102 protein-coding genes and 5 pseudogenes (2 of these 107 running past the window's edge) are annotated in these 115,343 nt (G+C 42.4%); 74 read left to right on the forward strand and 33 right to left on the reverse strand.

Annotated features, from left to right (window positions below; all coding sequences use genetic code 11):
* Positions 1 to 777 carry the 3' portion of an aldo/keto reductase gene (locus HW560_RS20765; RefSeq protein ID WP_090898987.1) on the forward strand. Its footprint begins 195 nt before the window's first position, so 777 of the gene's 972 nt are visible here — the last part of the coding sequence; its start codon lies beyond the left edge, outside the window; it ends in the stop codon at positions 775 to 777.
* A 687-nt stretch (positions 778 to 1,464) separates the two neighbouring features.
* Here HW560_RS20765 and HW560_RS20770 read toward each other — a convergent pair.
* On the reverse strand, positions 1,465 to 1,740 hold the full coding sequence (locus HW560_RS20770; RefSeq protein WP_090898984.1) for a hypothetical protein: 276 nt from the start codon (positions 1,738 to 1,740) through the stop codon (positions 1,465 to 1,467).
* A 412-nt stretch (positions 1,741 to 2,152) separates the two neighbouring features.
* Here HW560_RS20770 and HW560_RS20775 point away from each other — a divergent pair, with 412 nt between their 5' ends.
* From HW560_RS20775 to HW560_RS20785, 3 genes are all read left to right on the forward strand, one after another.
* Complete coding sequence (locus HW560_RS20775) at positions 2,153 to 4,612, forward strand: GH39 family glycosyl hydrolase (RefSeq protein WP_257031389.1); 2,460 nt, start codon at positions 2,153 to 2,155, stop codon at positions 4,610 to 4,612.
* Positions 4,613 to 4,822: 210 nt separating this feature from the next.
* A complete protein-coding gene (locus tag HW560_RS20780) occupies positions 4,823 to 6,055 on the forward strand; it encodes a PTS sugar transporter subunit IIC (RefSeq protein ID WP_090898979.1) in 1,233 nt (410 codons plus the stop codon).
* 19 nt (positions 6,056 to 6,074) lie between these two features.
* Positions 6,075 to 8,342, forward strand: a complete 2,268-nt coding sequence (locus tag HW560_RS20785) for a beta-glucosidase family protein (RefSeq protein ID WP_179264549.1) — start codon at positions 6,075 to 6,077, stop codon at positions 8,340 to 8,342.
* A gap of 61 nt (positions 8,343 to 8,403) precedes the next feature.
* On the opposite strand, the gene HW560_RS20790 is transcribed toward HW560_RS20785, so the two are convergent.
* Entirely contained in the window at positions 8,404 to 9,000 is a 597-nt protein-coding gene (locus tag HW560_RS20790) for a class I SAM-dependent methyltransferase (RefSeq protein WP_090898973.1), read from the reverse strand.
* A gap of 299 nt (positions 9,001 to 9,299) precedes the next feature.
* Between HW560_RS20790 and HW560_RS20795 the strand changes: the two genes are divergently transcribed.
* On the forward strand, positions 9,300 to 9,773 hold the full coding sequence (locus HW560_RS20795) for an HIT family protein (RefSeq protein WP_179264551.1): 474 nt from the start codon (positions 9,300 to 9,302) through the stop codon (positions 9,771 to 9,773).
* Between the two features lie 241 nt (positions 9,774 to 10,014).
* Here HW560_RS20795 and HW560_RS20800 read toward each other — a convergent pair whose 3' ends face one another.
* Entirely contained in the window at positions 10,015 to 11,319 is a 1,305-nt protein-coding gene (locus HW560_RS20800; RefSeq protein ID WP_179264553.1) for a hypothetical protein, read from the reverse strand.
* 1,032 nt (positions 11,320 to 12,351) lie between these two features.
* Entirely contained in the window at positions 12,352 to 14,115 is a 1,764-nt protein-coding gene (locus HW560_RS20805; RefSeq protein WP_090898964.1) for a methyl-accepting chemotaxis protein, read from the reverse strand.
* A gap of 384 nt (positions 14,116 to 14,499) precedes the next feature.
* Between HW560_RS20805 and HW560_RS20810 the strand changes: the two genes are divergently transcribed.
* From HW560_RS20810 to HW560_RS20820, 3 genes are all read left to right on the forward strand, one after another.
* Positions 14,500 to 16,239 (forward strand): ABC-F family ATP-binding cassette domain-containing protein, encoded by a 1,740-nt coding sequence (locus HW560_RS20810; protein ID WP_179264555.1) that lies wholly within the window; start codon positions 14,500 to 14,502, stop codon positions 16,237 to 16,239.
* A gap of 145 nt (positions 16,240 to 16,384) precedes the next feature.
* A complete protein-coding gene (locus tag HW560_RS20815) occupies positions 16,385 to 16,729 on the forward strand; it encodes a VOC family protein (RefSeq protein ID WP_090898955.1) in 345 nt (114 codons plus the stop codon).
* A gap of 367 nt (positions 16,730 to 17,096) precedes the next feature.
* A complete protein-coding gene (locus HW560_RS20820; protein WP_090898951.1) occupies positions 17,097 to 17,306 on the forward strand; it encodes a hypothetical protein in 210 nt (69 codons plus the stop codon).
* Positions 17,307 to 17,914: 608 nt separating this feature from the next.
* On the opposite strand, the gene HW560_RS20825 is transcribed toward HW560_RS20820, so the two are convergent.
* On the reverse strand, positions 17,915 to 19,777 hold the full coding sequence (locus HW560_RS20825) for an ABC transporter substrate-binding protein (protein ID WP_177185730.1): 1,863 nt from the start codon (positions 19,775 to 19,777) through the stop codon (positions 17,915 to 17,917).
* A gap of 213 nt (positions 19,778 to 19,990) precedes the next feature.
* Here HW560_RS20825 and HW560_RS20830 point away from each other — a divergent pair, with 213 nt between their 5' ends.
* From HW560_RS20830 to HW560_RS20885, 12 genes are all read left to right on the forward strand, one after another.
* Positions 19,991 to 20,956, forward strand: a complete 966-nt coding sequence (locus HW560_RS20830) for a DMT family transporter (protein ID WP_257031391.1) — start codon at positions 19,991 to 19,993, stop codon at positions 20,954 to 20,956.
* Positions 20,957 to 21,962: 1,006 nt separating this feature from the next.
* The gene (locus tag HW560_RS20835) at positions 21,963 to 22,511 is read left to right on the forward strand and encodes a hypothetical protein (protein ID WP_090898942.1); all 549 of its coding nucleotides are present in this window, start codon (positions 21,963 to 21,965) and stop codon (positions 22,509 to 22,511) included.
* A gap of 272 nt (positions 22,512 to 22,783) precedes the next feature.
* Complete coding sequence (locus HW560_RS20840; RefSeq protein ID WP_179264557.1) at positions 22,784 to 23,098, forward strand: hypothetical protein; 315 nt, start codon at positions 22,784 to 22,786, stop codon at positions 23,096 to 23,098.
* A gap of 462 nt (positions 23,099 to 23,560) precedes the next feature.
* A complete protein-coding gene (locus HW560_RS20845; RefSeq protein WP_090898936.1) occupies positions 23,561 to 25,021 on the forward strand; it encodes a spore germination protein in 1,461 nt (486 codons plus the stop codon).
* A complete protein-coding gene (locus HW560_RS20850; protein WP_090898934.1) occupies positions 25,018 to 26,133 on the forward strand; it encodes a GerAB/ArcD/ProY family transporter in 1,116 nt (371 codons plus the stop codon). The genes HW560_RS20845 and HW560_RS20850 overlap by 4 nt, the downstream gene beginning before the upstream one ends.
* Positions 26,134 to 26,135: 2 nt before the next feature.
* Positions 26,136 to 27,230, forward strand: a complete 1,095-nt coding sequence (locus HW560_RS20855; protein WP_090898931.1) for a Ger(x)C family spore germination protein — start codon at positions 26,136 to 26,138, stop codon at positions 27,228 to 27,230.
* 759 nt (positions 27,231 to 27,989) lie between these two features.
* Positions 27,990 to 28,421, forward strand: a complete 432-nt coding sequence (locus HW560_RS20860) for an aminoglycoside phosphotransferase/kinase family protein (protein WP_257032040.1) — start codon at positions 27,990 to 27,992, stop codon at positions 28,419 to 28,421.
* On the forward strand, positions 28,418 to 28,651 hold the full coding sequence (locus tag HW560_RS34455; protein WP_177185729.1) for a phosphotransferase: 234 nt from the start codon (positions 28,418 to 28,420) through the stop codon (positions 28,649 to 28,651). Before HW560_RS20860 ends, HW560_RS34455 begins: the two co-directional genes overlap by 4 nt.
* A gap of 237 nt (positions 28,652 to 28,888) precedes the next feature.
* A complete protein-coding gene (locus HW560_RS20870; RefSeq protein WP_256222085.1) occupies positions 28,889 to 29,191 on the forward strand; it encodes an immunity 53 family protein in 303 nt (100 codons plus the stop codon).
* 504 nt (positions 29,192 to 29,695) lie between these two features.
* Positions 29,696 to 30,061, forward strand: a complete 366-nt coding sequence (locus tag HW560_RS20875) for a hypothetical protein (RefSeq protein WP_179264559.1) — start codon at positions 29,696 to 29,698, stop codon at positions 30,059 to 30,061.
* Positions 30,061 to 30,426, forward strand: coding sequence for a hypothetical protein (locus HW560_RS20880; RefSeq protein WP_179264561.1), 366 nt, complete (start codon positions 30,061 to 30,063; stop codon positions 30,424 to 30,426). Before HW560_RS20875 ends, HW560_RS20880 begins: the two co-directional genes overlap by 1 nt.
* Positions 30,427 to 30,711: 285 nt before the next feature.
* The gene (locus HW560_RS20885) at positions 30,712 to 32,643 is read left to right on the forward strand and encodes a fructose-1,6-bisphosphatase (protein WP_090898918.1); all 1,932 of its coding nucleotides are present in this window, start codon (positions 30,712 to 30,714) and stop codon (positions 32,641 to 32,643) included.
* A gap of 383 nt (positions 32,644 to 33,026) precedes the next feature.
* Here the strand turns inward: HW560_RS20885 and HW560_RS20890 are convergent, their stop codons facing one another.
* The gene (locus HW560_RS20890; RefSeq protein WP_179264563.1) at positions 33,027 to 33,878 is read right to left on the reverse strand and encodes an aldo/keto reductase; all 852 of its coding nucleotides are present in this window, start codon (positions 33,876 to 33,878) and stop codon (positions 33,027 to 33,029) included.
* Positions 33,879 to 34,051: 173 nt separating this feature from the next.
* Here HW560_RS20890 and HW560_RS20895 point away from each other — a divergent pair, with 173 nt between their 5' ends.
* Positions 34,052 to 34,501: a MerR family transcriptional regulator gene (locus HW560_RS20895; RefSeq protein ID WP_090898911.1), complete on the forward strand. Its 450-nt coding sequence runs from the start codon at positions 34,052 to 34,054 to the stop codon at positions 34,499 to 34,501.
* A 106-nt stretch (positions 34,502 to 34,607) separates the two neighbouring features.
* Here HW560_RS20895 and HW560_RS20900 read toward each other — a convergent pair whose 3' ends face one another.
* Positions 34,608 to 35,447 (reverse strand): NAD(P)-dependent oxidoreductase, encoded by an 840-nt coding sequence (locus HW560_RS20900; protein WP_179264565.1) that lies wholly within the window; start codon positions 35,445 to 35,447, stop codon positions 34,608 to 34,610.
* A gap of 342 nt (positions 35,448 to 35,789) precedes the next feature.
* On the opposite strand from HW560_RS20900, the gene HW560_RS34005 reads away from it, so the two are divergent.
* The 3 genes from HW560_RS34005 (at position 35,790) to HW560_RS34010 (ending at position 37,130) form a co-directional block, all read left to right on the forward strand.
* Positions 35,790 to 35,921 carry a RodZ family helix-turn-helix domain-containing protein gene (locus HW560_RS34005; RefSeq protein WP_256222084.1) on the forward strand — a complete coding sequence of 44 codons (132 nt, stop codon included), beginning with the start codon at positions 35,790 to 35,792 and terminating at the stop codon, positions 35,919 to 35,921.
* Between the two features lie 700 nt (positions 35,922 to 36,621).
* Complete coding sequence (locus HW560_RS20905; protein ID WP_177185728.1) at positions 36,622 to 36,783, forward strand: hypothetical protein; 162 nt, start codon at positions 36,622 to 36,624, stop codon at positions 36,781 to 36,783.
* A 128-nt stretch (positions 36,784 to 36,911) separates the two neighbouring features.
* The gene (locus HW560_RS34010; RefSeq protein ID WP_257031392.1) at positions 36,912 to 37,130 is read left to right on the forward strand and encodes a hypothetical protein; all 219 of its coding nucleotides are present in this window, start codon (positions 36,912 to 36,914) and stop codon (positions 37,128 to 37,130) included.
* A 359-nt stretch (positions 37,131 to 37,489) separates the two neighbouring features.
* Here HW560_RS34010 and HW560_RS20915 read toward each other — a convergent pair whose 3' ends face one another.
* The 6 genes from HW560_RS20915 to HW560_RS20940 all read right to left on the reverse strand — a co-directional run bounded on the left by HW560_RS20915 (position 37,490) and on the right by HW560_RS20940 (position 41,920).
* The gene (locus HW560_RS20915; RefSeq protein ID WP_257031393.1) at positions 37,490 to 38,590 is read right to left on the reverse strand and encodes a sensor histidine kinase; all 1,101 of its coding nucleotides are present in this window, start codon (positions 38,588 to 38,590) and stop codon (positions 37,490 to 37,492) included.
* On the reverse strand, positions 38,583 to 39,263 hold the full coding sequence (locus tag HW560_RS20920) for a response regulator transcription factor (protein ID WP_090898902.1): 681 nt from the start codon (positions 39,261 to 39,263) through the stop codon (positions 38,583 to 38,585). The genes HW560_RS20915 and HW560_RS20920 overlap by 8 nt, the downstream gene beginning before the upstream one ends.
* A 90-nt stretch (positions 39,264 to 39,353) precedes the next feature.
* Positions 39,354 to 39,920 carry a class I SAM-dependent methyltransferase gene (locus HW560_RS20925; protein WP_179264567.1) on the reverse strand — a complete coding sequence of 189 codons (567 nt, stop codon included), beginning with the start codon at positions 39,918 to 39,920 and terminating at the stop codon, positions 39,354 to 39,356.
* 45 nt (positions 39,921 to 39,965) lie between these two features.
* Positions 39,966 to 40,469 carry a DedA family protein gene (locus HW560_RS20930; RefSeq protein ID WP_090898896.1) on the reverse strand — a complete coding sequence of 168 codons (504 nt, stop codon included), beginning with the start codon at positions 40,467 to 40,469 and terminating at the stop codon, positions 39,966 to 39,968.
* Positions 40,470 to 40,652: 183 nt separating this feature from the next.
* Positions 40,653 to 40,985: a histidine kinase dimerization/phospho-acceptor domain-containing protein gene (locus HW560_RS20935; RefSeq protein WP_179264569.1), complete on the reverse strand. Its 333-nt coding sequence runs from the start codon at positions 40,983 to 40,985 to the stop codon at positions 40,653 to 40,655.
* 299 nt (positions 40,986 to 41,284) lie between these two features.
* Complete coding sequence (locus HW560_RS20940) at positions 41,285 to 41,920, reverse strand: phosphatase PAP2 family protein (RefSeq protein ID WP_090898890.1); 636 nt, start codon at positions 41,918 to 41,920, stop codon at positions 41,285 to 41,287.
* A gap of 371 nt (positions 41,921 to 42,291) precedes the next feature.
* On the opposite strand from HW560_RS20940, the gene HW560_RS20945 reads away from it, so the two are divergent.
* The 4 genes from HW560_RS20945 (at position 42,292) to HW560_RS20960 (ending at position 45,509) form a co-directional block, all read left to right on the forward strand.
* Positions 42,292 to 42,819 carry a DinB family protein gene (locus HW560_RS20945; RefSeq protein ID WP_090898887.1) on the forward strand — a complete coding sequence of 176 codons (528 nt, stop codon included), beginning with the start codon at positions 42,292 to 42,294 and terminating at the stop codon, positions 42,817 to 42,819.
* Between the two features lie 410 nt (positions 42,820 to 43,229).
* Entirely contained in the window at positions 43,230 to 44,183 is a 954-nt protein-coding gene (locus HW560_RS20950; protein ID WP_257031394.1) for a hypothetical protein, read from the forward strand.
* A 53-nt stretch (positions 44,184 to 44,236) separates the two neighbouring features.
* A complete protein-coding gene (locus HW560_RS20955; RefSeq protein ID WP_177185726.1) occupies positions 44,237 to 45,070 on the forward strand; it encodes a DMT family transporter in 834 nt (277 codons plus the stop codon).
* A 13-nt stretch (positions 45,071 to 45,083) separates the two neighbouring features.
* Positions 45,084 to 45,509 carry an NUDIX hydrolase gene (locus HW560_RS20960; RefSeq protein WP_179264570.1) on the forward strand — a complete coding sequence of 142 codons (426 nt, stop codon included), beginning with the start codon at positions 45,084 to 45,086 and terminating at the stop codon, positions 45,507 to 45,509.
* A 102-nt stretch (positions 45,510 to 45,611) separates the two neighbouring features.
* Here HW560_RS20960 and HW560_RS20965 read toward each other — a convergent pair whose 3' ends face one another.
* Positions 45,612 to 47,003: a MocR-like pyridoxine biosynthesis transcription factor PdxR gene (locus HW560_RS20965; protein WP_179264572.1), complete on the reverse strand. Its 1,392-nt coding sequence runs from the start codon at positions 47,001 to 47,003 to the stop codon at positions 45,612 to 45,614.
* Positions 47,004 to 47,128: 125 nt separating this feature from the next.
* Between HW560_RS20965 and HW560_RS20970 the strand changes: the two genes are divergently transcribed.
* The 3 genes from HW560_RS20970 to HW560_RS20980 all read left to right on the forward strand — a co-directional run bounded on the left by HW560_RS20970 (position 47,129) and on the right by HW560_RS20980 (position 50,320).
* Positions 47,129 to 48,397 carry an MFS transporter gene (locus tag HW560_RS20970; protein WP_179264574.1) on the forward strand — a complete coding sequence of 423 codons (1,269 nt, stop codon included), beginning with the start codon at positions 47,129 to 47,131 and terminating at the stop codon, positions 48,395 to 48,397.
* Between the two features lie 69 nt (positions 48,398 to 48,466).
* Positions 48,467 to 49,321, forward strand: coding sequence for an NAD-dependent epimerase/dehydratase family protein (locus HW560_RS20975; protein WP_179264576.1), 855 nt, complete (start codon positions 48,467 to 48,469; stop codon positions 49,319 to 49,321).
* 435 nt (positions 49,322 to 49,756) lie between these two features.
* Positions 49,757 to 50,320: a GNAT family N-acetyltransferase gene (locus tag HW560_RS20980; protein ID WP_179264578.1), complete on the forward strand. Its 564-nt coding sequence runs from the start codon at positions 49,757 to 49,759 to the stop codon at positions 50,318 to 50,320.
* A 127-nt stretch (positions 50,321 to 50,447) separates the two neighbouring features.
* On the opposite strand, the gene HW560_RS20985 is transcribed toward HW560_RS20980, so the two are convergent.
* Both HW560_RS20985 and HW560_RS20990 read right to left on the reverse strand, forming a co-directional pair.
* Complete coding sequence (locus HW560_RS20985; protein WP_179264580.1) at positions 50,448 to 51,593, reverse strand: alpha/beta hydrolase; 1,146 nt, start codon at positions 51,591 to 51,593, stop codon at positions 50,448 to 50,450.
* Positions 51,594 to 51,705: 112 nt separating this feature from the next.
* Positions 51,706 to 52,365 (reverse strand): TetR/AcrR family transcriptional regulator, encoded by a 660-nt coding sequence (locus tag HW560_RS20990; RefSeq protein ID WP_179264582.1) that lies wholly within the window; start codon positions 52,363 to 52,365, stop codon positions 51,706 to 51,708.
* A gap of 236 nt (positions 52,366 to 52,601) precedes the next feature.
* On the opposite strand from HW560_RS20990, the gene HW560_RS20995 reads away from it, so the two are divergent.
* From HW560_RS20995 to HW560_RS21005, 3 genes are all read left to right on the forward strand, one after another.
* Positions 52,602 to 53,351 (forward strand): pentapeptide repeat-containing protein, encoded by a 750-nt coding sequence (locus HW560_RS20995; RefSeq protein WP_090898864.1) that lies wholly within the window; start codon positions 52,602 to 52,604, stop codon positions 53,349 to 53,351.
* A 243-nt stretch (positions 53,352 to 53,594) separates the two neighbouring features.
* Positions 53,595 to 54,530: an NADP-dependent oxidoreductase gene (locus tag HW560_RS21000; protein ID WP_090898862.1), complete on the forward strand. Its 936-nt coding sequence runs from the start codon at positions 53,595 to 53,597 to the stop codon at positions 54,528 to 54,530.
* A gap of 348 nt (positions 54,531 to 54,878) precedes the next feature.
* Positions 54,879 to 55,601, forward strand: a complete 723-nt coding sequence (locus HW560_RS21005; RefSeq protein WP_177185724.1) for a class I SAM-dependent methyltransferase — start codon at positions 54,879 to 54,881, stop codon at positions 55,599 to 55,601.
* Between the two features lie 231 nt (positions 55,602 to 55,832).
* Here the strand turns inward: HW560_RS21005 and HW560_RS21010 are convergent, their stop codons facing one another.
* Together HW560_RS21010 and gap are read right to left on the reverse strand one after the other, a co-directional pair.
* On the reverse strand, positions 55,833 to 56,813 hold the full coding sequence (locus HW560_RS21010; RefSeq protein ID WP_179264584.1) for an NAD-dependent epimerase/dehydratase family protein: 981 nt from the start codon (positions 56,811 to 56,813) through the stop codon (positions 55,833 to 55,835).
* A 176-nt stretch (positions 56,814 to 56,989) separates the two neighbouring features.
* The gene (gene gap / locus HW560_RS21015; protein ID WP_090898853.1) at positions 56,990 to 58,000 is read right to left on the reverse strand and encodes a type I glyceraldehyde-3-phosphate dehydrogenase; all 1,011 of its coding nucleotides are present in this window, start codon (positions 57,998 to 58,000) and stop codon (positions 56,990 to 56,992) included.
* A gap of 255 nt (positions 58,001 to 58,255) precedes the next feature.
* On the opposite strand from gap, the gene HW560_RS21020 reads away from it, so the two are divergent.
* Positions 58,256 to 58,819, forward strand: coding sequence for a TetR/AcrR family transcriptional regulator (locus HW560_RS21020; protein WP_306459211.1), 564 nt, complete (start codon positions 58,256 to 58,258; stop codon positions 58,817 to 58,819).
* A 293-nt stretch (positions 58,820 to 59,112) separates the two neighbouring features.
* Here the strand turns inward: HW560_RS21020 and HW560_RS34015 are convergent.
* Both HW560_RS34015 and HW560_RS21025 read right to left on the reverse strand, forming a co-directional pair.
* Positions 59,113 to 59,322 (reverse strand): annotated as a pseudogene (locus HW560_RS34015) (hypothetical protein); the annotation flags it as partial.
* 136 nt (positions 59,323 to 59,458) lie between these two features.
* Positions 59,459 to 61,015, reverse strand: coding sequence for a glycine betaine uptake BCCT transporter (locus tag HW560_RS21025; RefSeq protein WP_090898846.1), 1,557 nt, complete (start codon positions 61,013 to 61,015; stop codon positions 59,459 to 59,461).
* Positions 61,016 to 61,261: 246 nt separating this feature from the next.
* Here HW560_RS21025 and HW560_RS21030 point away from each other — a divergent pair, with 246 nt between their 5' ends.
* From HW560_RS21030 to HW560_RS21040, 3 genes are all read left to right on the forward strand, one after another.
* Entirely contained in the window at positions 61,262 to 61,891 is a 630-nt protein-coding gene (locus HW560_RS21030; RefSeq protein ID WP_090898843.1) for a histidine phosphatase family protein, read from the forward strand.
* Positions 61,892 to 62,129: 238 nt separating this feature from the next.
* Positions 62,130 to 62,705, forward strand: coding sequence for a TetR/AcrR family transcriptional regulator (locus HW560_RS21035; protein WP_179264586.1), 576 nt, complete (start codon positions 62,130 to 62,132; stop codon positions 62,703 to 62,705).
* Positions 62,706 to 62,910: 205 nt separating this feature from the next.
* The gene (locus tag HW560_RS21040) at positions 62,911 to 63,951 is read left to right on the forward strand and encodes an NADH:flavin oxidoreductase (RefSeq protein WP_177185723.1); all 1,041 of its coding nucleotides are present in this window, start codon (positions 62,911 to 62,913) and stop codon (positions 63,949 to 63,951) included.
* Between the two features lie 293 nt (positions 63,952 to 64,244).
* On the opposite strand, the gene HW560_RS21045 is transcribed toward HW560_RS21040, so the two are convergent.
* Both HW560_RS21045 and HW560_RS21050 read right to left on the reverse strand, forming a co-directional pair.
* Complete coding sequence (locus HW560_RS21045) at positions 64,245 to 65,192, reverse strand: NAD(P)-dependent oxidoreductase (RefSeq protein ID WP_179264588.1); 948 nt, start codon at positions 65,190 to 65,192, stop codon at positions 64,245 to 64,247.
* Positions 65,193 to 65,379: 187 nt separating this feature from the next.
* Positions 65,380 to 65,593, reverse strand: a pseudogene (locus HW560_RS21050) (GlsB/YeaQ/YmgE family stress response membrane protein).
* A 154-nt stretch (positions 65,594 to 65,747) separates the two neighbouring features.
* Here HW560_RS21050 and HW560_RS21055 point away from each other — a divergent pair.
* The 3 genes from HW560_RS21055 to HW560_RS21065 all read left to right on the forward strand — a co-directional run bounded on the left by HW560_RS21055 (position 65,748) and on the right by HW560_RS21065 (position 68,725).
* Complete coding sequence (locus tag HW560_RS21055; RefSeq protein ID WP_090898835.1) at positions 65,748 to 66,455, forward strand: response regulator transcription factor; 708 nt, start codon at positions 65,748 to 65,750, stop codon at positions 66,453 to 66,455.
* 119 nt (positions 66,456 to 66,574) lie between these two features.
* Positions 66,575 to 67,879 (forward strand): sensor histidine kinase, encoded by a 1,305-nt coding sequence (locus HW560_RS21060; protein WP_256222081.1) that lies wholly within the window; start codon positions 66,575 to 66,577, stop codon positions 67,877 to 67,879.
* 126 nt (positions 67,880 to 68,005) lie between these two features.
* Entirely contained in the window at positions 68,006 to 68,725 is a 720-nt protein-coding gene (locus HW560_RS21065) for a hypothetical protein (protein WP_179264589.1), read from the forward strand.
* 318 nt (positions 68,726 to 69,043) lie between these two features.
* Here the strand turns inward: HW560_RS21065 and HW560_RS21070 are convergent, their stop codons facing one another.
* A complete protein-coding gene (locus HW560_RS21070; protein WP_179264591.1) occupies positions 69,044 to 70,063 on the reverse strand; it encodes an alpha/beta fold hydrolase in 1,020 nt (339 codons plus the stop codon).
* Positions 70,064 to 70,206: 143 nt separating this feature from the next.
* On the opposite strand from HW560_RS21070, the gene HW560_RS21075 reads away from it, so the two are divergent.
* From HW560_RS21075 to pgmB, 10 genes are all read left to right on the forward strand, one after another.
* The gene (locus tag HW560_RS21075) at positions 70,207 to 71,133 is read left to right on the forward strand and encodes a LysR family transcriptional regulator (protein WP_179264593.1); all 927 of its coding nucleotides are present in this window, start codon (positions 70,207 to 70,209) and stop codon (positions 71,131 to 71,133) included.
* Between the two features lie 352 nt (positions 71,134 to 71,485).
* Positions 71,486 to 71,581 carry an IS3 family transposase gene (locus HW560_RS34460; RefSeq protein ID WP_371129165.1) on the forward strand — a complete coding sequence of 32 codons (96 nt, stop codon included), beginning with the start codon at positions 71,486 to 71,488 and terminating at the stop codon, positions 71,579 to 71,581.
* 149 nt (positions 71,582 to 71,730) lie between these two features.
* Positions 71,731 to 72,384: a TetR/AcrR family transcriptional regulator gene (locus HW560_RS21080; RefSeq protein ID WP_177185722.1), complete on the forward strand. Its 654-nt coding sequence runs from the start codon at positions 71,731 to 71,733 to the stop codon at positions 72,382 to 72,384.
* Between the two features lie 306 nt (positions 72,385 to 72,690).
* Positions 72,691 to 73,623 (forward strand): ABC transporter permease, encoded by a 933-nt coding sequence (locus HW560_RS21085; RefSeq protein WP_090898817.1) that lies wholly within the window; start codon positions 72,691 to 72,693, stop codon positions 73,621 to 73,623.
* 15 nt (positions 73,624 to 73,638) lie between these two features.
* Positions 73,639 to 74,526: a carbohydrate ABC transporter permease gene (locus tag HW560_RS21090; protein WP_256222080.1), complete on the forward strand. Its 888-nt coding sequence runs from the start codon at positions 73,639 to 73,641 to the stop codon at positions 74,524 to 74,526.
* 65 nt (positions 74,527 to 74,591) lie between these two features.
* Entirely contained in the window at positions 74,592 to 76,085 is a 1,494-nt protein-coding gene (locus HW560_RS21095; protein WP_179265875.1) for an ABC transporter substrate-binding protein, read from the forward strand.
* Between the two features lie 27 nt (positions 76,086 to 76,112).
* Positions 76,113 to 78,587 carry a beta-galactosidase GalA gene (galA, locus tag HW560_RS21100; RefSeq protein WP_090898814.1) on the forward strand — a complete coding sequence of 825 codons (2,475 nt, stop codon included), beginning with the start codon at positions 76,113 to 76,115 and terminating at the stop codon, positions 78,585 to 78,587.
* A gap of 61 nt (positions 78,588 to 78,648) precedes the next feature.
* Positions 78,649 to 79,485, forward strand: a complete 837-nt coding sequence (locus HW560_RS21105) for a tyrosine-protein phosphatase (protein ID WP_179264595.1) — start codon at positions 78,649 to 78,651, stop codon at positions 79,483 to 79,485.
* A gap of 239 nt (positions 79,486 to 79,724) precedes the next feature.
* Positions 79,725 to 81,419 (forward strand): glycoside hydrolase family 3 protein, encoded by a 1,695-nt coding sequence (locus tag HW560_RS21110; RefSeq protein ID WP_256222079.1) that lies wholly within the window; start codon positions 79,725 to 79,727, stop codon positions 81,417 to 81,419.
* A 21-nt stretch (positions 81,420 to 81,440) separates the two neighbouring features.
* The gene (pgmB, locus tag HW560_RS21115; RefSeq protein WP_179264597.1) at positions 81,441 to 82,085 is read left to right on the forward strand and encodes a beta-phosphoglucomutase; all 645 of its coding nucleotides are present in this window, start codon (positions 81,441 to 81,443) and stop codon (positions 82,083 to 82,085) included.
* A gap of 325 nt (positions 82,086 to 82,410) precedes the next feature.
* Here pgmB and HW560_RS33520 read toward each other — a convergent pair whose 3' ends face one another.
* The 3 genes from HW560_RS33520 to HW560_RS34465 form a co-directional block, all read right to left on the reverse strand.
* Complete coding sequence (locus tag HW560_RS33520) at positions 82,411 to 82,653, reverse strand: hypothetical protein (protein ID WP_218834969.1); 243 nt, start codon at positions 82,651 to 82,653, stop codon at positions 82,411 to 82,413.
* Positions 82,641 to 82,949, reverse strand: a complete 309-nt coding sequence (locus tag HW560_RS33525) for a TetR/AcrR family transcriptional regulator (protein ID WP_218835000.1) — start codon at positions 82,947 to 82,949, stop codon at positions 82,641 to 82,643. Before HW560_RS33525 ends, HW560_RS33520 begins: the two co-directional genes overlap by 13 nt.
* A 108-nt stretch (positions 82,950 to 83,057) precedes the next feature.
* On the reverse strand, positions 83,058 to 83,177 hold the full coding sequence (locus tag HW560_RS34465; RefSeq protein ID WP_090898798.1) for a dihydrofolate reductase family protein: 120 nt from the start codon (positions 83,175 to 83,177) through the stop codon (positions 83,058 to 83,060).
* Positions 83,178 to 83,517: 340 nt separating this feature from the next.
* Between HW560_RS34465 and HW560_RS21130 the strand changes: the two genes are divergently transcribed.
* A complete protein-coding gene (locus HW560_RS21130; RefSeq protein ID WP_256222078.1) occupies positions 83,518 to 83,892 on the forward strand; it encodes a TetR family transcriptional regulator C-terminal domain-containing protein in 375 nt (124 codons plus the stop codon).
* Positions 83,893 to 84,387: 495 nt separating this feature from the next.
* Here the strand turns inward: HW560_RS21130 and HW560_RS21135 are convergent, their stop codons facing one another.
* The gene (locus tag HW560_RS21135) at positions 84,388 to 86,052 is read right to left on the reverse strand and encodes a PucR family transcriptional regulator (RefSeq protein WP_177185721.1); all 1,665 of its coding nucleotides are present in this window, start codon (positions 86,050 to 86,052) and stop codon (positions 84,388 to 84,390) included.
* Between the two features lie 202 nt (positions 86,053 to 86,254).
* On the opposite strand from HW560_RS21135, the gene HW560_RS21140 reads away from it, so the two are divergent.
* From HW560_RS21140 to HW560_RS21165, 6 genes are all read left to right on the forward strand, one after another.
* A complete protein-coding gene (locus HW560_RS21140) occupies positions 86,255 to 87,514 on the forward strand; it encodes an amidohydrolase family protein (protein ID WP_090898792.1) in 1,260 nt (419 codons plus the stop codon).
* A gap of 23 nt (positions 87,515 to 87,537) precedes the next feature.
* Positions 87,538 to 88,758: an amidohydrolase family protein gene (locus HW560_RS21145; protein ID WP_090898790.1), complete on the forward strand. Its 1,221-nt coding sequence runs from the start codon at positions 87,538 to 87,540 to the stop codon at positions 88,756 to 88,758.
* 332 nt (positions 88,759 to 89,090) lie between these two features.
* Positions 89,091 to 90,023 carry an ABC transporter permease gene (locus tag HW560_RS21150; RefSeq protein ID WP_256222077.1) on the forward strand — a complete coding sequence of 311 codons (933 nt, stop codon included), beginning with the start codon at positions 89,091 to 89,093 and terminating at the stop codon, positions 90,021 to 90,023.
* 18 nt (positions 90,024 to 90,041) lie between these two features.
* Positions 90,042 to 90,923 carry a carbohydrate ABC transporter permease gene (locus HW560_RS21155; RefSeq protein WP_179264599.1) on the forward strand — a complete coding sequence of 294 codons (882 nt, stop codon included), beginning with the start codon at positions 90,042 to 90,044 and terminating at the stop codon, positions 90,921 to 90,923.
* A 56-nt stretch (positions 90,924 to 90,979) separates the two neighbouring features.
* Positions 90,980 to 92,473, forward strand: coding sequence for an ABC transporter substrate-binding protein (locus HW560_RS21160; protein ID WP_177185720.1), 1,494 nt, complete (start codon positions 90,980 to 90,982; stop codon positions 92,471 to 92,473).
* A gap of 16 nt (positions 92,474 to 92,489) precedes the next feature.
* A complete protein-coding gene (locus tag HW560_RS21165; RefSeq protein ID WP_090898781.1) occupies positions 92,490 to 93,452 on the forward strand; it encodes an amidohydrolase family protein in 963 nt (320 codons plus the stop codon).
* A 66-nt stretch (positions 93,453 to 93,518) separates the two neighbouring features.
* On the opposite strand, the pseudogene arr reads toward HW560_RS21165, so the two are convergent.
* Positions 93,519 to 93,836 (reverse strand): annotated as a pseudogene (arr, locus tag HW560_RS21170) (NAD(+)--rifampin ADP-ribosyltransferase); the annotation flags it as partial.
* 76 nt (positions 93,837 to 93,912) lie between these two features.
* On the opposite strand from arr, the gene HW560_RS21175 reads away from it, so the two are divergent.
* The 6 genes from HW560_RS21175 (at position 93,913) to HW560_RS21200 (ending at position 100,214) form a co-directional block, all read left to right on the forward strand.
* Positions 93,913 to 94,368, forward strand: a complete 456-nt coding sequence (locus HW560_RS21175) for a DinB/UmuC family translesion DNA polymerase (protein ID WP_256222076.1) — start codon at positions 93,913 to 93,915, stop codon at positions 94,366 to 94,368.
* A 412-nt stretch (positions 94,369 to 94,780) separates the two neighbouring features.
* Positions 94,781 to 94,969: a hypothetical protein gene (locus tag HW560_RS21180; RefSeq protein WP_090898779.1), complete on the forward strand. Its 189-nt coding sequence runs from the start codon at positions 94,781 to 94,783 to the stop codon at positions 94,967 to 94,969.
* A 109-nt stretch (positions 94,970 to 95,078) separates the two neighbouring features.
* Positions 95,079 to 95,543 carry a hypothetical protein gene (locus tag HW560_RS21185; protein ID WP_179264601.1) on the forward strand — a complete coding sequence of 155 codons (465 nt, stop codon included), beginning with the start codon at positions 95,079 to 95,081 and terminating at the stop codon, positions 95,541 to 95,543.
* 759 nt (positions 95,544 to 96,302) lie between these two features.
* Positions 96,303 to 97,469, forward strand: a complete 1,167-nt coding sequence (locus HW560_RS21190) for a cytochrome P450 (protein ID WP_090898776.1) — start codon at positions 96,303 to 96,305, stop codon at positions 97,467 to 97,469.
* A 274-nt stretch (positions 97,470 to 97,743) separates the two neighbouring features.
* Positions 97,744 to 98,886 (forward strand): glycine amidinotransferase, encoded by a 1,143-nt coding sequence (locus HW560_RS21195; protein ID WP_090898772.1) that lies wholly within the window; start codon positions 97,744 to 97,746, stop codon positions 98,884 to 98,886.
* Positions 98,883 to 100,214, forward strand: a complete 1,332-nt coding sequence (locus tag HW560_RS21200; protein WP_090898768.1) for a preATP grasp domain-containing protein — start codon at positions 98,883 to 98,885, stop codon at positions 100,212 to 100,214. The genes HW560_RS21195 and HW560_RS21200 overlap by 4 nt, the downstream gene beginning before the upstream one ends.
* A gap of 185 nt (positions 100,215 to 100,399) precedes the next feature.
* On the opposite strand, the gene HW560_RS21205 is transcribed toward HW560_RS21200, so the two are convergent.
* Entirely contained in the window at positions 100,400 to 101,677 is a 1,278-nt protein-coding gene (locus HW560_RS21205; protein ID WP_090898764.1) for an MDR family MFS transporter, read from the reverse strand.
* A 553-nt stretch (positions 101,678 to 102,230) separates the two neighbouring features.
* Here HW560_RS21205 and HW560_RS21210 point away from each other — a divergent pair.
* From HW560_RS21210 to HW560_RS21220, 3 genes and pseudogenes are all read left to right on the forward strand, one after another.
* Positions 102,231 to 102,761, forward strand: a complete 531-nt coding sequence (locus HW560_RS21210) for an S-layer homology domain-containing protein (protein ID WP_090898761.1) — start codon at positions 102,231 to 102,233, stop codon at positions 102,759 to 102,761.
* A 65-nt stretch (positions 102,762 to 102,826) separates the two neighbouring features.
* The gene (locus HW560_RS21215) at positions 102,827 to 103,294 is read left to right on the forward strand and encodes a hypothetical protein (protein WP_090898759.1); all 468 of its coding nucleotides are present in this window, start codon (positions 102,827 to 102,829) and stop codon (positions 103,292 to 103,294) included.
* A 108-nt stretch (positions 103,295 to 103,402) separates the two neighbouring features.
* Positions 103,403 to 104,762: pseudogene (locus tag HW560_RS21220) on the forward strand (IS3 family transposase).
* A 152-nt stretch (positions 104,763 to 104,914) separates the two neighbouring features.
* On the opposite strand, the gene HW560_RS21225 reads toward HW560_RS21220, so the two are convergent.
* Positions 104,915 to 105,937 carry an MBL fold metallo-hydrolase gene (locus HW560_RS21225; protein ID WP_090898756.1) on the reverse strand — a complete coding sequence of 341 codons (1,023 nt, stop codon included), beginning with the start codon at positions 105,935 to 105,937 and terminating at the stop codon, positions 104,915 to 104,917.
* A 166-nt stretch (positions 105,938 to 106,103) separates the two neighbouring features.
* Here HW560_RS21225 and HW560_RS21230 point away from each other — a divergent pair, with 166 nt between their 5' ends.
* The 3 genes from HW560_RS21230 to HW560_RS21240 all read left to right on the forward strand — a co-directional run bounded on the left by HW560_RS21230 (position 106,104) and on the right by HW560_RS21240 (position 108,087).
* A complete protein-coding gene (locus tag HW560_RS21230; RefSeq protein ID WP_179264602.1) occupies positions 106,104 to 107,114 on the forward strand; it encodes a fumarylacetoacetate hydrolase family protein in 1,011 nt (336 codons plus the stop codon).
* A 92-nt stretch (positions 107,115 to 107,206) separates the two neighbouring features.
* Positions 107,207 to 107,788 carry a TetR/AcrR family transcriptional regulator gene (locus tag HW560_RS21235; protein ID WP_090898749.1) on the forward strand — a complete coding sequence of 194 codons (582 nt, stop codon included), beginning with the start codon at positions 107,207 to 107,209 and terminating at the stop codon, positions 107,786 to 107,788.
* A gap of 104 nt (positions 107,789 to 107,892) precedes the next feature.
* Positions 107,893 to 108,087: a hypothetical protein gene (locus HW560_RS21240; RefSeq protein ID WP_179264604.1), complete on the forward strand. Its 195-nt coding sequence runs from the start codon at positions 107,893 to 107,895 to the stop codon at positions 108,085 to 108,087.
* Between the two features lie 573 nt (positions 108,088 to 108,660).
* Here HW560_RS21240 and HW560_RS21245 read toward each other — a convergent pair.
* The 3 genes from HW560_RS21245 to HW560_RS21255 form a co-directional block, all read right to left on the reverse strand.
* Complete coding sequence (locus tag HW560_RS21245) at positions 108,661 to 108,861, reverse strand: hypothetical protein (protein WP_090898746.1); 201 nt, start codon at positions 108,859 to 108,861, stop codon at positions 108,661 to 108,663.
* 507 nt (positions 108,862 to 109,368) lie between these two features.
* Positions 109,369 to 110,748 carry a sugar phosphate nucleotidyltransferase gene (locus tag HW560_RS21250; RefSeq protein ID WP_090898740.1) on the reverse strand — a complete coding sequence of 460 codons (1,380 nt, stop codon included), beginning with the start codon at positions 110,746 to 110,748 and terminating at the stop codon, positions 109,369 to 109,371.
* Between the two features lie 17 nt (positions 110,749 to 110,765).
* Positions 110,766 to 111,575, reverse strand: coding sequence for a DUF6492 family protein (locus HW560_RS21255; RefSeq protein WP_090898737.1), 810 nt, complete (start codon positions 111,573 to 111,575; stop codon positions 110,766 to 110,768).
* Between the two features lie 202 nt (positions 111,576 to 111,777).
* Between HW560_RS21255 and HW560_RS21260 the strand changes: the two genes are divergently transcribed.
* The 4 genes and pseudogenes from HW560_RS21260 to HW560_RS21270 all read left to right on the forward strand — a co-directional run.
* Entirely contained in the window at positions 111,778 to 112,542 is a 765-nt protein-coding gene (locus tag HW560_RS21260; protein WP_256222074.1) for a YheC/YheD family protein, read from the forward strand.
* 110 nt (positions 112,543 to 112,652) lie between these two features.
* Positions 112,653 to 112,736: pseudogene (locus HW560_RS34020) on the forward strand (DNA-binding response regulator); the annotation flags it as partial.
* Between the two features lie 712 nt (positions 112,737 to 113,448).
* Positions 113,449 to 114,639, forward strand: coding sequence for a glycine C-acetyltransferase (locus HW560_RS21265; protein ID WP_179264606.1), 1,191 nt, complete (start codon positions 113,449 to 113,451; stop codon positions 114,637 to 114,639).
* A 37-nt stretch (positions 114,640 to 114,676) separates the two neighbouring features.
* Positions 114,677 to 115,343 carry the 5' portion of an L-threonine 3-dehydrogenase gene (locus HW560_RS21270; RefSeq protein ID WP_090898725.1) on the forward strand. 293 nt of this gene lie beyond the right edge of the window, so only the first 667 of its 960 coding nucleotides appear in the window; the start codon lies at positions 114,677 to 114,679; its stop codon lies beyond the right edge, outside the window.

Genomic DNA, 115,343 nt, shown 5'->3' on the forward strand with positions numbered 1-115,343 from the left:
AGTGAAGAAATTCTTGGACGTGCATTAAAGGATTTCGCCAGTCGTGATGAAACCGTCATCGCTACAAAGGTATTTGTTCCGATGCGCAAAGGTCCGAATGCAATGGGGCTTTCCCGTAAAGCCATCATGAATGAAATTGATAACAGTCTAAAACGGCTTGGAACAGACTACGTCGATTTGTACCAGATCCATAGGTGGGATCCTAATACACCAATTGAGGAGACAATGGAGGCTCTTCACGATTTAGTTAAGTCGGGAAAGGTTAGATATATCGGAGCATCTTCCATGTTGGCATGGCAATTTGCCAAAGCGCAGCATGTCGCGGAGCGCAATGGCTGGACACGTTTCGTTTCCATGGAAAATAGACTTAACTTGCTTTATCGTGAAGAAGAAAGAGAAATGCTCCCCCTTTGCAAAGATGAGGGGGTTGGTATCACTCCTTACCTACCTTTGGCGGCAGGACGGTTAACCCGGGAGTGGAATGAGCAGACCTCGCGATCCGAGAATGACCAAATAGCAAAAGCGTTGTTTATTAAAACGGAAGAAGCTGATCGCAAAGTTGCAGAAAGAGTTGCGGAAGTTGCAGCTAACCGAGGGATCCCGCGCGCACAAGTTGCTCTTGCATGGTTGCTGCAAAAGGAAGAGGTCACAGCACCAATAATCGGTTCGACCAAAATCAGCCATCTCGAAGATGCGGTTTCAGCGTTATCGGTTAAATTAACGCCTGAAGAAATTACCCGTTTAGAAGAACTTTATATACCACATGCATTAGTATAAATTGGACACATATCTTTTACTAAGATACCGTTCTGTATCGACATCCTCACGAACATCGATTCTATAAGCTAAAACTTTTGTAATAAACTCTTCTTGGGTGCGATCCTTGAAGAGTTTATTCGCTTTTTCGATGTGACAAGCAGTTGAAAACATTTGAGAGCCGACTAAAAAAAGGTAAACCTGGTTTCAGGCATACCTTATAGGCAAAATGGCGGGGAACTTTCTGGAATAACCCCTAATCTATTGAACTTAGATTGAATGATCGATAGCGCAAAAAATACGGCTTTATCCAACGCAAAAAGCGAAAGATTTCGAACCTGTGCTGAAACGGATTTTGGATGAGTTCAGCCTTCAGATTACGAATTGTTTGTCCGAAAGCGATAAACAGCAGTTTGCGGACCTGCTGAAAAAAATTTACGACAGCAAACAGGGTTAGATGATCAAGGTCATAGCTACTGACACGGATATTGCCGGAAAAGAATGGCTCATAACCACGATCGGGTACCTGGAACTTGCCGGGCAATCGGGATCAGGTTCTCGGCTATGTTACTCGCAGCCGCGATTTGCCTGACCGTACCTGCTTGTCGGCATGTTTCCGGCTTGCTTGAACGGGTCTGTATAAAAACTGGGTTCGATCCGTTATACCAGATTGGGTTTGTAGGTATACTCCGCTTCTTTTAATTCCCTTTACATAGCAGCAGTTGATTCAGCTACATTGTTTTTCTTTGTAAGTGGCTTTTTCCTCAATGTTCGATCATATAAATAAGGTTTTCCGTGATATTCCCATGCATTCTTTTGCTTCTCCTTTTTATGTACATCAACTTTTATCTCCAAATTAGCAACATTACTCTGGAATTCAGAAGCAATTCGTTTACACCATTTTAATCCACTTTCTTCAGAGGCACTAAAATGAACGCGTAAAAGAAACCCATTAACCGTTAATTCAAACTTATATAAATTCATATTATGTAATCCTTTCTAAGTGGGAATATAATCTAGAACAAAACACTATAACTACATAATAACAGGAACATACGTTCTGTAAAAGTGGTATTTATATTAGCACTTAATTATTGAAGGTAGGAGCATTACTATTTTTCATACTTATAAACACTTTGGAGGTCGATGGGTTGGGTTGGGTTGATGGTCAGACGAGAAGTGGACTAGATTGTGTGAGGGAATAACGGGTTTTTGCTTTTGAAAAATCATTATGTATTTATCATGCGTTTATATTGATTCTATAGCACAGATGCTTACGATTAGGTGTAGTCTTTTGTTTTATTGTAAACGCTATGTCTATAATAATTTAATACGAGGGGAGGAGAAGTCGATTCGGTATCTATACGAGTTTATACAGCATCAGGACGACCTACCCATGAAGCTCTTTGTAAACAGCGTGAAACATGTTGATTTTCATTGGCATAAGGAAGTTGAAATTGTGTATGTCCTTCAAGGCTCAATCATCATGTATTTGGATCAAAAGCAGTACACGCTTCATGAAGATGATGTAATCGTGGTCAATAGCATGTCTGTCCATAAGATTGAACGGACCAATCAAGACAATGTACTTCTGACATTGCAGTTCGGTCCAGAATTGCTGAACACTAATGCGTCTATCTCCTGTAATTCTGCTCTGAATAATGATGGGGATAAATTACGTTTAACTAGCATCAAACAAAACCTCGCTCAAATGGTATGGGAGATCAACAAAAAAACGAAGGGTTATCGAAGCTACACGATAGGCAGACTGCAGATGTTATGTGGATGCCTTTTGCGATATTTTTCCGATGGGACAAATCTGGATGCAGAGGAGAGCAGCAAGGAGTACGATTATAAAAGACTGAACAGGGTCCTTGCGTACATTGACAGCCACTACAGTGAGAAGATTACGCTACAAGACATGGCTGCTTATGAGCATTTGAGCTTGCATTATTTCTCCCATTTTTTTACCGATAAAATCGGAATCCCCTTCCAAAAATACTTAACGCTCATTCGCTTGGAGAAATCCCAGGCACAACTGGCAGGGAGTGAGAAAAAAATTTCGGAAATCGCGCTGGATTGTGGTTTCGCCAATGTAAAGCTGTTCAACAAATACTTCAAAGAAAAGTACGGCTGCACGCCCGGCTCCTACCGCGAAGCTTCGCTCGCGCCAGAATCACCCAATACGAACCAGAACCGAAAGCCCAAAACATACGAGGAATCTTCAAGCGGGGATTATTATGAGATGGACACGTTAAACGCGATGGGATCATTGTATCGGTATCTGGACGAGAAATCGGAAACGCAGCAGGTGCCGCTTCCACCAACGAAAGCCTTGATGGAAGAGCAACATCATATCGAGATACGGAAAGACCACACTACAGTTCTTTATGAGAAACACTGGAATATTACCATGACTGCCGGCAGAGCAGCAGAAGGTTTGCGCGAAGATTGGCGGAGGCAGTTGGCCGAATTGAGGGCGCGAATTCCGTTTCGTTACATCCGGTTTCATGGCATATTCAATGATGAGATGATGGTGTACAGCGAGAATGAGGATGGAACACCAGTCTACAACTGGTCTTACGTGGACAAGCTCTATGATTTCCTTCTGGATCAGGGGATCCGGCCATTTGTGGAGTTAAGTTTCATGCCGAGTCTACTTGCGAGGTCCAATGAAACGATATTTCAGTGGAAAGGGAATATCAGTCCTCCGTCCGATCCCGCCCGATGGGAAGCACTTGTCAGTGAATTTATTCGCCATTGTTTGAATCGATATGGAGCGCAAGAAGTGAAGAAGTGGTATTTCGAAGTGTGGAACGAGCCTGACCTGGCAGGAGTCTGTTGGGCAGGGAGCAAGGAAGAATACTTTGCTTTTTATGAATCCACCGTTTGTGCGATCAAATCGGTGTTGATCGAACTGAAAGCAGGAGGCCCTGCCATGGGTTACGGCTCCCTCTGGAACGATACTTGGACTGAAGAGTTTTTGGCATATTGCCAAAAACGTGAAGTGCCCCTAGACTTCTTTTCGTTCCATATTTATTCGGAGTATCCGAAACTTAAAATTGATGAAGATCGTCTGACGAAGATTATGCCGCCTTCTTTTTATAAGGAAAGCATTGAACGTTTACGGGGAAAAATGAATGCGTCATCGTATGGCCATGTTGAGCTTCATGTGACGGAGTGGAATTTTTCACTGTATGACCGAAACTTGCTGCACGATACGATGTTTATGGCTCCTTTTGTTATCTACCAAACCATGAATACGCTCGGCGACGTAAAGGCGATGGCTTTCTGGTCCTTTACTGACGTATTCGAAGAAAGCATCGTTCCTGCTTCTCCGTTCTATGGAGGTTTTGGTCTGATCAATCGTGACGGGCTGAAAAAGCCGGCGTATTATGCGTTTGAGCTAATGCAAAAGCTGGGGGACGAGCTGCTTGTAAAGGGAAACGGTTATGTCGGAACTCGAAAAAGTGACGGAAGCATACAGTTCCTGTTCTATCACTACGTACATGTAGATCAGCTGTTTGCGAGTGGAGATTGGTCGGAATTATCTAGTTCATCGCGTTATGACGTGTTTGAGGAAAAAGGAATCAAGGCATTTGAACTTTCGTTACATATGCTTTCAGGAACGTATAAATGCACCAGTTATCGACTGGATCGGGAGCACGGATCGGTATTTGACGAGTGGATCCGTATGGGTTCACCAGATTCTTTAACAGCCGAAGAGATCTCCTATTTAAACGGCAGAAGCGGTCCGGTAATCCGGTCAGAAATCGTGCAGGGTGAACATTGGTACAAAGAAATTTTGCTCCCGCCGCATGGTATAACGCTGCTTACCCTCGATCGGCAGTACTAAATGATTGTGTAATCTTCAACTGAAGGCATCCTTTCCGAAAGGGAGGGGTGTTTTTTGTTGTTTAATTCCAGCTGAAGCAGACAAGATAGAACTAAAGGCATGAAGAGGACAAAAAACGAACCAAGATGCGGCAAGTTACAACAAGAAAGCGTTAACATGAAACTTTATACTATGGTTATAGCAGCTAAGAGGAAAGTAGGGGGAGTTTGGATGAAGCGTTTTATGAAATGGATGACAGAATCGTTTGCGCCCAGATTGGAGGCGTTTACGAACAATATTTGGGTTTCGTCGATTCAAGAAGCGATCATGGTCGCTATTCCGATGATTTTTATCGGTTCGATCATTACATTAATTTCGATTTTGCAGGATTTCATTCCGGGAATGCCGGACCTGACACCCATAACGACATTCAGTTTTGGTTTGTTGGGTCTGTTTATTGCTTTTTTGACGCCGTATGTAGTCATGGAAAAAAAGGATCGCCACAAAATTAAGCTGCTTGCGGGGATGTCAGGGGTCTCCCTGTTCGTTATGCTTCTTAATCCGAGCGTGAATGAAGATGGAACCATTCAGTTCATCCTTGAACGATTTGGTCCTTCCGGTATGATCACGGCGCTTTTGGTGGGGGTATTTGTTGCACTTGTCATGAATGTATGCAATAAATTCTCGTTTTTCAAAAAAGGATCATCTCTTCCCGAGTTCATCATGGATTGGTTCGACTTTCTCGTCCCTATTGCTTTGGTGTTAACTTCTGGATGGCTGCTCGTATACCAGCTTCATTTCGATATCTTTGCACTGATCGTAAGCGTGTTCGAACCCATCAATGCGATGGGGCAAAGCCTGACTGGGTTTGTATTGTTTAACTTCATCGGTGTTGTGCTCTATTCCTTCGGCGTAAGTCCATGGGTCATGACACCGATCTGGTACGCCATATGGATACCCGCAATCGAAGAGAATGCTGCTCTCGTCGCAGCAGGACAAGATCCAGTCAATATCAATACTTTCGAAACCTTCTTCTCCGGCTGGCTTGGTATTGGGGGAATGGGTGCAACCTTGCCACTTGTTGTCTGGTTCCTGCTAGCAAGATCGAAAAAATTAAAGTCTGTCGGCAAGGCGACTATTATCCCTTCCTTGTTCAATATTAACGAGCCAGTCGTGTACGGAGCACCGATTGCTTTTAATCCGCTGCTCATGGTACCGATGTGGATCAACGGACTCATCACGCCGATTATTGTGTATTTGGCGTTAGATATGGGTTTTGCAAGAATTCCGAGCCAAATCTTTCAATTGTGGTATACGCCAATCGGACTGTCAACCTACATTATGTCCGGCGTCAACGGACTCATTTTGCTGGCGGTAATCCTGCTGATTGTATTCGTTGTCTGGTTCCCGTTTTTCAAACTATATGACGCTCAAGAACTGAAAAAGGAACAGGAACAAAACTGATTAAAAAGGATGGATTGACATGAACAAATCGATTAATGAATTGCTGACGGAAATGACTCTTAGCGAAAAAGCCTCAATCTGCGCGGGATTAAATATGTGGATGACCAAAGGAATTGAGCGGTTAAATATCCCGCCCGTTCATATGTATGACGGAACTAACGGGATTCGTAAAACGAACAGTGACGAAGAAATGGGAATTACGACAGAGAATGTTCCCGCGACCTGTTACCCAACGGGTTCTGCGATAGGCTCCTCTTGGAATACGGATTTGTTGTATGAGGTTGGAGTCGCGCTAGGTCGTGAATCGAAGGCCATGGATGTCGAGTTACTGCTCGGACCGGGAGTCAACATGAAAAGAACACCGCTTGGCGGAAGAAATTTTGAGTACTATTCGGAAGATCCATGTTTGACAGGTGAACTTGGTGCATCATTCATCAACGGTATCCAAAGCGAGGGGGTGGGAGCTTCACTCAAACACTTTGCTGGTAACAATCAGGAGTTTGAGAAAATGGTAACCAGTTCGGAAATAGACGAGCGGACACTGCGCGAGATTTACCTTAGTGCTTTTGAACGTATCATCAAAAAATCTGATCCATGGACGGTTATGTGTTCCTATAACTTGTTGAATGGAACGTATACAAGCGAGAATGAACATCTGCTGAATGACATTTTGAGAGAAGAATGGGGTTACGAAGGTGTTGTTCTGTCCGACTGGACTGCCGTTAATGACCGGATTCGCGGCCTGAAGGCTGGACTTGATCTTGAAATGCCGGGTCCTGCTCATTACAATACCAAAGCGATCGTGGAAGCCATTCAGAACGGGACTCTTTCCGAAGAACAGCTGAATCGGAGTGTTGCCCGCATTTTGAAGCTGGTCGAGCGGGTGACGAGCAACCAAGCCACAGACTCTTCCGGAGATCAAAACTATCATGCCCTTGCACGTAAAGCGGCAGCCGAAAGTATTGTCCTTCTAAAAAACGAAAACGCGATTCTTCCGCTGCAGCCGGATTCGATCTCGTCGATTGCTGTAATTGGACGGTTTGCCAAGAAACCTAGGATTCAGGGGGCGGGCAGTGCAAAGGTAACCCCTACTAGAGTCGACATTCCTTGGGATGAAATAAAGGAGCTGGCCGGAGGCTCGGTAACATTGGGTTACGCTGAAGGTTACCCGGAGGATGACTCCATTCAGGAAGACTTGATTAAGGAAAGTGTATCTTTGGCCATGAATTCCGACGTGGCAGTCCTGTTCGTTGGCCAACCGGAATATGCCGAATCGGAGATGCGCGATCTGAAGAGCATCGATCTTCCGGAGCATCAAGTGAAGTTAATTCAGGCGGTTGCAGCGGTTCAGCCTAAGTGCATCGTGGTAACAAGCAGTGGCTCCGCTCTTGTCATGCGTCCATGGGTTCAGCTTGTACCTGGTGTTGTTCATTCTTGGTTGTCGGGCCAAGGGATGGGGAGAGCCATCGCAGAAGTATTGTTTGGACAGGAGAACCCTTCAGGCAAATTATCCGAGACCTTCCCAGTGAAGTTGTCGGATAACCCGTCCCATATGCGGATTCGGGGAGAAAACGGCAAACTGTATTATCGCGAAGGCCTATTTGTAGGCTACCGATATTACGACCGTAAAGAACTTGCACCACAATTCCCGTTCGGTCATGGTTTGTCCTACACTTCGTTTTCATATACGGACCTCGAAGTAGCTCAAGTGGAGAAAGGGGTTACGGTGTCCTTTCAACTGAAAAACACGGGCAAGCAAAAAGGGAAGGAAGTTGTTCAATTATACGTGCATGATGAGGAATGCAATTGGACCCGTCCAGAGAAGGAATTAAAAGCTTTTGCCAAAATCGAGCTTGAGCCAGGCGAAAAACGCAGAATCGTCTTCGAGCTTGAAGAGAGAGACTTCTCATACTACAACACCAAGTATAACCGTTGGGTTGCAGAGAGTGGATTTTTCCAAATCGCACTGGGTAGCTCATCCCGAGACATTCGGATCACCGAACGTTTGCATTGCAACTTCGGAAAGGAAGAAGTCACGTTCCACAAGTTCAGCTTGCTCAGCGAATGGTTGAGCGATTCCGTGGCAAAAAAAGTGTTAGAAGAGTGCCTGGATGAAATGAACGAGCATGTAACGGACAAGGTGTATCTAAACGAAGAATTCGTTGGATTCTGGGAGGACTTCCCTGTGGTGAAATTGTTCCAGATGTTTGGGCAAAATTGGATGATTGATCGGTCGCCTGACGAGGTGATTCAAGAACTTATTGATCGTGTTGAGAAGGCACGGTAATCTTACTTCCTTTAAAAACCATCTTTTTATAGATAGTTTTTTTCTTTAACACTTCGTATGGTTAGTAAACTGCTTCTCTCGTTTCACTGTGTCCTTCATCTTTCTTTTTGCGACAAGTATACACAAAAACAGGAGGGAAGCTGAAGGGCACAAATTGAATTTTCTCAATATCGAATAAGTCAGCTAATCGTTTCTTCATATGAAGTGAGTACTGGTACAAAACTAGTGTGCCTCCAGGTCGGAGCGCTGTATGAATCTGTGACAGGATGTTTTGTCTCATTTCTCTGGAAAAATTAAAAAAGGGCAGTCCGCAAATGATGCTATCCAACTGATGGATATGTTCTTGATTGATCCTTTTCAAAAGATAGGATGCATTCGAATGGAACATGAATTCAGGATATGTTTTCTTCAGATTACTTCTCATTTTGGGGTCTCTTTCAAATAAAAACACGGATGCGGATTTCGGTAATTCTGCTTTCATTAGACGTGTGACGGCACCTGTTCCTGGCCCCAGCTCAGCAATGATTCTAACCTCATCCCATCGTACACACTGGACGATTTTACGGGCTAGAAATTTGGAACTGGGCAGGAGACTGCCTACTCGTTTGGGGTTCCTCAGAAATCCTTGCAGGAAAAGAAACGGTTCGGATGTTTTCATCGCGGTATCCTCCATGGTTGCATTCAATGATATTCTCTTGTTGATATAGAAATCATAATGAAAAAAACTAAGGAATTAATAAGCATAATTCTGAAGAAAATCTAAAGATTACATTAGCAAAGCGATACTACTACGTTCAAGACAAAAAGCCTTGCCAATTTATCATGGGAAGAGAGCCGTGCATGCCGGTGTGAAGGAGAGCTCTAATTGATTACCAATATTGAGGATAACGCAACGAACAGAAACGGCCTGCGTCTAATAGGTGGTTGGAAAAATATGAAAGGAGTGGAATGCGAAAGATGACAGCATTATTTTCACATAAGCCCGAAGGATACGAATGTCCATTTTGTTGTGTTTGGGGGATCGAACGCCCCAATCAGGGAACAAAAGAAAGGGATATCATCTATCAGAATGAAAAGGTAACTGCATTTATAGCGAGCAAATGGTGGCCAAAAAATAAAGGACATGTTCTTGTTATTCCGAATCAACATTTCGAGAACATCTTTTACCTCCCTGCGGATTACGCTGTTGAAATTCACCGCGCGGCTCAACTTACAGCATTTGCAATGAAAAGTACATATGGATGTGAAGGGATTTCTACGCGGCAACATAATGAGCCTGCTGGCAATCAAGACGTGTGGCATTATCATCTCCATGTTTACCCTAGATATATGAATGATCAACTTTATCTGTCAAAGGGTTCTCCATCTGATCTAGATGAACGCGCTTTTTATGCAGATAAGCTGCGTTCTTGGATAAAGGAAAACATTTAAGATCTAGCAGGCGAATGATAACTCTAGTCGGAAATGAATCTGAGATTACGTGGGCCCTACAAGAGAAAAATAAGGTTCTTTCATTAAGCTAACAGGAAACGATATCTCAATAAAACTAATGAGTAGTCTGCAATTCTGCAGGCTGCTCATTTGATAAAAAAAAACGATGTATGACTTCGCTCCTGGAGAGGGGCTAGGCATACATCGTTAAAATGGGGGGGGGAACTCCAGCCTGCATATGCTACTCTAGAATGTATTTGGCAATGGTTTCACTCATCTGGATATAGAATGTATTTGCATCGTGAAAACGAACATCGGCTTGGTGAAAAAGTGCGTCATCGATTACAAAAGAGTTTTTTATTTTTAGTGTGTTAGAGTCCAGAATATAGTAGGCGGCTTTCTTAGGCTCCGGTTTAGATGAATCATACCAAGCTTGTGTTTTGTCGACGGCTCCGAAGACAATGCTCTGATCATTTAGTCGTTGTAACAGTCCTTGTGCAGGTAAATCAGTAAACGTCTTGGTCGCAATCAATTGATTGTTAGTATTGTACAGACTAAGCTTATTTTTCTCTTGAATCAGATAATTATTTCCTAAGGATACGTACAAAGAATCGTACATATTATGCGCATACGTTGTACCGAAAACGGCATTCTGTGCTGGCTTAGGCAATGGTCTGATCCATTTGTGTTCCCCGTTAGGCTTATAGCCGTGCAAGGTTTCCACTTCCATCTTTGCATCGTAGATGGGAACAATCACAGTTCCGCCACTTAGAACTTCAAAGTCAGCATGCACAATATTGACGTGATCCTGCGGTTGGACAGCGGAAATAATCTTCTTTCCTGTAGGAATGGAGTAAATATCAATTGTCGTCGTGTTTCTCGGAGCATCAGAATTTAACAAACCGACGTAGTTCCCCTGAATATGTCTTACGTGGCCAGGAAACTCCCTTTTGATAAGCGGCTTGCCTTCCTTTGTATAAAGAGTAATCACACTGGTGTCTTTTGTGAAAGTAATCACGGCTATGCGCCCATCTTCTAGGATATTGAATTGAAAGTGCTCTTTGAATGTTTTGACCCATCGTGGCTTGTTATTTGAATCCAGAGAGATCAACTGGTATACCTTCTTGTTACCGGAATTTACCTCATCGAAGTAGTAGACGTTACCGCTCTGATCTATTTCAAACGAATTGTAGGGCATAGGCGATTTATGAATCCACTTCTGTTTTCCAGTTTTGTCGTCTATCGCTAGTAAGGAGTGTACGGATTTAGTTTTGCCGGTAGAGCGATCTGACTGATACAAGAATGTATATGCAGTTTGAGAGTTAGTCTGTTCTGATACGATCGGGTAGAAGATATTTCCTGTGAAATAATAGTTCTTACTATGTATTTGGGTTGTCGTATCGGTAGGTACGTCATAGGTCCACTCTGGCTTTGGAAGTTGCTTGTAATCAGAAGCAGATACTGAAGTGGCGATGGGGACTAAGGAAATAGTAATGAACGTTGTTAGAGTAGTGATTAGAAAAGTACGTTTGGTGATCCTTTTCATGATATGAGTTCCTCCTAGTCTCGATGTAATGGTCGATATTCTTCTAAAAATGGGATGATCTTGTCTGGTTTATAGCTTGTCGCCACATCAATGGGAGATGTACCTCTTAAATTTGTGACATGGATATTAGTTCCGCGATCTATGAAGTACCCAATATCTACTGGTTCTTTGCCTGGCACCACCTGTTTGGAATGGTTCCATAATAAAGCTAAAATCTTAAGCGAAAACTATAAACTCAACAATGTTTTTTTTACATTCCTCCTTTCTTTTGGTAAAATCAACCTTTCAATTATAACATATAATGTACATGCTTCCCCAATCCGGAACAAAAAGTAGTGATGATTAAAAAGAGGAGGGCAATGCAAAATGGAGTTCAAATTTGGGAACGTTTCTATTCTTCTCCCCCCTTTACACATTACAATTATCGGAATCATTATTTTTTTCTTTTTAGTAAGGTGGAGCAAGCACTTAGAAACAAGACGTTTTACAGTTTTCTTTTACTTTTTGATCAGTACTTCCATTATTCCAATTTATTCTCGTTATACAACAGAAGGTGTCTTTCAGCTGTGGATTCCCTTAGGATTTATAGTGATCTTTCTGTACTTGTTTCGCAGCAAAAGATATCATCCATCTAAAATGAAAGCGAGTATTTTAGGGCTTTCCGTAGCAATATACCAGTTAATTCTTCAATATGTCGGATAGATTTTGATATTTCTCCTCCACTATTAAGGCTCAAAAAGCGATTCTGTAGCAATAATTCATACATTTTAATGGAATGGAGTGGTTGGTTGGATAATTTCCGAATTGTGTATATATGCACTGAAGAGAAAAGGCATGCACTATTCTGTGTATGCTTGTCGCAGGACAAGAACATTATTACATTCAAAGTCCCTATTTTAGGGGCTTTTTTTGATTTGAGGAACTAAGTTCATATCCAAAGATGAGCACAGTTACAAGGTAGAATTAGAAAATTGTAAGGTAGATAAAGCAAAACCCCGCCGTCTGAATCGACAGGTAACGGGGTTTTTATTATTATGAATCTGATTTACGGACTTCGATCTGAAATTGATCAGAATATGATTTGAGGTTCCCTGCAAGGCTGGCGAGCTGGCCGGATATGTTCGACAATTCGTTGGCCGATCGCTGCTGCTCCACAGCACTTGCAGTGACTTCTTCGGCCATGGCTGAAGTTTCCTCGGTTGCGGAAGCAATATAGCTCAAGTGCTGCTCCACTTCCTGACGAATAGAGTGCATATCCACCGTACGGCTTTCCAAACGTTGAGCCAGCTCATGCACTTCGTTCGATAAACGGCTAACCTGTCTGAACGTCTGGAGGCAATCAGCGATCTGTTCTTCCTGCTCCTTGACCGCCACCATATTCGCATCAAAATGACTGCCCATACGATGTATCTCTTGAACAAATGAACTCAGGATTTCATCAATCTCCTGAATCGAACGTTCGGATTGCTGAGCGAGCTGTCCCATTTCACCAGCAACGACCGCAAAGCCTTTTCCCGCTTCGCCAGCGCGGGCTGCCTCGATTGAAGCATTCAGCGATAGAATTTGAGTTTGTTTTAAAATGTTGTGTATTTGTCCGCTAATGGAGGAAGCGAGTTCCGATTGAGTCGTCAGTGAACTGGAAATTTCCTGCTGATGCTCAACACGCTTCGCATTCTCGCGGCTCTTTTCAAGCAGAACCTCATGTTCATGTGTAACTTGTACTTGCACGGCAGATAACTGCTCTGAAGTATGGGTAAACTGTTGCACATATGAACCTACTTCATCCATTATTTTGCCGAGACTCTCTGAGTGCTGGACGGATTGTTCTGTCTCTTCGGCCTGTTTCGTAGACCCTATGGCAATTTCTTCGATCGCTCTGGAAAGTTCTTCGGTCTGACGCAGGTTCGTTTGAGCCGTTTCCGCAATATTTTTCGAGGAATGCTGCAAGGTATTGGATCCTTGCTGTATTCCCAACAGAATGTTCGTCAATTGGGCAACCATGACATTAATCAAATCACTGATGTCACCGAGCTGATCGTTTGTCATATGTTTGGACACGACTTTGAGATTCCCATCAGCAACCTGTTCGAGGCTTGACTTAATATCGCGCACTTGTCCGAGAATGCCCCTTACTACGAATAGCATCATAACCAAAGATAGAACGAGTACAACCACAAAAATCGGGATAATGGTCCGATAAGCATTATTCAAGGATGTCTCGGAGACTTGGTTCACTGCTGCAGCAGAAATATCAATGCCCAGATAGCCAATAATAGTACCTTGCGAATCCTTGATTGGTGTAAAGGAGGACAATAGCTGTCCCCAGGTTGGATCATCTACAATGCCCGTTGTGACGACTTCACCACTTAACAAGCGTTCCTGAATCTGGGGTTTGAATTCCATTGCAGTCCCGTAAGGGCTGTATTCCTTATCGTCCCAATCTGCTCCATCCACGGTGTAGATCCACCCGTCTGAAGTTTTGTTATACATATAAACGTATAAGGCTCCCGATTGAAGCCTAACTTTAACGAGTTCGTCTCTAAGACTTTTGTATTCGTTGCTCTCCTCTGAAGCAGTAGAGGATAAAGTCGTGATTAATTCCGATTCCTGACCTAGTTGAGAGGCAGTATTCACTGCCAGCTGCTGATTGTTATGCTGCATGGTCATTAATGATGCATTTTCACTAGAGTCGATAGTGGTCCACATGATTAGACCGCCCATGGCCAGCAGCGGAACCAGAATGATCAAATACAGTTTGAACCTTAAATCCATCTTTTTTTTGCGAGTCTGTCTCACGTTCTGTTCCCCCTTGGAAGTAATAAATAATATGGTTATTGTATAACCCCATACTATTTATCGTAATATTGAAGGGGGAAATGAAGACTAATCCTAAATTTGTATATACATATAGGTTGAAGTGCAGAAAACTCTTGGGATTGGATAAACGTCCAGGCTGCTTTTTCGTCCATGTTTTAGATGAATCTTCATTATCGTACGCAGTGGTTGATTCTGAAAATTGTCCAACAAGCCACCATTCTATAGAAAGTATTTGAATTTCGAAGTGGGGGTGAGGGCAACAAATGGATTGTACTTGGTGGTAAACAGTGTTACTCTAAAAGTCTGTGTTTAACAATACATTTAATATTAGCCACCATTTTAGTTATAAAGAAAGGTAACACTATGATAAAAGTTGATAACTTATCCTTCTCGTTTCCACAAAAAGAACTATATAATAACATTTCATTTACGCTTGAAGAGGCACAACATTGCGCTTTTATCGGAACAAGCGGCAGTGGGAAAAGTACACTGATCGATATCCTGATGGATCCTGAACGATATTTGTTCGAGGGCAAGTTAGAGATAGACCCCGATTGCAGAATTGGGTATGTGAGTCAGTTCTCGCAAGTCGAGAAAACGAAAGAAATGACCGTTTTTGAATATATCGGAGAAGAATTCATCAAGTTACAAGATGAAATCACAGCTATGTATGCGGAGATGGCCACCACGTCGGATATGGATGCGCTGCTTGAAAAGGTTCAATTGGCTTTGGATGCCTTCGAGGCGATGGATGGGGATAATTACGAAAACACCATTAATAAGCAGCTAAACCTGGCCAACCTCATGAAGCTAAAAGACCTTGATGTATCCGAATTAAGCGGCGGGGAATTCAAACTTATTCAAGTAATGAAGGAAATGCTGAATCGTCCAGACTTAATGATCATGGACGAACCCGATGTATTTCTAGACTTTGAAAACCTGAATGCACTTAAAAAATTGATTAATTCCCACAAGGGAATGCTTCTCGTTGTTACGCACAATCGCTATCTTTTGAATCATTGTTTCAATAAAATAATACACCTTGAAAACACGGAGATCCAAGAGTTTGACGGGCGATACATCGACTATAACTTCTCGTTGCTTCAGACGAAGATCGAGCTGCAAGAAATTGCGGTAGCTGAAGCTGAAGAAATTGAGAGGTACGATCATATCATCGACAATCTTAGAGAGATCGCCACGTATAATTCGGAAGCCTCCAGAGGCAGAGCGTTAAAAGCCAGAGTCAAGTTTCAAGAGAGATTGGAAGCGCGTCGAATAAAAGAACCATTTGTTGATATCAAGCAGCCGAATATCCGTTTTGGCATCGAAAAGGAAATGGAAGACCCCGTTGTGGTTAACGTCAATAACTATAGCGTTTCCTTTGACGAATTACTTTTGGAAAATGTGAACTTTGAGATCAAATCGACAGATAAAATAGCCCTGATCGGTCCAAACGGTACCGGGAAAACGACGTTACTCCGCGAAATCTTCCAAAATAATCAGGATTCTATTGAAATAAATGCTGATGCTACAGTGGCTTATTTATCTCAGTTTCAAGGCGAAATGCTCAAGGATTCGAATACCATACTAAACGACTTTATTGATGCTGGGTTTCAAACTTATGATGAGATTAGATTGCATCTTTTGGACTATGGCTTTGAAGGAGAAATCCTTGATCAAAAGATAGAGTCTTTATCTGGTGGAGAAAAAAACATGCTTCAATTGGCTAAAGTTTCTGCCAGTCAAGCCAACGTATTGCTGCTTGATGAACCAACAAGCCATTTAGACATCTATTCACAAATCGCATTGGAGAAAGCTATTGAGGACTACAAAGGTGCGATTCTCATGATTTCTCATGATTTCTATTCTGTTGTAAATGGTATGGATTATGTTTTAATTATTGAGGACAAAACGATTAACAAGATGAGTATACAAGAATTTAGAGAGATGATTTATGCGAGTCATTTTGATGAAAACTATCTAGAAACGGAACAAAAGAAAAAGTCTGTTGAAATGAAAATCGAATTGGCTTTAAAAGATACTAATTTTGAACTTGCCAAAGTTTTGGTTGATGAGCTAGAAGAGCTAATTAAGTTCCTTTAAAGTGAATTAGTCTGAGTTCAACGATGAATATGATATTCCCATTTGAAGTCGCTATTATAGCGGCTTTTTATATTGACGGAATGGACAAGAATATAGGGCGATTACCGATTAGATATGGGGCAGATGTCGTAGTCTCTGAACTTGAATCTTTCAAAAATCCAGTAAGCTTGAAATCTCTGCAGAATTCTATCAAAACTATCTTGGACTGGTTCGTTCACAGGCTGGGCCACCTCATGCTGTAGTCTTCGAAACAAAGCCTATTGCATTTGCTCTTCGTGACCTGTTGCCTGAAACAGAACTCGGTTCAGGTACTCAGCCTGGACTTGGTGTCGCTCTGTGGCTTCATGCCCCCAATACGCAAGAAATCCACAACAAGCTTATTGCAGCAGGCGTAAAGATTACGTCTTCACCAATAGATGGACCATTCGGACGAACTTTTACATTTGCCGACCCAGACGGTTACCTAGTTACCCTTCACAGTAAAGCTTAATACGAAAGTGTATCTGGCTTAACAATAGTGATAACTTTTTCTGTCACAGTGAGCCAAATGTTATTACAACATTAAGACCTTATTACTAAAAGTTGTTTTCTCCCCATACGGTTGACAGGTGAAATGATAAATCCTGTTACTGTGAGGGGAGTTTTTTCATGTTGAAGAATTAACAGCTATGTTGGGTACGAAAGGGGATCTAAAGATATGAGACGGAGGCCTGGGTTCACAGAATCTAATATTTTTACAATCGATACTATAGAGTATTTAATAGGTGATATAGATTATTCCAAATATGGGTTATGATATTCTTAAGTGGAAGATATAATGCTTTGAATTTCTGTGTACAAGAGGTGGAAAAACAACTATGAAAAATAGAAATATAACAGGTATTGCAGTGGCCATAATTTATTGTGTTGTTCTTTATGTTTATTTAACTGATGCCCCTCCTGGTGAAGCTCCAAATAATCCGCTATGGGTATATTCCTTGTTTCCACTTGGAGTTGTTGTAATTACCTCTCTTTTTGATTATGTGATCAAGTTCGATTTCTTCAGAAAAAGAAAAAAGAAGAAGTAGTAGAAAAGAGTAAAAAATGAATGGTGTCGCGGAACAAGAACATTCTTCCATTCAAAGTCGCTATTATAGCGGCTTTTTTGTTTTAAGGAACCAAGTTCATGTCCCAAGATGAGGACATGAATATGTACCATTGTGATTTGTTGTGTCTCTGTATTAGTCCTCGGAGAAGAAGATATATATGTAAAGCATACAAGTCGCGCTTAACAATGAAATAACATTTTACAGGTACAATATTTTAGAGTACATAAAGTCTAGTTATTATGCGGACAGAGGAGAGGTTCGATTGGAATTCACAGTAAGTAGCTCTGAATTATTGGATAGTATTTTCAAAGCTGCACCGTTTTTTGCCCAGCTTTGCCAGAAAGAAGATATTGCGCTAGCTATCGCCGACAAAGAGAAATTGATATTTTATTCGCCAGACCGCAGCAATCCGCTGGATGTAAAACCCGGTTCACTGATCTCGAAAGGTCAAGGTATTGAAATAGCGATGACGACCAGACAGATGGTCATCAAGTCTATAGGGCAGTTCCTAGTCCTGAGACTATTTTCTTTAATTGAACAAGCTCCTATCGCGAATGCGAGAGAACTTGTTCAGATTAAAAGTTTTCTCAATCAAAGGACGGTCGTAACGCAAGTCTATAAAAATCTGCCCAGCCATAAGCGTTTGTCTGCATTCCTATTAAACGTTTATCGTAGTAAGTGGACTGGTTTAGATGGTACAAAAAGAATACAGCCCGTTTATCTCTAAGCCATTGTTCTGTTTCTTGGGTCATTAGAATTCGTTTGTTTGCTTCTGGCTCGTTTTCGATCTTATGCAATCTAATGTTTAGATGCTCATAAACCTCCGGGGATAGGTGCCTACGTACGACGTGACGATCGTCAAACATAAGACGTAAAAAAGAAATAACCGAATTATCATCAACAACAGCGTTAGCTAATACAAGATCGGCAGCATCGATAATCTCTGGACGAATAAACTCTTCGTAATCTCGAACTTCTACGTTAATTTTCACTCCATATATAGCGCATTGCTCGCTAAACCAGCGAGCGTTTCGTTCCAAGGAATCACCCAATATATGATAGGTCAGAATTGATAGTGTTTGTTGTGGATGAACGGGTGGTCCTTCTAGAAAATTTGGTTCTGATTTTAAGTAGCTGGGACCATAATTCAGATAGTCATGCTTTAACATTTGTTCAGAGATGATGCTCCAATCAGGAAAAAAACTATAAGCAGGGCTATAGGTATGATTATTGAGATCTGCATTCATGCGATGTGGATTGGCTACAAGACTAAGCCAATGTCGAAAATCGTCAGATTCTAGAGGTCCTGGCTTGTTTAGTTGAAATGTCATATAAGTGCATCCTGTTTCTATTCTTTCAATGTCAGGAGGTTGATTGTTTCGTGGGTGAAGTTGAAATGGATGAATATAGGGAAGCGTGTCCCCAGCTAATTCCCTTAGCGGCAATGAACGATAACGGGTTTCCGGTAAGATCCACAGTTCAACCCGATCCAGCTGAGCTCGTCCCGAAAAATAAGCAGGAAAGGCTTCAAGAACAATTTGGGAGTCATCGTTTTCTACCACTCGGAACGGGCCACTTCCAATGGGAAGACGTGCAAATTCCCCAGGTGAACGTTTGGCCGAAGAGAGGGGGAGGATTGAAGCACGTGGAGAAGCAAGCAGTTGTGGAAGAAGGTGATAAGGTCGTCTTAGACTAATTTTAACACAGTATGGGCCTATGGCCCTGATTTTATCTATTGGAAGCTCAGTCCATTCTGTTCGCCCAAATTTTGTTGAAGTTAATCGTTCAAGAGTATAGACAACATCCTTCGCATGGAGTTCGGTATTATCATGAAAGAGTATCCCTTTACGTATGTAAAAAGTCCATGTACTCTCAGTATTATCGGTTTCCCAGTAATAAGCCAAATGAGGAAGGATTTCGTTATTGTCATCATTCTTGATAAGAAGCGTATCAAAGAGTTGCCGGGCCATATGCCACTCCGTACGCCGAAGTGTAAAAGCCGGATCTAAATTAGTCATACTTCGATAAAAGGGAAGACGCAGCGTGTCTAATTGATAATGTTCATTCTTATCTACGCGGTAACCATACTGTCCCTCTAGCCACTGTACAAATCTGCCACGTATTACATCGTCCACGTGGTGGTTCTCAAGTAATCGTATTCCATCATGAAACCTTCCTTTAATCGTTGCCTCCTGGGCAAGTGCGAGCACTACTTCCGCTTCCGAAGTTAATATAGTCAGCGTTGAGCGATTACCTCGTCCGCGTCCTGGAGACCATGCAATCCACCCAGCCGTACATAAACGACGGATGATCCACTTTACATTACGTGGTGTGCAGTTCCATACTGTGCCCAACTCCTGTAATGTCGTCTTGTGTGAAATCTGTGCTTCGAGCGTGCTAAACAATTTTTTGAGATTGAAGAAATGTTCAGATAACTGCAGAAGATTCACCTCCAAATAAAAGGGGAAGTTTAAAATTTAAAACTATACTCTTTTTATTTCCCTTATTTTAACTACAATCATAACATACGAACCATAAGTGCAGCTAAATAGGAAGGAGAATGTTATGGAAATGAAGCCATGATCATCATCGGCAAGCTTTAATAAAGGCAAAGGAGTGTATCAGAGAATGGTTCACTGTTCACGAAGAAAGAGGTGGCTGTGTTGACTAACGAAGACTCAGGTCGTATAGGTGCAGTTAAAGATCATTATTTTCTCGCTATTGGTGCGGCCGTTTTGGTCACCTTGCTGTGGTCGACATCCTACATCTTAAATAAGATAGCGTTTCAACATACTATTGGACCTTTTACTTTAGCTGGATTACGATACGCCGTTTCTACAATCACTTTGGTACTCATTAGGTTGATTTTGGTAAATCGAAAAAATATAGCACCAGAAGTGGATCTTCAAAAGAAAAGAGGCCGTATCAAATTACAACCATATTATATCGTTGTTCTTGGAGTAACTGGATATATGATGGCACAGGGACTGCAATACGCGGGGCAAATGCTGGTCACCCCAACACAAACGAGCATGGTACTTTCAGTTGGTAACACTGCGGCTTTAATTATACTAGATGTTTTTTGGCTCAGAGAGTTACGTGGTCGCTCATCTTTTTTAGGCATATTGGTAGCAATGACTGGAGTTGTCGTTTTCTATTTCCCTTGGGATTTTGGGGGAAGCCACTTTAGTGGAATTGTTCTAATACTCGCTTCTTGTGCTGGATATGCTATCCATCTGGCATTAACGAGGCACTTACTTAAAAACGAAAAAGCGAATCTGGGTGATCTAGTTCTCATGCCCATGGCGATTGGTGCCTTTGGGATGTTAATAATCGGACTCATTTTTGAAGGTTTACCAAGCATCTCTTGGCCACTTGTTGGTATCATACTTTGGCTGGGGATTATTAATGGTTCATTTGCATTCTCCTTATGGACTTGGACTCAAAAGCACTTGCGAGCCTATGAAAATAGTCTAATCAACAATTTGATGTTATTGGAGGTAGCTGTATTGGATGTTCTCATCTTACATCGTAATTTATCGGTTATTGAGGTCTTGGGACTACTAATGGTAGGATTGGCTGTAGTATTCGTGCAAATATACTCTCATTTAAAAAGACCTACTCAGTAATTTTCTTAGGTTTTAAACAGTTAAAAAGTTCGAATCTTAAATATATATAAAAACAGGATTGCAAATCTTATGGTTTACCTGATGTTCTGGAGATAAGGGATATAAAACTGCCATCCATTAAGAAAGACGATAGGATGATGCTTAAGGTACGAAATGCTTTGATTAATACATTTAACTATAAGGTTGGTGATCATGTTATTGGAAGTTGTTTCGGATCTCATGCGGAATACGTTTGTCCTCGTCAGAATGTACTAACTTTTATGCCGAAAAATGTAGACATAGACTTTTTAAGTCAACTGATGAAGGATTACAAAATAAAATCTTTTATTGAGAAGTGCTAACCTTTAGAGCAGATCATAGAGGATCATAGACATATGGAAAGCGGACGAACAAAGGGGAAGATTGTACTTAAACTGTAGTTGTGTTTATTCAACTAACAGTATATTAACGCAACGTGCCTACGATGCCTGGACCCGGATTTTCTGGAGATGAGCGGGGAGAATCAGGAGCTCGAGAAGTGGTATTTGTGGGGCGCGGGGAAATTTCGACTTCATGAATGACTACCCCCATTAAATAAGTGTCGAGAGACAAAAAAGGCTCCCATTAAAGTTGCTATTTTAGCGGTACAAGTGATTTACTGAAACTCTGAAGGCTGGTTTATGGTCAAAATTGATCGGAAGTATATCAACTAGAACTATGAACCCACCAATAAACACTTTAGCAAAGAAATGGAGAGGATAGTGAATATGATTTTTGGATCAAAGGGCGAGGAAACGCCGAGATCATAGATTGTGCTGATTTGTTTAGGGAGTTCTTTATTAGCAACATTGCTCCTGTTATTTATTCTAATCGATATTTTGTGATAAAGGTTTTCTTTTTTTATGGCAGGAAAAAGGTAATCTGAGCACGAAATATGTTGATGATTATGCTAAAAAAGTTGCTTTGTGCACAATGATGTACCCAAAGCTGGATGTGCTTGAACAAAGAGAAAGGTGTGCCACTAATCATGAAAGAACCGTCTGAACACCTCATTGCCATGCTGGGTCAGCCTTACGATTCCAGGCGTGTTCAACAAGTATTGCAATCCTTCGGTGTCAAACGTATACCGAAGGCGAGCGGTTATTTTAGTGACGACATTATTTGGTCTGTAAAGTCATCTATCCGCCTTGACGTTTATCGCTCCCCGAAACTTCATGAACTGACTGGACGTGACGATCTGAACACGGATGAATGGATGATCGGGGCCGTCCATTTTCTAGCTCCTGGCTCGGATGACCGAATCCATACCCCGTTTCCAGGACAGCTTCCTGCAGGAATGACAATGAATTCAACGCCAGATGAGTTGATTCGTGAATACGGTCAACCTGCATTGTATGAAGAAGGGGATTGGCTCGGGGGCACCGGTCCGTTTCTGGCATGGCGCGAATCCGGTATCAATGTCGCCATTGAGTATGAAACGAACGAGGACGGCAGTGCAATGACTTGTTATACTGCCTGTTTAGTTGGATGCATCGGCGCTTGGCGAAAGGATTACCCGGAGGTTTTTGTTCCCTGAAGACATCAAAAAAAGAAGCAGCGACGCTGGACTGCACCCCATGGTATGACAGAGACCAACCATGGGGGTGCAGTCCATGCACTCTTGTCTAACTACAACTGATTAATTTGAAGTTCGGAATAAAAGGAGTATTCCCGGATTCAGTTAATTCAAAGTGGAAACTATATTATAATGACCTGTTTCGCGATATTGAGATTATTGGCTAATGCTCATGGGAAACGTCAACCTGAAAAGTCCGTTACCCTGAACAATTAATCAATACCTGTCTGGATATGTTTAATAGTCAACAATTGCCTTTGTCGGAGCTGGAGTTTACCTTCAATCAACTGGACTGGCTGTATACTTTCATCAGTGCTAAGGAGCAAACAGAGCATCGAGGGGATGAGGCAGCGGCGATGATTAACCAGGTCTCCGAACAATTTATTCAGTTCATTTTGTGTAAATCCGCTGAGGAAGAACCTTATGGAGATTTGCATAGTTTATGCGGTGCTGTATGTGCCTTGGCACTTGTTCAATCCGTGCTTCCCGAACAGGTAATCAGTGACCGAATCTTGAATAAAGTACTGGACCGTAGGCCCTTTATTTAAGGGTAATACAGAAATTCTGACGAAATTGAGATAGGACAGGTATCAGTTGATGCCTGTCTTTTTGTTTTTTGCTCCCGAGAGGAAGCCGGTGATAGATGCAAAGGGTACCTTAATGCCATCATTCCATTAATCTGGCAGCATGTTGTTCCCGATATTGCTGGTCCTGCGTAGCTGGCAATGTCATAGCTCGGTCGATTTTCCGTATTCATGAACAAGAGCGAATAATAATTAAGATTTTCAATGTATTTCAAAATTCCAATAATTGTAATCTTGTGGTGAGGAGCGTGAATCATTTTGTACCACATGCATTCTCACCGAAAAAAGAATCCTGATCCAGATTTCTACCTCATTCTCGAACGTTGTACGGTTTAAAATACAAATTGCCGGTCGTATGATTTTCTAGTTGCAGGGTAAGATAACAACCATATGATGGTTTTGATTACTTTAATAAAGGAGAAGACCATGGTTGAAAAACACGACCCTCAAATGAAAAATCATCAAATGTCTACATGGCTTGATGATTTAAAACAGAAATTAAACCATATGGATGATGCCGAAATCATTGAGCACAGAATAGGTACCGGTGCTTCAGTCCATCTTTTATTTATAAAAACGTTAATTGATCAAGAGCGTTTAAACGAGGCGATTCTTCAGCCACTTCAGCGATCTGCTGGCCATTCGGTTTCATCATGCATAATCAATTCCAAAGTTTCTGAAGTTATATCGATTGAAGATGCTGGGCAAAAAATAATGCAAGGATTTATTCTTCTATACGATTCAGTCAACGATCAATGGCTAGGCGTACAATTGGAAAATCCTCTTGGTCGGGCAGTTGAACCTTCCCAAACGGAAACTGTTATATATGGAGCGAAAGACAGCTTCAGCGAACAAATCGATAAAAACATTACAATGTTGCGCAGGCGTTTGCCTATAACGACATTAAAAACGGAAAGCTTCACTATCGGATCACTAAGTAAAACGAAGGTTGTGTTAATGTACATAGACGGAATAATTAATCCGGAATTTGTTTCCCTTGCAAGAGAGAAAATTGAAAGTGTGGATTTCGATCAGTTTTTAGACTCCGCACAGCTTGCAGCTTTTATTGAAGATCATAACCATACAGTCTTTCCGCAGTTTCTACAAACGGATCGGCCGGATGCCTGTGCGTACGCCTTAGGTGAGGGTAAGCTGACTCTATTAGTCTCCAATTCACCGTTTGCCTTAATTTGTCCCATTACATTATTTCATCTATTTCAATCGCCAGAAGACTACTTCCTTCGTTGGCCGGTAGCCAGTTTTTTACGTTTAATGAGGTATGGAAGTTTTATTATTTCTTTGACGATGATTCCTTTTTATGTTGCGTTAACGACATTTCATTACCAAATGGTTCCACTACCGATTCTCTTCGTATTATTGGAATCGAGAAGCAAATTGCCCTTTACTCCGTTTGTGGAAGGAATTTTCATGATCGTAACGCTGGAAATCATCAAAGAAGCAAGTTTGCGAATGCCGACCAAAACCAGTCAAACTTTAGGGGTTATTGGTGGTATTGTCATTGGACAAGCAGCTGTAGAAGCAGGCTTTGCAAGTAAAGTATTAATTGTTTTGATGGGTATATCCGCTATTGCTTTCTTTTTAGTTCCCAATTATCAAATGACAAAATCCATGGTTCTGTTGCAAGTGCTTCTTCTTATCCTTGCATCGTTTCTTGGGTTGCCGGGAATCGTGATCGGGCTGATCGGGATTCTTGCACATATCCATGCATTAACGTCATTAGGTCAACCTTATTTAGCGCCGCTTTCTCCTTTTTATGGAAAGGATTGGATTGACCTCTTTATTCGCGGACCTTTGATTTGGATGAAAACGCGTCCGAATAATCTAAAACCACTACAGAAATGGCGACAGGAGAAGATGAAGAAATGAAGACTTTATCCTTATTCAATCAAACTTTCACCCTTGGCGGCATCCATTTCCTTTTATTGGTCAATCGCACGCAAATGCATTACTTTATTTTAATCATGCCGGTTTATTTGGTTCATTCGTATATGGTTTGGGGAATTGTCGCCTTGGGGTTACTGTCCCAACTTAATTTGATGATGCTGTGCAAATGGTTTACTTCCAGTTATGCAAAGAGAGGCTATCAAGGAATTGTACAGCTTTTTGGGAAACGGACAGTTCAAGTTTTCGCAATATTTGGTTTTTTGATCATATTGTTAAAAATCTCAATCATAACACTGGGTTACGTTGAAATGCTCCATAATTTTATTTATCCATCAATGAATAAAAAGTGGCTGATCTTTTTTATTCTTTCGATCAGCTTATTTGTGGCTTCACATGGAATGGAGAAAACATTGCGGTTTGTCGTCATCGCCTTTTTTTGTGGGGCTTGGATCTTAATCATGTTTATACCTTTTTTCTTTCCGCCGATTGCAAATTACCGCGATTTATATCCTCTAATACCCACCGAATGGTCTGGACAATCATGGCAGGGTTTGTTGTTTATTTGGTCGGCATTTTCCGGTCCAGTATATTTGGTCTTTATGGTTCCATGGTTAAGCTCCAATCAAAAAATATCGAAATATCTTGTCATTGGAAACATGCTGACGATTATCGAATATTCATTATTATTCATTGCTACGGTATTGTTTTACGGTTCGAACTTCTTAAACAAGATCAATTTTCCGGTAGTATATATGGGAAGATACATTCAAACGAGCGGTTTAGAACGAATCGATTACATACTTATCTCTTTCCATATGTTTAATTATGTATTTGACATTTCAATTCTTCTGTTGTGTTTTTATGGAGCAGGAAGAGTCTTTATGAAAAAAATGAATGCACGCACAACTCGGATCGGATTATTGTCGAGTTGGTTCGTCATTTTGATAAGTATCATCATAATGGATCAATGGTTATGGCAAACGGTTCCGGGTCAAAAGATGTTACTGAACATTCAAATTTGGCTCGGCGCAATCATTTATTTACTTGTTCCTACGATCCTTTTCACTGTGGTTAAACGAAAGGAGAGTATGTAGGCATGATACCATACAAGCATTATGGTTTATTGGCGATTGTAAGCCTTATGTGGATAGTCGGTTGCTCTTCTCCATATGTCGAGAACAATATGATCGAAGAGATCGCTCCGGTAGTTTTCTGGTCGATTGACAAGGGGACGGAAGGAAAGTTTAAAATCAGCACTTTAGTACCACCACTCATCAAAGAAAAAAAACGATTTCTCTCCAAGGAAGTTGATCTGTTAAAGCAGGGAGGCAAGGAGTTTAATTTAATTTATTATCGAGAATTGAAGCAGGGACAGCTGCGAATGTTATTAATCAATGAGGAACTGGCAAAAGAAGGTGGCATTGAAAAGCTGATCAATACGATATTGGTTGATCCCGATATTTCAATGCGTGTCTATTTATTGATTGTCAGAGGCGATTTTGATGAATACATAAAAAATCAATTGACGAAGCAAGAAAACCAAGATTATTTTCTTTATCGGATGTTAAAGCATTACGAGGAGCATAACCAAGGTGAAATGAGCATTGTCAATATTCATCAATTTATGAAGATGTTATATTCCCCTCTTAAGGATCCGATCGTGCCGGTTTTTCATGCGGATAAGAACAATTTCAATTACGTAGGAACGGCCTTCTTCCGAAATGATAAAGAAGTAATGGTCACTCAAGACGTAAGCGATGAAATTTTTCAACTTCTGGATAACGATCATTTCTTGAAAGTTTTGGCCATTCCAAAGTTATCTATCAGTTTAGGACGTGTTCGATCCAATATTCGCATGAAACTATCGAGTGACTATTCATCCTTGTCTTTACATGTAGGATTGAAAGGAAGAATTGAGGAATACCAGGGAGAAAAGAATATTCAAAGCGAGGAACCATTGGAACATTTAATTCATGAGATTGAGGTATACCTTGAGGAACAAACGTCAGAATTATTAAAAAGTATGCAACGGTTGAAAGTGGATCCCTTAGAGGTCGGAACACATTCACTTAAGCCGTTTTCTAAAGAACTAACGGAAGAGCAATGGTTGAAATATTGGGGAAATATGAAAATTAATGTTGACTTCGACATCAAAATACAGCCTTTAATTAATGTTGAACGGCTGTCGTGATTCAAAACAAGACAATCATTCCGAGCCGCTTGATATAAGCGGTTTTTGTTTGCAAAAAAATGGATGACTCTTGTGTAAATACGCTAGATACAGGGTTATCTACTGCTACGAAGGGACTGAGCCAGCCGAAGTGGGAGCTAGCATGCTCTTTGCTGATACTTTTTATTGATACTTCGATGAATTATAGAGTCCAAACACTGATTTATACGTCATGTGAGAATAAAGAGATTTTAATCGAAACAAAATAACACATTCGTCCATATGATATTAAAAATTAATAAAATCACTTTTTCCCATATAAGATGTAACTCTAAATAACATTAAAACCTCAATGCTCTGGTTCACTTTCGGATAAGCCAATTCACGATCCACTTGGAGAATGCGACAAACAGCAGCTGATCAGAAAATCAGCTGCTGTTTTCATTAAACGAACGGGCAGGATATCAGGGAAATAAGTGGAATTTTACATGATATGTTTTAAGCATTCACGAATGGATCGATTAGTTGGTCGTCAAAATTTACGATTGAAATAATTAAGAAGCTACTTAAATTATAAATGAAAGAAGGGATAGAAGATGATACGAGAAATCAAGTATACTATCAATTATCTCGATCGCCCTTGCAGAAGCAATTTACTGAAGAGATTCTTACCGAAGCAACAAAGCGATATGACATTAATAATGACACTGTTCGTTTATTAGGGGGTATGAAAGCTTTGTTTATGAATACCAGAAAAACAATGCATTTTTCATCTTAAAAATCTCACATACAATTAGAAGATCAAGAAATAATATACGGGGTGAAATTGAATTTTTAAATTTTTTGTCCAATAAAGGACTGGCAGTTTCAAATGCTGTTCCATCGACCAGGGGTAATATGGCCGAAGAAATTGCTGCAGAAAATGGTTCGTTCCTAGCCATTTCATACGAAATGGCTCTTGGGAAAGAAGTGTCGGATGCAGATTGGAATGAATCGCCTTACGAAAAATGGGGCGAATTTCTGGGGAAAATCCATCATGCCACTAAGGGTTATAAATGGAGCAATCCGGCGTTTAAACGACAGACCTGGGACCAAGAAGTTCAATTAAAGGCGGAGAAAAACCTGCGACCTGATGATGTAATGATTTCAATTCTAAAAGAAAGATTAACAAGCTTAATTCTCTGCCCAAGTCCAAAGATACATACGGTTTGACTCACACTGATTTTCATCAAAGTAATTTTTATCTGCATAACGGAGACATTTATTTGTTCGATTTTGATGATTGCGGTTATACGTATTTCGTAAACGATATTGGGATTACATTGTATTATGCACTTTCTTATCCGTTTAAGGAATTTGAAAATAAAACGGAATATTATAAATTGTTTTTCCGCCATTTTATGAAAGGATATCTGAAGGAAAATACAATGTGTCAAATTTAAATGAAGAATCAATGAACTGGTTAAAAGAGCTTCAACGAGTAGCCGCTTCTGATGACCCTATGCTGCCGATTGATTTTGTTCAAGAATTAAAAAAACATTTATAATAGTATTTATTAACCTGGGAGCATCACATTTCACTAACGGGAAACGATAGTTCAAAATGACCTGTAGAGGAAATTAAGAATGTATCCGAGATAGACCAGCTATACTTGAAGAAATTCCGAATAAGAGGTAAGTATGATGAACACATTAAAATGGTTTCAGAACTGGTATCTTGAAAACTGTAATGGTGATTGGGAGCATTCATACGGTGTGAAAATTGATACTGTGGATAATCCCGGTTGGTCTGTCGAAATCGACTTGACAGATACTTATTTAGAAGACGTACCGTTTGAGTCAATTGAAGAAGAGAGAAATGAAGAAGATTGGTTCTATTGTATTGTGAGAGATGGAGTGTTTCACGGTGCAGGGGGAGCAACAAATTTAGAAGAGATACTAGATTCCTTTAAAACTTGGGTTTTGAGTTTGGAAAGAAGTTAATTATGCAGTAACCGAAGATGAGACATTGAAAGGTCCTTGGAGATAGTGAAGGGAGACACAAGGTGTATAGTTACAACGAATTCACCGAAGATTTAAATCTCGGACATGAAATAGAATTTATCTTGAATGATACTCATTTCTTAATCAGTTATAATGTAAGTGGTTGTTACTGTATTAAGGAAAATGAAGAAGCACAAGTTATGTACGAATCAGTTGAACAACTATTAAATCAAGTTAAGATTAATGGTAAAACATTAAAAAGTTTATGGGGAAATATCATTGTGAGTGACGTGTTTTGACTGAAATTAATCAAAAGGCCATTTCATGTAAACAAATAAAACAATCTTGATTTTTAAACCCCTGTTGATATTATCTTAGAATCAACGGGGGTTTTTATTGCATGCTTAAATCAGCGCAAATGCGCAGAAACTATGGGATAAGGGCAATTCAATAGGTAAACACCAAAAATCACGCCAGTGGGAGTCATATAAGGAGAGGATCAAAATGTATCTAAAAGAATTTGATTTAGATATACCATATATTGTTGATGATGAAAATATTGAATCTATAATAAAAAAACAAAAATGTGAGTACCACGAAGCAACAAAATTAGATTATGAGTTGAATTGGAAATGGAAGAGACGTTCATTCAGATTGGAAACTCGCTGTATTACAGCGATGTATGAACGTTTATTTGGGAAGTACAAAACGAAAGATTGTTGGAAAGTCCTAATAGAATGTGTAGAAAACATTTCGGACGAAAGGATTGTTAACGATTCAGGTGTGTGTTCGGTGCCAATCCAATGTAGTTTGAATGACTTCGATGCAAAAAGTGAGTTGGAGAAAAAAAGACTACGCTTCGACTGCTAATGGATGGGATAGAAAAACTTGCTCTAAGTAACAATTGGGACATTAAACCATTTCAAGATATCGCTTTGCAAATAGAGCAGTTAGGTTATGTTAATGAATGGACTTGGAAGAAAAACATCAAGAGCCCTAATAAGAAGTACTATGCTGAAGTCATATGCCATCATAATGTAGAAAGCATGGATATATTTATATCTATTTTACAACGAGATGGTACTCAAGTACTTTTAGAGAAGGTCATTTCAGAGCAACCAGATGAATTCGCTTATGCTAGACATTTAGGCGACCTTAAATGGGTATCTGATTTTGAAGTTGCTTTGATTAATAAAAAAGGCACTGGAAAGTTTTTGGCAACCCTAGAGCATTAATTATTTTGTCATTAGAAAGAGAGGTGTCGCGGGACAAGAACTTATTCCTATTGAAGTAAATCCATTCAATGAAATTTGTTCATATATGAGGAACTGGAGTATGATGGGGAAGGCAATGCTGATCATCACCATATAATAAATAATTTTATTTTTATTGTTAACCATACAGTAAAGAGTTACCAAAAACCTAATGCTTTTCTTCTTAGCTATTGTTCAAAAGGATTTCCCTTGGAAATTCCCTATAAAATCAATACCACATAACTTCCTTGAAGGGGGACATCTGTTTTGGATGAGCAATTTTTAGATCTACTGGCCGAGAAATATGATACGGAAGAAAAAATCATAACAGAGATCATCAACCTCGAAGCGATCTCCAATCTGCCGAAGGGAACTGAGCATTTTGTCAGTGATTTGCATGGGGAGTTTCAGGCTTTTCAGCATGTACTAAGAAACGGTTCAGGTACGGTAAAAGAGAAAATCAAAGAGTTATTCCGGAAGGTTTGGACGGATCAAGAAATCAATGATTTTGCGGCGTTGGTCTATTATCCGGAAGAAAAAATAAAGCTGGTCATAGGGGAGCTGAGCAATAAACAGGCTCTGAACCAGTGGTACAGACAAACGATTGAACACATGCTTAAGCTTATTTCTTACGCCTCTTCCAAGTATACACGCTCGAAATTGCGTAAAGCTCTGCCGGAGCAGTATGTATATATTGTAGAAGAGCTTCTATACAAGACGGATTCGACCAACAATAAAGATCCTTATTACGAGGAAATATATCGGCAAATTATATCTTTGGGCCAGGCGGACAATCTCATAATCGGCCTTGCTTATACGACCCAGCGCCTGGTGGTTGACCATCTTCATGTGGTTGGCGATATTTATGATCGGGGGCCGGACCCCGATAAAATTATGGATACGTTAATCAACTACCATTCTGTAGACATTCAGTGGGGGAACCATGATGTGCTCTGGATAGGCGCCTACGCAGGTTCTCTGGTCTGCCTTGCGAATATTATCCGGATCTGCGCCAGATACGACAATCTGGATATCATCGAAGATGTATACGGAATCAATCTTCGCCCACTGCTAAACTTGGCGGAGAAATACTATGAGGACAATCTATCGTTCAGACCTAAGCTACAGGCTGGTCATAACCTATCGGAGCAGGAAATTCTGCAGATCACCAAAATTCATCAAGCCATTGCCATGATCCAGTTTAAACTTGAAATCCCGATTATCAAGAGACGCCCATACTTTAATATGTCTGAAAGACTTTTGCTGGAGCAGGTTGATTACGACAAAAATGAAATCAACATCTGCGGCAAAACATACCTGCTGGAAAACACCTGTTTCGCAACCGTAAATCCGCAGAAGCCTGAACAATTGCTGGAGGAAGAACGCCAGGTGATGGAAAAGCTGCTGTTCTCCGTTCAGCATTCCGAAAAGCTGGCCAGACATATGAACTTTCTTATGAAAAAGGGCAGCCTTTATTTAAAATACAACGGGAATTTGTTAATCCATGGCTGTATTCCTTTGGATGAAGAAGGAAATATGGAAGAAATGCAGATTGAAGACAAGACGTATGCGGGCCGTCAGTTGCTCGATGTTTTTGAAGATCACTTACGTTACGCCTTTGCCCATCCGGAAGAGACAGAAGATCTGGCGACGGATATGGTATGGTACATCTGGACAGGGGAATGTTCCTCGCTCTTTGGAAAGAGAGAAATGACCACTTTTGAACGGTATTTTATCCAAGATAAAGAAGCACATAAGGAGAGAAAGAACCCTTACTACCATTTACGTGAAAATGAAGAGATCACTCGAAAAATTTTGCAGGAGTTTGATTTGAATCCAGATCACGGACATGTCATTAACGGTCACACGCCAGTCAAAGAAAGTCGTGGAGAGAGTCCTGTTAAAGCAAACGGAAAAATGATCGTGATTGACGGCGGTTTTTCCAAAGCCTATCAGTCCACAACGGGCATTGCCGGATATACCTTGTTGTACAATTCCTTTGGCATGCAGCTCGTCGCCCATCAGAAATTTAATTCAAAAGAAGATGTGTTATGTAACGGAACGGACGTGTTATCTCTAAAAAGATTGGTGGACAAAGAACTGGAGCGGAAGCTGGTGAGGGAAACCAATGTCGGGGAGAAGCTGCTGCGGAAAATCTCAAACTTGAAGGATCTATTAGAATATCGCTACATGAAATGAAACGATTGCTCAAAGTACACACCCGGATCAACCGTTTGAGTGCATTTGACGTAAACGCTCGTATTGGGCAGGGAAATCATCATACCCTGCCTTGCGAGCCTTTTCTTTTTTATAGAGTGATTTGACACAAAGCAGGGCATAGTGAAGGTTGGCTGAAGCCAGAAAAGTCACCAGTTAAGCTCGCTGCTATAGGCCTCCAACTGGCAATATAGGTGTGGTGTATCGCAACGAGCACGTCATCGAATAGAAGCTTTAAGCACTGAAACCCTTTCTTTTATTATGACGTTAATCGATAAGAAGATGATTATAGCACCTTCCCAAAGTTCGCTCTCCGTTAGACCAGCTTCTAGTTCACCACACGTAATATGAGGTTTTATTCAGGTTTACAGATCAATTTTCCAGTTACCCATCATTTTGGCGACTTCTGGATCGCGGTACGATAAGAAAAGACTCTCCCGTGTATCCAGCGCCGAAATTTGTTCAATATCTTCGGTACTCAACTCAAAATCGAATATGTTGAAATTTTCGACGATCCGCTCTTTATTCACTGATTTTGGAATTACAACGATTTCACGCTGAACAAGCCAACGCAACACGACCTGTGCGACAGACTTACTGTGTTTTACGGCAATCGATGTCAGCACTTCGTTGCCAAACATGTTATTAAGCCCTTCAGCGAACGGAGCCCATGACTGATGTTGAACTCCTTGTTCTTTCATAAAGGTAGCGCTCTCGGTTTGCTGATAGAACGGGTGCGTTTCGACCTGGTTAACAGCTGGCACAATTTCATTGTGCACGATAAGGTCCATCAGACGGTCGGGCAGGAAGTTACTGACACCGATCGCCTTGATTTTACCTTCACTATACAGTTCTTCCATTGCACGCCAAGCGCCGTAGTAATCGCCAAACGGCTGGTGAATTAGATATAAATCGAGATAATCTAACTGTAGCTTACTCAAGGATTTGGTGAAAGCCAGCTTAGCACTCTCGTAACTGGCATCCTGAACCCAGAGTTTGGTCGTGATGAACAGCTCCTCACGTGGCACGCCACTGCGCTTAATCGCACGTCCAACCGCTTCCTCATTCAAATAACCGGATGCAGTGTCAATCAACCGATAACCTGCCATCAGCGCTTCATATACTGCATTCTCGCATGCTTCAGCATCTGGAACTTGGTAAACACCAAAGCCGATCATCGGCATTTTCACACCATTGTTTAATGTTACGGTTTGCATTGTAATTCCTCCTAATGTTTAAATGTAGTATGCAACAGCCCTTAGATTCAAAATTTGGGCACCTCAACAGGGCTTTCCCTTAATGGTATAGTTGCATTACAATAAACCTATCACCTTCGTGTTACACGAAGGCAAGCATACTTCGCAATTTATTTTTTCAAGGAGGTCTTCTCATGCACACCGTCAAAGAAGCCGCGCAGATAACAGGACTTACCGAGCATGCTATTCGCTTTTATACAGATAAAGGCTTGGTGCCAAGTGTACAGCGCAATCAGAATAATATTCGAATGTTTGACGAAGAATCAATCAACTGGTTACATGGGATTAAATGTCTCAAACAATCCGGGATGCCGATCGAAATCATTAAGATATATGTTGATTTCTGTCTCGAAGGAGATTCAACGATTCCACAACGTTACACACTTATGATGGAGCATAGGGAAGCAGCTCTTGCCAAGTTTGAAGAAGCCAAACAGCACTTAGCTCATTTGGAAGAAAAAACTGCTCTATATCAAGCAATAATGGAGAACCGATCCCTAGACACAACCAATCCCGCAAACTGGGATAGAATTAAACACATGCATGGAGACGTATTTTATGCTTCCTCTGCTGGTGAGGTCTAAAATATAAAAGGGTGGATAGACAGCTAACGAAATTAAAAAGCTGCTGAGATTGGTATCATTGAAGGTAAGGGAGTAGGGGACGATCAATTTTCATTGCATCAAAACATCATAACTGATTGAGCTTGCTTTCAGGCTCCTCACCATTTTCTACACGTTTTATATTCTTGATAAAGAAATCATATCTTGTTTTATGATAATTCCGACCATCAGGCATTCCTGCTGTATGGGGAGTAAGTATCACATTACCCAGATTCCGGAGCTCACTATCAATAGGAAGCGGTTCAGATTCAAAAACATCCAGGCATGCGCCTGAAATATCCCTGTTTTTTAATGCATCAATCAAGTCTCTTTCGTTGACAATGCCGCCGCGGGCTGTATTGATAAAAAGAGAGGTATTCTTCATTTTTTTGAATGCCGTTTTGTTGATCAGCTGTTTGGTTTGCTGATTCAAGGGTACATGTACACTGACTATGTCCGATGTGCTTACAAGAGTATCGAAATCCGTCAATTTCACAAAACCGTCCGATTGTACAATGGCAGTTCTCGCATACGCCAGCACATTCATATCAAAAACCTTGCAAAACGCAGCTACTTTTTTTCCGATAGCGCCCAAACCAATAATCCCAATCGTTTTGCCTTTTAATTCACTGCTTGTATAGTCCAATTGATTTTCATCCATCTTGTTTTTCATGAAAGTATCAAGAAAAGGTATGTTTTTATAGTAAGAAAATATCAACGCCATTACGTGTTCGGCCACTGCCTGGGCATTCACTCCTGCAGCATTGGCCACCCAAATGCCGAGCTGTGTACAGGCAGGGACATCCACATTATCAAATCCTGCACCCGTCTGTATCAATTTTAATTTTTTGGCGTTTGAAAGCAGGCTGTGATCCACTTTAATATGTTCAGGAATGATTACCTGGCAATCTTCAATATGATGCATCATTTCTTCTCCGGGCGGGACAATTACGACGTTCCAGTCTTGTGGAAAACACCTTTCATAACCGATACCATTCTTAGAATAAAACCCGTTTGATGCTCGTCATTTTATCCTTTTAATTCAATTTTATCAAGATAATCTTATCACGTTCTATTGAACCGGAATGGACTAGAACATAATTCGATTTTTGATTAGAAGAATATCTAATTTAATCGCAAGAAATCGATCAGTTGTTTTATACGTTGCCAAGCATTTTCGCATCCCTTGATAAGAACGTTAGGGAAGTATGGAAGAGTCTAGATAAACAATATACTAGCTATATAGTTTTTTTGTTGAGGTGAATTTCAAATGGATGAAATCGATGAATCAAAACAAATTGTATTACAAATTGGCGGTGCATTGAAAAAGTACAGAAAAGAAAAAAACATGACCTTAGACGATTTATCGGAATTAACAGGCGCTGTGGGTATGTTTTACTAAAACATACGGATTTCACATCTGCAGTGCGCGCAGTAACAAACCCTGCTGATCCATTGTTAAATCCAGAAATATGGATTGCTGATCTTCAACAGAGAATGGCTCAGTCAACAGATCATGATCTTAGCAGACCTTCCTCGTCTAACCTTCATGTCAACGAGCAGCGCACATTCGAAAAAAAGGAATACGAGCAATTACACGAAATTTTCGTTACCGGGCATACCGCTCTCCTCCGTGCACCGTTCCACAGACGTTTATTGGCTATTATGATCATAGGCATACTCCTATCTCTATTGGTAATCATTTTCAAAGATCATCTTTCACTAGATTCAATTGAAAGATTCTCACCTTTACTCATTATGGCCATGCTAAATCTGACAGTAGGCAGCCAGATTTGTAAGGCTCTATTCTGCCATTGTGATAAGCCGCTGATGCGCTATCCATTTTACCGTCAGCATGCGAAGCAGCACTTTCTGTTAAGATTTAGAAGTATATTAAGCATAAATCTAAATTTAGGTTCTTGTTTAGCAGTTCTGAAAAAACTCTTTTACAATCTTTGTCAGTACGTTATAATACAAACACCAAGCAAATTACCCAACAAAAAAGTGAAATACTGTAATTGATTTATGAAGTCTAAGTTACTAAAAGCGGAACATCGTGTTGGGTAATGGACACCTGTAAATAAATATGGGAGGTATGGGTTATGATCAAGAAGAAACTTTCCGCAGTTCTCAGCACAGCTTTAATCGTTTCTATGCTGACTACTGGCGTGATCGTCGCTATCCAAGGTAAAACAACGTTAGAGGTAGCGAAGACAGCAGGAGATAAAAAGGTTGAAGTGATTAAAGGTATTCAAAGCGCCTGATGCAAATTTAAGGGAATTAGAACACTCCAACAGTGTTGGTAACTAAAGAAAACTTCAGCTTGGTTAACCTAGCTGAGGTTTTTTCATTATCATTATGTATTGATGCAGATGGCCATTGGTGACAATGATTGGGACAACTGGACGAGGTTGAAAGCAAATGGAGAGGAGATGGCGGCAAGCCTGCCAGAAGTCGAACTCGTAAAAAGCATCCTGCAAGGATCTGTTCGTACTACGAGAAAAAAAAAAAAGAGGACAAGCCCTACCAAGGTGGACGTGATCGCTTGCGCAAACAAACTGTTACATCACATTTTCGCCATCTTGCAAAAGGGCAGCCCTATCAAACATAATTTTTTCTTCATATAAAGGGAGTGCTGATATAAGACTAACACGCCTCCAGGCTTTAATACCGTAGTGATCTGAGAAAGGATATATTCTCTCATTTCCCTTGAAAAATTAAAAAACGGTAATCCGCAAATAATGCAATCAAGCTGATGGACACGCTCTTGATTCATTCTTTTCAATAAATAGGATGCATTGGAATGGAACATGAAATCAGGATATTCCACCCTAAGATGATTCCTCATGTTTTTGTCTCTTTCAAACAAAACACTGTTGCTGAGTTTGCTAAGTTTTCTTTCATTTCGTGGTATTCATTGACATGTTCCAATCGAGCTCTGAAAGATGAAGGGACGAGTTAAGGTAAATATCACTTGACGTTGGAAGGCAAGTTTAACTGGAACGTAAATACGTTATGCGTATGTTGAAGCGTCAAGGTACCTTGATGTAGCTCCGCAATATTTTTTGCTATCGAAAGACCCAGACCTGAACCCGTTTGAATGCCTTCGCTGCTTCTTGAATAATCCACCTTATAAAAACGATCAAACAGTTTGTCTTTTTGCTCCATTGTGAGCGGCGCACTTTTATTTTCGACTTCAATGGTAATGTGCTCATGGTGCATACTCATTCGAATGTGAATCTCACCAGGTTTAAAGGAATACTTCAGAGCGTTCATGAGAAGATTATCGATAGCCCGAGCAATCTTATCACTATCCACGCAGGCCATAATGGGGGCATTGCCGATCTCTTTCTCGATATGGATACCATTCTCCTGAGCTAAAGGTTCAAATTCAAACAACAACTGGTCTAATAGCTGATATAGGTCAACCTTTTTTAAATCCAATTGGGTATCTACTGAGGTTAGACGCGTGTATTCAAATAGATCATCGAGCAGCTTCTTTAGATGCGTTGCTTTGTTATAGGTGTTCTGAATGAAGCGGTCATACTCTGCTTTGTCTTGAAATGATTCTGTTCTAAGAAGCTCAATATAGCCGATGATACTGGTAAGCGGTGTGCGCAGGTCATGAGAGATACCCGTAATCATGTCCATCTTGGATTTCTCCAGCTCACGCTCCTTAATGATCTGCATCTGCAACTGTTCAGTCATATGATTGATATTGGAAGCGACACGTCCAAGTTCATCTTGTCGATTGACGGGTACACGGTAGTCCAGATTGCCCTCCGAAATGAATTGAAGCCCTTGCTCCAAGTGAATGATATCTTTAACCATTCGACGTGTTAAAAATAGAAAGGTTAAGATAAAAGTTAATATGAAAATTGGAGCAATAACATACGGAAGCGAATTGCGGAACCAGGCTTGCTCCCAGGCTTTGAAAACATCTATAGATAGGTAAATGAGCATATTATTGAAGCCAGCTGCAGCAATGGTACTCAAAATGATTCGGATCAAAATGTTAACCTGAATTTTCTTCTTTCGAGTTCGATGAGAAGCGTTAGATCGTTTAATCAATTTTATAACCCACTCCCCATACCGTTTTAATATACTGAGGTTCTCGTGGATTCACTTCCAGCTTTTCTCGCAGGTTACGAATATGAACCATCACCGTATTATCTGAATACCCGTAAGGTTCTTTCCATACGGTTTCGTAAATCTTCTCGGAGCTAAATACTTGTCCAGGATGGCTGGCAAGCAACACCAAAATAGAAAACTCCAGTGGTGTAAGCGAAATGTCATTTTCTTTGAGCTTCACGGAATGTTTACTTGTATCAATGACAAGGTCCTTGATCAGGATAAGTGAATTGAATTCAGCTTTGCCAATCAGTGTTTGACGTCGTAACTGAGCTTTAACGCGAGCCAGTAATTCTAGCGGATTAAACGGTTTGACCATGTAATCGTCAGCCCCGGTAGTCAGGCCTGTGATTTTATCTATGTCTTCTTCCTTGGCGGATAACATAATAATCGGAGTGGATGATACTTCTCTTATTTTGAAGCAGGCTTTGATTCCATCCATAATAGGCATCATGACATCCAGTATTATGAGTTGGACCGATGTTGTTTTAATAATATTTAGCGCTTCTTCACCATTGGCTGCTTCAATGACATGATATCCTTCGTTACGTAAATAGACATGAATGACATCACGGATATCGGGTTCATCATCAACCACGAGAACGGTATTCACAATTCAACACTCCTTTTATGACCTGTTTTAAATTGATTTATATTTCTTATAAAGGGGATAATATTCAGTGTAAACGATAGTCTAAGATGTTTAAATTGTTTCCTTTTTGCGACAGACATAAACGAACGCAGGTGGGATATTCAAAGGCACTAATTCTATTTTTTCGATGATAAAGTGCTCGGATAATATTTTTTTCATTTGAAGTGAATATTGAAAGGCGATGAATAACCCTCCAGGTTTGAGTGCCATACAGATCTGTTCTACCAACGTATTTCTTAATTCAGGCTCAAAGTTGAAGAAGGGCAATCCGCTAAAAATGTAATCCAGTTGCTGAACGCCCTCTTGATTCATGGATTCTACTAATCGAGCGGCATCTGGATAACAGGAGTATTCAGGGTATGCGGTGTGCAGATTATTTCTCATTGTTTCGTTCATCTCAAACAATAGGACTTTAGTGGAGTCCTGCACCTTTTGTTGAATATAACGAGTGATAGCACCTGTACCCGATCCGAGTTCGGCCACTGCTTTTGCCTCTAGCCAAGACGCTTGATTCACCATATTGTTGGCAAGAAACCGCGAACTGGGTATGATGCTGCCAACATGTTTAGGACTTTGAAGAAAGCTTTTCAGAAATAAAATGGGTTCATTGGAATTCATGTTTGTGGTTCCTCCGTATATGTGATGGTAAGTTATCAGACCAAGTTAGAAATGGAATAATTGAAGCGTGGATAGAATGGGAACGCCAAAGTAGATGCCCGCTGTAAAATACGTTATGGTCCATAGCAAAGCACTGGAATATGAGATGAGGGCAAATTTCCGATACTGCACGCCGCTCATTCCAATAAGCAAAGGGAGAACATATCGCACGATTGGAATGAATAAACCGAGGCACATCGCCCAATTGCCGCGTTTATTTAGAATCAGTTCAGCCTTGACGAAGTGTTTATGATGTTGAAATCTGTGTTTTATCTTGGTTCCGAATAACTTCCCTGCAAAATAAGCAAAGGTAATGGCCGTTAACAGTCCTGATAAAATACAGAAGTATGTGATCCACGAATGGATAACTCCCGTGTGGCTTAAAATGGCACCACTGATAATCGTGATTTCATTCGGAATTGGAATGCCGAAAGGCCCTAATGAGAAGGCAAAATAAAAAATCAGATATCCATACTGGTGAAGTAGCTCTAAGATCGTATTACTGATCATTGTTTTGCCTCCTCTCTTGTTGATATAGAAATCATAATGAAAAAAACTAAGGAATTAATGATCATATTTCTGAAGAAAATCTAAAGAATACATAAGTAAAGCCAAACAACTACGCTGAAGACAAAAAAGTCTTTCCAATTTACTGGAAAGACTTGATGAGGTGCATATATTCAGGAGCGGTAATCAAGTGACACGGGTATCATTAGAAGATAATCGAGCATATTGAAATAAATCATTGATTAACTTGCGTAATTGGGATGCCGCAGTATAGATTTCATTTAGAATCTGCACATATTCTTCTTTGTCTTGATATGATTTTAATAACTCTACGTTTCCGATGATATCCGCCAGAGGTTTGTGCAACTCATTGGTTATTTTTTCGATCCATTCTCTTTTGGAGATCTCTTCCTCACGTTCCTTTATCATCTGCTCTTGTAGATACTCCACCATGGAATTGACCTGAAACGAGAACCCCCTTAACTCAATGAGCAGCATTGGAGGTACTCGATGGTTCAAGTTCCCCTCCGATATGACTTGTATCGCACTCTCCAAACTCATGATTTCTCTAACGACGTGATGAGTCAAAATGAAAAAAGATAATACAAAGATAACAGTGAATATGATCGGAATAAGGTATGCCAGGTGAAATTGAAATTCATACAGTTTACCTAGAGGATGGAATGCAGCAAGCAAAAATGTAAACATAAAGGTCATGAAGAAGGCAACTAATAAACTGAAACCAAAACTGATGATAATATTCATACGAATACTATTTTTTCGGAGCAGCCATGGTAAATGAATTGTCAATGTTCATATCACTCCATTTTATGAGATGAGATCGAAATGCGGGCAATGCCCGCCAACCGGAAACAAAGCTCTCCGACCAGAATACCACCCGCAATATCTGCCGCTACATGTTGTTTCACGAGCACGGTTGATACCATAATAAGAATGGAAAGGGTGGAAGTCATCGCCCATATGGCTCGTCTAAATACACGCGTTCCTCTAAGAATCAGGTAACTGGTGAGCACATGAATACTTGGAAAACAGTTGTATGGTTGATCTTGACTGTAGATGTAACTGACCATAGTGTAGATAAAGCCTTTTTCATTCCGTATATCCGGCCGATCAATCGCTGTCTGGAACAGAGCGAAGAAAATGTACGAGATCACCAGACCGCTGCAAAGTGCGATTAACGTTTGAAAGTAGGTTCTCTTGTCCTTGAATGCAAGTGCTATTAATGCACCTGTAATGAACGGGTACCATAATACATATAGGATGATAAAGGATGGGACAAAAGGGATCATGTGGTCCAGACTTGTTGCAAGACTATTGACATGATCACCAGGCCGATTTAATACACCGTAGAAAATATTTAATATTGGAACTGCTGAAAGCCAAATCAGTGAAAGCCATGCTGATTTAGTGTATGAATGATTAGAAAGCTTCAAATGCTCAACTCCTATACGGATTTATTAACGTATCCATAGTAGAGATAAACTCTGAAGAACTTGAAAGGAATTTTCTAAAGAAATTCTGAATATGGAGTGAAGTTTGTCTCGAAAAGGAGCGGAAAAAGCATTGCAGCTACCGAAATTGACCGATAGCGCAGAGATAATTTCTAAAAAAACTTTACCGATTATTCTGATGACAAGAAGGAACAAGGGCAAATGCTAAAGAAAGAATCTAATAGAAGCATCTCCACCAGGATGCCATTGAGCTGTTTTGTAGGTCTCCGTTCGAGAAGCCTGTAAAGCATAAAGGTATGTGGAGCAGTAAGAAATGATGGAATGTATTATTTAGGACAGAGAGGTGCATTGAAATTAATTTTCATTTAAATGAAGCTATTGAAATTTTGGAGCGCACGCCGCAAACTCTGGAACGTTTCTTATCTGGTCTGTCTGAAGGATGGCTGCAAAGCAATGAAGGTGAAGGAACCTGGAATACACACGAAGTGGTTGAACACTTCATTGAAGCAGAGAAGCATAACTGGATTCCGCGAGTGGAATCCATTTTATTCGAAGGGGAAAACCATCTGTTTCCTGCATTTGACCGCTTCTCCCACTTGAAGAACATTTCTAAAAGAACCGTTGAAGAGGCCCTGCAAGAGTTCGGCAGCATCAGAATGAAGAACCTCTCCAAGCTAAAGGAGTTCCTTCAATCAACTTCCTATCTTGAAAAGACTGGCCTACATCCGGAATTCGGCATCGTTAAGTTGAAGGAGCTGCTCTCTGCATGGGTCGTTCATGATTTTACGCATATGGCGCAAATTGTTAGGGTGATGGCAGAGAGATACAGAACTGATGTTGGACCTTGGAGTGCATATCTGGGCATTTTGAAAAGGAATTGATTTTCTTGAGCAACCAAAGTACGAACTTTCCACTTTGTTGAAGTGATGAAGGATAAGATTCACATTGAGAAATCAGCCGTGGACAACATACTCTGATTAAAGTCGCTAATGTAGCGACTTTTTATTTTACCGTTACACGATCGTGTCCAAGCTAAGGACAATAACTGATTTGCTAGCAAATACGTCCGGTTCAAGGATTGTTCCGTTTGCCTTAATAAAGAAAGATGAAACTCCCTTCGGCAGATTTATGAGAATCCCAAAAATTGGTATGCAAAAAAATGCATATAGTGGTACTTAAAACATTCAAAAGGTTCATGTTAGCATAAATCTAACAGCATGCTGTTCAACTATACAACAATTTGATGATCCAGCAGGAGCAATGGTTTGAGGTTGGAATGGAAGGGGAGCATATGAATGTAACAGATCCCGCAATGAACAAAACAGGCAAGCTGCCTTACGTTCTTGCGATATCATTTATTCTATTGATGGTTAGTTTATCCGTATGGTTACAACATGCAGAGATTATTTTACCAGAGGTTGCAGCAATGGCTATAGCCATGTGGGTATACAGAGAACCAGGGTGGATCAGACGTCCTTCCGTCATTTTCATTGCACCGACCGTAACTGCTGCGATCGGTCTGGGCATGAATCAGTTCCAAACCAATTATCCGATAAAGGTAATGCTTACTCTATCTATAATGATGTTATTTCTGAGATTAATACACTCGAATCTTGCACCCGCCATTGCTACAGGTCTATTACCACTTGCTATTCATACAGAAGATTGGTCATTTGTATCAATTGTCTTTGTGTTCACACTGACCTTAATGGCCGGAGTTGTCGTGTTTCAGCTCCATAAAAATCTCGCAGCAAAGTCGAAGGTCCAATACAAATACATGGTAATCTTCTTAGCCATTTCACTATGCTGGCTCTGTATTTGCTGGTTACTGGGTTATGAACAGATGGCAGTGATTCCACCTATTTTTGTTGTGGTTTACGAATCGCTCCAAAAGCCGATCTACACAGCAAAAATGGCGTTTAAGCAAGGATTTACCCTAACCCTATCTGCATCCGTTGGCGTTCTCATTGTTATACAGGTGGATTCGCCGGTTCTGGCTGCGTTCATTGATATGTTTTTAGTCGTCGTGATAACACGCCTTTTTCATGTCCGAATTCCTGCCTTATACGCTATACCGCTACTAACCTTTGTATTTCCTGAAGATAAAGTTTGGAGTTTACCTCTTGTCACACTTTTTGCAAGTCTGTTTATGTTTAGCTTTGTATTGTTATACAAGTATGGGGAAAAGAGGACTTTGAACCGTAAAAATAAGGGTAGCAGCCGGAGTTCTGTGTCGCCATCATAATTAATAAATAACTCGGATTCATGGGCAGAAAGCTAAACTTGGAGGATAAACGTATGTTATTTGGCCTGATTGCAGCACTATGTTTTGGTTTATCGGACTTTATGGTTACCCAGGCCACCAGAAAGGTTCAAACTTTGCCTGCCCTGCTGGGGATTCAGTTCATTGCCTCACTCCTGCTGGGAGGGTATGTACTTACACAATCACCTCATATTGATCAAAACTCCATGGTATGGATTGGAATAGCAGGCATCAGTGTAGTCAACTTTGTAGGTACATTATTGTTATATCGAGCTTTTGAAAAGGGAACCTTGTCCATCGTTTCTCCCATCGGCTCTGGATTTGCTGTGGTGACTGCCATTCTCGCTTTTATTGGCGGTGAACGATTGCCTTTCAATTCAATTATCGGTGTCATGCTGCTGATCATTGGTGTGTTGACGGTAACGAGATCAAGCAAAAGCGTCGGACAACAAGTGACGTTGTCGGGCATACCAGAAGCCATTATCGCCTCAATCTGCATCGGTTTTTATTTTTGGGCGATCGGATACATTACTCCTCATCTGGGCGTGATTCTTCCTGTACTCGTCACACGGATCATACAATTTTTCTGTGCGTTTGTACTTCTACGGGTAAAAAGAATTCAACTCCCGCGCATAGGCCTGTCTACCGGTCTGATTCTGGTTGCAGCAGCCCTGCTGGATACAGGAGCTTTACTCTCTTTTAATATGGGACAATCCGTTGATTATACAACGAGCACAACAGCACTTACTTCATTATATAGTGTCGTTACCATACTTATGGCCGGCTTGATTTTAAAAGAAAAGCTGACGAAAAGCCAATGGGCGGGCATTGCTATTATTCTACTCGGGGTCATTATCGTAAGCATCTAGAAAGGATTATAAGATGGACAGAGTGCATACCGTTTATTCATTGATCACCAATCCGAACGATTCACATCTATTAATGGTTCAAAACATAGTCTCAGAGGCGTGGTCTCTTCCGGGAGGTAAAGTTGAACCTTATGAAACGTTAGAAGTCGCTGCTATTCGTGAAGTATGCGAGGAAACCGGCTTACATGTACAGCTCAAAGGAGTAGTAGCTATTAATGAGTATCAAAAGAGAGATGGTTCAGAACACGGGATATGTGTAACCTTCAAGGCATGTATTGTGAGCGGAGCAGAGAGCATTTCAAGACCAGATGAGATCAGACAAATAGCCTGGATTCGTCTTGAAGAAGCGGATGCGCTAATGCCATTTTATGAGGAAAGTCTACAAGAAATCGTCAGGAAAAATGTGCAGGTATCCTATTTCGATGAAGGAATCATCTGATTGTACAATGAAATGAATGTTAATAAAGGAAGGGCAGAGGCCCTTCCTTTTTACTTGCATTTTTTAGACAGTCAGGTTAGCTGATCATAACGGCTTACTGTCTTATATAAATTGCGCAAGAGTTTGAACCCCTTCGGTAATCTGTGCCTCGTTTACATTGCCAAACCCCATGATAAGACTCTCGTTGTACTGATCTTTGCGAATGGTATATCGCTCGGCAGGGTAGATTTTGATACGATGCTCCTCAAGCTCCATTGCAGTCAGAAGATCAGCGTTTCGGCCTGGCCAAGTTGCAATAAGATGCAACCCCGCAGCATCACCCGATATGTGTACCTTTTCTCCAAACGTCTCCGTTAACGCCGTAATCAGGTGAGTTCTTCGTTTATTATAGATTCGTTTCATCCGCAAAATATGACGTTTCAGATGCCCTTCGTTCATAAAGCGGGCTAAAGTTAATTGCGATAAGGCAGGACATTGCATATCATTCGTACGTTTTAGCTGCACGATCGGGTCTACCAGCTCTTGCGGAGCTACAATATAACCAAGCCTTAGTGCAGGGAACATATTTTTACTAAACGTCCCTACGTAGATTACCCGCTCTGCATCAAGCTCACGCAAGGCATGAACAGGCATCCCGCCATAACGAAACTCACTATCATAATCATCCTCTATAATGTAAGCCCCTGAGCTTCGAGCATAGTCAAGTAATTGGAGGCGTCTGCTGATCGACAGAATACTCCCGAACGGAAATTGATGAGAAGGTGTCACAAAGATACATCTGGGCTTCACATCGGTTGGCAGCTGCTCTACACACAGACCATTGTCATCGACGGGCACAGGTATAATTCGGGAGTTCGTTTCAGCGAAAAGGTTATAAATAAATGTTGCCGTGGGGTCCTCTATTGCAACAGTTTCACCAGGCCTTAATAAAAGCTTGCTGAGTATCGAAAAAGCCTGGGTTGCACCAGCCGTGACGATAATTTGCGAAGGTAGACAGTGAAGGCCTTTGATATGGAGAAGATGCTCACAAATGGCTTGCCGAAGCTCAATGTCGCCAGCCATATCCTCCTGGTACCCCAGCATAGAAGGGGGAAGGTCATGATACACATCCATTGCAGCTCTTTTCCATTTCTGAAAAGGAACATGCTCAAGAGCAGGAAAGCTGGGACGAAAATCGATAGATGGTAAGTGATTCTCAGCTGCAGGGGAGACATTCTCATTCCTGGCAACAAGTTCTTCAGGCTGTATATGTAGTGGTCTGCTTGTCCCTATATCTCTTACAAAGGTTCCCGAACCTTGTTTGCCTTCCAGAAATCCTTCAGCTGTTAACTGCTCGTATACCTCGACAATAAGGGCACGTGAGACCCCAAGTTCTTTGGCAAGCTCCCGAGTGGAGGGAAGGGAAGTTCCTGCCTGGTAACTGCCTTGCATAATTCGGTCTCTAATAAACGAGTATACCTGTCTGGTTTTCGTTTCGTTTCGTCCGGGTTGCATGAGGGATCTCCTTTTTAATGAATTGGTATGGTGAAAACATGTCTAAAATGGCTCTAATGTTAACCAATATATCATGCTATCATAAATCATGCCAATTCCAAATCCAACAGAAAGAAGTTAATCTCATGAGAAACCGTAGAACCAACAGCCTTGGAGCACCCACGATGAGCATAGCGCCTGAGACGGTATCTCCCATACCAATCCACAAAGACTACGTATTGAATCGTTGGCTGTGCGTTACGGCACTTTTTATGGCATCGCTCAATTTGAGACCCGTCGTTGCATCCATTGCACCTGTTTTGGAAAGCATTCAACATGATCTTGGCCTAAGTGGTGCTGTATCCAGCTTGCTCGTTTCTATTCCGGTGTTATGTATGGGAATACTCGCTCCGTTCTCTGTAAAATTAAGTGAAAGGCTCGGTATTGAGCGAGTCATCACCTGGTCCTTGATGCTGATCGGAGGGAGCACGCTTTTACGCCTGTTTATCCATTCCGCTTCATTGTTATTTTTGACTACATTGTTATCCGGGATTGGTATTGCGATGATGGGACCTTTGTTATCCGGCTTTATTAAAAAGCATATGGCTGACAGTGCACCCTCCATGATTGCCATCTACTCCATGGCTTTAGCATTGGGGGCAGCACTTGGTTCAAGCCTTACTTCACCCTTGCATTGGAAGCTACATTCTTGGCAAATGTCACTGTCATTCTGGCTGATACCTGTCATTCTGGCTTTGCCATTATGGTTCAATGTGCTGAAACGACAGTCTTTGAGTCCTAAAGCTGATTCGTCAATTTTACTTGGGAAATCATTGGAAATACCTTGGCATAAGGGAAAAGCATGGATTCTAGCTGTACAATTCGGGTTGTTATCTCTCGTATTTTATTCCCTTCTAGCCTGGCTTCCCTTAATGCTCATTGCGGCAGGTGCATCTATGCTTCACGCTGGAATTATGGTGACCTTGTTCGCTTTGATACAAATTCCAAGTGGTGCTGTTGTACAGCAGCTTCTCAAAATGCATGCTTCAAGACGGAGCTGGCTCATCGTATCCTCCCTGATGCAAGCCGCTGGTCTGTTGCTTATCTTCTGTTCGACTTATCTATGGTTTGCTGTGGTAATCTGTGGTTTGGGATCAGGTATGCTGTTTGCACTGCTTAATTTGCTTCCGGTTGAAATGACCTCCTCCCCTGAAGAGGCGGCCTCTTGGGCAGCCATGATTCAGTGTATAGGATTTCTGATTGGAGCGGCCGGCCCTTTGTTAACGGGCTATCTACATGATCGTATGGGTCATTTTAATGCAGGAATATTGGCAATGGTATTCATTTCTATAGCTATGGGGATTATATCCTTATCTATGGTATCTAGAAAAAATTCAAAAAATAAGATTCGTTGATGTGCTCAAAAAGATCGAGAAATGTCTCAATATTAGAACATAAAAAATGAAACTTGGAGGTCTATATTTATGAAGATTTTCGTTGCTGGTGCAAGTGGTGTTATTGGTAGACTGCTGCTGCCGCAATTAATACAGGCTGGTCACGAAGTTATTGGCATGACGCGGAAAGAAGAGCAAAGAGAGGCCATTGAACAGTTAGGAGCCAAAGCCATTCTTGCAGATGTGTTTGATCGAGGACAAATGGTGGAAATTCTAAATGAAGTTAAACCTGATGTTGTTATTCATCAATTAACCTCATTAAGTCAAGGCAGTTCGGCAGAAAATGCGCGCATACGAATTGAAGGAACACGAAATTTGGTAGATGCAGCAAAACAGGCGAAGGTACAAAAAATCATCGCACAGAGTATTTCTTGGGCATATGAACCTGGCACGACTCCTGCGACGGAAGAAACAGCATTGGACATGGATGCTCCTATGCCTAGACATACTACAATTCACGGAGTATTGGCTCTGGAGGAAGCCGTAAAAGAAATGCCTGCGTATGTCATTTTGCGATATGGCACTCTGTATGGACCTGCAACTTGGTATGCTAAAAATGGGGATATAGCAGAGAAGATCAGTATCAAAGAAGTAAAGGCAACGGATGGGGTATCATCTTTTGTTCATGTCGAAGATGCTGCGAATGCTGCTTTGCTGGCGCTGGATTGGCCAACGGGTACGTATAACATTGTGGATGATGAACCAGCTAAAGGGACAGACTGGCTCCCTGTATACGCTCAAGCCTTGGGTGCACCAGCACCAGATATTCAATCGGGAGCAAGCCCGTGGGAGAGAGGGGCCTCGAACCGCAAAGCCAAGAACGAATGCGGGTGGATTCCTCAATATCCCACATGGAGAACAGGCTTTTCCAAGTCTTTACGATAACCTCCACATGATTAGTTATGGCCCTATATCGGAAACATCAACTTTCTAACAATCTAAACAATCTTTGCAATGAAATAACACTTGTTTCAAACAAAGAAAGCAGCTGACCAGGTGATCAACTGCTTTCTTTGTTTTATATTTCATAACTCAGTAACCTGAAATGGGAATAAGTCTGAACTATTTGATGGCTTGGTCAGTTACCAACCCAAAAAGTATGACGATGAACCAAATAGCAATCAGCTTTAGTATAATACAATCAAAGGTGGACTACCCCACAAAATAGTGAAATACTGAAATCATCGTTTCTTCACGTGTTCATCCGCTTTGTGCATAACAGATAACAGAGGAAGGGATCTTTTTAAAATGTTATTTTGGTTACTTCCTTTACTTGAGATACAAAATTTAAGCGCTGATAAAAAACTGGAGGGGAATGAAATGCTGGAATTAGAGTTTACAACTATAGTGGAGTGGGATGAAGCATTATGGGCGCGGATGGAGCGAATTTATCATGAGGCTTTTCCAAGCGGGGCGAAGACAAAAGCGATTTTGCGCAATATGCTGCACAGGGGAATTGGTTACTTACACACGGGCATGCATCAAGGAGAAGTGGTTGCGATGGCTGTTACTGGACTGGAGGGGAAGGCAGCGAACCGCATCCTGATCATCGATTACCTCGCGGTTGAACAGAAGCTGCGCGGGTCGGGCATCGGGTCTTGGATGCTGGAGCAACTCAGAGTCTGGGGGTTAAGAGAACACGGGATCAATGGTATGATTATCGAGGCGGAGTCCGGGAAAACCGAGGCTCATCAGGAACGCATTCAGTTCTGGCAGCGCAACGGGTTCATTTTAACCTCCTATGTTCATCAATATAGAATGGTTCCAGAGTCGTATCAGGCCATGATGCTGCCCCTGGATGGAAGCATACATGTACCTGATGATGGTGAAGCACTATTTCATTATATCAATGCTTTTCATAAGGTTGCTTACCGGAAGAGTTAGACCAACATTTATTATGTCAACGATGCCTGAAATATGAGAAAGCCGATAAACGCGTAATAGGTTTATCGGCTTTGTGTTTGTACGACTAACTCTTTGAAATGCGTTTATCAGCAACCGCTTAGTTATGTCACTTGTTGCTGGTCTTCTTGATCAAGTCCACGCCATCGTATGCCAGACTTTCTACACTTGCTTCCTTCTGCAGTAAGTAATGATCAAAAAAGTTCTTTGAATAGTCTGTAACCAGATTTCGCATCTCCACAGCATCCCGTTCGCCTCTGAGTCCCTCATTAGCATAGGTAAACAGGATGTCGCAGTAATCTAGATGCGCAACACGATCAACAGAGAAATAATAGGTTGCCATGCTATTGTTAGCGCCAATTATCGCATTCATATTATAGTTAGGTTCACAAAACAGTAACAAGAAGGGTTTCTTAAGGTCGCTGTCCTGAAGGCCGAACGCACCGCTATCCAAGCCAATCCTGCAGGCGAACCGGTCGTCGTCCCGGCAAACCATCGCCGTCGTTAGCCCTCCATAAGAATGTCCGATTATGCCTATGCCGATGTCAAGCAACAATCTGCCCTTAAAGATGGAATTCAGCTCTCCAGAGTCCAGTTTGTAAAGACAATCGGCAACATACCTTACATCTTCTGCCTGTAATTCGCTATACTCTGTTAACTTGGCAAGGATCGGCAGTGCAAGCACTTTACGGCACATCTCTATGGCAGTTTCCTCGTCAGGCCGCATCTCCATCTTACCAGCCAACGCCAGCATCTCCGGATCTTCAGAAAGCGCTGTAATGGCATTCGAAAAACCCGTTGATACATTAAACAGGCGCCCATCTTTACGCTTATACATTGTGCTATTCTGATGGCCGATGCTTACCACAATATATCCGATGCTTGCCAAGTCTGTACAGATCACTGTACCCCATTCTGGAGAAACGCCCCCGCCGCAAACATAGAATAACACCGGATAGCGCTTTTCCTTCCCGGAGAGAGCAAGGTCGTCGTAGCACTGAGTCTTGATATCTATAGAGAAAAAATCCTCCCCTTTAAGATATGCAGTGACAAGTGACTGCTCCTTCAACATTTCGTAGACTTCAGGAAACATGTACGTTGATGTCGTCTTACCTTCGTTACTATCGGACGGATAGTACACAAACGCTGTCAGTTCTCTTTTGGAGCGATCTGATGCGGTGTACTCCAAATCCATCTGGGTTCGACCGACAGTATACTCGCCAATTGGTTCTGGAAATGCGTCATAAGTTCTCATATTCTTGTTCCCCTTTCATTAATAAAAGTGGAAAATGTGAAGTACGTAGATTGCGCTATGAGCGTTTTTCAAAACTGCGAACCGATTACATCCGATCTTCAGTGAATCCTGTCTACTCCTTGGTTTTCTTGAGATCACTAACCATTTCAGAATATGTATGATCTTCAAGCAGCCCATGACTCATAAAGTCAGCAAAGTACTTGCTAAGCTTATGTTGCAGCGTAGAATCCTTAATATCGAATTCCCTAAAAAACATGACTAAATTAAACTGCATGGACTCAAACATAAAAGAAATCAGGTCATCGTCAATATCCGGTCTTAGATATCCATCAACCCTCATTCGGCGTAAAATGTCCTTGATTAAGGGGAATGACTCGCCCTTCAGCACATTCAGATATACTTTAAGCAAAGTGTTTTCAGGAATGTTTAAAAATGTTTGAATGAGTTTGATTTCCAACTCATTCAGCGGCTCGGTCACAGTGTCACTAACGTTACCAAATAAGGTAGTCAGGAAAAACCGGTAAAGTGAATCTTCATTACTGTTATTAAAATACGCAGCTCTTTTCTGGGTAACATTACGTACCAATAGACAATAAAGGTCATCCTTGTCTTCAAAATACCGATAAAATGTTCCGGGGTGCATGGACAATCGATCCAAAACCATCTTCATCGTAATGTCTTCGTAATCATTATCAACAAAAAGATGCATAGCGTTATTAGAGATTTCTCCGCGCCTTGCTTCATCTAAACGAAAGAAAGAATTTTTGGGCATAGAATACTCCTTTATTCAAAGTGTGAACTGATTCACACTATATCGATAATCAATTCACATGTCAAGTCGTATCGAAATTAGGAATATTAGTGATTGAAACTACTGCTATGTTCATTAACATGAGGTATTTTAAATTTGTTACAATATGTATAAAGTGAAAATATGAAAGTTGGTTATTAAGGTACCGCTACAATTCAGCAGCGCAATTACTTCGAGCGGGTGATAGGGTGATAGGGATGAGAAGACTGGAGTCTGGTATGACAGTAGACAACGAAATATTTACCGATATTGTCAGGTATGAACACGAAACGATAAGCGAAACGACCATAACAAATTCGAATGTTGGTTCACCTATATTTTGGAGCTGTAACCTGCATCATCTTGTATTTAGTACCTGCGATCTTACAAATGCGAGATTTTTTGCCAGTAGTACGATTGATCATTGTACATTTATTCGTTCCGACTTGCGCTCTGTTGGCATTGCCAGGAACGAAGCTGTTTTCACCAATTGCGAATTCACCGCCTGCGATATGAGAGGCATGACATTGGAGAATGCTACGTTTATCGACTGTACTTTTTATAAATGTAGATTTAGTGACCGGATTTTACAAGCGGCGAATATCGTCAATTGTTCCTTTACCGGCAAGCTAGTAGATATTACGTTTGAGGGAGATGGCCAACAAAAGCTAATCGCCAATTTTGAAAACTGCATCCTTGATGGTGTTCGTTTTGTGGGCTGTGACCTGACGCAATGTATTCCGCCAAAATCAAAAAACCATTTGTATGTAGAACAGGTATCCTCACGTGTAAAAAATGCTTTGAAGAAGATAGACGATGACCCTAATCTATCTGACGATGATCGGAAAGTACTAGTACGCAATCTGCGCAAGCTTGAGCATATGGAACAATATATTTTTAACACGGCGCATATGAAGAAAATATATGGGGATGTTTTTGTTGAGCGATTTTTCAGCAGTCTGGAATAATGCGTAAACAACTCGGCCGCGGAAAAATGTTGAGGGACACGAACATATTCCCCTTGACGATTAGGTATAAATAGTCGAAGGTATTTTGATAAATATTTAATAATTTGATTATTTTTTTGCATAATTTTATCCTAGTCGTAAAAAATAAGTAAGGATAATATTCATGAACGCTCAGTGAAAGATATATATAAATAATTGGGAATTGCACGTAACAGGCTATTAGCTTAAAGGAGTGTTATAAAAATGAAAGCAGTTGTGATTAATCAGTATGGGAGTAAAGAAGAGTTAGTTGAGCAGGAAGTGAATAAACCAAGTGCAGAAGCCAATCAAGTGGTTGTAAAACTAGAGGCTACATCCATTAATCCAATCGATTGGAAATTAAGAGAGGGTTACTTGAAAGAAATGTTTGATTGGGAATTTCCTATTATCTTAGGTTGGGATGTAGCTGGAGTCATAACTGAAATTGGTTTAAACGTTACGAAGTGGAAAGTTGGGGACCGAGTATTCAGTCGTCCTGAAACAACTCGTTTTGGTACGTATGCTGAGTATACTGCAGTTGATGAGCACCTACTGGCAAAACTACCCGATTCAATCTCATATGAGGAGGCTGCGGCTGTACCTTTAGCTGGTTTAACAGCATGGCAGGCATTGTTTACTCATGGCCATTTAGAAGAAGGCGAAACTGTACTTATTCACGCTGGCGCTGGTGGTGTAGGTATTTATGCCATTCAATTAGCAAAGTATGCCGGCGCTCATGTTATTACAACAGCAAGTGAAAAAAATCATGAACTTCTCTATTCATTAGGTGCTGATCAAGTCATTGATTACAAAAAGGAAAACTTTGAAGAGATTCTAAAAGATATCGATTTAGTGTTCGACACGATGGGTGGAGAAGTAGCTGAGAATAGCTATAAGGTGCTTAAGCCAAATATCGGAAGACTGATTACCATTGTTGGTGAACCGAATCATGATATGGCTAAGTCTCACAATGTATCAGCAAAGGGGATTTGGCTACAACCAGATGGTGATCAATTGCAGAGAATGGCAGATCTGATGGAACAGAAAAAGATTAAGTCGATTGTAGGGGCAACATTCCCTTTTAGTAGACAGGGTATTTATGATGCACATGCTTTGAGTGAGACTCACCACGCTGTAGGTAAAATTGTCATTACATTTTAAAAAAGGAAAAAAACGATAAATATTAAAATAGTGTTGTGGGACAGGAACATGATCCCATTGAAAGTCGCTAATTTAGCGGCTTTTTTTAATTTTTTTCGGTATAGCAAGAATCAAAACTTTACCTAAAGAAACAACGTTAGAACATCTAAATTGAATGTGAATTACATAATGATTTAGAATAAATAATTTCAAGTTTAAAGTTGATGAATCATATAAATGTTGTATTTATGATTATAAAATTAGAGGAGATATTCAACGAAAGTATGTGAAAATTTAATTTTATTAGGACTTTTGTTAATGGAAAAATCTTTGACATAAGCCCTGATGGGAGAAGGGAATGATGTTTGCATGAACAGCAAGGAAACCAACGATGCTTCGTACGAAAGTGTGACAGATGAGCAGCTTCAGGATCAGTTGAAATATTATAAAGAACGAGCTCCAGAGTATGATGACTGGTGGTACCGTCGAGGCACATTTAATCAAGGCGACGAAGCCAACCAAATTTGGTTCGATGAGATCCGTACGATTAAGGAAGCTTTTAAAGCTGAACATTTTCATGGTGACTTTCTTGAACTTGCGGCGGGGACGGGCACTTGGAGTAGTCTGTTTTTAAAAGATGCCCTTATATTGACCCTTGTAGACGGTTCCGAAGAAATGCTTTCGCATAATCCGGTGGCATCTGAACCCAATGTAAGAACGATCATTGCAGATCTTTTCAGTTGGTCTCCGGATCAGTTATACGATTCAGTTGCTTTTACTTTTTGGATATCTCATTTACCCAGAGAGAGACTGGCAAGCTTCTTCACCATGGTATCACGCTGTTTGAAGCCCGGAGGGAAAATGTTTTTTATCGATGATCGAGAAGTAGCAGGAACCCGTGAGTCCCATGTAGTGGGGACATCTGGGCAAACGATGGTTCGGAAGCTTAATAATGGTGATCATGCTACTATAGTGAAGAATTTCTTTGACGATAAAGAGATCGAGCAAATTGCTGCTAGTGTGGGAATTGAATTGCATGTCCATTGCACCCCTAAGTACTTTCAGTATGGGATAGGGTCCAAAACTGTCTAAAGCCAAAACTGTCTAAAGCAGCAATTATCTCATACTTAATGTAGAAATCACTGAACTAACGGAGCACTTAAGTTGAACAAATAAAGGAGCAGTATCGCCGGCGGCGACTGCTCCTTTATTACGCTAATAGGCTTTTGATGATCCTGTAGTGCTCATGCTTACCAAATTGGCCAAAAGAGCCAGCCCAGGAAACAACTTACCACCGATTGCCGTCGTTTGCCCTCCAAAGCCCTATCGTCGAGCAGATGTTTCCTCATAGCTTTGCAAGCCGGCGTCGCGCAAAGTTCTTCCGACATAACCCAACTCTCGACGTGCAGCGGCATCGTTGACGGTGAACTCACGCCCAATCATGCGTATCATCGAGCGTGAGATCGGCGGATCGCCGTCTTTCCGTGTGACGGCCCAGATCGTGTCGAACAGCCGGCCAATGGCAGAGACGAGCCAGTAGGACAGCGAACGCATCTTATCGATGGACAAGCCCTGCAAGTTCGCAAGCGAGGCGACAAACTCACGGAAAGTCTGCCCTTCCTGATCCTTGATAAAGTAGGCATGGCCGCCTTCTCCGTGTTCAAGAGCGCATTGTATGGCTTCAACCACATTGTCCACATGGCAGGTTGAAAAAGGGTAATCACCGCGGTCGATGAACGCGAACTGTCCAGATCTGACTGCTTCGGGAAGCGCTCGGCTAAACGGATCACCAGGCCCCCAGATAGCCGGTGGGCGAAGCGCGATCGTGCGAAAGCCGGGTTTATTGGCTGCCAGAACCAAAGAATCTGCCCGTGCCTTGCTCGCCAGATAGGCGGAGAAGTGATTCGGGAAAGTCGGCGCGCTTTCATCAGCGTCGCGGATAAGCGTACCGCCGTTATCCATGTGGATCCCTGCCGCACTGATGTAGACGAATGTCTTCGCACGGGCGGACTCAGCTGCCTTCAGCAAAGCTGCGGTGCCATCGACGTTGGTACGGAAGAAGGGTTCGCGAGGCCCTGAAAAGCGGAAAAGGGCAGCCGCATGCACAACTGCATCGATCATCGGTAAAACGATTGGCGTGCTGCTTTCGAGATCGGCATCGACCGGCGTCGCACCCATGGCCTTGAGTTTGGCGTGAGCTGATACAGAGCGTGTGAAGGCGAAAATCTGGTGACCATCCTCCACGAGCTTTGGGATCAGGCGGCCACCGAGCAGGCCGGTGCCTCCCGTGACGAGAATTTTCAAAGTAAATCATCCTTTCGGTTCGGAATTCAGGATATTCCGCCTGGCGGCGCCGTGGATTGATGGTATAGCTCAACCGCCGCGCCTCCGGTCAAAACCAGACTAATGCCGAACAATCGATCATCGTACTGTAGAGCGCATTCTTCATAGAATTTTCTTTCTCTCCATCTTACGATTATTTATCTAGCGATCTTAGCGAAGTGCTCCAGCGTACGAACCAATTGGGCTGTATAAGACATTTCGTTATCGTACCAAGCTGCGGTTTTCACCAATTGATGGTCACCGACAGTCAGAACTTTCGTCTGGGTGGCGTCGAAAAGCGAACCGAATGTGATGCCTTTGATATCGGAAGATACAATTTCGTCTTCCGTGTAGCCGAACGTTTCTGGATCGGAAGCTTCTTTCATAGCAGCGTTAACTTGCTCAACTGTTACCTTTGTACTCAAAACGGCAACGAGTTCAGTAACAGAACCTGTTGGTACAGGTACACGTTGAGATGCCCCATCCAGTTTGCCCTTTAGTTCCGGGAGAACCAGACCAATGGCTTTTGCGGCACCGGTGGAGTAAGGCACGATGTTCTCCGCTGAGGCGCGCGCAGCTCGGAAATCGCCTTTTGGATCCGGAGCGTCAAGCGTGTTTTGGTTACCCGTGTAGGCGTGAACGGTCGTCATCAGCCCGGATTGGATACCAAACTTGTCGTGCAGAGCTTTAGCCATAGGGGCCAGGCAGTTGGTTGTGCAGGAAGCGCCGGAAATAACGGTTTCCGTTCCGTCCAGTGTGTCATGGTTTACATTGTAAACGATCGTTTTCATGTCGCCTGTAGCAGGGGCGGAAATGACGACTTTCTTCGCTCCGCCTTTCAGGTGAAGCTCGGCCTTCTCTTTCGTAGTGAAGAAGCCTGTACATTCGAGAACAATATCAACGCCAAGCTCTCCCCAAGGAAGTTCTTCAGGATTCCGCTTAGCCAAAACCTTAACCTCTTTGCCGTTTACTTTGAAGGCTCCGTCATTTACTTCGATGTCACCCTGAAAAGTACCTTGCGTCGTATCGTATTTGAGCAGATGAGCTAACATTTTAGCGTTCGTAAGGTCGTTAATCGCTACCACCTCGACGCCTTCCACATCTTGAATTCGGCGAAAAGCGATTCGTCCGATTCGTCCAAAACCGTTTATACCTACTTTTACAGTCATTGAAAAATCCCCCTATGAGTTTTATTTATTCCAATAAGCGAACGCTAGTGATGATATAAAAATGGGCCAGCGCTATTTCATTCTAGAATGGCCTGTTGTATAATATAAAAAGAAACCGATCGGTATTTTTATATTAGCATGATATTAGTGAATTGCAAGGCGAATTGAATAATTCATTTAAAACAAATGAAATAAAAAAAGGTTCATACGGAGGAACTCATGAAAAAAGGAGACAGAACACGGGAACATATCATTATGAAATCGGCTGAAATTTTTAACCAGAGAGGATATGCGGGTACATCGCTAAACGATATTATTGCCGACACAGGAATTAAGAAGGGGGGCATCTATCGACATTTTGCCAGTAAAGACGAGATAGCGCTTGAAGCCTACAATTATGCTGCCAGTATGGTCGCCAGTAAATTTTCTGAAGCGGTCGATCAAGAGCAGTCTGCGTCAGGAAAGTTGGTTGCTTTTTTTCGTGTTTATGAGAATGTCGTCCACGATCCCCCATTTATCGGCGGATGTCCCATGCAGAATACAGCTGTAGAAAGTGACGATACGCATTTGGAGCTTTGTGGTCAGGCAAGGCAAGGGATGCATAACTTCTTGGATATGATGAAAAGTATTATTCGTGACGGCATTCAAGCTGGGGAGTTCAGGGAGGATCTGGATGTGGATGCGCTAGCATCATTTGCATTTTCCTTGTTGGAGGGAGGGATTTTACTCAGCAAGTTGGATGGGGATAACAAGCACATGCTAATGAATAAAAAAATCTTCTCGTCCTATTTGCAGCAATGCTGCTTAAAGATCGGTTAATCTGTCTTATGCAATAGCCCGAACGGGTGGTTTTTTATATTTTTCACGCAGTTGTAAGAAAGAATGCTTTTTTGTTGCAGTAATGTCGAGGAACAAAAACATATTCCCATTGAAGTCGCTATTTTAGCGGCTTTTTTATGTTATCGGTACAAGTTCTTGTCCCGAGCTAAGGCTAAGAAATTGTACCATTGATGACAAGAACATGCTACAGTCTTCAGAGTTCACTGGATTCGTTAAAGGAAGTACGATCGCAGAAAAAAGAGTTATAACCGGGCTAAAGAACAGGGCATCTGCTAGGCCTGACAGACATCTGATGCAATTGACGATCTATTCATTAGTGCGAGTGACAACAAATGTTTTAGATTGTCATCAATAAATTGATTATCGGTACTGTTGATTCCACGACCGGCAAAATGGCCCCAGATCGATTGAATTGGTTTCAAGACAGCATTAGGTATACGCTTAGCTTCGTACTTATTATCGTCCGCTGTGCACCAAATGTTACATAAAAAAAACCAAAGTTCCGATCGGAACTTTGGTTTTTTTTATGTACTTGCGTGTAATAGAACAAGGAGAAGCTTGTACTACAATTCTCGAAGAAAAGACAGGGACACTTTCTAACGAGATCAACAAGATACATTACGTGCCCGGAACTTCAGGCTGCAAGTTTTCATGTTCCTCCAGCAGTCGTTTCAGCTTTTGGCGCTGCCGTTTTTCCTTCTGACGTCGCTCTCTGTCCTCGGACTGCAGTGCCTTGAGCAGGGAGAAACACATCCCGATAAGGACAACAGCGAACGGCAGAGCAGCAACTATGGAGGCCGTCTGAAGGCCGTTCAATCCACCACTGATCAGCAACACTACCGCAATAGCGGACTGCATGATTCCCCAAGTTAATTTCACTCTTGTACTCGGGTTCATCTTGCCATCTGTAGTCAGCATGCCAAGCACAAAGGTAGCCGAATCAGCCGACGTAATAAAGAAGATCATAATCAGGAGAGTAGCGATAAATGCTACGATCGTGCCTAAAGGCAACTGCTCCAACATAAGGAATAAAGCGGTTGTCGCATCTTCCTTGACGGCTTCCGCCAGATGGGATGCATTGAACAATTCCATGTGAAGTCCTGTTCCGCCGAAGACGGAGAACCAGACAAATCCGAAAAGGCTTGGAATAACCATGACGTAAATTACAAATTCCTTTATGGTTCTTCCTTTGGATACCCTTGCGATAAAAGTACCGACAAAGGGAGCCCAAGCGATCCACCATGCCCAGTAAAATAACGTCCATGTTCCAATCCAGGTTTCTCTTGAGAACGGCGTCAATCTCAAACTCATATTAATAATATTCTGCATATAACTGCCCAGGGTTGTTGTGAAGGTGTCAAATATAAAAGAAGTTGGTCCAGTTACCAACACAAACACCATCAACAGCACCGCTATAACGAGGTTGGTGTTGCTCAGAATCTTAATCCCTTTATCCAGTCCGGAGGTTGCCGAGATTAGAAACAGTACGGTTACAACTGAGATAATGACAACTTGGGTCATAACCGAGTTAGGAATACCGAATAAGTGATTCAGCCCCCCACCGATCTGAAGTGCACCCAATCCAAGCGAAGTCGCAACACCAAAGATGGTGGAGATAACCGCCAGAATATCAATGAACTTGCCAAGCCAGCCTGCGGCAAGACGCTCACCAATCAGAGGGATAAAGGTGGAACTGATCAGCCCTTTGTATCCTTTCCGGAACTGGAAGTAAGCAAGCGCTAAACCGATGACGGTATAGATCGCCCAAGGATGCAGCCCCCAGTGGAAAAAGGAATAACGCATGGAAAGTCTTGCTGCCTGCGCAGTTCCGGCTTCTGCTCCTTCCGGTGCAGATAAATAGTGGGACAGGGGCTCGGCAACTCCCCAGAAAACCAGTCCGATTCCCATACCAGCGCTAAACAGCATGGATAGCCAGGAAATCGTAGAATATTCCGGTTCATCATCGTCATCCCCTAGCCTGATCCCGCCAAATCGGCTGAATGCCAGATAGAAAGCAAAGATCAGGAAGAACAGTGTCGCTAACAAATAAAACCAGCCAAAATTGTGAATAGAGAAGTTGTAGGCAACGTTAGCCACATCCGCCAGCTGATCAGGGGCGACGGCCCCCCATATTGCAAACAGTGCAACGATGATAATTGTGATGGTAAATACCATGAAGAGACCTCCGTTATGTAATCTTCATCCAAATTTTCCTTAGTATGTGCTAGTCCAGCTAGTAATCATTCGGAAAGCCAGCTGTTGATAAAATAAAACAAACCGCCGTGTATTGAAACAGGTGTGGTAAAAGTCCTCTTTTTCAGAGGGAAGGATTTATCAATTTTCGATCTCCCTTAAGGAGAGGAAATGTTGAATAAAAAATGATAACAAGGGGGAGAGTAGGGAGAAAAAGGTGGAAGAGCCATGTACCGTGTATCCGTTTTTGTCATCAGTCTTTTATTGTTCTTTGGAGCAAATCATACAGTCGAAGCATCGGAAATTCCCACAGCTTCTCTCATAAATGATCTACAAAAAGGTGGTTACATCCTTTATGTCCGACATGGAGATGCAACAGTGGGAGTAGATCAACCAGATTTTAGTCTGACAGATTGCTCTACACAGAGGAATTTAAGTGCGGTTGGAAAGGAACAGGCAGAGAAGTATGGTCATGCTATTCGGAAACTAAATATCCCTGTCCACTTCCCCGTGAAAGCAAGCCCCCTTTGTCGAACTCTCCAAACTGCTCAGATTGCTTTTGGTGCACAAAATGTTAAAGAAAATACATTTTGGTTAAACATATATAAACTCAGTCAAAATCTGGACACGGAAAATATAAACAGCACAATTCAAGCATTTACAAATGAAGTGGAGCAAACCGCTTCAACGAATTCGAACAGGCTTATTGTAGCTCACTCTTTTCCTAGCGGTCTGGGATTAGGAGAACTCTCGAGTATGGAGACAGTCATTATTAAACCACTGGGAGACCATAAAGGGTATCAAGTTGTTGGAAAATTGAAATTAGAAGATGTTTTACAGCAAGCTGGAATGTCTTAGATGTCGAGGGACAAGAAGAACATATTCTCATTCAAGTCGCTATTTTGGCGGCTTTTTTTATCGTTTCCTGATGGAAGGGCAAGAACTAAATCAAATGATTTAAATGAGCTTGGGCCTACAATAGTTAGTGAGGGAGAGAAGGGCTAACTCTTGTAGAGTTAAGTTAAATAAAACCATCCTCTTTGAAAAAGGAAGTAATATTTTTGACTGCGTGGTCAATAACTGATATATTAATTGCATGAGCAGACCAAGAGAATTTGATGTCGATCGTGTATTACACCAGTCTATGGAAGTGTTCTGGAATCAAGGCTTCAAAGCAACTTCTTATGAGGACCTTACGCGTACTACAGGAGTCAAAAAGCAAAGTTTATACTGTGTTTATAAAGACAAACGATCGTTGTTCCTGAAGGCGTTGGCACTCTACCGTGAACAGGTCATAGCGAAACTGAAGGAGATTGAAGCGCTGGATTCGTCACCCGGTGATAAACTGGATGCCTTACGGTATTCACTTTTAGATGGTGAAAAAGGCTGCCAAGGGTGTCTACTTGTGAATGCATCACTCGAATTCGGAACAGATGACGAGCAGGTCACACGCGAAGCTGAGCTCATGGCAGAAGAGATTCAACTGATATTAGAGAAAATCATAAGCAGTGGCCAGAAACAGCAGTTAATTTCCAACCGGTTTACGAGTATAGAGCTTGCATCTTATCTATATAACACCATTCTTGGTGTGAGAGTTATGGAGAAATCAGGTTCATCCCGTGAACAGATCGAGACGGTTCTGCGTACTTCATTTGGCATGATCATGTCTTGATCTTTTTTTTGTGAAATTCTTGACTACGAAGTCAAAAATAATGGAAGGCGGAATAATACACCACGAAACCTTGAAGGAGGTGGGGCTTTTCGATAAAAATCGTGTATTGATTCATTTGGAAGTAACGTCTAGCTGTTAACCAGGTTTGTAGCTGTTTAACATCTCCTAGGTCAATTTATATAAAACGAAATATGTGGAGGTTATTATGAATTATTCTCAATCCGTAGAAGCATTGTTCCAACCTATAGAGTTAGGTCACCTGAAGTTATCCAATCGAATCGTAATGGCGCCGATGACGCGTCAGTTTTCTCCGGACGGTATCCCGGGTTCGAATGTTGCGGGCTATTACCGCCGCAGGGCAGAGAACGCAGTGGGGCTTATTGTAACGGAAGGGACAATAATTAATCACCCGGATGCATCCAATCAAGCCAATGTACCGCACTTTTATGGGGAAGCTGCAATGAATGGCTGGGCACATGTTGTATCTGAAGTACACGAAGCTGGCGGTCGAATTATTCCACAGATCTGGCATATGGGAGCCAAAGGTCATGTTAATGATTATTCGGAAGCTGAGATTGCTACAATCGTTCAGGAATTCGCAAAAGCAGCCTCGGAAGCGAAACGTGTTGGGTTCGATGGTGTTGAAATCCATGGAGCACACGGCTATCTGATCGACCAATTCCTGTATGAGAAAACCAACTCTCGTACGGATCGTTATGGTGGAGATATGATGGCTCGCACACGTTTTGCAGTTGAAGTGATCGAGGCTTGCCGTGAAGTAGTGGGACCGGAATTCCCGATTGTACTGCGTTTATCTCAGTGGAAAACAGATGATTATCAGGCTAAATTGGCTGAAACACCGGAATTACTGGAGCAGCTTCTCGCACCGTTGGTTCAAGCTGGAGTCGATATCTTCCACTGTTCCACACGCCGTTTCTGGGAGCCGGAATTCGAAGGATCTGATCTGAATTTTGCTGGATGGACCAAAAAACTGACTGGCAAACCGACAATCACCGTTGGATCGATTGGTCTTGATGGTGACTTTACAAGTCTGTTCACAGAGGGTAAAGGCGCAAGTAACGTCGGTATCGATGGATTGGTACAGCGACTTCAGAATAATGAGTTTGATCTGGTTGCTGTAGGACGTGCTCTTCTGGTCGACCCTGAATGGGCTAAGAAAATTCAAGATGGACGTACCGATGATCTGGTTCCATTTACAAGAGAAGCGATGACTGTACTTACTTAATTGCAGTTATACTCATTAGGAATACGTGTCTTTATAAAGAAAAGCAGTAACAGACCAATGTAGCGATTGGCCTGACCTCATTACGTGAGACAAATCAAAACACCTTCAAGACAATGAAACCTTATCGTAAAATAAGGAAATTATCTTGGGGGTGTTTTTGTAATGGCAACCAGAGTGAGTTATCCCATGAAATTAAAGATGAATGTCGAGGGACAAGAACTTGTACCGATTGTCGGAAGGGACAAGAACATAGATTAACTACCGATTAGTTAAGCTCTAAATAAACATGATAGCTATAATAACTGATTGAGCTTGCTTTCAGGCTCTTCACCATTTTCTACACGTTTTATATTCTTGATAAAGAAATCATATCTTTTTTCATGAAATTTTCGACCATCAGGCATTCCTGCTGTATGGGGAGTAAGTATCACATTACTCAGATTCCTGAGCTCACTATTAATAGGAAGTGGTTCAGATTCAAACACGTCCAGGCATGCGCCTGAAATATCCCCGTTTTTTAATGCATCAATCAAGTCTCTTTCGTTGACAATCCCGCCGCGCGATGTATTGATAAAAAGAGTGGTATTCTTCATTTTCTTGAATGCAGCTTTGTTGATCAGCTGTTTGGTTTGTTGATTCAAGGGTACATGTACACTGACTATGTCAGATGTGCTAATAAGAGTATCGAAATCCGCCATTTTCACAGAATCGTCCGATTGTGCATTGGCATCTCTCGCATAAGCCAGCACATTCATATCAAAGACCCTGCAAAACGCAGCTACTTTTTTTCCGATAGCGCCCAAACCGATAATCCCCATCGTTTTGCCTTTTAATTCACTCCCTGTATAGTCCAATTGATTTTCATCCATCTTGTTTTTCATGAAAGAATCAAGAAACGGTATGTTTTTATAGTATGATAACATCAGTGCCATTACGTGCTCGGCCACTGCCTGTGCATTCACTCCTGCAGCATTGGCCACCCAAATGCCGAATTGTGTACAAGTAGGGACATCTACATTATCAAACCCTGCACCCGTCTGTACCAATTTTAATTTTTTTGCGATAGAAAGCAGGCTGTGATCTATTTTAATATGTTCAGGGATGATTACATGGCAATCTTCGATATGATGCAGCATTTCTTCTCCGGGCGGGACAACTACAACCTTCCATTCTTGCGGAAAACACCTCGCAATATTTGATTTTGAGGTCTCGTTAAAATAGCCAACTATTAGAATCTTCATTGGTAAACCACCTTTCATAGCCTATACCATTCTTCTACCATTCTTTGAATAAAACTTATAACCAATATACGCAGCATCAAACTGTAGCTCACCGTCCATTGGAAAATCAAGATTCATACTCTTTGATTTTATGGCTGTATTTCCCATTTATCAACTGATTCTTCTACGATGAATGCTTTCGGTCCTTTTATGTGTATCCTGTACCTTGGCCAACGATGGCTGGAATAATATGAAAGCCGCCAAACACCGGCCCCTTAGCCCCAGCAGTTCCGTTTAAGCAGGAACCGATAACACCCGCAATTACGTTCCCAAGTACAACCGACCGGTAAGTCCCGCCCTATCAAGTTGCCGCTTAACCAGCCAATAAGTCCACCAACAATGAGTACCCAGAGCAGATCCATGGATTGTTCTCCTTTCTTCGGGTTTATTACAAGTTATGTAGGCTAGTGAAATGTACCTCATCTTCAAGTTGGTGGAGGAATCTAAAGTGTCTGTGCTAAGATGAGGGTGAATTATGATTCAAGCTGGGGAACAAGGCTAGATAGGGGTGTACATTTGAAGAAAATCCTAGTCATTGATGATGAAATCGCAATTCGAGATTTAATTGAGCTCGTACTGAGAAGAGAAAACTACGTCGTTCAAACGGCTGAAAACGGTAAAATAGCCCTGCAGCTGCTGGATACTTTTGGGCCGGACCTGGTGGTGCTTGACTTGATGCTCCCTGACTGCTCCGGATATGACCTGTGCAAAGAAATAACCGGAAAACGTACCGTTCCTGTGATCATGCTCTCTGCCAAAAATGAGGTAATCGACAAGGTGCTGGGACTAGAGCTAGGGGCGGAAGATTACATGACCAAACCCTTTGATAATCGCGAATTGCTCGCTCGGATCAAAGTGATTCTGAGAAGAAACGAGAGCAAGGAGGAATCAAGTGAAGGAACAGAGGTGACATCTACACGCATCATTCATGAAGAGCTTACTTTTGACCTGGAGAGCCGGAGAGTGCTGAAAAATGATGTTCCCGTCTCTTTAACGGCCAAAGAGTTTAAAATTCTGGAAACGTTACTCAAAAGACCAGACAAAATCTTTACCCGGGATGAACTGCTGCAGATCGGATGGGGATATGACTTTATGGGAGACAGCCGCAGTGTGGATATGACCATCATGCGATTACGGAAGAAGCTGGAGGATAACGCGGACGAACCGAAGTATGTCAGGACGATCTATGGATTTGGCTATCAACTTGGAGGTGGCGAGGCCTGAAGTATGCAACCCGGTTACTGCTGAATTATTTATTTTTCTCCGTGTTGTCTTTTGGCATCATCATTTTTGCGGTAAATAAAGCTATTGATTACTACAGCTTCGTTACCATTGAGAAACAGATGATGGAGAAGGCAGATCTATCCGAGTTGTCCTTCCGTGAGGTGTTGGCACAGCATAGGTCATCGTCAGGAGAGCCCCAGACCAAGGAAATTGTCAGACTTGCTCTGGAGAAGCTGAAAGCTTCAGGCAAGGAAGTACGTATCTATGACAGCTCCAAGCACTTGCTGGGCTTGGCTGTGGATGGCATCATCATTAATGATGGCAAGCCTCTTATTTTTGAAAAGAATATTGATAAAGCCCTGAGCGGCAGTTACGCCTACACCGTCACGGAAGATCATTTGCTTTATTTTGCGACTCCCATTCAGGATCAATTCTACGAAAACGCTTATGTGTATGAGTTCGTGGAGGACATTTCCTACTTTTATGCGATCATGGATCAAATCCGTTATATCCTGTTTGTAGGTGCAGGCGGATTTATTGTGCTGATTACGTTATCCAGTCTATGGATTGCCCGCAACACAACCAAGCCGATTAAGATACTGCTTAGCGCTGCGCAAAGTTTCTCCAGACAGGAGTTTCGGAGAGTTCATCTCAAACGGAAGGATGAGCTGGGCATGCTGGCAGATGGGCTGGATTCGATGGGGCGACAGCTTCATGATTACATTCAGTACCAGAAACAATTTGTCTCCAACGTCTCTCACGAGTTAAAAACACCCTTGGCAGCCATTCGTGGTTTCTCTCAATACTTGGTGGAAGGGGAGACTGAGAACAAGGAGCTTCAAAAAATCTATGCTCATCTGCTGCAGGAATCGGATCGGCTCACCCGCTTGATTAATGAACTGTTATTACTATCCCGATTCGATAAGGCTGGTGCTAACGATTTGGAAGTCGAGAAGACGGAAATGAACGAACTGATTCAGCAAGTCGCAATGAATATGGGAGCCAAGGCTAAGGGTAAAGGGATAGAGATCAGAGTTAGTCAGGCGGAGGAAGAAACGGATGATGAGGGTACGGCGAGAGTTCATGCCAACGTAAATCCAATGCTGATGTCCCATGCGATCGCCAATCTTATGGACAATGCCATCAAATATTCAGGCAGTCCATCGCTGATCGAATTGAGGTTGGAACATACGCCAAGCGAAGTAGTTATACGGATATGTGATCAAGGCATAGGCATTGCGGGCGATGAGCTGGAGCGAGTGCAGGAACGTTTTTACCGGGCGAAAAATGCAAGCACAGCAAATGGTTCAGGTCTTGGACTTTCCATTTGCAAAGAGATCGTAGAGCGGTTTAATGGATATATCGACATCGAAAGTCAACTGGGAAAAGGGACGACCGTTACAATTGTTTTGCCTCGTGCGTAGCCCTGCATCTAAATCCAAGCCTAAATAAGTAACGTTACAAGATTGGTACATTTCTGTTATGAGACTAACAAATGTTTTATTTATAATCACTTCATAAGAACAAATCACACATTTTATGGAGGGATCATGATGAAATTAACAATGAAAGCTGCAGGTTTTATACTGCTGAGTATTTTACTAACGATGGCACTAACGGGCTGTCAGTCCAGTGGTGCCAAGTCGCCAGAAGCGGCTCAGAACTCGGCTGGAAAAAACACGTCGAACGAACAGGCCAAAGGGGAAGGAACATCAAATTCTAATGCGCCTGCTTCAGAAAATTCGGAAGGACAGAGTACTGAAGCTATTAAGGAAGGTTCGATGGAAAAGGAAGGCAATGTGGTGCTGAAGGAGCTTGCTTTTGTCTATAATGAGCAAACCATTGCGATTTCGGATACAGCGAATGAAGATCAGATGGAACAGATGCTGGGCAAACCGGAGAACCTGAAATCTCATACGTACACTGCCGACGATGGAACAAAGATGGATACGTTAATCGGTTTTACAGAAAAGGTTTATACGTATCCTGGTCTGGAGATTAAAACCATCAGTATACCGGAGGGGAAACAAGACTCCATCTTTCATATCGAAATTACGGATCCTAAGTACGCGACAGTGAGAAACATTAAAGCAGGAGATAGCCTGGATACACTCAAAAATGCCTATCCTGAGGGGAAACTACTTGGAGATGGAGCCCCTAATGAGGAGGATGACTTCCGTTACGAGCCATCCAATTATGTGGATGTGATGTCGTTTCATATCAAGGATGCCAAGGTGGAGAGCATACAGATCTATAGCCTTCTGGACTAATATTTAGTTAGCGATGTTGGTAAGCCATTCATATGGGGTGACCATTTATGGCATAAGGATCCCTTTAAATAAGGCAATTCTGAAATAGGCTTACGACCGATTCCAAAAATTTCTACATGGGAATCGGTCGTTTAAATTTAGAATTGATAATGTACTTCATCGGCAGCAACTCTTATCGAAGGAGAAGAACATAGGTAAATAGGTAAGTACTGGTGACCTCAAATACGATCAGTCAGGTTATTCATTCATGAGAGATATAACCGGGCTAAAGAACAGGGCATCTGCTAGGCCTGACAGACATCTGATGCAATTGACGATCTATTCATTAGTGCGAAGTGACAACAAATGTTTTAGATTGTCATCAATAAATTGATTATCGGTACTGTTGATTCCACGACCGGCAAAATGGCCCCAGATCGATTGAATTGGTTTCAAGACAGCATGAGGTATACGCTTAGCCTCGTATTCATTATCGTCCGCTGTGCAGAAGAGATCCGTGCTTCCCGGCATGATACAGGCAAGAGCTTTTATGCTCTGAAGTGCCTTGTCAAAGTCTCCTTTATAGGAAGGGTTTGCACTAATATCAGCATGTTGGCCTGTCCATAACATTGCCAGAACATTATGAGGATCCATATTCATAAAGCTATCTTCCCAGACACCGGCTACAAAATCCTCCAATGTGTCAAATCCCATCTCACGGTATAGCTCTTCTCTATAAAACGCATGTGATAGTCCCCAGCCCGCATACACCCGTCCAACGGCGCGCATGTCTGCAGATGTCAATTGATTCAGTTTACTTGAGTCGAAACCGACTGCAGATAGCAGGGAAGATTTTACACCTTCCAGAACTACATATGTGTGTGGCCAAGGTTTGGCGATGCCTCCGAAAGGTGCGATTCGTTCGACCATCTCCGGGTAACTAGCCCCCCATTGAAATGCCTGAATGCCGCCCATAGACCACCCGACGACGAGAGCAATCTTTTGAATACCAAATTTCTCGGTCAGCAGTCGGTGCTGTAATCGAACGTTGTCATAGATAGTTACCAGTGGAAAGTTAGCCCGATCGAATGGAGGAGGCGTGTTACTGGGAGAGGAAGATAGCCCATTGCCCAGCAAATTGGGAACGATAATAAAATATTTCTCTGGATCGAGTGCCATCCCGCTGCCAATGAGCCATTCATTCTGAACATGCTGATCTCCAAAAGCTGTTGGGTAGACAATAACATTGTCCTTCTGTTCATTTAGTTTTCCGTAAGTTTTATAAGCGAGATAAGCGTTTGGTAACGTCACTTCGGATTGTAAGATGACATCACCCAAATTAAAAATTTCATAATCCATCGTATAGTCGCTCCCTTCAAAATGAAAAACCACATGCTCACTGTGATCTCTTGTGCTTAGTATAGAGCCGTGATAGTCTCATTAAAAGTGAATGAAATTCAAGTCAGCATTCAATAAAATTGAAAGATGATGGGAGAACATCAATGGAATTTCGCCAACTGAATACGTTTTGCACGGTTGCAACAACATTAAATTTCACGCGGGCAGCAGAAGTGCTGAGCTACGTTCCTTCCAACGTCACGATGCAAATTAAAGCATTGGAAGATGAGCTAGGTGTGCGCCTCTTTGATCGGTTGGGCAAGCAACTCGCGCTCACAACTGCGGGTAAACGCTTTTTAACACACGCCCAAGGCGTTCTTGAAAAAATGGACGAAGCTCGTAGTGCTGTCCGTGATAATGAAAAACTAAGTGGTACCTTAACGATAAGTGCGAATGAGGTTATTTGCTCCTACCGTCTTCCACCTGTCTTCAAACGGTTTCGTTCGCAGCATCCGGGAGTTCGTCTAATCTTCCGCTCAGTTCCGAATCAAGAGATCAAGCAAACGCTCTTTGAGGGAACCACGGATATCGTTTATATGCTAGACGAACCTATTCGCTCGAGTGGACTTTCCGTGGAACCTTTGCTGGAAGAACATTTCCGATTGTTAGCTGCTCCAGATCACCCACTCGCCAAACGGACTGTGCTGCAATTGGAAGATTTTCATGAAGAAGTGTTCCTGACGAATGAGAAGGGTTGTCCATATCGAACGATGTTTGACCGGTCTTTTGAGAAAGAGGGCATAGATAACATCACGTATCTAGAGTTTCAAAGTGCCGAAGCTATTAAACAATGTGCGATCTCCGGAATCGGCATCGGTTTTCTTCCTGAAATCGTTGTAGAAGCCGAAGTTGAACGCGGAGAACTTGTTGTCCTCCCATGGCAAATTCCGGACTTGCGGGTGTATACACAGATGTTGTGGCATAAAGACAAATGGCTTTCACCAATCATGTTATCGTTTATTGAAGCAGCAAGGGAAGCTTTTCGTTTACAGAATGAGAATAAACCGTTCATTCATACTATCTGCACATAGTTGGCATTACACTGGTTTAAGCGAAGTTTCATCTCCGGAAGGAGTCATAAGTCAAAGAGAGAAATTAAACTGGTATGCCGGCAATCCGTCAGTTACTGATAAAGTAATTAATCGTGATCAGATCTGTTAAAAAGTTTACCCTCGGGACAAGTAATATCAACAAAATAAATGTAAATACACAGAAAATCAATGTGTAAAAAAGAGAGGCAGCATTAAACGAAATGTGGTATTATGCCCTCATGGTAAACAGTGAATAAAGAGGGCATGTTACAATGAACTCAAACACTGGATATCGGAAGGGATTTTGTTATGTCAACGAAGAAAGGTCAAACCGCTTTAGGCAAGGAAGCAAATTAAGGTGTATATTTCTTTATACAGCACGGAACGTTTCCAAAACAAATTGAGCGACATCTCCCCGATTGAATTTCGAGAAAAAGTCGCCTCATAATAAAATCTCTTTTTTTATTGTCTACTTGACGGGGCTATGACCATCGTAGTTACGCTTTTTTAGAAAAACAAGTTTACCAACCACACTCGTGTTGAAAACAGGACCCGTTGAATTCGACGGTATTTAAGCATGCAGGAAGGGGGATAATCGTGAATTACCAGTGGAAAAAACAGTTAGAGGAGCATAGAAATAAGCGGCGAGAAGACATTATTCAAGGCGCGCAGCAGTTGTTTATCGAACGGGGGTTGTATTCGGTAACGCTCAAAGATATTGTCGAGTTCTGCGGCGTTAGCAAAGTAACGCTTTATAAATATTTCCGATCTTTCGATGAGATTGTAATTGAAGTTCAAATCAATGTTTTAACCGATTTTTGGAGAGCTGTTACAAATAATTTACCCGAGGGAAACAATGGTTTTGAAAAAATTGGGCACCTGCTGAGGCAAATGATAGGCACTTCGAAGCAATATGCCAGTTATGTGCGGTTTATAGCCATGTTCGATACAAAATATCATGAAAATTATGCTGATGAATTCCTTGAAGGTCGATTTATATCCTTCATGAGAAGCCGCACCCATCCATATTACGAGCTACTTGAAGAAGGGATTCGGGACGGATCGATTCGAAGCGATATCGAGGTACAAATATTAACGTTTACATTAAGTAATGTCGTAATGGCTACCTTGCAACGTATGATTTTAAGAGGCAAGGTACTGCATTTGGACCAAGGAGTCGAACCTGATGTTGTTCTGGATCATATGTTAGATATGGCATTAACCTTTCTGAAGCCTCAAGCATTGAAATGAGCAATTCTACTAAAATAATGTCAATAAATGTAGATGTCCTTCTGGTATTAGAGGGCATCTCTTTTTTTTGCTTTCTTATCCCCGTCACTCCCTCCTCTATTAATGCATAAAAAAACCGCGAATTCGAAGTGTCCTGTTAATGACTGCGTTGCGTCCTATTTTTTATATTATCTTTACAATCAGATGACGTTTCCATAACATATGATCTCTATAATCATAAAAGTGTACTAGTGGTAAACAGGTGTTTACTAGTGGTAAACATAAATAAAATGAATGAGGTTAAAACAACAAGAAAGGAAAAAGCACATGAACTTAATAAGCGGAAGGAAGAGGAAGGGCAGGCTAAAACCATACATCCCGCTGTATCTGATGATGCTGCCAGGACTCATTTACATTGTAATCAATAATTACTTGCCTATGTTTGGCTTGATTATTGCCTTCAAAGATTACAATTACAGCGAAGGAATCATAGGTAGCGATTGGGTAGGGTTTGAAAATTTTAAATATTTATTTAAAACAACAGATGCACTTACGATCACCAGAAACACAATTTTATACAATATTTCCTTTATTTTTCTTAATTTGATCATTGCAGTTGGCGTAGCGATTCTTCTCAATGAGGTGAAGAAAAGGTTCTTATCCCGCTTCTATCAAAGCGCTATCTTGCTGCCTTACCTGATTTCTATGGTCATTGTAGGATATCTAGTGTATGCGATGCTGAGTACGGAAACGGGCTTCTTAAACAATACGATTCTTCCGGTACTAGGCCTGTCTGATATTTCATGGTATAGCGAACCGGAATATTGGCCCTACATTTTGACTCTCGTACATGTATGGAAAAGTGCAGGTTACTTATGTATTGTTTATTTGGCCGCGATCATCGGAATTGATCCAGAATATTACGAGGCCGCAATCATTGACGGAGCAAGCAAATGGAGACAGATCAAAAGTATCACAATTCCGCTCATTATGCCGGTTATTACAGTTATGACATTGCTTCAGATCGGGCGTATTTTTTACTCGGATTTTGGACTGTTCTATCAGGTACCACTTAATACAGGAGCATTGCAATCAACGACGAACGTGATCGATACGTACGTTTACCGTGCGCTGATGACGTCGGGTGATATAGGTATGTCCTCAGCAGCAGGATTGTATCAATCGTTTGTCGGTTTTGTACTTGTATTATTGTCAAACTATATCGTTAGGAAGATAAACAGTGACAATGCATTAATTTAAAGGAGTGAAAACTGCTTGAAAGGTAGAAATTCGATATGGCAGTGGAGTGTTAACATCATTCTGATGATCATTGCGCTCTCGTGTATCTTGCCATTTATCTTGTTGTTCATTTCTTCTATAACAGACGAACAGTCGATTGTACTTCATGGATATTCCTTTTTCCCGGAGGCATACAGCTTATCTGCCTATCGTTATTTATGGAATGATATCGAAACAATACTTCGATCTTATGGAATTACGATTATGGTTACGGTGATTGGAACGGTCATCAGCATGATCATTACTTCTATGTTGGCATATCCGTTGACACGTAAGGACATGCCCTTGAACAAATTTTGGTCATTCTTCATATTCTTCACCATGTTGTTTAATGGCGGTCTCGTGCCCACGTATTTGGTTTATACGCAATTGTTTGATTTGAAAAACACATTGTTTGCGCTCATCATACCAGGACTTTTGACTAATGCTTTTTACGTCATGTTGATGCGCACTTTTTTTTCGAACTCTATTCCAGCTCCTGTTATGGAATCCGCCAAAATTGACGGTGCAGGAGAATTCGTAACGTTTGTCCGGATTGTGCTGCCCCTATCCCTTCCGATTCTGGCGACCGTCGGATTGTTTCAAACGATACACTATTGGAACGACTGGTTTAACGGCATGATTTATATAACGGACAGTAAGCTGTACAGTCTGCAGAACATGTTAAACCGGATTCTGCTAGACATCCAATTTTTGAGCAATAGCAATTTCTCCGGAACTCAATTCGACTCATCCGCAAACATACCGACGGAGACGGTACGTATGGCGATGGCAGTCATCGGGATTATCCCGCTTCTAATTGTGTACCCTTTCTTCCAAAAGTTTTTCGTAAAAGGACTTACAATCGGATCGGTAAAAGGGTAAGGCTACTTCCGGCAAACGCCGGTTAGCATAAAGGTGGAAATTATTAGGAGGGTTTCAGTGTGGCTATGAAAAGAAGGATCATGCAGTCTGGGCTGGCAATTGTTATGACGTCGGTAATGGTGTTGGCAGGTTGTTCCACAAAGAGCGAGGAAACGTCAAGTTCTTCAGCTAGCAGTGAGTCGCCGTATGAGGTAGTGATGGCATTTCCCGGAAACGACCAGAAGGATTTGCTAGCCGTCCAGGATGAAATGAACAAGATCACGAAGGAGAAATTCAATACAACCGTCAAATTGACGCCGATTAGCGTCAGCGCATGGCAGCAGCAGACCAATCTTATGCTCGCAGGCAATGAGAAGGTGGATCTGATGCTTACGTACGCTAACACGTACGGTACGCAAGTGGCAAAAGGTCAATTGCTTCCGCTTGACGATCTCGTGGAAAAACACGGATCGGGAATAAAAAAGGCGTTGGAGCCCTATCAACTCGCTGCGACCAAAATTGGCGACAAAACTTACGCCATTCCGACTGCGAGAGATATGGCTGCTAACTACGGCATCGTGATGCGCAAAGATCTTGTGGAAAAGTACAAGATCGATTTGAGCAACATTAAAACGCTCAACGATATGGATGCGGTCTTTCAAGTCATTAAGAATAACGAGCCGAATATGTCGCCAGTCGTCCCAAGAAGTCCCGGGCTCTCCATATTTACCGGCGGTTATGTTACTTACGACAGCTTAGGTGATGGAATCGGCGTACTACCGAACTACGATAATAATATGAAAGTCATGGATTGGTATGAAACGCCGGAATATGCAGATCAATTGAACGTATTGCGAAGATGGTTCCAGGCTGGTTTCATACCGAAGGATGCCGCGACAAGCAAGGCGGACGGCAGGGAATTGGTCAAGGCGAATAAAGCGTTTTCCTACTTCGCTAATATGAAGCCCGGATTTGACGCGCAGGAATCGAGACGTGTCGGCAAACCGATGGTATCCGTTCAAATGACGCCTGCTTACTCGACCACAGGGTTTATTGACTTAATGATGTGGTCGATTCCGAAAAACTCGAAAGACCCTGACAGAGCGATGATGTTCCTCGACCAGCTGTATTCCGACAAGCAGTTGTATAACTTGTTGGCATGGGGAATCGAAGGGAAGCATTACGTGAAGAAATCGGATAACGTGATTGATTATCCACAAGGCGTTGATGTCAAGAACACGTCCTATAATTTCAATGCGCCATGGATGTTCGGCAATCAGTTCCTATCCTACACATGGTCGACGGAAGATCCGGACGGTCTGAAGAAATTAGATGAATTCAATAAGAGCGCGAAAAAATCAAAAGCACTGGGCTTCATCTATAATGTGGATCCGGTGAAAACGGAAATGGCTTCGGTCAATAACGTGTTAACCGAATTCAGCATAGGATTGGAAACGGGTACGTTGGATCCGGTCGAGAACTTGCCGATATTTATCAGTAAATTAAAAGCTTCGGGCATCGATAAGATTATAAGCGAAAAACAGAAGCAGCTTGACGAATGGGCGAAAACCCAGAAATAGTTTAAGCGCATAAAGGAGCCGCTGCATATGAGAACTAGGGAAAATTTTGACCGAAACTGGATGTTTCATTTCGGTGAGGTTGGAAAGATCGTCAAGACGGTGAAAAAAGCAGGCATGATCGCGGGGTTGACAAATGCACTGGGGGAAGAGAAACATGAGCCATTTGCGATCGGCGAAGCTGCACGTATCATCCAGAACATCGCTCGAGAATATCTGGGAGATCCGAACTTCGATCTTACCCAAATGTACGGTTCGGATACACCCAAGGATAAGACCACCGGCTGGGTGAGCGTCGATCTGCCACATGATTGGCGGTTAGAACAGCCGTACAACCCGGAACGCGGTGGCGCGTTTCAAGGTTATCTGCCCAATGGAGTGGGCTATTACCGCAAGGTCTTTGAAATTCCACAGGAGGATGAAGGCAAGAAGATCATCATTGAATTTGACGGAGTGATGCGGAACAGCTCAGTTTGGGTGAATGGATGCTTCGTCGGCGATCATCTCAGCGGCTACACTAGCTTTCATTATGACATCACGGACTTGCTGAAATATGGGGATGAGGAAGGGGATAATGTAATCCTGATCCGAACGGATACAACCGGCGGAGATGAAGGCTGGTGGTATGAAGGCGGAGGCATCTACCGCCATGTCTGGTTAACCAAATATGATTACTTACATGTGGACCGCTGGGGAACCTTTATCAGAACTGAGCAAGTTGACAATGAAATGGCCGCGGTTACGATCGAAACGACGGTAAGCAACGAATATCCGCAGACGATGAAGTACGGCATCCGAACGAGTATTCTGAATCCGGTTGGGGAGCTCGTTGCCATCACGGAAACCGACTGTGAAACGCTGGGAATCGACAAACAAACGGTTCTTCAATCGGTTAAAGTAGCGAAGCCGCTGCTCTGGTCGCAGGACACGCCGCATCTGTATGAGGCCGTGACTGAACTTCTTCATGGAGGTCAAATTATCGACACGTATCGGACCGTTTTCGGGATCCGTACGGTGGAATACCGACGGGACGGATTATACCTGAATGGCAAGTATGTACAAGTGAAAGGCACCTGCAATCACCAGGATTTCGCTGGCGTGGGCATCGCGCTGCCGGACCGTGTGCATGAATATAAAATTAAACGCTTGCTGGAAATGGGCTGTAACGCTTACCGTTGTGCCCATCATCCGCCCGCCCCGGAGCTGCTGGATGCCTGCGACAGACTTGGGATGCTGGTCATGAACGAGAACCGGATCACGGAGAGTACGGAGATCAAGCTTGATGATCTGAAATCGATGCTGTATCGTGACCGCAACCATCCAAGTATCTTTATGTGGAGTCTCGGTAATGAAGAGAAGATCAGCGGCAGTTATCAAGCCAATCGGATGCTGAGGCGCACGAAGGATTTGGCAAAACGAATCGATCCCACCCGTCCTGTTACAGCGGCCAATCTAAGTCAGAAAGGCATGGACGTCGATGTCAATGGCGTTAATTATGGCGAGACCGTAATAGGAGGCCAATCGATCGGTGAATGGTTCCAATCCCATCCGGAATCCAAAGTGCTGAATACGGAGAATGTCTCCTTCTTCTCTGCAAGAGGCGTCTATGAGGATGACCCGGAAGGTGGAAGATGCTCCAGCTACGGATCGAGATATCATATGTCCGGTAAGGAGATGGATGTAGGAAATCTGGGCGGAGCTGGTGGTACGTCAACGCCTGAACGAAGCTGGCGCTATTTCTTGAATAATCGTTTTTCGGGTGGGTTATTCATCTGGACAGGTTTTGATTATCGCGGGGAGACGACGCCATTTCAGTGGCCGTCCGTGCTATCGCATTTCGGGATTCTCGATTATTGCGGATTTGCAAAGGACTCTTACTATTTCTATCAATCGATCTGGAAGGATGAGCCTATCGTTCATCTTATGCCGCATTGGAACTGGTCAGACCGGCTGGGACAGCAAGTAGAGGTTCGCGTGTATACCAACTGCAGCGAAGTGGAGCTGATACTGAACGGCCAAACCCTGGGCAAGAAGAAAGCGGATGCTGAAGCGGGTGAGATCACATTATCGTGGCAAGTAGCCTATGAACCCGGAATTCTCGAAGCCATTGCTTATCGGGATGGCGTGGTGGTAGCAATAGAGCGAAAAGAAACTACGACGGACGCGTACGCGATTCACTTGGAGGCTAACTGCTCTGAACTGCTCGCCGATGGCCAGGATGTCTCCATAGTCACAGTCTCAGTAAGGGATCAATCGGGAAGAGTGGTGCCCATTGCCAGTAATCAGATACAATTCCGTATTACGGGTAAAGGGAGGCTGCTTGGTCTGGGGAACGGAGATCCAGGATGCCATGAGTCGGATCGAGGAAATACGAGAAGCGTGTTCAATGGCTACGCCATGGCCTTGATTCAGTCACTGGATGAGGCAGGAGAGATACGCATTGAGGCGTCTTCGGAAGGGTTAGTGCCGGCCTTATTGACCCTTCGATCCCGGAAAGACCTATAGAATTGAATGATCAGTGATTATTGAAAGAATAGAATAATAATTTCGCTAAAGAGGTGCAGCTATGTCAACAAGTCAATTTACCGCATTTCCCGCCAATCGAGTCATTCCCTTGGAAGGCGTGCATAATTTCCGAGATATGGGAGGCTATCGAACGTCCGATGGCCGCACCGTAAAATACGGCCTATTCTTTCGTTCCGATCATTTGACCGGTTTAACGGAGCAGGATTTAACATTCTTGCAAACGTTGAATATCAAAACGGTATTCGATTACCGCGGAGATCGTGAATCGCACATCATGCCGGACCCGGTTCTCCCTAATGCAAAAAATGTACGGATACCGGCGAACACGGAGGATCAGCATGAACATATGAATTTTCCGGACGCTCCTGAAGGGGAGGATACGCAAGGCCATCTTATGAAAGCATTGGTTAAAAGTGACTTCTTCAAAAGTTTCAGCGCAGAAACCTACATGACGGAATTGTATATGAAACTTCCAATTACCAATCCTTCGTACAAACATTTGATGGAAGCCATTCAGGATCCGGATCGATTGGGGCTGCTGCATCATTGTACGTCAGGCAAAGACCGTACCGGGGTTGGAGCCGCGCTCATCTTACTTGCGCTGGGTATCCCTGAACAAACGGTTATGGAAGACTATCTCTTAAGCAATGAGACGTTGCAAACGTTCAACAGAACCCTTCTTGAAAGGCTGGCTGAACATGCGGACGAAGCGATTTTGCAAAATTTGAACCATATCCTCACGGTTAACGAAGCGTTTTTGTCTGCCGCTTTGGGATCGATCAAGAGTACTTATGGAGGGTATGATGCATATTTTAAAGAGGAGTTCGGTTTGGACAAGCCCAAACGGGAGGCTCTGCAAAGATTCTGCTTGGTATAAAGGGAAGAGAGATGTCTCATTTTAACTGCGTTAATCTTCCTGAGTAATGTGGATTGGTACTTCTTTGGTTTGCCGAAAAGAAAACATATCACAATGCACGTAGACGCTTGCAGTGCGATGTGGGTAAGAATGCGCCGGACTTTGCATGGTTGAAACCGCCATATATCATTCATGCTGGGAACACTTATATACAGGGATTTGTACTTTTTTAATATTGAAATTTGGGGGAAACAAAATTGGTGGATTTAGAAGCAAAACCTTTTTATTTGCGGGAAAAAGATATTCAGTGGGTCAATGAAACGCTGGCTGCGATGGATGTGAAGGATAAGGTCGGGCAGCTGTTTTGTCCGATCGGGATAACGGATGACCGCGAACAGCTGAAAACGCTCATCGAAACGATAAAACCGGGAGGCATCTTGTTCCGACCAGATTCAGGTAAGAAAAGTCAAGAAGTACACCGTTTTTTGCAGGAACATTCTAAGGTGCCGTTGCTCATTGCAGCTAATCTCGAGTCCGGAGGCAACGGAATTGCTTCTGACGGTACTTTTTTCGGCAGACAGCTGCAAGTGGCGGCGACGGATAATGAAGAGATGGCATATAAATTAGGGCTTGTAGCCGGGAGAGAAGGTCGTGCCGTCGGCTGCAATTGGGCGTTTGCTCCGGTTGTCGATATCGATCTCAACTTCCGTAATCCGATCACGAATGTTCGGACGTTCGGTTCCGACCCAGCTCGAGTTGCAAGGATGGCAAAGGCGTATACCGAAGGTATTCAGAAGAGCGGCGTGGCCGCATCGATCAAGCATTTCCCCGGCGATGGGGTGGACGAGCGCGACCAGCATTTGTTGACTACCGTTAATTCGCTGTCTGTGGACGAGTGGGAATCGACCTTCGGCATAGTGTACCGGGAGCTGATCGAAGCGGGGGCTGAGACCGTTATGGCTGGTCATATCATGCTTCCTGGTTATTCGCGAAAACTTGTGCCCGGCATTGCCGACGAGGAACTGATGCCTGCTACGCTTTCACCCGAACTGATCGGAACGCTGCTTCGGCAGCAGCTTGGTTTTAACGGTCTCGTTGTGACGGACGCTACGCCGATGGCTGGTTTTATGATGGCTGAAAAGCGCGAGCTCGCTGTGCCAAAATCGATCGCCGCCGGCTGCGACATGTTCCTGTTCAACAAAAATATACGCGAAGATTTCCATTATATGATGAAGGGGCTCGAAAGCGGGATCTTGACGATGGAAAGACTAGATGAAGCGGTCACGCGCATTTTGGCGCTCAAAGCATCGCTTGGCTTGGATAAGCAGCAGCAGGAGGGAACGCTTGTTCCTGGTCCGGAAGAGCTGTCCATCTTGCAATGTGAAGAGCATAAACAATGGGCGAAGTGGTGTGCAGATCAATCGGTCACACTCGTCAAAGATACGCAGCAACTGCTCCCGATCGCTGTCGATTCGCATAAACGCATGCTGTTATATGTGCTTGGAGACGAAGGAAGTCATCGCAGTACGTCGATTGCACCTTACATGATTGCTAAATTAGAAGCAGAAGGGTTTGACGTCACTGTTTTCGACAATAAAAATGTGGACTTCAGTGCAGTGTTTAGCGGCGTGGAGGAGCTGCGTGAAAAATATGATTTGGCGCTCTACGTGGCTAACATCGAGACGGCAAGTAACCGGACAACGGTGCGTATCGATTGGGAGCCGCTGCTCGCCGCGGATGTTCCTTGGTTTGTGCGGGAGCTCCCGACGGCGTTCGTTTCTGTCTCAAGTCCATATCATCTTCTCGATGTGCCGCAGGTACAAACGTATATTAACGCATATTCGGGCAGTGAGACGATTATTGATGCAGTTATCGAAAAGCTGCTAGGCAGATCGGATTTTAAAGGCATAAGCCCGGTAAACCCATTCTGCGACTGCTGGGAAGCGAAGCGGTAGGAAGAACCTGTTGGAGGAATTATGAAAATAGAAGCGGTTATTTTTGATTTGGACGGTGTGCTCGTACATACCGACCATTTCCACTATCTGGCATGGAAGAGGATGTGTAGCGAGGAAGGCATCCCTTTCGACGAGTCGGTTAACTATAGGCTACGGGGCGTAAGCCGTATGGCTTGCATGGACATCATTATGGAGAAGGCGGCTCGTGCATATTCGTCGCGGGAGAAAATGCAGTTGGCCGAGGGGAAAAACGATTACTACAAAGACCACCTGCAATCTTTATCTGACGCGGACATGCCTTCTGGAGTCTTAGATACTCTGGATAGGCTGCGTGAAAAAGGATTAAAGTTGGCGATTGGATCCTCTAGCAAAAACGCTCCCTTTATTATTGAGCGGCTTGGAATTTCGCATATGTTCGATGCTGTCGTGGACGGTAATGAAATTCGCTGCAGCAAGCCGGATCCCGAAGTATTTTTGCTGGCGGCAAGTAAATTGGGGGTGCGCGTGGACCGCTGCTTGGTCGTGGAAGATGCGGAAGCTGGCGTAGAAGCGGCGTTCAGAGGTGGCATGTGGGTCGCGGCCATCGGCAAGGCCTGTATAAGCAATCTAGCCGATTATCATATCGGCCATATCGAAGAATTGCAATCCATTACTGCAAGCAGATGAAGGTAGGGAAAGGGTAGAAAACGATCCGAAAATTATATGAAATTCAAGAGAGGACGGTGTATGCAGGAATATATTCGCAGCTGGAGCGGCAATCAATGTATACTACGCCTAGTACATTCATTCTCGTTTTCAAATTACTGAGAATATCTATACGGAGTCAATACTAGAGGAAATCAAGATATTTATCTGTACATCATTCTCAATCTACCCAACAATCTCATATGGCAGGTTTGCCGGCAAGTAAGGACGGCAACATTGGCAATAAAACAGGAGCAGTTACCTCAGGCAGGCAACACTGCTCCTTGTTATATATAGAATTATCCTTTCAAACACCCTGTTTGATTAAACTCCAGATGCGTTCAAACCGCTCTTGGTAGTCTGGTGAATTCCAGGATTCTTTAAAAGAGGGAAGACTAAACACCGCAAAAGCAGATAGGATTGCCTCTGCCCGTTCAAAGTGAGGATCGTTATAAGCCATAAACCCATCAATAATGTGATATGAATCCCAGAGCACATCCCTTAATACCAATGGATTACTGTCCACATATTGTGTATTCAAAGCGAACATTTTGGGATTCTCATTATAAGCGCGTTTTTGGCATTCACAAATGCCCAAAGCCAATCGTGGAGCACTTCCTGTGGTGAGGCCAAATGAGCCATGTTTATACTGATTTGTTCTGAAATCATCCGATTGAACCAGTCTTTAGCTACGGCTGCCCAGAGTTCTTGTTTATTTTTAAAATGCTTATAAAGTGCTGCATGGGTGATATTCAATTCATCCGCTATTTGTGAGAGTGTCACTTCGGATTTCCCCGTGCCCTCAATTAATGCCTCGGCGGTTTCAATAATAAGCTGCTGCGTGATTTTAGCCCTTTGTTATGGCAGGTGAATATGGGGCATTTTGAAGCGAGCAGTTACTGCTATACCCCAGTATCACACCGTTTTGCCAACCCTTCTTTCGTTAATTAGTCTTTACCAACCGATAATATTAGAAGTTCCGTCCATAATAGGGGCGAAGACTAGACTGATCTCATCAATTAAACCTTCATTTAGAAAGGAACCATTGATTACACCTCCACCTTCAAGTAACACTTGATCAGTACCTAAGAACGGAAGGAACGACCTATTACATCACGATCAAAAGACCCACTATGAACGCGTCGGATTATTCAAGCTAAGAAAAAAAAGTCCCCACGAACGCGATCGCAAACTCAACATCAAAAGACGAAGAAGCCTCCGACCCGGTTCGGAGGCTTCTTCGTGTCGAGAAAGTCCGACTTGGTGCAAAATGAAAGAGTGAAGGGAGAAATTCAGTGAAGACATTAGGGTGTCGGGGGACAAGAACATGTTCCTATTGCCGATTAGGTGTATATTTAATCGGTATTTTGCTGTTAATTCATTAAACTAACGGGCAGATTACTTCCCGGAGGCATTGGAGCAGCCGACCTCACGGGAAGTAGTTGCAAAAATCCTCTACGCGGCGGCCGAGCTGCATACCCGTTACAAGGATCGCAAGGGTTGTCTGGGCATTCACGGCGCCTTGGCCGGCTCGGACGAAGCCGAACCAATTCGGCGAGCTCTGATTGATGCGCGTGCGGATGGAGAGGCATCGCTGCGTGCCCGTTTCGAACGGGCAAAGCAGGAAGGCGACCTGCCGGAAAATGCTAATGCTGCAGTCCTGGCTGCATACGTAATGACGGTGCTTCATGGTATGGCTGTTCAAGCCAGGGCTGACTTCTGTCGTGAAATGCTGGAAGCTATTGAGGAGCAGGCGCTATCGACATGGCCCAGTGGTAAATCTATATGACGTGTAGAATTGAGGGCGCTGAAGGTAAGCGCCCTCAATTCTTTTTAAAGTAGGTTCTTCAGTTTTCGCGGGAAACCTTATCATAAATAAGGGCAAGTTTTTTGCTGACTTATTCGTGCAGAAATTGCAAGGTATTCATTTTTTATTTCCGATAAAATTTACCTTGAAGGGTGGGAACACGATGGATTTAATCTTGTTGAGCAGAGGAAATTTTTGGTTATGCCAAACAATTAGTTAAAATCGAATTAGTATAACTTCGAGAAGTAACATTCATTGTATAATGGGTTTTATTTCCAATGTAAGCCGAGGTACATTAAAGCTTTTGTTCAAGAATACGTTCGCGTCCACCTGATGGCCAACACTACTCTTCAGAAAATGATCCTCATTGGGACAATAAAGAAATTTTCAAAGCTACACACGATACTAACTTGCTTGTTTACGTGGCCTGTTCAATCTTCGGAATAACTTTAAGTGGAAAAAGAGACGATTTCCCACTTAATCTTTTTGAAGTAGTAGAGGTTCGATGGCTATCGCTATGCGTATTCGTAAGCTTTCAGCTGGATCTTTGAGTTTCACACCCAGCAGTTTTTCACACTTTTCCAGTCGATACACCACCGTATTTCGATGAACGAAAAGTTGCTTGGATGTTTCGACAAGCTGGCATTGTGTATCGTAAAAAGCGTTCAAGGTGCGCAGCAGCTCTTTTTTTTCATGTTCATCTGCAACTTGCAGCAATCCGTTCAAGGTCGCTTCATAAAATTGTTTCAGTTCGTTGTGGGGAAGCATATGGAATAAATATCCGATATCCTTTGCTTGGTAAGATTGGACGAATTGCTTTCGTTTTAGCCAGTAGCCGAATTGCATTGCATTAACGGCTTCTGTATAAGAATGTCGAACGCCGAGTACATTTGTTGCAGGTTTACCAATGCCGATAGAGAGACTCAGTCCAGTCTCATGATGGAGCTCTCTAAGTAATCCTGACAGCTGCTCGGTGAGTTTTGCCTCATCCCACCCCGACTCAGGGATAGATAGCAGAAGACAGTAGGTATCATGTTTGGTAAACATGACGAAGGAATGTTCTAACACACCAAAAAGACGTTTGATGTGCTCGTATTGCTCCTCTTGCTCCGTGATATTATCTCCTTTCGGAGACGTCGAACCCTCGTATTTAGGAAATCTTTGATGCATGTGATGCACCTCGTCATTACGCATGGTCAGTACGACGCATGCATGCCCCTTGATAAGTCCATATCTCTTGCCGCGGTTCAGCGCCTCCTGCTCAGAAGTGATGTATCCCTCGATCAGATCGGAAAAAAACTCGTTCTTGTGTCTGCGGGAGCGCTCCTTGACAGCCTGTGATTTGGTCAGCTCCATTCCAATGACGTTGGAGGCCTGCTCGAGCGTCAGACCGAAAAGGCCAGTCCATTGATCCGGCGAATGAAAGGATAACAAATAGCCTTCGTGGCGGTAAGTCTTTACTGGATATACCAGCATACAGCAACGTTCCCGGACTGATGTGTCGATGAAGCACAACGAAGTGGGGTTAGAAATATCGGGCAAGTCTTGAAGTGTAGTTACTGCGGCCGTAGTGAGCTCAGCAACACCTGTATTCTGGTTGGAGGCGGAGATGGTTTGCCATTTGTTGTTTAACAGGATGACTGGGGATGAGAACAGTTTGGACAGGGAATCGATAATGCCGGAAATTCCTTTGCCGCGCATGATCATTTCAGAGAATTTTTTGTGGATGCTGAGTGCATATTGCAGTTCGTCGCTCTTATTGTTCAGAATAACACTGGTCGATCGCTGTAAAATTTCGCCGAGGGATAGACGGACATCGGAAATTTCGATGATGGGAAATTCGTTCTGCTCCGCTTCCCTAAGGATGTCATCGGGGATCGGCAATTCAAAGCGCCTGGTTTTGATGGCCAAGCCCGAGCAATGAAGACGCTGCATGTCCCTGATCAGATGAATGAACATGTCTGGCTGCTGCTTCATGAAAAAGCCGTTGGTCAGCAAGAGCTCGTTGGGCCTCAGAAACCGAATGATATCCGGACAGTCCATAATGTTGACCGTTTGAACCTCGCGTACTAAACCCTTATGCCCCGTGATCACTCTAGCATCATCGTAAATGCTGTTATTCAACAAATCTGTCAGCAGCACATCGACCCATCCCTTTCTGGAACAAGTTGTTTTGTTGTTAAGTAATATAACACTATGATCATGGAGAGTAAATATCTTTGGTTTGATCATCCAATATTGCTAATTATTTTTATCCTTTTCATCCAATGATTTCTTATAAGGAGTGAATTATGCTTAAAGTGTTTCTTGCGTGTAATAAAAGCGTACATGGATGGAGGTTGTAATGATTGATCTTCTTATCACGGATACGGTGTTGTCCGGGGGTGTAAGGCGAATGGATGTCGGGATATCCTCAGGCAAGATTGCATTTATCGCGCCATGCGGGGAAAGGAAAACGGAAGCGTCTTGTGTAGTGCAGGGCAAAGGGGGCTTATTGCTGCCGGGCTTTGTCGAGCCGCATATTCATTTGGAAAAAGCATATTTGCTGGATTCCATGGATCGGGAGGCGGAGTCTCTCCAGGATGCGATTCGGATAACAGCCAAACTGAAAAGTTCATTCACGAAGGAGGACATGTACCAGCGCTCGCTGGCTGTCATTCGGGAAGCCGTCAGGAATGGTGTAACCCATATGCGCTGCCATGCAGAGGTTGATCCGGTTCTCGGACTCAGAGCTATCGAATCTGCTCTTCGTCTCAAACAATCCTTAAGACATCTACTGGATTTACAGGTAGTTGCCTTTCCCCAAGAAGGGGTGTTTAAGATTCCAGGGACTGCTGGGCTGATGGAAGAGGCCATTCGTATGGGAGCCGATGTGATTGGAGGAATCACTTATCAGGATGCAGACCTGGGGGAGCACTTGGATTTTGCATTTGGTCTGGCAGGGAAGTACGGAAAACCGCTGGATTTTCACGCGGATTTCTCGGTCAATTCCAACGACCGTGCCGTTGTGGAAATTGCAAAAAGGACAATTGCTGCAGGAATGCAGGGGCATGTAGCCGCCGGACATGTAACCTCGCTCGGTTCCCTCCCAGAACACGAAGCTTTGGCTATCGGAGAGCTTCTGTGTCATGCCGGGATCAGCGTCATTACGCTGCCGATGACTGACCTCTTTCTGAATGGAAGAGAAGGCCCAGAAGGTTATCATAGAGGTCTGACTCCCGTGAAACTGATGCAGGATTGTGGAGTGAATGTGGCAATTGGCGTCAATAATGTGCGCAATCCATTCACACCGTTTGGCAAGGCAGACCCGATTGAGGCCGCCTGGCTATTGGCCGTCACTTCGTACATGGGCAGCAAACGGGATGCGCTCATCTTGACTAACATGCTGACGCATAACGCGGCACAGGCGTTAGGCATTGAAAATTATGGTGTTAAGGTCGGCGCTCCGGCTGATATGGTATTGTTCCGAGAGCGGTCGGAAAGGGAAGTGCTGCTTAATAAACCGGAGGCCCGCACGGTCTGGAAATCGGGATTACAGGTAGCTTGTACTGACTCAAAACCTTTGGAATTACCGTGGTTGTCGGATGAGATCGAAACAATCTGATTATGATGTAAGGGGATGGAGTTATGGAGAAAGGGTTAACACTCGTAAAAAATGTCAAATGGTCGGAAAACCTGTTCGATCTAACGATTGATCAAGCAACAGGAATTATTGTCAGAATTGAGAATGCCGGAACTGATGGTGGTCTCGCATCTGTAAATATTGCCGATAGGGCGACAAGCGTCATTGACGCGGATGGGCTCCACTATGTACCGCCAATGGCAGATATGCATACCCATCTGGACAAGCATTTTATCGGTGAGCCGTGGAAGTCTTTGCAGCCGTTTGTCACGCTGCCCGGACAGTTGGAATTTGAGAAAAGCATGTTGGCGGAACTACCGACCGGGGCGGGAGAACGTGCGAAACGAATGTTGGATTTAATGCTTGCCCAAGGTACAACGACAATCCGCACACACGTTGACGTGGATCCGCAAATTGGCCTCTCTCATCTTGAGGAGATCTTGGAAGTGCGTGAGATATACCAAGGACGCATCGATATGGAAATTGTGGCGTTCCCCCAGCAAGGCCTGCTTCGATCTGACTCCGTTTCCGTTATGCGGCAAGCGCTTCGTGCTGGAGCTAACTATGTTGGTGGTGTGGATCCGGCCGGACTGGACCGCCGGGTGGATGCCAGTCTGGAAGCCATGTTTGAACTTGCGACAGAATTCTCTGCGGGCATCGACTTGCATCTGCATGACCCGAGTCATCTCGGAATATACACGATCAGCCGCTTCGCCGAACTGACAGAACAAGCCGGTATGTCCGGCCGTACCGCGGTAAGCCATGCCTATTGTTTGGGCCAGGTTGGGGAAACGGAGGTGCGCTCACTCGCAGAAAGGTTGTGTGCGACCGGCGTAGCCATCATGACGAGTGTGCCCATTGACAGGCCTATGCCCCCTATCAAACTGTTGATGGAAACGGGAGTATCCGTGCATATCGGTTCCGATAACATTTTGGATTCATGGAGCCCATTCGGAAATGGCGATATGCTCTCCCGTGGGTCACGTCTCGCTGAAGCATCCGGTTGGGTGGAAGACTTCTGGCTGTTAGAAACGTACAAGCTTATATCCAATGCGCCATTAACTCCAAAAGTGGGTGAACGAGGCACTTTCTCGTTGGTAAATGCCATAAATGCCATGCATGCGTTGGCGGCGGCACCTTCACGCGAAGCTGTATTTTCGGGAGGTGTGCTTGTTGGTGGTCGAATGTTTCCGAACAGTAGACAGATGGCAGCCATCCATTCGTAACAATCTTTAATATACATGAAGCAGCGCATCCTTTTTCAGGTGCGTTGCTTTTTGGCATGAAAAGGCTGATCAGATGACGTATAAAACGTTGCTTAATGCAATTTATGTGATAATACATGACACTTAAATTTAGACAGCCTTTTCTTTTGGTGTAATAATCCAAATGAAATCATTTTTTTTAGTGAATCACACCAATGACTGAGGCTTCCTTACATCGTATTATTCTTATAAGAACAATTCCGAGTCACATAAACTGACATTAACAGAATAGGAGGGATATTGGAGGAGTTACAAAAACCAAACATCATTGTTACGAACAGGGGGAGAGAGACATGCGTCGAGGTTTCCATGCAAACCGCATCCAAAACATCAGAAAGCATGGGCTGTTATTGGTCATGATTTTGCCAGGCATTGTCTATCTGTTCATCAACAATTACTTGCCCATGTTCGGCATTGTGATTGCGTTCAAAGATATCAATTTTGCAAAAGGAATCTGGGGAAGTGACTGGGTAGGCTTCGATAATTTCGCCTATCTGTTCCAAACACAGGATGCTTGGGTGATTACCCGAAACACGTTACTCTACAACGGTGCATTTATCGTGCTTGGAACAGTACTCTCCATAGCTGTGGCCGTATTGTTGAACGAGGTAAAAAAGCGATTCGCCTCCCGACTGTACCAAAGCATCATTTTGCTGCCCTATCTGATCTCGATGGTCATTGTCGCTTACTTGGTTCTGGCATTGCTCAACGAAGAAAACGGATTCGTTAACCATTACGTGCTTCCTTTGCTGGGGATTGACCCCGTGTCGTGGTATGCGGATTCCGGTAAATGGCCCTTTATATTAAGCGTCGTATATCTGTGGAAAAACGTCGGTTATACATGCATTGTTTATCTGGCCTCAATCGTAGGCATCAGCCAGGAATATTATGAATCCGCTACGCTGGACGGAGCATCCAAGTGGAGGCAAGTCTGGAGCATTACCCTTCCTCTGCTTAAACCTACGATGGTTATTATGGTACTTCTTGCAGTGGGACGCATCTTCAATTCCGATTTCGGATTGTTCTATCAGGTTCCGCTGAATTCGGGTGCACTGCAAACGACTACAGATGTCATTGACACATACGTTTATCGTGGATTGATGACTTTCGGGGATTTCGGAATGTCATCCGCTGCCGGACTTTATCAGTCCATAGTCGGTTTTCTGTTAGTATGGACGACCAATGCGATTGTTCGTCGCAAAAACCGGGATTTGGCGCTGTTTTAGCTAAGGGGGGAGGACAACATGTATTCAAATAGGATTTATCAAATGGCTGTTCACCTCGTGCTCATCATGATGGCAATCGCTGCAGTGTTTCCGTTTATACTTCTGATATCCGCTTCCCTAACCGAGGAACAAGCCATTATCAGGGATGGTTATGGTTTGTTTCCGGCTCAATTCAGCTTCGATGCTTATGTGTATCTGTTTAATCAGTATTCGTTGATTTTGCGGTCGTATGGAATTACGGCATTCATCACGGGCGTGGGCACGATCGTTGGGTTGCTGATCACAACCCTGGTCGCTTATCCGCTATCTAGAAATGTGCTTCCATTTCGTTCGTTCCTGTCATTCTTCGTATTTTTCACCCTGCTTTTCAATGGGGGGCTGGTGCCGATGTATCTGGTTTATACGGACCTCTTCCATTTGAAAGATACCATCTGGTCGCTAATCATCCCGAATTTACTGACCAACGGGTTCTACATTTTGTTGATGCGCAGTTTCTTTTCCACGTCCATTCCCGGCGAAGTCGTGGAGTCGGCCTATGTGGATGGAGCCAACGAATGGGTTATTTATTGCAAAATCGTTCTCCCGCTTGCTCTCCCAAGCCTGGCAACCATTGGTCTGATGCTCATGATTTCGTATTGGAACGATTGGTTTAACGGTCTGATCTTCATCAATGACGGAAGCCTCTACAGCATTCAAAACCTTCTTAATCGAATGTTGTCTGATGTCCAGTACTTGCAGCAAAACAGTTTGTCTGGCCAGACGGCTGTTGTCTCATCCGTACCTCTCGGCAGTGTGAGAATGGCTATTGCCGTAATCGGCGTGTTGCCGCTGATCGCAGCGTATCCGTTTTTCCAGAAATTCTTCGTCAAGGGATTGACTATTGGTGCCGTAAAAGGTTAGTCATGCTTCGTATCCGAGATGTCACATCCAAAAGCAAACATGGGGAGTGAATGAAGATGTTCAGAAAAAGATTACCTGCGGGTTTCATAAAGGTAATGTCCTTAATTTGTGCGGCCCCTCTATTGTTGGCGGCATGCGGAAATCCAGACAGTAAGGATGGAGTAGAACTTGGTAAAGCTTCAGCAACAGACATGTACGAAGTGGTCATGACGTATCCGGCTTTTGGGGATGTAACGGATGTTAAGGAAATTCAGGAAGCCATCAGTGATATTACAGCGGAAAAGGTAGGCGCCACTGTGAAGCTCTTGCCTGTTAATGGATCTAACTATGCCAATCAAATGAACTTGATGCTGGCGGGCAGCGAGAAACTGGATCTGGTGTATACCAGCGTTTGGTTCGGCCTTGAATCCCAAATCGGCAGGGGGCAGTTACTGCCCATGGAAGAATCATTGAATGAATTCGGTAAAAAGATACTGGAGGCTGTTCCGGAGGAAGCTGCAGAAGCCGGGAAGATGAATGGCGAAACATATGGCGTTCCCAGCATTAAAGCTTGGGCACTTTCTCCCAGTTTGGTGATGGACAAAGAGCTTGCAGATAAGCATGATATTGACCTTAGCGCCATAAAAACCTGGAATGATATCTCTGCTGTATTGCAGCGTATCAAGGACAATGAGCCGGGTGTCACGCCAATTGTCAGCTATACCTCGCAGGAAACACCCGGACAAGCCATGCTGAATTTTGATCCATTGGGAACAGCACCTGGCGTACTGGATTTTGGCGGGGAGGACTTCACCGTGCAGAATCTTTTTGCGACTTCGCGGTTCTCCACAATGGCTGACCTGATGCGTAATTGGTACCAAAAAGGTTATTTCAGCAAAGACGTGGCAACGTCACAGGAAACGGGGTCCAATCTGATCAAGGCAGGCAAAGCCTTCTCGTATATCCGGAATATCAATGAGTGTTACTCGGAATCGCTTGCGGCTAGGACCGAACTAGTATGCGTACCCCTTGAGGACTCGTATATGACGCGTAATAGCGTAGCTTCGAACATGATGTCTTTGGCAAGGAACAGTGAGCAGCCGGATAAGGCGATTCAAGTATTGGAACTGTTTTACTCGGACGAAGCAGTCATTAATCTGTTTACCAACGGTATTGAGGGCAAGCATTATGTTAAGCGGGATAATGACCTGATCGGCAAGCCGGAAGGTGTTACTGCAACAGGATACGATTCAAACCAATATGCCGTGGGGAACAATTTCCTGTCCTATATATGGGAAGGGAACGATCCTGACATGTGGGATCACTTGAAAGGTGAAAACGAGAGTGCCGTAAAATCAAGGGCGATGGGCTTCAGCTTCGACATCAATCCGGTCAAAACCCAAATTACCGCGGTGGCCAACGTCCAAAACCAGTATGATGCAGGCTTTCAGACAGGAACTTTTGACCCGTCAGAACTGGGTGCTTATATCGACAAACTAAAGAATGCAGGCGTAGAGAAAATATTGACGGAAAAGCAAAACCAGTTAAACCAATGGCTTGAAAATAAATAGAAGGAGCTGATCATACATGTTTAATCCTGTCATTGATGTTCACCACCATATCATCTCTAAAGAAATGCAACGAAAGCAGCGGGAGCTGGGAATGGAGATTCCAAGTTTTATGCCGAAGTGGACGCCCGAGATCGGGATGCAAAAAATGGATGTATGTGACATCTCGTTTTCATTCCTTTCAGCCCCGTCAGACCTGACGATCATCGACCAATCTTCTGCCAATGCGTTGGCACGTAAAATGAATGAAGAGCTCGCATCGTATGCTCAACTTCATCCTGAACGGTATGGTGCGTTTGCAACACTTCCACTACCGAATCCCGAAGCGGCCATGGAAGAAACCTTGTATGCATTTGATGTTCTCGGGATGGATGGAGTTGCAATGCTGACAAGTTATCAGGGGAAATATTTAAGCCATCCGGATTACACCGAATTGTTAACCGAATTAGATCGGCGCAGTGCTGTTGTGTTTCTGCACCCCATCCTCATACCGCAAAAAATCGCTGGGCTTAGTCCTGCACTGCTTGAGGGCACCTTCGATACGACGCGGGCCGTCACTACGATGGCTGTTCATCGCATTTTTGACCAATATCCATCCATTACATTCATTCTTCCCCATACAGGGGGCATGGTTCCGTATATCAAATGGAGAATTGCGCTTGCCGCCATTGGGCAAGATTCGATTCAGGTTGAAACAACGCCGGAACAATTTCAAGCCGAAATAGCCAAACTGGACCACCTTTACTATGATTCCACGTTGAACCTCGGCACAATCCAAAAGTTGATTGCGCCTGATCGGATTTTGTTCGGAGCGGACATACCATGGCCAGCGGACAGCGTCCTTCGTATACAGCGGGAGTCGGTATTCCATGAAGCACAGCAGATCAGCGAAGAAAACGCGAAGATGATCGCTTATGGCAATGCCTTTCGTCTATTTCCCCGCATTTCTAAGCTTTTTGATATAGAGAAAAAGTTAATTTAAAGTGACAGGAAACGATTAACCAATAATATAAAGAAAGCAGCGGATCAAAGTGATCGGCTGCTTTTATTCAGCTATTATTTTAAGTGGCGATTTAGATCTATATGAACGTGTTGGGTTTCCAGGAAACTTTTTATCAGTTAAGTTTGGATCACTTTCAAAATCTCCTAATGGTTCTACAATGTAGATTCTTTCTTTTGCATTGAATCTTGCCAATTCAGCACCCCATTTGGCAGCATTTAATGTTGCAGTAAAGTATATATAGTTAGAATTTTTTTCTTGGTAATTTGATAAGAATTGGTGTTCTAATAAATCACCAATTTGCAGTTCTGCTTTTGTACCATGAAAAAAAGGACCTTGATCTATGATCACTTTTTTGTCATCCATACTGATGTGGAAGATGGGCATCCGAACCATTAGAGCCTGGCGAATACGCCTCTTTCTAAATTAAGAAGTAAGTGGGGTGGTTAATGGAGAGGTCATCTGGAGAGTCGCAAATGGGCTCGACAATTCGCCGGTAACCGTCAACTCGCACAGTACTCAAAAGGATATCGGAAACGGAATGACCCTGCCTAGGGATTTCACAGAGGCTTGGGAGATCGAAGTGGTTATCCTCGATATCTGCACAGAAGTATGCAGAAGAGCCCGCAAAAAGGGGCTGATGGGTAGTATCGTATCCGTGAATGTGTCTGGAGCGGATTTTGACCACCCAACGGGTTTTAACAGGCAGGTTAAACTGTCTGATCCTACAAACATAACTGTTGATGTGTGCAAGATAGCCAAACGCATATTTCATCAACACTGGGACGGGCAACCTGTACGCCGTGTAGGCGTATCCCTTTCTCAATTATCCAACGCGGATACATTTCAACTATCGTTTTTGATGATCAGGAGCAAAAACGAGCCATTGATCAGGTGATGGACGACATTAAGGATCGATTTGGCGATATTGCCATTCTACGAGCGAGCTCCATTACGGCTGCCGGTCAAGCGATAGATAGAGCATCTAAAATTAGGGGGCATTACAAATGAGCAAAAAACTGGAGGCCAATGGATTAAGGGAATCGAGCCGCATGATGCTTGCACAACATAAAGAACGAATTATACAGCATCGTACTTGAGTTCACTATCAAGCGAAACCTCTGATCCATGAAGATGAGTGACTGAGTTTAACAATAAATTATTCCGTAAGAGGTTTACTTTCATAAAATGACACTATTGTGGAGCAAAGTGAAAGTAGATGTAACCTTAATGCTAACTGAACATATAAACGTTGATATTACTGATATGCCCAGATCACCACATTAAATTATCTCTATGGGGGGATTAAAATGAGTAAAACGAATGAAGAGTTTATTAAACAACAGCGAGTTGGCGACCTCCCGAAAGTGAAACTCATGGCTCCTTCGTTAGATGGTGGTCCTGATCGCGAAGTGACCGTTGTTTACCAGCGTACGGGGCATATATTTGAACAGAACAGCTATGATATCGTAGGAGCATATGTACAAAATCCTACGTAATATTAATATGTAAGTTTTGTTGACCAAGCTATGAAGCTACAGTACTTTTATATAGTGTTACACATCATATACGGACATCCACAAAAAGAGAGTGTGGGAGGTCCTTTTTTTGTGGCAGAAAATGATTGTGGCGGTGAGGCAAGTGGGATCCTATTTTCATATATTTTGTCCCGAAGGAGTGACCAGTAAATACAGACTGATTGTTTACGATTCTAAGAAGGAGCCCTTTATTCCGTTGACCGAGTATGATCGCGATCAGATAAAGCGAATAAATGAGAGTTCAATTTTAGTATATCTAAACACCTTAAGACGTTCTTCTATTGGATTGAAAAGAAAAGCAGCTATAAGGGGGGCAATCGTTCAATGGGATGGTGAACCCAAAGGCGTTAAGGAAGCCGTAAGACAATATTTAATTAAAGAGATACATTGTAAAGTTCGAGGCAGAGAAAATCATGGAGGTATTCACATGACGAGTAAAAGTTCAAAAACTGTCAAGGGACAAGAACTTGTACCAATTACCGGAATGGACAAGAACATAGTCCGATTTTCGATTAGATGTATATCTAAACATTGATGACGTATATTTAATACTTCATTAAGTACCATAATGGGTTGGTTAGGTAGTAATAAAGTCGAAATACCGACTGAAACGAGCTGTTGAGGACAAGTACTTGTACTGATTGCCGAATTACACAAGAATATAATCCCATTTCCGATTAGGTGAATATCTAAGTGTGAGTGAGTAGTGAGTCTCTTTTAAAGACTAACAGGCAAATGGTTGGATTAAGATCAACGCTACGAAGTATTTCCACTGGAACTGTAATCCCATTTGGAATGGATAAAACAAGCTCGGTTAATAAGCACTTTAATAATGAAAAGGTGTCGAAATTTATAGAGGTCATTAAGCTCGGAAAGATGCCATGCTACGATCTCGTTATTATATAAATCCTAAATGAAAGAAAGATATACCAACGTTTTCTAGTATGTATACAGGGTGATGTCTGGTAACCGCCTAGAAGACAAATGCTTCTTTATTTACACAGTTACTCAAGATACACGAGTCTCACATATTTCACAATACTTCTACACATGGCTTTGGCAGTTTGAAATGGCTAGGAGGTGACTGATTTAAGATAGGAAATCAACTTATACTTGGTGGTGACAAGATTTTTAGCTAATTCACTTAACAATGATGATTTTTTTGTCTGGAATCCGTATAAAATCTTATATTTTGCTTTAAAGCAAAAAAATGTAACAAAAAAGAAGGAATTTCAACTATTTAGTAGAATTATATTCAATATATTATAAAAAATTCCAGAGAGGCTGGTGTGATATGGATAGTGCTGTACTTACGTATGATCCCTTACATCCGGACACTTTAGAGAATCCTTATCCAATCTACAAAAAATTAAGGGAAACCACGCCAATATTTTGGCATGAGAGAATGAAATCTTGGGTCTTGACTCGGCATGATGACTGCATGAAGGTTTTACAAGATTCTGATTTGTTTGCATTAGATATGAGAAGAGTTGGAGTGGAAATTTCAGATGTTCGAAAAAATTTACAGTCATTAGACCCTCCGGAAAATGGACCTTTAAGAGCTCTAATGATGAAGGCTTTCAAGTCGCAAGATATTGAGAATATTAGGGCGAAAATACGTACTTCTATAAATAGTACCTTTCAAAAGCAGGAAACGTATAAGGAATTTGATTGGATGAAAGAGGTGTCTGCTCCTCTTGCTTTAAGCTTGACTTCTATATTACTAGGAGTGGAAGAACCAGAATTGGAACTATACATGGAGATTTCTGATGCTATTGCATACCAAATGGATTCAGGATTGTCCCCTGAAAATTTTGAGCCTGGAGAACAAGCAAGAAAAAAATTAAACGAGCTAGTTGATTTATGGTTTGAGTCAAACGCTACGACCGGTATACTGCCGTATATTAGAGCGAACAGCGAAAAAGCCAATGTGCCAAGTTACTATATTAGAAATACAACCGGTACTATGTTTAATGCTAGCTTCGGTACTTTATATGCTACGTTTGGTAATGTGGTACTCGCTTTAATAAACAATCCTGAAATTCTTCAAAGTTTCAAAGACGAATCATTATTTTCATCTGGAATTGATGAGTTAGTAAGGTTTGATGGCCCAGCACAGGGGACGAGTCGATTTGCTACAAGAGACACTGTAATTAGGGGCACAGCAATAAAAAAGGGAGATATTGTACTAACTTTATTGGCTGCAGCGAATCGAGACCCCCTTGCATTTCCAGAACCAGATAAGATTATTTTAAATAGAACAAATAATAAGCACTTAGGGTTTGGTTGGGGCCCTCATACTTGCGTAGGCACTTTATTTGGGAAGTTGGCAATAGGCGAATTAATCCATTCTCTGCTTTCTGAATCAAGATGTCTTGAGTTAGTTCGTACTCCTACAAGAAGGAATACAGCAACGGTTAGGTGCATCGACGAACTCCCAGTGTTATTTAGTAACATTTAATTATTTTGATTCATACAATCTTTCTACTTGAAGGAGGTGATATCTATGATCTATACACATTAAGAGTGTTTGAGTATTACTTCAAACGGAGGTGAATACTATGATCTACACGCACTAATAATTCTCAATAGTAATACTTCTATGGAGGTGATTACTATGATTTACACGCATTAATTTAACATAACAAAAATGAGCCAGAGTCAGACAGTACATAATTATGTTAGTCTGGCTCTGAATATTTTGTTTTAAAAATATAAACAGGAGTGATTAATAGATGAAATTAAATAGCTTTGATGACTGGTCTCCTTTAAAGGAGATAATTGTTGGAACAGCCCAAAACTACATATCGCATGAAAGAGATCTATCGTTTGATATATTCTTTCATGAAAACCTTTTTAAATCGGACTGGGCATATCCCCGTTTAAATAAGTCGTCCAAAGAGGTGAATGATCTCAACTGGCAAATCAAACAAAAGTATGTTGAGGAACTCAATGAAGACGTGGAAGATCTTGTGAATTTACTAAAAAAATTCGATGTAACTGTTCATCGACCTATGATTTTACCGTTTAATCCACAAAATATCAAAGGACTTGGGTGGGAAAGTGCACCAGTACCAGCTCTAAACGTTCGTGATAACACTTTAATTTTGGGAGATGAAATCATTGAAACTCCTCCAGCTATTAGATCTAGGTATTTAGAAACTAGATTGTTAGCTCCAATATTTATGAAGTACTTTGAAGCCGGCGCGACTTGGACCACCATGCCTAGACCAATTTTAACAGACATGTCTTTTGATCTTTCCTATGCACGTGATTTAGAGACTACATTAGGTGGGCCTACTGAACCTATTGAAGATCCCGAAAGTTCTCCTTATGATGTGGGATTTGAGATGATGCTCGATGGTGCGCAGTGTTTAAGATTAGGTAAAGATATTATCGTTAATATTGCAAACCAAAATCATAAATTAGCCTGTGACTGGCTTGAAAGACATGTCGAGAACCGTTATAGAATTCACAGAGTTTATCGGATGAGTGATAACCATATTGATAGTATGTTGTTAGCACTTAGACCAGGAGTTTTTCTAGCTAGACATAAAGATCTAAAAGATTTACTTCCTGAACCGTTTAAAAAATGGAAAATGATAGTACCTCCAGAACCAAGCGCAACCAACTTTCCTACTTATGATGATGGCGATTTATTATTAACAAGTCCCTATATAGATTTGAATGTTCTATCAGTTAATCCAGAAACTGTACTAGTGAATGAGGTATGTGTTGATTTAATAAAGACACTTGAAAAAGAAGGATTTACAGTTGTCCCGGTAAAACATCGTCACCGTAGACTTTTTGGAGGAGGGTTCCACTGTTTTACTCTTGATACAGTAAGGGACGGTGGGCTGGAGGACTACACAATATGAAAATAATAATCGGAAATCATATTGAACATTCAATACTAAAATTGAGCAACGATGATCGCATCTTTTCGCAACGAGTTATTTGGTTTGCTGAAGATGGAGATTTAATCATTCTACCATCTAAACCAGACATGCAATTCCTACAGCATGTTACATCTCTAACTGGGGTGGATGCAAACAGCCTTAAGTTTTTCGTTACGTCTAATAACAAATCCAATGAAAAACATTTTGATCCCCAGGCTTTATATGAGGAACAATTTATAAACAGCATTCGAAAAGAAATAAATAATGTAACTCAGGTATTACCAATGTGGCCATCACCTGCTATTGCACACTTTGTAGAGAAACTTAGCTTATCAGATAAATTACAAGGCGCATCCTTTTTCTTACAAAATGGAGTTGAACTGGTTAATAACAAAGCTTATTTTAGGGTATTTGCTACGGCAGCAGGCGCACCTATTGCAGATGGAAGGGTTTGCCACTCAATTGAAGAAGCTGAACTAGCAATACGAAATCTATTGTCAATTAATGATGCGGTAATGATTAAACAGGCACACAATGGAGCAGGAGCGGGGAATGAGTTGCTTATAAGAGATAAAAGTCTGGGAGTAGGTCATGTAGGGGCAGTTCATATGCATGTACTGAGTACAGCTAATGACCCTATTAAAAGTTATTTAGACTCGCGTTGGAACTGGGCTTCTGCAAATGGAAAGAGGCCTGTTATTATAGAAGAGTTCATTCCAGATGCAAAAACAATATATGCTGAATTTTTTGCTAACGATGAAGGTGTTTATTTTACGGGTTCAGGACGTTTAGGATATACTAATCAAAGGCTTGTTACAGAAATAGCTCCTTTAAGAGGTATCTCAAAGGAAGTAGAAACAAAATTAACAACTTATGGTGAATCACTTGCCAAGTTCTATCAATCCATTGGATATCGTGGTTATTTGTCTGCTGATGCAGTTATAGAAAAAGATGATAACATAGTATTCACTGAGGTAAACTCTCGCGTAGGCGGTTCTCTGCATGTTTATGATTCAATAGCTAATAAAGTAGTTAAAGCTAAAGAAGAGCCAGAAAGAACTGTAGTTCAATATCACTCCCCACTCAATTGGACACCTGTTGCTTTTGAAACTTTTCACCAATTTTTAGAAGACAATAATCTACTTTATGACTCTTCAAAACGTAAAGGAATTTTAATATCCTTACCGATTCTACTTGAGGTAGGTGGATACGTGAGTTTTTGTATTGTTTATGAAAATGAACAAGAAGAGAAGCAATATTACAGTTTATTGGATAATCATTTTAGCACAAAAAAACTCTATCTTTGAGATCTAACTAGCAAATGATTGTTATTGGAATACTAATTTAAAATATTGGTCAACTACACATGGTAGCCCTCTTAGGGTTCTTTGTGTTTTCAGAGGTTCATAAAAACCTAATAAAATTATGGTATGATTGCCTCACCTAGATTTGTGATGCAGTCATACCATAATGACTAAAGTGAACTGTCCTATTACTGAGTAAGATCCGAAGAACTTGCCTCAACCTTTTCAATTTTAGAATTATCATAAACTTTATAAAGTCTTATATATACGAGAGCACTCAAAGCAGCAAGAATTAGTATTGTACTGAATATCCCAATAGGGGATATCCATTCAGACATAAATACAGTTACAGGGGCTAAAAACCTACCAATTGTGAACTGCAATCGTGATGCTCCCATATATTTCCCTCTTGCATTTTCGGGTGCATAGTCAGCTATAAAATTATCAATGACAGGTGCTCTAACAATCTCACCGAAAGTAAAAACAATTGTAAGTAAAAATAGAATCCAAATGTTTGTGGTAAAACCTAATAAAAATGTTCCTACACCAGCGAGAACAGCTGAAAGTATAAAAACATTTTTATCACTCCACTTCGATAACCACTTCGTTACAGGGAGGACAAAGAATACAAATAAGAGTCCATTCAAACCCAGCATCCAACCTAATATTTCACTACTATTGAGCGATAAGTTAAAGTTATTCCAATTAAACAGATCTTGAGCTGGAACATAATCATTCACATAAATCGCTAAATATAAATCTAATTGCATTGTAATTATGACTCCAAGTACTCCACCAAAGAGATATAATAAGAATGGTTTATCACGAAAAATTGTTCCATAACCGCTCCATTCTTCTTTGAATGCAGCTTTGAAAGTAGTTTTTTCTAATCTTTTCAGTTCGTGGTTTGGCATGGATTCGTATACTTTTAAATAAATTGCAAGTGCATATAATAACATTACAATAGCACATGTCCACAGTAATTCACTTCGATAATTGAAGAAGAAAAATGCCCCAAGTGCTGGCCCAAGTACTGCTCCTATATTTTTAGCGGTAATAAACGTTGCAAAAACCTGTCTTCTTTCTTGAGGAGGAGTTAAATCAGCGACCATTGCATCACTCGCCGGGCCATAAACAGCGCCCCCTAGACCTATCCCTATAAAAGATATGTAACTTATCCAATCATTACCTGTAACAGCAAATCCGACAAACATTATGGCTTGGATTGAGGCACCCAATAACATTACAAATCGTCTACCCATTTTATCCGCGAGATATCCTCCTAATATGTTTCCGAAGATTGAGATTAAAGGAGGGACTGTCATCAATAATCCCGCAATGTGATTTCCTAAAGATTGACTGAAGTAAATCGTGATAAAGGGAAAATACATCCAGTAAAGTAAGTTAAATATGGTTTCCGCACTGAGCCGTATCTTTAAGTTTAAATCCCATGACTTTATTTTCATTCAATTACCTCACTTTTTTAATTTTTTTAACTGTCTGGAAAATATCGGTAGATTAAATATAGCCAGAACCCAGAAAAAAATATAGACTTTTTTTTATTTTTTTTCTATAATAATAATGTAAAAACAATATAATACATTTTTATATTCAAATGACCCAAAAAAAGAACAAATGTTCTTTTCTGCGAAAAAATTATTCATGAATCCCACCTAAAGCAAAGCTGACTTGCTCTAATCATCTGGCATGACAAGTCATCTATATTGTGAATTGTTTTGAGACAAAATGTTAACCCTTTGAAGTCGCTAAATTAGCGGCTTTTTATTACATTCGGTACAAGTTTGTATCCCGAGCCAAGCACCTGATAAATTATTATAGTTACGATTTAATCCTAGAAGGATGGTACGATAATGATCAGTCTTAAACGTATGACCGCTTGCTTAGTTTTAGCCGCATTACTATTGGGATCTACAACTGCAGTAGCCGAATCCGAGATGCAGGAGCAGAATGACAAAAATATAGCCACTTTGATGTGGAGGGGAATTCCTGGCAGAAAACATGAACGAGCACTGGGCCAAGCGTCTCTTTCAATGGGGTATCTCTGAAAATATAATTAATGGATATTCCAATTACAGCTCTAAGCCTGATCAAGTAATAACAGAGGCTGAATTCCTCAAGATGTTATACAGAGCAATGAGTATGGCTATTCCAAATGCAAGTGCAAATAGTGCATACCTACCCAGTGAGAGTTGGACAGAAGGTCTCTACAGGGTAGCTAAGCGATATAACCATCCGACAACTGGAGAAAACAACTTTGCGATGAGAATGCAGTCCATTACCAAACTACGTGCTGCCGAAATTATCAGTGCAACTCAAGGGGTTCATTATACTGGCCAATATGCTGTCGCCTATCTGATCGTACATGGATTACCAACAGTGAAGCTAATATTCCAAAGCAGTTTGATGAGGAAGGTACACTTACGAGGGCAGAAGCACTTTAATGGATACGCAAGCTTGCTTTTCATGGAAGACTTAAGATCTATGAAAGACCAAAAGTTTCTACAGATCTCAGTCTTCTTCCTGATCTGATAGACATATCTTCTGAAGTAATTCCTGATTTTAGTACAGAGCCTGTTACTGATGAGGATTTTAATTTGTACATTCTTGGCGATTCTCCAGAACTTAGATTTGGAGATTCGAAAAAATCAATTGATGTACAATTCGGAGAATCTAAAGGAAAGAATATTTTTGATTCTGATACATATCCGTTATTCACTGCACACTTTAACCAGAGTGGAGAGTTAGATGGTTGGAAAACCGACTCATACATGCAATACTCACCTAATACAGCTTCTTCACTACTTACAAAAAAAGGAATTGTATTGGGTGAAAGTACCTTATCAGATATTATAGATCGATATGGGTCATCTGGAGTGAGCGGTCAAGGCATCATAGAGTATTTTTATAAGAAGATGAGCGATGGCACCTATCAGGATATTTCAATCTATGATCCAATCCAAAATATTGAAGTTGTGTATACGATCACGTTTATTGTCGATGATGAAACCCAGGTACTCTATCATATAATGGTAACATCTTTAAAAACTGCTTTAAATTATTGATAGATCTTTGTGTTATTAAATTATCGGAAAATGAAAGAAAGCAGCTGATCAAAGTTGAACTGCACCCCAATTGTTAGACACCATCTAACAATTGGAGGTGCAGTTTTTTTGTCAAAATTTAATTCAGACTTGAAAATAGAAGCTATTCATCAATATTTATCAGGAAATGAAGGGATTAAAAGCATTGCGAAATCCTTAGGAATTAATCATGAAATCCTGCGTATGTGGATCAAGCAATACGAATATCACGGTTTAAAAGCTTTTGAAAAAACCTATACAGCTTACTCTCTAACCTATAAACTAGACGTACTCAACTATATGAACGAAAATGGGACGTCTCCAAATGAAGCTGCGGTCATTTTCAATATCTCTTCTCCAGGGGTTATTCGAAGGTGGCGCAGTCAGTTCAATGAAAATGGGATCGACGCCCTAAAACCAAAGATAAAGGGGCGTCATTGTATGACGGATAAGAATAAAAAAGGACTTCAAAAGCAAGAACCTGCTGAGGGATCGACTGAAGCTCTACAAGCTGAATTAGAACGTTTGCGTATGGAAAACGCCTACTTAAAAAAGTTGAATGCCTTAGTTCAAAACAAGGAAAAATCACCAAACAAGACAAAGCGCAAGTCGTCTATGAATTAAGGCTTGAATTCCCGGTGGTTGCATTATTAGCGTTCGCTGAAGTCCCACGTAGTACCTTCTATTACTGGGTGAAGCAGTTTGACAAGCCCGATCTAGACGCAGACCTGAAACTCCTTATTCAATCCATTTATGAGGAACATCACGGGCGTTATGGATATCGTCGTATCTGTGATGAACTAGTTAATCGTGGACATCGAGTTAACCATAAAAAAGTACTGCGTATCATGAAAGAATTAGGCTTGAAATCAGTGGTGCGTATGAAGAAATATCGTTCCTATAAAGGAACTGTAGGTAAATTGCACCCAACGTACTGGATCGTAATTTTCTAGCAAAAAAACCAAATGAGAAATGGGTTACGGATATTACAGAGTTCAAATTGTTTGGAGAAAAGATGTATTTATCACCTGTTCTGGACTTGTATAACGGTGAGATTATTACGTACACAGTAGGGTCTCGCCCTACGTATTCCTTAGTCTCCGAGATGCTAAATAAAGCCTTTAAACGCTTGTCCAACGAGGATAAACTCCTCCTGCACTCGGATCAAGGCTGGCACTACCAGATGAAACAGTATCGACAGGCTTTAAAGGGACAAGCGATTACCCAGAGCATGTCACGCAAAGGGAATTGTTATGATAACGCAGTAATGGAGAACTTCTTTGGCATTATGAAGTCAGAGTTTTTTTATCTTCATGAATTTGAAAGTGTAGATCACTTCAAACAAGAGCTAGCACGATACATGGATTACTACAATCACAAACGCATCAAGTCAAAATTAAAAGGCATGAGTCCGGTACAATACCGGGCTCATGCCCAACAAATTGCATAAAAATATTTGTCTAACTTTAAGGGGTCACTTCAAGTGATCGGCTGCTTTTATTCAGCTAACGGGCAGGTTATATCGTTTTAGAAGAGTTCTACTAGTAACTTATAAGTCCAACTCCATTTTTTGTTTTTCGTAGGCTAGCTTCAAATTGCTATTCATTCTTGCCAAACACTCATAGGGTCCCATGGCTTGATTTGATTACCATATTTTCCGGCCAAAAAAACTTTCATGTCTTCCAGCTTAGCAGGCACCTCGTTCCAAATTGGAAGGGGAGGTAACCCTCGTTTGCTTTTCAATAGGATGTCCACTGTAACATACAAGCGTTCTGGCTGAATCCAATGAAGGAAGCGGGAAATATCAATTTGCTTGGTCAGGGACAAGGCATCAATTTCGTCATTGTAATACTTGTTGAACTCGCTGATCAGGTTCAGGAGGTAGTCTCTCTGCTCCTTCACGAAGTCCAGGCCGCAGATGGCGCCATGTCCTGGAATAACGATTTCGGGTTTAATTTCATCAATAATGCGGTCAAGCACTTTAACCCAATTGAGGGTTCCCTCTTCACTGTATGCCGTACACCCGTTAAACACGACATCGCCGGCGAACAGCACTTTTTCTTTTGGCATCCACAGCAGCAAGTCACTGTCAGAGTGGGCCGGAGCAACGTTGTAAATCATGACTTCCGTATCGCCAAGACGGATGTTGATATCGTCCTTTATCTCAATATTTGGGAGCACCCATTCTACGCCTTTCAGGTCGAATCCTTCAAATTCCGCTGCAAAAAACCGCTCGCCCGAAGTAGATTCCGGAGAATCCTTTCCTCTTCTGATGACGCTGTCCATCCAGGCAATATTTTCAGTAAGACGCTCTCTGGACGCTTCCTTGTGCATAATAATGCAAGCATCTTCAAACACTTTGTTTCCCCAGGCATGGTCGCTATTATAGTGCGAGTTCACCACATATGCGGGAGAGCCACCGTTGCTTACTTCCTTAAAAGTCTCCCGCATTTCCCGCGCATGGAACAAATCGAAGAACGTGTCATACACTAGCCCTTCACCCTTGTTGATGAACCCGGCATTGGCCCAACTGATCCCGCGATACGGCGAAATACCGGCAAAGACATCATCTGCGACTTCAAAAAATTTAACGCGAGGTTTTTGAATAATACGTCCATACTTCATAAAAATTCTCCTTCGTGTATATGTTTTTTTTGGTAAGTCATACTGACTATGTCCTCATTATAGAAAATGGAAAACAGAAATGCAAGCATGTACTTGCATGCATTAATTCCATACTGTATGCTACTAACAGAACAACATCACACTACATGGATGGAGGCGCTGCAACATGAAACTAGTAACCTTTCAAACCAATACATCCCAGGAACCTTTGTTTGGGTTTGTAATTAACGAGAGATTTGTCGTGTCTTTTGCTGCAATCATGAAAAAGCAGGGAACATTCGTTGACAGTCTTGAAAGTATGGAAAGCTATCTTCATTATTTGCCGGCAAGTTATGATGCCGCTAAGGAAATGATGCAATATGCTGTCAAACAGTTGCATCAATTCAATGAAAATGAAATCAGCCCGATTGCAGCCGTAAACCTGCTACCGCCGGTTCCGAATCCGGCTGCGCTTATCGATTTCGGGCTGACGCCAAGACATCTGAGAAATGCTGGCGTAAATCTGCTGCAAAGAGAATATACAGGGCCGGAAAGAGAAGAGCTTACAAGTAAAATTTCTGAAAAATTCCAGCAAGATCCGAATAAAGTAACTTTCAGTTATTATAAGTGTAACCATAATGCATTAATTGGCGATGGGGATACGATTCATTGGCCTTCGTACTCATCCTACCTGGATATCGAGCCGGAGCTGGCCTTTGTTACAGGGAAGGGGAACTGTATTGCAGGTTATGTTATTTTTAACGACAGTACTGTCCGCGATGTGCAGTGGCTGGATTTCCAGGCGATGACCGGACCGACGCGCTGCAAAGATTTCGATCGCAGCAAAGGAATAGGACCATTTCTGGTAACGCCGGATGAAATCGACAACCCGCTGGCATTGGATGTGGATGTACGCATCGGGGAGAGATTGCACTGGAAGGGAAGCACATCCGAGTATTCTGCACACCCTGCAAAAGTGATAGAGGAGGTTCTCAAAGTTTTCACGCCACTCCCGGGCACGATTATAGGAATGGGGACGATCCCGGATTGCTGCGCAATCGAGACCGAAGAATGGCTGTTGCCCTCTGACCGAATCCAGATTACATTTGATAAATTAGGCACGCTCACGCAATTGGTGCCTGATCATGTCAAGATTACGGAACCAAGCCGCTGGGAAAAAAGAAGCGATTTACCTTAAATAAACGTTTATAAAAATGATGAATCCCTACCCTGCTGCATATACAAAACTTGTAGTAGAATAGGTTTAACATATGCAAAAGGAGAAATACAATGCAAACTTCAGACAGAATCATTGAAGCCGCGACACGGCTCATCAAAAAGAAGGGCTATCGGGGAGTAAGCACCAAAGCCATTGCAACGGAAGCTAAAGTCAATGAATCTACGATTTTCCGGCAATTTGGAAGCAAGCAAGGCATATTGGAAGCCATCATTGAAAGACATTCGGATATTCCGCAATTTGAGAAGTTGTTAAAAGAGGACGCGACCGATAATCCGGAAGTCGATCTGCTGAATGTAAGTCAACAGTACCGATTGTTTTTCCATAAAAATGCGGACATCATTTTGATTGGCATCCGCGACAAAGGAATGTTTCCCGAATTGGACAGAGTGCTGGCCGATCCGCCGGTGAAGCTGCACTCCTTGCTGGTTGAATATTTTGAACGCTTGCAGAAGAAAAAAGTTATAGCCAGACAGGATGAGCGCCTTGCCGCCATGTCTTTTCTCTCGATGTGCTACGGATTTCAGATGAGCGAGCTGATTCACGGGCAATATCAGTCCCAACTCGTCACCGAGGAAGATTTCTACAAGCACAGTGTTTCATTGTTTGTAAAAGGAATTTTGTCTCAGTCATAAGCTTTGTTGATTTATTTAAATATGCGAAAGATTGCTTTTGCTCGACTGGGTACTTGGCTGTTGCCATACCGTGGAACCTCTTCATCTCAGCATTTTTATACTCAATGACGACAGAACGCTATCAACTAGGATGGAACAAATTAATAGCAGTATGCGCGGGCGGCGGAGCAGTAGAACGTCTAGTCGAATCATTGCAAGATATCGCTCCTGATGTTGCTAACTACATTATCGAGTTTGCATTTGGCGATATTTATTCCGGAGTAGAGACATCACAAGAGCAGGAATGTTTTAACTATTAGTGTCGAGGGACAAGCACATTGTCCCACTTAGGTTCGAGGAACCGCAATGTTGTGACAAAGAACTGACCGACTGGATTCTTAAAGATGAGTAAGAAAGAGATGTAACTGCGGCACTTTCTCCGCTTACGCATTGATTTAAAGTTACTCCAAAGAGAATCCGTTCCCAAAAGTTATACGGGAAATAGGAGTAAGAGCCCACCTAAGTATTAGGTGGGCTCTTTTAGTTATTTTTATTTGAAGAAGGATTTTTCTAAAGAGCAACATAAATGAGGTTGTTTATTTAGTAATTTCGGAGATAAAATTCGATCGGTACTCTCATGGAGAAGATCACCTTGGGATAAGCACTTATGTTCAGTATTATAACTACATATATCTTAAAACAGAAGATTCTATTTTCTGGCACGGGTGCTTGTAGGGGAGAATACCTTGTTGGAGGAGATATATTTCATTATTTTCTGAAGATAAGCACAAAAAAGGCATCTCCTGAAGGAGATGCTTTTTTTGCTTGAGTAAAAACATTGTTAGGGTTGCTACTGGGCATTATTCGTCCTAAATCGAGGAAGTATAAATAAATTACTCTCTTTTTTCATTATCTAATCGCCGACGAAATACCACAGCCGAAACAGCAAATATAATAAAAGATAATGTTGAAGCAGCAGTAACCATCTTCAACACATTTCCTATTGGGGGGTTAAACAACAGAGCAATTGAGATGATTAAAACAGCACCTGTTAAACCCATTCCCAAAATCGAGATCGCTAAAATCTTGTTCATCAAATCACCTCACAGGGGATATTACACCATTTAAAGAGACTGCCCTGAAAATTAAAGAGTTAGGGTATGTAAATGAGTGGGTCTGGAAGAAACTGAACGAGTACAATGGCTAACAATCTCATCGAGTGAATAGTCATATTAACGAATCATAAAATTGTTGAACGAGTTTAAGCGACATTTATTTAGGCTGGAAAGCTTCAACTGCGAGATCGTGCAGCAGATAAGAAGAAGTTTAAAACGATTTATAATAAAAAGCCAGCGCTTAAATGTTGGCTTTTTCTTCATATGTAAAGATAGATAAACTGAATTCGAAATCATTTATTTCTAAGAATAGAGGCGAATGTATGAGCAACCCGAATATAATAACTTTATGTCAATGTACAAAAATGTCGAGGGACAAGAACATATTCCCTAGCACACTGAGATTTGGTTTTACCCCATGTTTCGTTCGATACGCAAAGCAAATAGCCCCCACGAATGGACGGGGCTAAGATTTGAATATTCAATTTACACTCCATAGTTATACGATCCTGCACGTTCTACGATTATATTCCAGTCTTCTTCTTCAAAAAGGAGGTTGTTCTCATCCTCGGGTTCGCCGATCTGTACTTCAAGGAAGACCAACCTGGTTTCAGCGAAAATAGAATAGACGCTCTCCGAGATCATCGCGAACTGAGTGCCCAGAGTCATCTGTGTGACCTGTCCGTTGATAAGCAATTGACCGCTGCCTGCAAGTACCGTCCACGCTCTACATCCTGCCCGGTGCCATTTCAACCCGATATGTTTGCCCGGTAGAACGGTTATGTTTAATGTGGTTACAGTTGTATTTTCATCTTCTACCGAACTCTCAATGACACGATAACTGCCCCAGGTTGCTTCACCATACATCGGTTTTAATGGCAAGTTGCCCAATTGCGCTTTAATTTCATTTGAATTATTTTTGTTGGCAATGAGAATGCCGTCCGGACTTGCGGCAGCGATAATACCTGGCACGCCAATGACTTGGATGGGGTAGGGAAGCTCGTTAATAATATAGGAATCGGAGGAAGAGCCCGAGATTCCACCGTGTCCGATTACATGGGAATCTAACTCTGCGCACAGCGTATCCCAGCTTCCGATATCTTGCCATACTCCCTTATAAGGCAGGACTACGGCCCGCTGTGCCTTTTCTGCAACATGCTTGTCAAAACTGCGTTCAGGCAACGCTTCATACAGGGACGACAATTGATCATAATGAACCGGCAGCCCCATTTTTTTAATATGGGATATCATAAACTCGACGGTGAACGCATACACACCGCAGTTCCATAGTGCCCCACGTTGTAGCAGAGTTTCAGCAATAGTGGCTTCGGGTTTTTCTATAAATTGTGTTATGGGCGCATAAGCATTACGTTCTTCCCCACCCGGCAGGATGTATCCATACTGCTCTGAAGCATGTGTAGGCCTTGTCCCAATTAAAGCGATATCGGCTTGAGAATGTTTCAAGATGTCCGGCAGTAATTGGAAGTTGCTGAAAAAATCTTCACCTGCGAACACATCAGCTGGCGCGATACAGATCACATCGTCATCTTTGGCCATCCGGAAGGATTGCAGATATAACGTCGCTAAGGCCGCCGCAGTAAAAGTGCCTCGTTTATAAGGTTCCCCGATTACTGGTATTTTGCCTTGAGTATGTCGAGCCGTAATATTAGCCTGATCCTGATGTGAAATAATGAGCGTTGAATCCGTTAGGCATGAACTGTCAAGCTGGCGGCATACTCTGCTGATCATGGATTCCCTACCTCCAGCGGGTGATGGAAGTATATCTATGAACAGCTTGGAGCGAAGCTCATTGGATAACGGCCAGAGCCTTTTGCCAGAGCCGCCGCACAGCAGTACGATATGCATGGGCTTCCTCCTTAAGCTCAGGGAGCTTTACTATAGATTTTCCGTTTATGAAAGGAAAGAGAACGGTATTTAAGAGCCAGATTACGGATTTGTTGCTCTTTTAACGAAGAAGCGTTCACATTCAGACTTTTATTCATGGAACTTCTAAGGACCATGCTGCCTGGGTTCTTCGTATACATAAAATTGGCATACGTTTCATACTCGGAGAAACCAAACTGCTTCTTCTTATTGATATTGGAGATGATCGCTTTGTACCAAGGCAGCTTATGAACCGCTTCGATTTTCTGTTTTAAGGCAGAGAGTTTCGATTTGTCGAACAGCATATAATGGGTGACAAAAGAGCGCGGGCGCGGAGCTTTCATGCCTAACAACTTACGGTAGGTATTGAAATATTCCGGCTGGCTCCAGTCACGGCAGTAAAATACTGTTTTGCCTTCTACAAGAAATGAATGAGGTTTAATCAGTACGGTATCCGCATCCATGACTAGAAAGTATTTTGCCTTCACAATGGAATCTCCGTTCATTTTGAGCAGCTGCTGATATAACCAGCCTGACCGATTCCATCGGGAGGACTGGTAGTGTATCTCGTTTTTGGTTATAGGCAGGACGGATCGCTCATTAACAAAAATACAGTTTTTACGGGAACAAAGTTCTCTGATTTTGGTGCTGACCGGAGAAACAATATAAATGCCTCCAATGGGATGTTTTACATAACGGCGAATGTTATTGATGACGAGGGGAAGGGTAGCCAAATCTTTCTCTATCGCTGGTATAAGAACATCAATCTTAGGCGCATTATTCAACCGGATTCCAGGCTCGACGGACATCTTCTCAACTCCTTGCACAAATCGTGATGACTTATTATATGGTATGTGTGCAAAAGTGTTTTGGTCAGGGCATGTGCAAATATACATTTTTTACGAATAGGGCTTTTGTTGAGGGTTCCTTTATCGGTATTACATATAATGCATGCAGGATCTTGATCAAACAGCGAGCTTTGATGCGGTGGCTGAAGGGAGAGTTTACGACATGGGAGTTGATAAATTGCAGCCGTTAAGAAGCAAATGGTTAAAAACAAAATTGATCATTAATAATGAATCAATTAAACCGTTTATCCCCGACACACAGAAATATAACAAAACGAATCTGAAATCCATGATCAGCAAATATGGAATGGTCTATGTCAAACCCGAGAGAGGTACTTTCGGGATGGGTGTTATTAAGGCCGAGATGGACAGTCATCAACATTTTGTCTATCAGATAGAGCAAAAACGCCTGACGTTTGACAGCTTTGAATCGTTTTATAGCAGTCTGACTCGTTTGGTGCATAAAAGAAGTTATCTGATTCAGAGAGGAATCCATCTGCTTAAGCACAATAACAGACGTTTTGACATCCGAGTCATGATACAGCTAAGCCCGACCAAACATTGGGAAGCTACCGGAATCATAGGGCGACTGGGTCATCCAAAGAAAATCGTAACCAATTATCATAGTGGTGGTACACCGATGGATATTCACAAGCTGCTACAATCGCATGCATCCACAAAACGCAGAAATAAACTGGTTCAGGAGATGAATGAGCTTAGCCTGCGCATAGCTCGTCATATGAAAAAAAAGTACCCGTATCTAATGCAAATCGGTGTGGATATCGGCCTTGATCACAGTCTGAAACCCTGGATTATAGAGGTAAATGTCAAACCGGACCCATTTATATTCAATCAATTAAAGGATAAGACGATGTATCGCAAGGTAATACGATATTACCGCCATGCTTTCCCCAAAAAAACAGAATAACAGACCGGTTTTTTCATAGGAATGGATGGAGAAGGTTTCAAGCTCAAGAGTCGCCAATATGGCGACTTTTGAGCTTGAACTGCCTTTTAGGGTCTGATAATGTATCGTAATACATGGTGGAGAGCTTCGATGTCATCACCTTTCAATATCTGATTAAGCCAATTCAGCCGCAAGTTTTCGAGGAAAAGATGTTGCTTTGGGAGTTATTCTTGATGGTCCTTTGAAAGATGCTGTAGTGAGTAGAGAAAGTGACTTAGTGTTGAGTATTGTAGAGGGACAAGAACCTGTTAGCTTCGTTCAAGGAGTACTTGCGTGTCGGGCTGCGCGACAATGTGTTGCCGCCGATGGTGTCGAACACGACATCGACTCCACGGCCCCCCGTTTATCGCATGATGGCGTCGACATTCTTCAAAAGAAACGAGTGTCTATTATATTGAAGAGGCAGCTATTGCTACAGGCGAACATGATGATCCGAACAGCGCTGTTGGCATGGGTAATGCTAGCACCTTAAGGAGTTTATAGCTATGGAACTGTAGTGGTCAGGAGAGCCTAACCTCGGCAAGCGCTTCCGTACGGAGTCATCTCATTGCGTTTGCCGCGGAAGAATCCCGTTTGAACCGGGGTAAATCGATTGATTTAAAGGAATAAGCAAAAGAAATAATGGCTGCACAAGAAGTTCCGAGCAGCAAAAGATATAAGCAAAGATTTAGTAGCGATTGCTTCCGGGAATGGGGGAAGCAATCGCTATGTTTTTTTGCGGATATTTTTATTTTTTGTCCGCCACATGTGTACAATAAATAAAAAAGATGATACATTGAAATTAGTTTAATTCCTTTTATAACAGGTTTTTTTGAAGAATACTATGTCTCCTGTACGAGGACATACGTATATCGAGGAGGGAATGGAATGTCAAGTCAAGCATTGGACCAATTTTTAAGTTCGAGCATCGAAGATCTAAAGACTAAAGGTCTATATAACGTCATTGATACGCTGCAGGGTGCAAATGGTCCTGTTATTCGTATCGACGGAAAGTCCCTAATCAATTTGTCTTCCAATAACTATTTGGGACTGGCAACAGATTACCGCCTGATTGATGCTTCAGTTAAGGCGTCGCAGACATACGGGGCAGGCGCAGGGGCTGTGAGAACAATTAATGGTACGATGGATCTTCATATTGAGCTTGAAGAAAAACTGGCCCGTTTCAAAAAAACGGAAGCCGTTATCGTGTATCAATCGGGATTTAACTGCAATATGGCTGCTATATCCGCGGTAATGGACCAGCATGATGCGATTTTATCCGATGAGCTGAACCACGCTTCGATTATTGATGGCTGCCGCCTGTCGAGAGCCAAGGTGATTCGCTTTAAGCATTCGGATATGAATGATTTAAGACAGAAGGCAAAAGAGGCCAAGGAATCCGGTCAGTACCATAAAATTATGGTCATCTCCGATGGGGTTTTCTCCATGGATGGTGATATAGCAAAGCTGCCCGAAATCGTGAAAATAGCTGAAGAATTCGATCTGATTACTTATGTGGATGATGCCCACGGTTCGGGCGTTCTCGGAGCAGGTGCGGGAACCGTGAAGCATTTTGGATTGTCCGACCGCATTGACTTTCAAATTGGTACTCTTTCCAAGGCGATCGGCGTTGTCGGCGGTTATGTGGCGGGTAAAAAACAACTGATCGAATGGTTGAAGCTGAGAAGCCGTCCGTTTCTGTTCTCGACATCGCTACCTCCGGCTGTAATCGCTTCTTGCAGTGCTTCTGTCGACATTTTGATGAATGACAAAGAGCTGATCGAAAGGCTGTGGGAGAACGGCAATGCTTTGAAAAATGGCCTGAGCCAGCTTGGATATGATGTAGGCCAAAGCGAAACGCCAATCACACCTTGTATCATTGGCGATGAAGTAACCACTCAGCAGTTCAGCAAACGGCTCTATGAAGAAGGCGTTTACGCCAAGGCAATCCTGTTTCCGACGGTTCCGAAAGGAACGGGAAGAATACGCAACATGCCGACAGCTGCCCATACCAGGGAGATGCTCGACCAGGTGATCTCCGTTTATGAGAAAGTTGGCAAGGAAATGAAGCTGATTTAGCTGCATTCGCGGGAGTATATTTCGGGAGGAATGTCTTATGGACAAGATTTTGGTGACTGGGGCACTGGGCCAAATCGGTTCTGAGTTAGTTGTTAAATTACGTGAAATTTATGGTGTGGATCACGTTGTTGCTACGGATCTCAGGTCATCAGCCCACGAAATTACCCGATCAGGGCCATTCGAGCTGCTGGACGTGACGAATGATAAGGCGATGTTCGAAATCGCCAAGCGGTACGAAGTGGATACCGTCATCCATTTGGCTGCGCTGCTGTCGGCTACTGCTGAGGAGAAACCGCTGCTTGCCTGGAATTTGAATATGGGCGGATTGATGAATGCACTTGAAGTATCCAGGGAGCTCGGCTGCCAATTTTTCACTCCAAGCTCCATTGGATCTTTTGGGCCTTCGACTCCGAAAGACAATACCCCGCAGGATACGATCCAGCGGCCCAATACGATGTACGGTGTGAACAAAGTGTCCGGCGAACTGCTTTGTGATTATTATTTTCACAAATACGGCCTGGATACGAGGGGGCTGCGATTCCCGGGTTTGATATCTTATATGACGCCTCCCGGCGGAGGAACGACGGATTACGCCGTGGAAATTTATTACGCAGCCGTGACGGCTGGTCGGTATACATCTTATATCGCCAAGGACACAAACATGGACATGATGTATATGCCGGATGCCCTGAATGCTATCATCG

Source organism: Paenibacillus sp. E222, assembly GCF_013401555.1.
Taxonomy (GTDB): Bacteria; Bacillota; Bacilli; order Paenibacillales; family Paenibacillaceae; genus Paenibacillus.

Excerpts from the sequence above, each read along its gene's own strand:
- HW560_RS20820 (WP_090898951.1), top strand. The coding sequence starts at position 17,097 with ATGAAAAATAGAAATATAACAGGTATTGCAGTGGCCATAATTTATTGT.
- HW560_RS21140 (WP_090898792.1), top strand. The coding sequence starts at position 86,255 with ATGATTGATCTTCTTATCACGGATACGGTGTTGTCCGGGGGTGTAAGG.
- HW560_RS20905 (WP_177185728.1), top strand. The coding sequence starts at position 36,622 with ATGATCAAGAAGAAACTTTCCGCAGTTCTCAGCACAGCTTTAATCGTT.
- HW560_RS20925 (WP_179264567.1), bottom strand. The coding sequence starts at position 39,920 with ATGAATTCCAATGAACCCATTTTATTTCTGAAAAGCTTTCTTCAAAGT.
- HW560_RS21225 (WP_090898756.1), bottom strand. The coding sequence starts at position 105,937 with ATGAAGTATGGACGTATTATTCAAAAACCTCGCGTTAAATTTTTTGAA.
- HW560_RS20880 (WP_179264561.1), top strand. The coding sequence starts at position 30,061 with ATGGATGGGATAGAAAAACTTGCTCTAAGTAACAATTGGGACATTAAA.
- HW560_RS20835 (WP_090898942.1), top strand. The coding sequence starts at position 21,963 with ATGAAAGAACCGTCTGAACACCTCATTGCCATGCTGGGTCAGCCTTAC.
- HW560_RS34005 (WP_256222084.1), top strand. The coding sequence starts at position 35,790 with ATGGATGAAATCGATGAATCAAAACAAATTGTATTACAAATTGGCGGT.
- HW560_RS20890 (WP_179264563.1), bottom strand. The coding sequence starts at position 33,878 with ATGCAAACCGTAACATTAAACAATGGTGTGAAAATGCCGATGATCGGC.
- HW560_RS20810 (WP_179264555.1), top strand. The coding sequence starts at position 14,500 with ATGATAAAAGTTGATAACTTATCCTTCTCGTTTCCACAAAAAGAACTA.
- HW560_RS21085 (WP_090898817.1), top strand. The coding sequence starts at position 72,691 with ATGAACTTAATAAGCGGAAGGAAGAGGAAGGGCAGGCTAAAACCATAC.
- HW560_RS20950 (WP_257031394.1), top strand. The coding sequence starts at position 43,230 with ATGAATGTAACAGATCCCGCAATGAACAAAACAGGCAAGCTGCCTTAC.
- HW560_RS21235 (WP_090898749.1), top strand. The coding sequence starts at position 107,207 with ATGCAAACTTCAGACAGAATCATTGAAGCCGCGACACGGCTCATCAAA.
- HW560_RS21210 (WP_090898761.1), top strand. The coding sequence starts at position 102,231 with ATGAACGAGCACTGGGCCAAGCGTCTCTTTCAATGGGGTATCTCTGAA.
- HW560_RS21005 (WP_177185724.1), top strand. The coding sequence starts at position 54,879 with ATGAACAGCAAGGAAACCAACGATGCTTCGTACGAAAGTGTGACAGAT.
- HW560_RS20995 (WP_090898864.1), top strand. The coding sequence starts at position 52,602 with ATGAGAAGACTGGAGTCTGGTATGACAGTAGACAACGAAATATTTACC.
- HW560_RS20775 (WP_257031389.1), top strand. The coding sequence starts at position 2,153 with ATGAAGCTCTTTGTAAACAGCGTGAAACATGTTGATTTTCATTGGCAT.
- HW560_RS20980 (WP_179264578.1), top strand. The coding sequence starts at position 49,757 with ATGCTGGAATTAGAGTTTACAACTATAGTGGAGTGGGATGAAGCATTA.
- HW560_RS21255 (WP_090898737.1), bottom strand. The coding sequence starts at position 111,575 with ATGTCCGTCGAGCCTGGAATCCGGTTGAATAATGCGCCTAAGATTGAT.
- HW560_RS21160 (WP_177185720.1), top strand. The coding sequence starts at position 90,980 with ATGTTCAGAAAAAGATTACCTGCGGGTTTCATAAAGGTAATGTCCTTA.
- HW560_RS21150 (WP_256222077.1), top strand. The coding sequence starts at position 89,091 with ATGCGTCGAGGTTTCCATGCAAACCGCATCCAAAACATCAGAAAGCAT.
- HW560_RS20800 (WP_179264553.1), bottom strand. The coding sequence starts at position 11,319 with ATGAAAAGGATCACCAAACGTACTTTTCTAATCACTACTCTAACAACG.
- HW560_RS20900 (WP_179264565.1), bottom strand. The coding sequence starts at position 35,447 with ATGATGCATCATATTGAAGATTGCCAGGTAATCATTCCTGAACATATT.
- HW560_RS20845 (WP_090898936.1), top strand. The coding sequence starts at position 23,561 with ATGGTTGAAAAACACGACCCTCAAATGAAAAATCATCAAATGTCTACA.
- HW560_RS21155 (WP_179264599.1), top strand. The coding sequence starts at position 90,042 with ATGTATTCAAATAGGATTTATCAAATGGCTGTTCACCTCGTGCTCATC.
- HW560_RS20875 (WP_179264559.1), top strand. The coding sequence starts at position 29,696 with ATGTATCTAAAAGAATTTGATTTAGATATACCATATATTGTTGATGAT.
- HW560_RS20770 (WP_090898984.1), bottom strand. The coding sequence starts at position 1,740 with ATGAATTTATATAAGTTTGAATTAACGGTTAATGGGTTTCTTTTACGC.
- HW560_RS21245 (WP_090898746.1), bottom strand. The coding sequence starts at position 108,861 with ATGAACAAGATTTTAGCGATCTCGATTTTGGGAATGGGTTTAACAGGT.
- HW560_RS20780 (WP_090898979.1), top strand. The coding sequence starts at position 4,823 with ATGAAGCGTTTTATGAAATGGATGACAGAATCGTTTGCGCCCAGATTG.
- HW560_RS20840 (WP_179264557.1), top strand. The coding sequence starts at position 22,784 with ATGTTTAATAGTCAACAATTGCCTTTGTCGGAGCTGGAGTTTACCTTC.
- HW560_RS21060 (WP_256222081.1), top strand. The coding sequence starts at position 66,575 with ATGATGGAGAAGGCAGATCTATCCGAGTTGTCCTTCCGTGAGGTGTTG.
- HW560_RS20985 (WP_179264580.1), bottom strand. The coding sequence starts at position 51,593 with ATGAGAACTTATGACGCATTTCCAGAACCAATTGGCGAGTATACTGTC.
- gap (WP_090898853.1), bottom strand. The coding sequence starts at position 58,000 with ATGACTGTAAAAGTAGGTATAAACGGTTTTGGACGAATCGGACGAATC.
- HW560_RS21165 (WP_090898781.1), top strand. The coding sequence starts at position 92,490 with ATGTTTAATCCTGTCATTGATGTTCACCACCATATCATCTCTAAAGAA.
- HW560_RS20975 (WP_179264576.1), top strand. The coding sequence starts at position 48,467 with ATGAAGATTTTCGTTGCTGGTGCAAGTGGTGTTATTGGTAGACTGCTG.
- HW560_RS21000 (WP_090898862.1), top strand. The coding sequence starts at position 53,595 with ATGAAAGCAGTTGTGATTAATCAGTATGGGAGTAAAGAAGAGTTAGTT.
- HW560_RS33520 (WP_218834969.1), bottom strand. The coding sequence starts at position 82,653 with ATGTTCGCTTTGAATACACAATATGTGGACAGTAATCCATTGGTATTA.
- HW560_RS21250 (WP_090898740.1), bottom strand. The coding sequence starts at position 110,748 with ATGCATATCGTACTGCTGTGCGGCGGCTCTGGCAAAAGGCTCTGGCCG.
- HW560_RS20855 (WP_090898931.1), top strand. The coding sequence starts at position 26,136 with ATGATACCATACAAGCATTATGGTTTATTGGCGATTGTAAGCCTTATG.
- HW560_RS21205 (WP_090898764.1), bottom strand. The coding sequence starts at position 101,677 with ATGAAAATAAAGTCATGGGATTTAAACTTAAAGATACGGCTCAGTGCG.
- HW560_RS20930 (WP_090898896.1), bottom strand. The coding sequence starts at position 40,469 with ATGATCAGTAATACGATCTTAGAGCTACTTCACCAGTATGGATATCTG.
- HW560_RS21065 (WP_179264589.1), top strand. The coding sequence starts at position 68,006 with ATGATGAAATTAACAATGAAAGCTGCAGGTTTTATACTGCTGAGTATT.
- HW560_RS21020 (WP_306459211.1), top strand. The coding sequence starts at position 58,256 with ATGAAATCGGCTGAAATTTTTAACCAGAGAGGATATGCGGGTACATCG.
- galA (WP_090898814.1), top strand. The coding sequence starts at position 76,113 with ATGAGAACTAGGGAAAATTTTGACCGAAACTGGATGTTTCATTTCGGT.
- HW560_RS21260 (WP_256222074.1), top strand. The coding sequence starts at position 111,778 with ATGGGAGTTGATAAATTGCAGCCGTTAAGAAGCAAATGGTTAAAAACA.
- HW560_RS20795 (WP_179264551.1), top strand. The coding sequence starts at position 9,300 with ATGACAGCATTATTTTCACATAAGCCCGAAGGATACGAATGTCCATTT.
- HW560_RS20960 (WP_179264570.1), top strand. The coding sequence starts at position 45,084 with ATGGACAGAGTGCATACCGTTTATTCATTGATCACCAATCCGAACGAT.
- HW560_RS21265 (WP_179264606.1), top strand. The coding sequence starts at position 113,449 with ATGTCAAGTCAAGCATTGGACCAATTTTTAAGTTCGAGCATCGAAGAT.
- HW560_RS21075 (WP_179264593.1), top strand. The coding sequence starts at position 70,207 with ATGGAATTTCGCCAACTGAATACGTTTTGCACGGTTGCAACAACATTA.
- HW560_RS20965 (WP_179264572.1), bottom strand. The coding sequence starts at position 47,003 with ATGCAACCCGGACGAAACGAAACGAAAACCAGACAGGTATACTCGTTT.
- HW560_RS20790 (WP_090898973.1), bottom strand. The coding sequence starts at position 9,000 with ATGAAAACATCCGAACCGTTTCTTTTCCTGCAAGGATTTCTGAGGAAC.
- HW560_RS21025 (WP_090898846.1), bottom strand. The coding sequence starts at position 61,015 with ATGGTATTTACCATCACAATTATCATCGTTGCACTGTTTGCAATATGG.
- HW560_RS21230 (WP_179264602.1), top strand. The coding sequence starts at position 106,104 with ATGAAACTAGTAACCTTTCAAACCAATACATCCCAGGAACCTTTGTTT.
- HW560_RS20870 (WP_256222085.1), top strand. The coding sequence starts at position 28,889 with ATGATGAACACATTAAAATGGTTTCAGAACTGGTATCTTGAAAACTGT.
- HW560_RS21190 (WP_090898776.1), top strand. The coding sequence starts at position 96,303 with ATGGATAGTGCTGTACTTACGTATGATCCCTTACATCCGGACACTTTA.
- HW560_RS20850 (WP_090898934.1), top strand. The coding sequence starts at position 25,018 with ATGAAGACTTTATCCTTATTCAATCAAACTTTCACCCTTGGCGGCATC.
- HW560_RS21180 (WP_090898779.1), top strand. The coding sequence starts at position 94,781 with ATGAGTAAAACGAATGAAGAGTTTATTAAACAACAGCGAGTTGGCGAC.
- HW560_RS21035 (WP_179264586.1), top strand. The coding sequence starts at position 62,130 with ATGAGCAGACCAAGAGAATTTGATGTCGATCGTGTATTACACCAGTCT.
- HW560_RS21200 (WP_090898768.1), top strand. The coding sequence starts at position 98,883 with ATGAAAATAATAATCGGAAATCATATTGAACATTCAATACTAAAATTG.
- HW560_RS21240 (WP_179264604.1), top strand. The coding sequence starts at position 107,893 with ATGACGACAGAACGCTATCAACTAGGATGGAACAAATTAATAGCAGTA.
- HW560_RS21040 (WP_177185723.1), top strand. The coding sequence starts at position 62,911 with ATGAATTATTCTCAATCCGTAGAAGCATTGTTCCAACCTATAGAGTTA.
- HW560_RS20785 (WP_179264549.1), top strand. The coding sequence starts at position 6,075 with ATGAACAAATCGATTAATGAATTGCTGACGGAAATGACTCTTAGCGAA.
- HW560_RS20955 (WP_177185726.1), top strand. The coding sequence starts at position 44,237 with ATGTTATTTGGCCTGATTGCAGCACTATGTTTTGGTTTATCGGACTTT.
- HW560_RS21095 (WP_179265875.1), top strand. The coding sequence starts at position 74,592 with ATGAAAAGAAGGATCATGCAGTCTGGGCTGGCAATTGTTATGACGTCG.
- HW560_RS21030 (WP_090898843.1), top strand. The coding sequence starts at position 61,262 with ATGTACCGTGTATCCGTTTTTGTCATCAGTCTTTTATTGTTCTTTGGA.
- HW560_RS20970 (WP_179264574.1), top strand. The coding sequence starts at position 47,129 with ATGAGAAACCGTAGAACCAACAGCCTTGGAGCACCCACGATGAGCATA.
- HW560_RS21145 (WP_090898790.1), top strand. The coding sequence starts at position 87,538 with ATGGAGAAAGGGTTAACACTCGTAAAAAATGTCAAATGGTCGGAAAAC.
- HW560_RS21070 (WP_179264591.1), bottom strand. The coding sequence starts at position 70,063 with ATGGATTATGAAATTTTTAATTTGGGTGATGTCATCTTACAATCCGAA.
- HW560_RS21105 (WP_179264595.1), top strand. The coding sequence starts at position 78,649 with ATGTCAACAAGTCAATTTACCGCATTTCCCGCCAATCGAGTCATTCCC.
- HW560_RS20990 (WP_179264582.1), bottom strand. The coding sequence starts at position 52,365 with ATGCCCAAAAATTCTTTCTTTCGTTTAGATGAAGCAAGGCGCGGAGAA.
- HW560_RS21045 (WP_179264588.1), bottom strand. The coding sequence starts at position 65,192 with ATGAAGATTCTAATAGTTGGCTATTTTAACGAGACCTCAAAATCAAAT.
- HW560_RS21195 (WP_090898772.1), top strand. The coding sequence starts at position 97,744 with ATGAAATTAAATAGCTTTGATGACTGGTCTCCTTTAAAGGAGATAATT.
- pgmB (WP_179264597.1), top strand. The coding sequence starts at position 81,441 with ATGAAAATAGAAGCGGTTATTTTTGATTTGGACGGTGTGCTCGTACAT.
- HW560_RS20895 (WP_090898911.1), top strand. The coding sequence starts at position 34,052 with ATGCACACCGTCAAAGAAGCCGCGCAGATAACAGGACTTACCGAGCAT.